Raw genomic sequence first — 108,268 nt, 5'->3', positions numbered from 1 at the left:
TTTGGTTTCGCCATGGTCGTCGTACTGCGCGTAAAGCGCGCGGCCGCCGTCGCCCCACTGGATCGCGTCGACGCTGTAATCCCAATTTTCGGTGAGGTTGCGGCGCCCCGAGCCATCGCGATTCATCACATAGAGGTGGGTGTTTTCATAAGCGCGGCGGGCGTCGTCGAAACCGAGATATGCGATCTTGCTGCCGTCGGGCGAGACCAAAGGATTGGCGTCCGGGCCGTTGCGGTCGGTGAGCGCGGTGATGCGGCCGCTGGCGACGTCGAGCGCGTGGATCTCGCTTTCCACCGGGTCGGTTTCCCAGTCGGGCTGGCGATTGGCGGCGAAATAGAGCGTGCGGCCGTCGCGCGACCAGCTCAAGGGACCATTGTCGTGATAGGGGCCGAAGGTCAGCTGGCGCGGCGCGCCGCCGGTGGCGGGGACGAGGAAGATTTTTTCGAACCCGGGTTCGACATAGCCCTGTCCATCGGCGCGGTAGGTGAGGAGGTCGCGGATTTCGAGCGGTTCGGCCCAGGTCGCCCCCTCGGGCTTGTTGGCGGGTGCGGCGCCGAGTTTCAGCCCCTCATCCTTGACCAGCATCGTGTAGGCGAGCGAACGGCCGTCGGGCGCCCAAGCGAGCGACCCAGGCGCGGTCGGGAGGCCGGTCAGCCGCACGGCTTCGCCGCCCGCCATCCAGCGCACCCACAGCTGCGCGCTGCCACCCTCGGTCGAAGCAAAAGCGAGGCGCTTGCCGTCGGGCGACCAGCGCGGGGCGAAGGCGCCGCCCTGCCGTCCCGCCAGCGGGGTTTCTTCGCCGGTCGCGGTGTCGATCAGCCAGATGCTGCTGATCGCGCGATCGGTCATGATGTCGTTTGCTCGGCGGACATAGGCGATGTGGCGCCCGTCGGGGCTGATCTGCGGATCGGCGGCGATGGCGAGGTCGAACAGGTCGGCGCCGGTCAGGCGGCGTTCGGGGGCGGTGCGTGCGCTGCCGACCGCGGCGGCGGATGTGGCGGCGGGTGCGGGTTTGGGGGCGACCTCTTCCGGCGCGGGCGGCACGGGTGCGTCTTGCGCGACGCTGGGTTGCCCCGAAAACACGAGCAGGCTTGCGCCCAAAATTGCCAGTTTGCGCATGAAAAGCCGCCCCTTTTTGTCCAAGAGGCAGGTTTGTATCTTTCGCGGCGGCGCGTCAACCGGGGCTGTTTTGGCCTTGATGCGAAAGGGGGAGATTTCGATCCCGATCGTCGCGCGGGGTGCGGAAGGTCGAGGCGAGCACGGCGCCGATTGCGGCGGTGGTGACGACCATCAGCGCCACCGCCAGATTGATCCCGCCGACCGCGACTTCGCTGCCGTCGCTGTGGCGCATCGTGCCGCCGTAGAGCGGACTGAGCGCGTAGGCGACGAGGAAGCCCATCGATATGGCGAAGGCAATCAGCGCGGGAAGGCGCAGCTGGCGGCACCACCAGATCAGCCACAGGCAAAGTATCGCGAGCGAGCTGTTAGTGAGTAGCTGCCAAACCTCGTGCAGCCGGGCGTGGCCGGGCCAGTCGGGGTTGACGACGTGCGTCGCCCCCAATTCGAGGATCGGGGTGAGCACGCCGAAAGGGATCAGGGCGAGCGAGAGGATGATACGGCGCATCGGGCAACTCCAATTGACACTGTCAATATACGCGCATTAAATTGACAATGTCAATCAACATCGTTGCCCGTCGATCTCTCGCGCCGCCGTTGAGAGAATGTCGTCAAAGACGGCGGGATCGGGCGATGGCTGGAGCACGGAGCGATCGTGGTAGCCGATCCCTTTCGGCCGGTGCCCGGCCGCGCCAAAGATGGGCCCTGCCGTAACAATCAGCGCCGACCAGCATGGGTGACATCGAACTTGCGTCGCCCGATTGACAGCGTCAATACAGGGCCATGAAGAGAGGCCAACATCATGGCGCGCTGCGCGAGCTGCTGATCGATACGGCGCTGGGCCTGCTCGACCGCGAGGGGGTCGAGGCGGTGACGATCCGCGCCGTCGCGCGGGCATCGGGGGTGTCGCACGCCGCGCCGGCCAATCATTTCGTCGACCGCCGCGCCTTGCTGACCGCGCTGGCCGTCCAGTGCTTCACCGATCTGCGCGCCGGCGCGGCGGCGGCGCGCGATGCGGCATCGCCATCGCCGCGGGCGCGGATCACCGCCTTTGCCGATGCCTATGTCGCCTATGCGCTGGCGCACCCCAATCGCTATCGGATGATGTGGCGGATGGACATGCTCGATCCGCAGGACGCCCGATTGACCGAGCTGGTCGACGGATTATATGCCGGTATCGAACAGGATGTGCTGGCGCTGCCCGGCGCGCCGGACGATGATGCGACGACGCTGTTGATCGCGCTGAGCAGCGCCGTCCATGGCTATGTCGCGATGCGGATCGACGGCAATTTCGTCGCTGCGGTGGATACCGCCAGTGGCAAGCCGCGGCATGTCGCGATCGTCGAACGGCTGCTCGGCCCCTAACCGGCGGCGATGTCGGCGGGCGGGTAATCCTCCGCGGTCGACGGGCAGGTGCCTTGTTTCATCACCGCGGGCTGGCCGGGGGTGAACCAGGACGATGACTGCAAGTCCGCGTCATAGTCGCCCGCGTCATAGATGCAGACTTCCGGCCGGGTGCCGTCGGGGGCGATGACCACCGCCCAGTTATAGCGATCTTCGGCGCGCCATTCGCCGCCCCAGATCAGGATCCGTCCGCCCGCGACGCGGACGATCGGCACGCCGAGGCTGCGGTCGGCAAAGGCGATGCCAGCGCGCGTTTTGGCATCGGGGACCGCAGCAGCGATCGCCGCCTTGACCGCGGGGTGATCGAGGAAGCGGTGGCCGTTCACGACATCGAATGGATATTTGCCGATGTAGGGCGTCAGATCTACCGGGCCGCGGCGCGCTTCCTTGACGCTGATCGGGATGGAAGGGCTGATCTTGGGTTCGCTGGCGGCGGTTTTGGCGGGTTCGGCGTTCGGATTTTCGGCCTCTGCGCACGCGGACAGGGGAAGCAGCATGGCGAGGGCGACGGCGACGAACTTCATGGTATCTCCTGTCTATTCAAAGATATGGCCCTGGGCCGCGGCGGCGCAGCCAATGTGAACCGATTACCGCGTGAATGCCATGGCCGCGGTGACCCGGATCACAAATATGCGTCAGCCGCCGCTTGCGGCCAGACGGATCGATGCGGGGGTGACGGTGCGCACGCGATTGCGGCCGGTGCGCTTGGCTTCGTAGAGCGCCTGATCGGCCTCTTGCATCAGCGCCGACAGATTGGCGCCGGGGGTGCCAATGGTCAGACCGATGCTGGTGGTGGGGACAAGCGCCGCCGGGATGCGGTCGGCAGCGGCGGCGGGAAGGCCGGTGCGCACCGCTTCGGCAAACTGGCGCGCGGTTTCGATCCCGGCGCCGGGGACGAGGAGGGCAAATTCTTCGCCACCGATGCGCCCCGCGATCATTTCGGCGGGGGCGATGGCGCGGACATGCGCGCCAAACGCCGCGATGATCGCGTCGCCGACCGCGTGGCCATAAGTGTCGTTGACGCGCTTGAAATGATCGAGATCAGCGATCATCAGCGCCACCGGGCGGTCGTCGTCAATGCAACGGCGCAGCGCCGACCCCGCCCGCGCCTCGAACCCGCGGCGGTTGAGCAGCCCCGACAATTTGTCGTCGTCGACCTGACGGCGCAGTTCGCTGATCTGGTCGATCGCAACGGCGACCATCAAGCTGATCGCCGCCAGAATTGCCACCATCGCCTGGGTGAACTGCACCGTGGTCCAATACAGCGACTGCTGAAACCCGTCATAGCTGTCGAAACCGCCGCCGAGCGCGAGCAGCACGATCGGGCGCGCGGTGAGGTTGATCACCGACAGCGCCGCGACCCAGAACAGCACGCGATCGATGACATAGGGTTTGTCGATCGGCCAGAGCGCGCGCACAATCATCGCGGCGATGATCGCGGCGCCGATGCTGATCGACAATATGCGGCCGCCGATGCTGGGCTGGCCGAGCAGGAACCACAGAAAGACCGCCATTGCCGCCGCGCTGGTGACGGCCATCGACCGCCAAGGGATCGGCAGGCCATAACGGCCAATGATCGCGGCGGCGAACAGCGCGCCGGTGGCAAGGAAACCGATATTGGCAGGGATGCGGTGCAGTTCGTAGGGTAGCGCGGGGCCGACATCGAGGATCAGAAAGGCAATCGCCGAGGCGGTGTAGGCGCCCGCGGCATAAGCAACATAGCGGTCGCGGCGGTTCAGCCACAGCAGGAAAAAGGCGGCCGCAAACAAGAGGCCGATGCCCGGATTGAGCAACTGGATGAAAAACTGACCCGACAAAATGCTTGCCTCTCTGCCCCGAAGGTAACAGCGATATGGATAACGATTTCTTACTTTTCTGTGTGTTAGGTCACAGCGACCAAGAACGACGCGAGCCGTCAGGTGGTTCCGCGCACGACCAGTTGTACCGGGATGCGGGTGCCGCTGCGCGTGCGTTCGTCATCCTCAAGCGCCATGGCGACGAGCGCTTCACCGGCGGCGTCGAGATCGGGTTCGAGCGTGGTGAGCGCGGGGTCGGCGAGGGTTCCGGCGCGGATGCCGTCGAAGCCGATCAGCGCGACATCGTGCGGGACGCGGCGGCCCGCATCCTTCAGGCCTTGCAGGACGCCGAGCGCGAGCATGTCGCTGGCGGCGAAAATCGCGTCGGTGTCGGGGTGCGCTTCGAGCAGCGCCTGCACCGCTGCGACGCCCTGTGCGTGGCGGTCGGCGGCGGCGGGCGGTTCGGCGATGATCGCGGTGAGGCCATGCGCGGCGAGGGTCGCGGTGAACCCGTCGCGGCGTTCGTCGAACTGGCGCTGCGGCGATTGTTGCGGCCCGACAAAGGCGATGCGGCGGCGGCCGAGTTTGATGAAATGCTCGGCGGCGAGCTGGCCGCCCTCGTCATTTTCGCTGCGCATCCAGTGGAACGGGCTGCCCGGGCTGCCCCAGCACACGAAGTCGAGGCCCGACGCTTGCGCCTGCGCAAAATAATCCCAGGCGGCACGGTTGCTGGTTGTGCCGATCACGATCATCGCGTCGGCGAGCCCCGAGGCGACGAAGTCGGCGCGGAAATTGGCGTCGCTTTCCTGGAACGAGACGAGCAGGTTGAACCCGCGCGCCGAGGTTGCGGCGGCGATGCTGCCGAGCAGCGCGAAATAGAAGGGGTTGATCGCGCTGCGATCCTCGCCGGGGCGGCAGATGGTGACGAGCGCGATCGTCTCGCTGCTTTTGAGGCGCAGCGATGAGGCGTGGCGATCGACGACATAGCCGAGTTCGCGGGCGGCGGCGGCGACACGGGCGCGGGTTTCGGCGTTAACCCCGGGGGAGTTGCGGAGCGCGCGCGAGACGGTCGATTGCGACACCCCGGCGCGCTCGGCGACGTCGAACGATGTCGGGCGCAGCATTTTTGCGGTCATGGCGGCCTCTCTCCCCTCGGCGGTTCTCTCGCCGGGGGGGCGGGGGTTGTCAATCGGATGCTACGGATGGCTGCGTTGCGTGGTCAGCGGGTGGGTTCACGGTCGGGCCAGCGGATGGTGATGGACAGGCGGTGGTCGGCGGCGCTGCGCTGCCAGCTGCCCTTCAGCTGCCGCTCGATCAGGGTGCGGATGAATTGGGTGCCGAAACTTTCGCTGTCGATTTGCGGGGTTTCGGGCAGGCCGCTTTCGGTCCAGCGAAGTTCGACATCGCCGCCGTCGCGGCGCCAGCCGACCGCGAGGTCGCCGTGGCCCGCGAGCGCCCCATATTTGATGCTGTTGGTGACGAATTCATGGATGGCGAGCGACAACGCCTGCGCGCCTTCGTCGTCGAGGCGAACGTCGGGGCCGGTCACCGCGGCGAGCCGGTCGGAGGGCCAGCCGGCGAGTTCGAGTTCGCGGCGGACGATCTTGCCGAGTTCGACATTGTCGACGGCCCCGGTGACCAGCATCTGCTTCGCATCGGACAGCGCGCGCATCCGACCGTCGAATTTGGTTTCAAATTCATCAAGGCTGGCCGATTCGCGCAGGGTGATGCGCGCCAGCGCGCCGATGCGGGCGAAGGCGTTTTTCATCCGGTGCGCCATTTCGCCGATCATCAGCTCGCGGTCCTCGGCATGGCGCGCCTTCTCTTCGGCCAGCGCCTGCGCGGCATCGATCCGCCGCCGCTGCACAAGGTGGAGCTGGGTCGCGAGCAGCGCGACGGCAATCCCGAAGATGATGATCGCCAGCGGCCGCCCCAGCCGTTCGAGCAGACGGCCATAGGAAATCCGCATCGTCCATTGCCGGTCGGCGACACGCAATATCTGTTCCTGTGCGTCCCAGCCCATCGTCCCTTTGCTGAAGACCAGCGGCGCCGACGGGCCTTGGCCCGCGTAAATTTCGATGCCGTCGATCGCGTCGAGCTGCGTTCCGAGCACCACTTTCATCATGTCCCTGGTGCGGAACGGCGCATAGACAAAGGCCTCGATCGGGCGCACCCCTGTGGCGGTCGCGACGGTTTCGGGGTTGGTTCCCGCAGGAGTGCGGGCATAGACGGGGACGTAGATCAGGAACCCCGGCTGCTTGATCTTGACCCCCTTTTCCTGCGCCAGATGGACGATGCCGCTCGCCGCCGGTTGGCCCGTCTGCCACGCGCGGCGCATTGCGGCGCGCCGCGTGGGTTCGCTGTACATATCAAAGCCGAGCGCGGCATTGCGGCGCGGCGTATAGGGTTCGACCAGGACGACGGGAAAGCCGATCGGCTGGTCGGTGGCGGGCCACACCTGGATGTCGCGGCCGTAATTTTCGCGCAGCTGTGCCTCGACTGCGGCAGGGGTGCCGGCGCGCATCGCGGCGGCGATGCCGACGCCCTCCATCCCCGGCGCCTGCACCTGCGGTTGCAGCGCGGCGAGATAGGCGCGAATGCCGGGGCCGCTGGCGGCGGCGTCGGATTGGTAGAGCGCGCGCACCCCCTTGAGCACCGCGACATGATCGTGCAGCCGCATATTGACCTGCGCCGCAACGCGCGCGGCGCGATCGGCCTCTTCCGATTGATTGTACAGAAAACTTGCAGTGGCGGCGGCAAGGGTTGCCAAGAGGATGACCAGCCCGACGAAACGGACCAGCAGCGCCAACAGCCGATCTGCCCATGAATTAGGGCGCATTCATTCTTCCTGCCTGTTGGCTGCCGCGGCAGCGCCCCCCTTGCAGTCCGGATGTTCCACGCGGCGCGCGCGTTGGCAAGATTATTTCGTGGCGCATTGGCAACGTTCGCAATGGGTTGCGAACCGCAACCTTTTGGCTATGCTGGACGCAATGCAATCGGGAGAGACGCAATGATCATTTATGGTTCGCTGGTGTCGCCATTTGTGCGCAAATTGCTGGCGTATCTGGGCGAAAAGGGAATTGAATTCGAGCTGAAGGGCGTCGGCATTGGCGATGCCGATCCCGGGTTCCGCGCCGCGTCGCCGCTGGCCAAGATGCCGGCGATGGACGACGACGGCTTCACGCTGGCCGATTCGAGCGCGATCATCCATTATCTGGAAGCGAAATATCCCGAACCCGCGCTGATCCCCACCGACGCGCAGGAACGCGGGCGGGTGATCTGGTGGGACGAGTTCGGCGACACCGTGCTGGCGGCATGTGGCGGCAAGATGTTCTTCAACCGCATCGTCGCGCCGAAATTCCTGGGGCGCGAAGGCGATCTGGCGGCGGCGGCGCTGGCGGAGAGCGAGGAACTACCCAAGCTGCTCACCTATCTGGAAAGCGCGATTCCCGCGTCAGGCTATCTGGTCGGCGACCGGCTGACGCTCGCCGACCTGGCGGTGGCGTCGCCGCTGATGAACCTGCGCCACTGCGGCTGCGGGGTCGATGCAGCGGCTTATCCCAAAGCGGCGGCGTGGAGCGAGGCGATCCTGTCGCGGCCGAGCATCGCGCCGTGGATTGCCAAGGAAGAGCGGATGATGGCGAAGGTGCTGGCCCCGACATCATAACGCGATCAGCCATCCGGCGAGCGCAGCGGCGGCAATGATTGCAGGCGTGACCCACGCGCCCTTGACGCGCCAGACAATCGCGAGCGCCATCGCGAACAGCAGGATGGCGACCAGCGGGGCGGAGATGCGCGCGGCGGTTGCTTCGCCCAGCTGGACCAGCGTTGCCGCAATCACGCCGACGACGGCGGCGGCAACCCCGGCGAGCAGGCGGTGGAGCGCGGGGTTTTCGACCACCGCCTCCAGCCGTTCGAAGAAGATCAGCGAGAAAGCGAAGGCGGGCAGGAACATGCCCGCGGTGATCGCGAGCGCACCGCCAAGGCCGCCGACGACATAGCCGACGAAGGTCGCAAAGATGACGAGCGGCGCGGGCAGCACCCCGGCGAGCGCGATGCCGTCGAGAAAGGTCGCGTCGTCGACCCAGCCGCGCCCGACGGTATCGCTCCGCACATAGGGGATGGCGGTATAGGCGCCGCCAAAAGTCAGCAGCCCACCCTTCAGGCCCGCGATGAACAGCGCAAGCAGCGTGATCGGGGCGTCCGCAGCGCCCGCGACCAGCGCGCCGCCGGTGTCGGGACCGGCAAACTGCTGGGCGGCAAGGGCGGCGGCAATCGCGCCGACGAGGACGGCGGCGGCAAGCCACGGGCGCTGCGCGGCGGCGTAGGCAAGCCCGCCCGCGGCGAGCGGGATCCAGAATGGTACGCCAACGAGCGTCGCGAGCAGACTGGCGATCGCGATGACAGCGAGCAGGCGATCCTCGATGATATGCTGGCCGATACGGACGACGGCGCGCAGAATGATTGCGAGCACCACGATCTGCACCCCAAGCAGGACGCCGGTCAGCCCCGCGTCGCCCGCGATCCAAGTGACATAGAGCCAGCCCGCAAGCAGCATCAGCAGGAGCCCGGGCAGCATGAAGCCGAGCCCGGCAAGCAAACCGCCGATCCGTCCGCGCGCAATCATGCCAAGATGGACGCAAAGCTCATGCGCTTCGGGGCCGGGCAGGACCTGCAGCACCGCGAGCAGGCGGTTGAAGCGCCCCGAATCGATCCAACGTTCCTGATCGACCAACGCCTGCCGGACCATCGCAATCTGTGCCACCGGGCCGCCGAATGCCAAGGCGCCAAAGCGCAGGAATTTGAGGAACAGCGCCAGCAGGCTGAGCTGGGACGGTTCGGTCGGGGTCGGGTGAGGGGTCATATCAACGCTCCGTGCGCCGCAGTTGCGACGGGTGGAGCGGACTTGGACGGCGCTGAAATGTTCTTGGCCGTCTGAACGGGCGTCCGCGTCGGCCCGTTACCCCGCGTATCGACGAAGGTGCGCCGCGCTGTCAAGCCGGGTTGCTACAGCCAGCCGATGCTTTTGAAGCGCCAGAAGACCAGCCCCGAGCCGCCGAAAATCAGGGTTAATGCAAAGGGATAGCCAAGCGCCCAGTCGAGTTCGGGCATGAAGTCAAAGTTCATGCCGTAAATGCCCGCAATCGCGGTGGGGACGGCCAGAATTGCGGCCCAGGCGGCGAGCTGGCGCGTGATGACGCCCTGGCGTTGCTGTTCGAGCATCCCGTTGGTTTCGATCACCGACGCCGCGACATCGCGGAGGCCAGTGAGGCGGAATTCAGCGCGCTGGACATGATCCCACACGTCGCGGAAAAACGGGCGCACCGCCGGGTCGATGCACGGCAGGTCATCCTCGCCCGCGAGGCGTCCGGCGACATCCTTCATCAATCCGGCGAGCCGTTGGAAGCGGATGACTTCGTGGCGCTGGGCATAAAGCTGACGGATCGCGGCGGCGTCGAGCGGGGTGTCCATGACGCTATCCTCGACCAGCAGCATCCGGTCCTCGATCGCGTCGATCAGCGGGAAATAGCCATCGACGATGAAATCGAGGATCGCATAGAGGACATAGTCGGGGCCATGTGCGAGCTTGGCGGGCAAGGTTTCGAGCCGCGCGCGCACCTCGCTGTGGGTGCGCGCCGAACCGTGGCGGACGGTGACGATGAAATGGCGCCCGACAAAGATCGCGGTCTCGCCCGACTGGATGGTGCCGCCGCCCAGATTGCCGGTGCTGGCGATGATGAAAAGCTGGTCGCCATAGACTTCGACCTTGGGCAGCTGCTTCGCCTTGGTCGCATCTTCGACCGCGAGCGGGTGGAGGCCGAAGCGTTTGGCGATGCCTTCGAGTTCGCCGGGGGTCGGTTCAAACAGCCCGAGCCAGAAGAAATCGCCCTCGGCGCAATCGTCGGGCAGCTCCTCGTCGGGACCGATGTCGCGGACGAGTTTGCCGTCATGATAGACGCGGGCGGCCATGATCGGCATCGGCGGGTTACTCCCTTGAACTGCCGCCGCTATAATCGCGGTGGCGGTGAAGGGGAAAGGGTTCGTTGCGCTACGGCATGGCGATTGGACGATAACCATTCGCGCCCCTGCGAAGGCAGGGGCCCATCACCTACGCCATCGTTGGCCAGCTAGCGCGGCTTGACACCGCGGCACCGGGTGATGGGCCCCTGCCTTCGCAGGGGCGCGGCGGTGAGATTAGAGTGGGCTCAATCGTCGCGGTTGGCGATGTTGGTGAAGGCGGCCCAGGCGGCGGGATGCGCCCAAGCGGCTTTCCAGCCCGCGATGGCGCTGCCGTCCGTGCGCTTGCCGCTGCGCACCGCGGCCATACCCTGTTGCAGCGCCTGCGCGCGTGACAGCGCGGGGTTGGTGCGGCGCGCCAGCAAAGTTTCGACGGTGAGTACCGCGGTGGCATCGTCGGACACGCGCCAATGACTGGCGAGCAGCGCGTCGGCGCCGGCATAGAGGAAGCCGCGCGCGAGCGCCGACAGACTGTCGCCGCCGCCCGAATTTTCCGCCGACGCGGTGTTGCACGCGGACAGGATCACCCAGTCGGCCGACAGGGTCAGCCGCGCCGCTTCGGTCGCGGTCAGCAGCCCGTCGTCGCTGTCGGTGGGGGTGGTCGGCGGGGTGAGCACCAGCCCCGGCTCGCTAAAGCCGATACCCGGTTCGGGAAGCAGGCCGTGGGTGGCGATGGCGATGATGTCGCTGGTCGCGAGCGCCGGATCCTGCCGCAATGCCGCCTCGGTCGCCTTGCCGTCGATGGTGAGCTGGCCCGGCGCGACGCCGAACAATTTCGCCATCGCCGCCAGTTCGACCTTCGTCCCGGGCAGCGGCGCAAGGCGGCGCAGGGCGTCGGGATCGGCGAGCGGCGCCCCCGATTCCGACATGCCGCGAAACACGCCGATCCCGGCGCGCGAGCCGGTGTCGCCGCCGATCAGGACGGGCGCACCATAACCGCTGAACCGCGTGTTGCGGCGCGCGGGCCGCGGGTCGCGCGCCAGGGTCAGCGCCGCGACCGCGGGCAGGCTGGTAAAGGCAAAGCGGTCGGACAGCCAACCGGCACGGGCGAGCGTGTCGGGGTCGGCGATGTCGGCACCCGCGGGCCGGGCGGTTGCCGACAGCATCGCGAGCGGCAGGTCGCCAAGCTTGCCCGAGCTCGCGACATAGATGCGCTGGCTGTCCTTGAGCAGGGGTTCGATCGGTTCGATCAGGCTCTTGTACAGCGCGTTGGCGGTGTCGAGGTCGAAGCGGCGATGCCCTTCCAGTTCGAGCGCCGACATCGGCAGTGCGTCGAGTTCGGCCTTGCGCGCGGCCGAGCAGGTCGCGAAATCGACGTCGCAGCGCAGGTCCGAAATCTGTTTGAGGATGACCGCAATGTCCTTGCCCGGGCGGCTCCATCCGACCGAAGCGGGGGTGACGACGAACAGGTGCAGCGCATTCGCCGCCTCGGTCATCAGCAACAGCGCCTCGCCCGGACGCAGCGCCCGCTGTGCTTCGGCGATGCTGATCGGGCGGGGCGAAACAAGCTGGCGATAGGCGGGGTATTTCTTGTCGATCAGCGCGCTGACGCTGGCGAGTTCGGCCTGCACCGTGTCGAGTTCGCCGCGCAGCCGCGCGACCTCGACCGGTTGGCGGGCGGCGAGGGCGCGCAGCAGGTTCTTGTCGACCAGATTGGCCTTGGCGGCGAGATCCTGTTCCTGGCGCACGGCTTCGGCCATTTGCGGCGTCTTGGCGGCGCCGCGCGCCGCGGTTTGCAGCACCGCGCGGCCCGATGCCGAGGCGATCGCATCCTGTGCAGCGCGAAAGGCGCGGTCCTGAATCGCCGCCTGCTGCGTGGCATCCGGGGTGACGTCCATCAGGCCGAAGGCGGCATTCATATAGGTGGTGAAAATGCCGCGGTCGGGCGCGGCCTGTTGCCGGTCGAGCGCCGCCAGTCCGACCGCGCCGCTGCCCGCGGCGCCTTGTTCGTTCAGGCGACGCAGGATCGCGACCGCGTTCGCGGCCAGTGGCTCGGCTTCGGCGGCTTTGCCCTGGCGCAGCAGGGTCAGCGCCAGATTTTCATAAGCGCGGGCAGTGTCGATATGCGCATCGCCGACGCTCCGCCGCAGGATCGCCAGCGCTTGCCGGTAATAGGGTTCGGCGGCGCGGTCGCCCGGCCCGCTGCGGTCGCTGCGGACGAGCGCCGAACCGACATTGTTGTACGCGACCGCGGTCAGCGGATGATCCTCGCCCAGCAAGCGGCGCCGGATGGCGAGCGCTTTCCCCGTCATGTCCGCCTCTTCGGCGGGACGGCCGAGACCGCCCAATAACGTGCCGAGGCTGAGATAGGCCCAGGCGGTTTCGGGATTATCCTCACCGAATTTGGCCCGAAAGACGTCGAGCGCCTGGCGCATCAATGGTTCGGCGCGTTCGCCCTGACCGCCGTCGCGCAGATTATAGCCCAGGTTGATCAGCGTGGTGGCATAGGATGGATGGTCGCGACCGGCGATCCCCGCCTGGATGTCGAGCGCGCGCCGGTACATCGGCTCCGCCTCGGCATAACGGCCCTGCTGGTTCAGATTATGCGCGACATTGGCATATAGCGTTGCGGTGCGCTCGCTGCTCTCGCCGAACGCGCGGCGCGTCGTGTCGAGCGCCTTGCGGATCAGCGGCTCGATCGCGGTGGGTGGCAAACCCTGATTGTCCATGTTGAGCGCGAGGTTGTTCGACGCTTCGGCGGTCAGCGGGTGCGCCTCACCAAGCCGCTTGGTGCGGATCGCCAGCGCTTTGCGATAGGCGGCGTCCGCGTCGGCGAACCGCCCGGTCAGCCCATAGCTGTAGCCGAGCACGGTATAGCCCAGCGCCGCTTGGGTGCTGTCGTCGCCCTTTGTCGCGCGCCAGATGGTGAGCGCGCGGTTCGCCGCGGTCTCGGCTTCGGCATAGCGCCCGAGTTCGGTAAAGTTCACCGCGCGGTTATAATGGTGCAGCGCGACGTCGGGGCCGTTCGGGCCGGTCAGCCCCTCGTCGATCGCCAGCGCCTTGTCGAGCATCGTCGCCGCCTCTTGGAACCGTCCGAGGCTGCGCAGGGTGACGGCAAGATTGGCATATTGCGACGCGGTTTCGCGGTGCTGTTCGCCATGAAGCGCGATGTTGGCGGCAAGCGCCTGGCGGAAAAGGGTCTCGGCGCCCTGCATATCGCCGAGTTCGACCAGCAGGCCGGCAAGATTGCCGGTCGCCGCGATCGTCTTGGCATGTTGCAGGCCAAATTGGGCGGTGCGTGCATCAAGCAGCGCCCGGCGCAGCGGCAAGGCCTCCGCCGGGCGACCCTGTTTGGCCAGATTGGTGGCGAGGAAGCCGGTGGCGGTCAGCGTCTCGTCATCCTTGCTCCCAAGCAGCCTGGTGTTGATCGCGAGCAGGCGCCGCCAATGGGTCTCCGCCGCCTTAAACTCGCTTTGCTCCTCCAAATTGCCGGCGAGCAGCCGATAGCCAAGGCTGGTGATCAGACCGTCGGCGCCGTACCGCTTGGTCGCCTCGTCAATCCAACGTCGATAAACCTCGCCTGCCTCGCGCAGTTTGCCGCCGCGTTCGAGGTCGATGCCGCGGTTCATCAGATCCATCATTTTTTGCTGGTCGGCGTCCAGCGTGCTGGCTGGTGGCGGGCTGGCGGGCGCCGCGTCCTGCGCAAAGGCCAGCGGTGCCGCGGTCCATAGCGGCGCGGCGAGCAGAAACGCGAAAAGGCGATGTCGACGGTCGGCCATGACGCTGCATATTCCCTGTTTTGACCCAAGATACCGATAAATTAGGATATTGTTAGCGGCGCGAGGATGGTCCGACGCCGCGGACGATGGCGGCTGCCTTCGATCCTCTTATGTTGCGGCGCTTTTCAGGGGTGTGATGGCCATCACTGGCGCGCGGGTTGGCGATGACCCGGTACATCGCGGCCCCTGCGGCGGGCTTTTTGGTGCGCGATGTGGGCCGAGGGACTAGGGGGAGCGAATGATACGGCGCCGCACCAGAATCTATTTCGATGGCGGGTGCCGCCCCAATCCCGGCGTCATGGAGATTGCCGTCGTGGTCGGCGGGGTCGCCGCGGTCGACCGCGACGTGGGAACGGGCAGCAGCCTGGATGCCGAATGGCTGGCGCTGATCGCGGCGCTGCGGCTGGCGCAGACGCATGGCCTGTCGGATTTTGTCCTGCTGGGCGATGCCGCAGCGGTGGTGGGTCAGGCGAATGGCACGATGACGGCGCGCGGGAATGCGGCGTCGCATCTGGCCGCCTTTCGATCGTTGGTCGGCGATGGTCCCGCCCCGCGCGTCAAGCACGTCAAGCGCACCCAGAATTTGGCCGGCATCGCGCTGGCGCGCGGATGGCAGCGATAAAATTGCCGATTCGGTAACCGCCATGTACTAGTGCCGGTGGGGGAGCATCCGCTATCCCCATGTCAAAACAGGAAAGACCGGTGCGTTGAAGCCGACCCATCCCTTGCCCGTGCACCACAGTTGGCCGCTGTACGAACGCGCGCGCTATTTCGCGCTGGGTCAGTTGCACGGCACCGGTACGCTCGACGCGGTCGCCGATATGGCCGACCTGGCCGCGGAAAACCGCGCGTTGCATGGCCAGTCCGGCTGGTGGGAATGCGACCTGGCCGCGGGCAACCGCCTCAGCTGGTCGAGCGAGGTCTATGATATTTTCGGCCTGCCGCGCGGCGCCGCGGTGACGCGCGAAAAAAGCGTCGCGCTGTACGAAGAGGGGTCGCGCGCGGCGATGGAAAAATTGCGCGCTTATGCCATCAAGCATCGCCGCGGCTTTACCCTCGACGTGGAAATCAAGCCCGCTACCGCCGCGCCGCGCTGGATGCGCCTGATCGCCGCGCCGGTTTGTATCGACGACCGGATCGTCAAATTGCAGGGCCTGAAATTCATCGTTCCCGATCGCGATTAGCGGACCCTGCGCGCCATCGATGAATGGGCAGTCGGAACGACGAACCGTTGGGTTGGGGCGGCAAATGGCGCGTTTGGCTCGTCCGGCCCTAAGAAACCAACGGTCTGCGCCAGCAGCGTTGACGCGATTTAACCATCGTCACAAGCCGAAATCCACGGGTGTTGCGGGCGTGGTCGCGCGCGTCCCCGATTCTCCAATCCGCATCACCGGGGGCGTTCGGCGCATATGAAATTTTTTAATCGGTTCGGTTCAGCCGCGCATGACATGGCCATCGATCTGGGGACTGTGAACACCGTCGTCTATGTCCGCGACAAGGGCATCGTGCTGAACGAACCGTCGGTTGTCGCGCTGGAAACGCGCGATGGGGTGCGGCGGGTCAAGGTCGTCGGCAACGAGGCCAAGCTGATGATGGGCAAGACGCCGAGCAATATCCAGGCGATCCGCCCGCTGCGCGACGGGGTGATTGCCGACATCGATGTCGCCGAACAGATGATCAAACATTTCATCGACAAGGCGCTCGGCGGCCCGAGCCGGTTGCGCCAGCGCAGCAATGTCGTGATCTGTGTCCCGTCGGGATCGACGATGGTCGAACGCCGCGCGATCCGCGATGCGGCGTCGAACGCGGGCGCGGTATCGGTGCAGCTGATCGAGGAATCGCTCGCCGCGGCGATTGGCGCCGGACTGGACGTCACCGCGCCATTGGGCGCGATGGTCGTCGATATCGGCGGCGGCACGACCGAGGTCGCGATCCTGTCGCTGGGCGGCATCGCGTACAGCAATTCGGTGCGCGTCGGCGGCGACAAGATGGACGACATGATCTCGTCCTACATCCGCCGCAAACATAATCTGATGATCGGCGAAATGACCGCCGAGCGCGTCAAGCTGGCAATCGGCTGCGCCGTGGCGCCCGAGGGTGACGGCATGACGATCGCGGTCAAGGGCCGCGACCTGGTCAATGGCCGACCCGCGGAGGTGCAGGTGACTGAGGCCGAGATCGCCGAGGCGCTGGCCGAACCGGTTGGGCAGATCGTGGCCGCGGTGCGCGCCGCGCTGGAACAGACGCCCCCCGAATTGTCGGCGGACATCATCGACGAGGGGATTACGCTGACCGGCGGCGGCGCGTTGCTGCGCCGGATGGACGTCGCGATCGCCGAGGCGACGGGATTGTCGGTGCGGGTGGCGGAGAATGCGCTGATCTGCGTCGCGATGGGCGCGGGGCAGGCGTTCGAGGACCGGACATATCATGGGGTGTTGATTGCGGCGTAAGGCGCGATCGAGCGGGCGCAGCTGCCCTTCCCACTTCGTCATCCCGGCGGAGGCCGGGATCTCACCCTATCTTATTTGCGCACCGGCGAGATCCCGGCCTTCGCCGGGATGACGATGATTTGAACGCTGGACTTTAGCTGCAATCGTAAGTGTCAATCGCCGCTAGGTGCCTCGCTTTCGCCGCATCATCCAGAAACGACCCTGTGAAGCTGTTGCGCGCCAGCGTGACGAGGTCAGCCTTCGACAGGTCGAGCGCGTCGGCGACCGCGTGATAATTGGCGTTGACATAACCGCCGAAATAGCTGGGATCGTCGCTGTTCACGGTGGCGTGGAGTCCTGCATCGAGCATGATTTTCAGCGGATGCGCGGTCATGTCGCCCACGACGCAGAGCTTGAGGTTCGACAGCGGGCAGACGGTGAGCGTGATGCCCCGGGCGGCGAGACGCGCGACGAGGGCGGGGTCTTCGAGGCTGCGGTTGCCATGGTCGATGCGATCGACATTCAGCAGATCGAGCGCTTCGACCACATAGTCGGGCGGGCCTTCTTCGCCGGCATGGGCGACGATGTTCAGCCCGAGCGCGCGGGCGCGGGCGAAGACGCGTTCGAACTTGGACGGCGGATGGCCGTTTTCCGAGCTGTCGAGGCCGACACCGTCGATGCGGTCGAGAAAGGGCAGTGCCTCGTCGAGGGTCGTCTCGGCGTCGGCTTCGCTGAGGTGGCGGAGGAAACACATGATCAGCTTCGAGGTCATGCCATAGCGTTCGCGCGCGTCATCGAGGGCGCGGGTGATGCCGCGGACAACGGTTTCGAACGCGATGCCGCGCGCGGTATGCCCCTGCGGATCGAAGAAGATTTCGACGTGGCGCACCGCGTCGGTATGGGCGCGGGCGAGATAGGCGGCAGTGAGGTCGAAGAAATCCTGCTCGGTGATGAGCACGCCCATCCCCTGATAATAGATGTCGAGGAAATCCTGAAGGTTGGAGAAGGCGTAGGCGGCGCGGACCTCTTCAACATTGGCGAAGGGGATGGAGACGCCGTTGCGCTGTGCGAGTTCGAACATCAGCTCGGGTTCGAGCGAGCCTTCGATATGGAGGTGCAATTCGGCTTTGGGCAACGCAGCGATGAAGGCAGCGCGGTCGGCGGGAGAGGCGAAGCCTTCATGCATCGTTGGTGCCCTCTTCGCGCAGGATGATCGCCGCCTCGGGCTTGTGTTCGCGGATCTCCTCGATCGTCAGCCCGTCGATCTCGTGCGGGAAAATCAGCCACTGGTCGGTTTCGTGGACGAAAAAATCGGGGCGCAGATCGGTGACGTTGCGCCCGGGTTTGAACCAGACGGTCGCGATGCGGATGTCGCGCGGCATATTGTGGCGGCAGCGCGCTTTCAGCTCGGCGATGAAGGCGCGGATGCTGCGCCCGCTATCGAACACATCGTCGATGATCAGCAGCCGGTCTTCGGGATCGAGCGTGTCGATCAGATAACCCAAGGCAAACACCTTCACTTCGGGATCCTGGCGGTCGATGCCGTGGTAGGAGGAGGTGCGGATGGCGATATGGTCGCAATGCTGGCCGTGATAATCGAGCAATTCCTGCACCGCGATCCCGACCGGCGCGCCGCCGCGCCAGATGCCGACAAGGTGGGTCGGTTTGAACCCGCTGTCGATCACCTGCATCCCGAGCCGCAGAGAATCGGCGAGGAGGTCGTTGGCGCTGATGAAAATTTTGTCGGCGGTCATGCGGGAGTGGTAATCGGGTGCGGGGGAGATCGCAAGGTGATGGGTGGCTGGGGGCGTTGGGGTGGGGATCTGCCGCCAACTTTTACACTATCGTCATCCCGGACTTGATCCGGGATCCATCGCCACGGCCGCTGGATGGACCCCGGATCAAGTCGAACGAGCCACGTGTCTCGTTCGAGGGTGACGATGGCGGGACAAATCCTCGCTACCGCATGACAACGGACGGGTGTTTCGAGCCAATCTGCGGCAATCGACCTCAGTCGGCCTTAGCTTTGGTGCCCAGCTCGGCGCGCAAAAAGGCGCTGATCTTTGCCCAGCTGTCGGCGCGCGCCGCAGCATTGCCGGCCTCGGTGCCGCCCAGCTGTGCCCAGTTCCGGCGTGTCTTGGCGTCGGTAAAGGGCGCCCCCATCACGCCATGCCCGGCATCCTTGTACCGCAACACGATCGGCGCGGGCGCCGCCATTTTTTCGGCGCGCGCGACGATCTGGTCGGTCATCGGGCAGCTCGGCCACAGTTTTTCGGCCTCGCCGCAGACGAGCATCAGCTTGCCCTGAAATTTCTCGACCGGGATGATGGCGGCGGGATTGGCGTCCATTTGCTTGAGGCCGTTCACAAACACCGGCATCAGCCCGTCGGCGCCGGGCTGTCCTTTATAGGCAAGATGGGGGAGCGGCTCGCCCTTTTCGCTCCACGACGAGTTGAACGATCCGAACATGTAATTTTCGCCCGACATGCCGTCCCACACGACACTCGACGGCATACCCAGCACCGCGGCGCGAACGCCCGGATAGCGCGTTGCGACGACCAGGCCAGCCTCGGCGCCCTTCGAATAGCCGATGATAGCGATCCGCCCCGGATCGACCCCGGGCTGCTGCTTGAGCCAGTCGAGACCTTTGTAGAAATCTTCCAGCGGGATGTTCCTGAGCTTCGCCGATTTGCCGGGTGCGTTGTGATAGGCCAGTTGTAGCGTGCTGTAGCCCTGCGCTTGCAGCAACAGCGCCAGCGCGTGCATGTCCTTGCCCAGGCCGCCTTCGGACCCGCCCAGCAACAAGATCGCGGGAGACGGGGCGTTGCCCGCAGCCGGGAAGTAATTGGCGAAAATGCCGTTGTCGGCGACGCGCTGGCCGGTCGGTCCCGCATCGACGACCCGCGCCGGTTTTGGCGGCTGGACAATCATCCACGTCGCCCCGCCCGCACCAAGCACGACCAGCGCGCCGACTAGCCCGAGGGTGATTTTCCATTTCCGTTTCATCGTCGCGCTCCCCATTCAACTGTGTTACTCGTATAGATCAGTTAAGGGATTGGCCACAAAAAAGGGGCCGCTCTCACGGCCCCGTTTGACCTAGTACATTGCGTTCACCCTGCCAGCCGCCCCATATAGTCGCCGCGCAGGCGCACGAAATTGACCCAGTGCGGCGTGGCTGCGGTGCCGCGCAGCTTTGCCTCCAGCACATCGACATGCGAATGCCAGCCGGCGCTGACGTTGAGCAGGACCGCGGGGTCGGTCACGCGGTGGTGGGTGATCGTCAGCAGCACCTCGTCACCCTGTTCGCGCAGGGTGAAGGTCACGCCGCCGGTGCTGCCCCAGCTGATCGCCAGCCGGTGCGGGGCATCGCATTCAAGCACTTCGCAGGTCATGCGATGTTCGTCGCCCATGCCGTCGGGGCGTGTACCGGGCGGGTCGGTCAGCTCGTCGTTGCGCCAAACCAGTTCGACCGCGGCGCCGACCTTTTCTTCCATCGCGCCCGCGGCGAGCCACTGGCGGGGNNGGGGGGGGGGGGAGCCACTGGCGGCGCAGGTCGCTGTCGACAAGATAGGACCAGATGCGGTCGATCGGGCCGGGGAGCAGGCGCTCCAAGGTCAGGGTCGCATCCTCGCTGACCACGCCATAATTGTCGGCTGTCGTCACAATAGTCATCGTCATTCTCCTTCTTTCCCGGGGAGGGGGGACTTGGGCGACGGCGCGGCGTCGTCGGCGCGCAGCAGCTGTTCGAGGGTGTCGAGGCGGTCGGTCCAGAAGCGGCGATAGACGCCGAGCCACTGATCGGCGGACATCAACGGTGCGGGTTCGAGCGAGCACATATGAGTGCGGCCGCGGATGTCGCGGCGGATCAGCCCCGCGGCCTCGAGCACCTTGATATGCTTCGACGCTGCGGCAAGCGACATCGCGAAAGGCTGGGCGAGCTCGCCGACCGTGCGTTCGCCGGCAGCAAGATCGCCGAGCATCGCGCGCCGGGTGGCGTCGCCGAGGGCGTGAAAGATCGTGTCGAGCGTGTGCGAATCATGTTCAACCATGTGGTTTAATATGAGCGAATCGCCGAAATTGTCAACCACATGGTTGAATTTATCGAATTATTGCAAATATCCCGCGGCCATTGGGCGTTGAGGCCGATGCAAACTTCATTTGCCATTCATGGCCGAGATGGCACGATGGTCGGGTGAAACGGATTGGATCCTTCCTCTTGGCCATCGCCACATTGGCTGCCATTCCCGTCACGCCGGCCTATGCCGACGATGACGACGACCGTAACATCCGCTCGCGGGTCAGCGAGGCGCAGGCGGTGCGGATCGCGCGCGGCTATGGCATGGTGCGGGTGACCGAAGTCGAACGCGACGATGGCGGCTGGGAAATCGAGGGCCGCGACCGGCGCGGCCGCGAGGTCAAGGTGACGATCAACCGGCTGGGCCGGGTCACCAAGGTCGAACGCGGCGACGATGATTGATTGCGCTCAGAGCGCGAGCCCGGTCCATTTCCACCAAGCGAAGTAAGTGACGATCATCAGGGCAAGGTTGAGCGGCGCGAGTAACGCACTGAGACGGAGTAGGTCGCCGGGGCGGAACCCGCCGCCGGGCGCGTCCTGGAACAGCAGCAGCGCCTTGGAACAGGCGGGCAGCGTCAGACAATAATTCATGCCCATGGTGGCTATGAACAACACCGCCATCGGCTCGATCCCGGCGCTTTGCGCCATCAGGATGAAGGGTGGGCCGAGCGCGGCGGTGCGCGCGACATGGCTGGTCAGGAACAGGTGCGACGCGGTGCTGATCAGCGCAATCGCGGCAATCACGGCGATTTCGGGCAGCGCCGCAGCGCTGCCGCCGCCGATCCCGACCAGCGTGAACAATTGATCGACCAGCCATCCCGCAGCCTGCGTGTTGATCAGCGCCTGTCCGAGCAGCATCGCGCCGCCGACGAACAGGATCAGGCTCCAATTCACTGCCTTCATCCCGGCCTTGAAGCTCATCACGCCGATGCCCGGCGCGGTGAGCGCGATCATCGCGAGGATGGCGACGGTGGCGATTTCCAGTCCGTGCAGATCGGTAGTGAACCACAGGGCAAAGGTTGCGGCGGCGACGACCATGACGCGCCATTCGCCGCTCGACAGCGCAGGGCGGTCGGTCGCGGCACGGACCTCTATCGGCGCGGCGCGCTGGTCGGCGGTCAGGAACATGCGCAGGATTATCGCGCAAGCCAACGCGCTAGACGCCAATGCGAACGGCAGTCCCCACAGCGCCCAATTGGCAAAGCCAAAGCGTTCGCCGAGCCGTTGGTCGAGCAGGTCCTGCGCCAGCAGATGCGACCCCGCACCGGTCAAGGCGGCGCTGGTCGCAACCAGGATGACGACCGGGATCAGCAAAGCAAAGGCGCGGCGGCGCGGGTCGGCGCCGTCGTCGGGGAGCAAGGCCAGCGCCGGCAGCGCCGCCGCGGCGCGGCCCGAGGTGGAGGGGATCAGAAAGGTCAGGGGGATCAGCGCCAGCGTGGTCAGCCAGAATAATTGCGCGGTTGTCCGCGCCTTCGCCGCGATGCCGCCAGTGATCCGCGCCGCCAGCCCGCTCGACTGGATCGCGGCGCCGATGACAAAGGCGCCCGCCATCAGCCAGATGATATTGTGGCCGAGCATGGCCATCAGCTCGCGCTGGTCGGCAGCTTGTAGCGGCACCAGCGCGACCGCGGCGGCGAAGGCGACCCAGGCAGCGTCGAGCCGCGTCGTTGTCCACAGGATCACCGCGATGCCGAATATGGCGAGCGCGGCGCGGGCGGGGGGCAGCAGGTCGGTCGGCAGCAGCACAAGTGCCGCGAGCAGCCCGGCGGCGACAACCATCGCCGCCCAGCGCGCCGCCGCCATTTTCATGCGGCAGCCTTCACGCGCGCGGCATGGCGCGGCCCGCGAGGATCGCGCGCATGGCGTTTTCGGCGCCGAGCGCCAGCATGGTTTCGGCCTCGGCCATCGCCATTTCCATGGGGCCGGGGTGCATCGAAGTCGAGAAAAAGGCGTCGATGCCATGGTCGTAAACGATGCGCGCACGATCATCGACCGCGCCGGCCAGCGCGATCACCGGCAGGCCGCGCTCTTTGGCGCGGCGCGCCACTTCGACCGGGATCTTGCCATTGGGGGTCTGCAGGTCGATGCCGCCCTCGGCCGTGAACACCAGGTCGGCGCGGTCGAGATGGCCGTCGAGGTCGAAATAGGACAGCACGACATCGTAGCGCGAGCGCAGCTGCGCGCCAAGGAAGGTCGCAAGGCCGGTGCCCAGCCCACCCGATGCGCCGCCGCCGGGCATGGCGCGCACGTCGATGCCGAAGCTGGCCTCGATCACTGCGGCGAGATTGTCGAGCGCCGCCGCCATCTGTTCGATCGTCGCGGAATCGGCACCCTTTTGCGGGCCAAATACGCGCGCGACGCCGCGCGAACCGCACAGCAAGGTGGTGATATTGAGTACCGCCTCGATCGCGACATCGGCGAGCCGCGGGTCGCGGCCCGTCATGTCGATGCTCGCCAGCTGCGCCAGCCCGCTGCATCCGGGCGGAATATCGACGCCATGTGCGTCGAGCAGGCGGATGCCGAGCGCCTGGGCCATACCGGCGCCGCCGTCGTTGGTCCCCGAATCGCCGCAACCAACGAGGATGCGCGTCGCGCCTTCGTCAACCGCGGCACGGATGAGCTCGCCGACCCCGCGCGTCGTGGTGTGCATCGGATCGCGGCACTCGGCCGGGACCAGCCGCAGTCCCGCCGCCTGCGCCATTTCGACGACCGCGGTGCGCGGGCCGTCGTCGCCGAGCAGGCCCAGGCAGGCAGTGACCGGGTCGCCGACCGGGCCTGTGACGGAGAGAGTGCGCGTCGTACCGCCCGTGGCCGACGCCATCGCGCGGGCAAAGCCTTCGCCGCCATCGACCAGCGGCAGCGGGGTAACCAGCGCGTCGGGATCGGCGCGGCGGACCCCGGCCGCGATCGCAGCGGCGACGCGATCCGCCTCCAGACATTCCTTGTAGCCCGATGGCGCGACGAGGATTCGCAATCGCATATCGATACCTTGAACCAGGTTTGCAGACAGTTTGAATTGACACCGCGACAATGAATGGCGGCTGACAATGTTCCCCCGCTGATTCGGCCTTTCGCTGCGAAACGGAGCGGGCCATAAGCAAGGCCATGTTGACCGGCCTCTTTCTCTCGCTCGCTCTGGCGGCTCAGACCGCTCCCGTCCCCCCTTCGCCCTCGCCCTCGCCGCCGTCACCGGTGCCGGTCGATGCGGCGACGCCGGATACGCGGCCCTATGTTTCGCTCGTGACCGATCTAGGGACGATCGTCGTGCGGCTGGAAAACAAGCGCGCGCCGATCACCGCGGGCAATATCCTGCGCTATGTCGATGCCAAGCGGATGGACGGGTTCAAATTTTATCGCTCGACCAAAAGCTGGGGACCGGCGAACCAGCTGATCCAGGCGGGCAATCGCGGCGATCCCCGGCGCAATTTCCCGCCAATCGCGCACGAGCCGACCAAGGCGAGCGGGCTCACCAACTGCAAGGGGGCGTTGTCGATGGCGCGGCTGATCCCCGGCGATGCAACGAGCGATTTTTTCCTGCTGTTGTCGGACATCAAGGGATTCGACAGTGATGCCGTCGGCGGTGACGGCGCGGGCTTTGCGGTGTTCGGCGAAATCGTCAGCGGCGCCGATGTGGCCGACCGCATCTTTAACGGCCCGATTTCGCCGACCGCGGGCGACGGCGTGATGAAGGGCCAGATGCTGGAGCCGCAGGTCACGATCAAGACCGCGCGCCGCGTTCCTGCGCCCGCCGATGCGCTGAAAGGGTGTGTGGTGAAGGCGCCGTAGCTTGATTGTTTCTCCGCCTGTCACCCCCGCGAAGGCGGGGGTCCCGCTCAGAGCAACCAATCCGTGAGGAAGGGCGGTTGGGTTTACATCATGGCCGACCGCTATCGCGGAGCTATTTACATTGGCGTGACGGCCTATCTGGCAGCAAGAATTATGCAGCATCGATCCGGTGAGGGGTCGGATTTTTGCAAACGCTATGGTCTGTTCCGTCTTGTTTATGCCGAGCCGCACGATGACATTCGTGGTGCAATTGTCCGCGAAAAGGCGATGAAGAAGTGGAAACGCGATTGGAAAATCCGTCTGATCGAAGAACAGAATCCCGACTGGCTGGATCTGTTCGATATGCTCAACGCATGAAAAGCGGGACCCCCGCCTTCGCGGGGGTGACGCAGAGATAGGACGATAGGCGCACGTCCCCATCATTTATTTTGCGTTCATCGGCGCTGTGGCTATACCGCGCGCATGACTCACCGCACCCCTTCGCGCGCCGCCGCGCGCCTGCTCGCCGCCGCTCTTGTCGTTACGCCTTTGCTGGCGGCCTGTGCCGGTGGCGGGGTCAAGAAGGACACGCGCTATGTCGCGCGCGACGTCAACACGCTGTACCGCGCGGCGCAGGATCGGCTCGATCGCCAGCAATATGGCCTTGCCGCGGCGTTGTTCGACGAAGTCGAGCGCCAGCATCCCTATTCGCCCTGGGCGCGCCGCGCGCAGCTGATGAGCAGCTTCAGCTATTATATGGACCGCGAATATACCCCGGCGATCGAAGCTGCGCAGCGCTTCCTGGCGATCCACCCAGGCAACAAGGATGCGCCCTATGCCTATTATCTGATCGGGCTCAGCTATTATGAGCAGATCAGCGACGTCACCCGCGACCAGAAGATTACCCAGCAGGCGTCGAACGCGCTGGGCGAAGTGATCCGCCGCTATCCCGACAGCCGCTATGCGTCGGACGCGCGGCTCAAGATCGACCTGGTGCAGGACCATCTGGCGGGCAAGGAAATGGAAATCGGCCGCTTCTATCAGCGCAGCTCGAACTGGCTGGCGGCGTCGATCCGCTTCCGCGAAGTAGTCGACAAATATCAGACGACCAGTCACGCACCCGAGGCGCTGTATCGGTTGACCGAATCCTACCTCGCGCTGGGCATCCCGGCGGAAGCGAAGAAGTCGGCGGCGGTGCTGGGCGCCAACTATCCGGGTAACGAATGGTATGAGCGCGCGTACAAGCTGATGCAGAAGAACGCGCCGACTGCCTGAGAATTTTTGCCGTCGCCCCCGCGAAGGCGGGGGCCGCTGGAGGATTATGCAGCGATGAAGGGCAAGGCCGATTGCGGCCCCTGCCTTCGCAGGGGCGACATGCTGTACTGCCGAATAGATTCTGCCTTTGTTCTGCGGTAAGGACGGCTCGTGCTGACCGCCCTGTCCATCGCCAATATCGTTCTGATCGAACGGCTCGACCTCGATTTCGCGGCCGGGTTGGGCGTGCTGACGGGCGAGACTGGCGCGGGCAAGTCGATCCTGCTCGACGCGCTTGGTTTGGCACTCGGCGCGCGCGCCGACAGCGCGCTGGTGCGGCAGGGGAGCGGTCAGGCGCAGGTGACCGCGAGTTTTATCGCGCCCGCGGCGGGAACCGCGCTCGCGAATTTGCTCGCCGAGAATGAGATCGCGCCGGAGCCGGGCGAACCCCTGCTCGTCCGGCGCACGCTGAAAGCCGATGGCGGCAGCCGCGCATTTCTGAATGATCAACCCTGCTCGGCGGCGCTGCTGCGCGAAGTCGGGGCGCATCTGGTCGAAATTCACGGCCAGCATGACGATCGCGGGCTGCTGGCACCCGCGGGGCATCGCGCGCTGCTCGACGCCTTTGCGCGCGCCGACACCGGCGCGGTGGCTGCGGCGCATGGCGCCTGGCGCGCTGCCGAGGCGAAGCTGGCGGCGGCACAGAGCGCGCTCGACGACGCAGCGCGCGACCGCGAATGGCTGGAACATTGTGTCGCTGAATTGCAGGCGCTCAACCCGCAGCCCGGCGAGGATGCCGAGCTGTCCGAAGCGCGCGCGGCGATGCAGAAGGGTGAGAGGATCGCGGGCGACATCGGCGCGATCATGGAAGCATTCGAGGGCAGCGACAGCGGCCCGGCGTTGCTGCGCGGCGCGGCGCGGCGGCTGGACCGGTTGGCGGGCGACCACCCGCTGCTCGCAGAAGCGCTCGCCGGGCTCGACCGGGCGATCATCGAGGCTGACGAGGCCGAAACGCGGCTGCGCGAGGCGGCGCGGGCGATGGAATATGACCCCGAGCGGCTCGATGCGACCGAGACGCGCCTGTTCGAGCTGCGCGCGATGGCGCGCAAGCACAATGTCCAGCCCGACGAGCTGACCGAGCTGACCGGCACGCTGGCGGCGCGGCTCGATGCGATCGAGGGCGGCAGCGCCGGGCTGGCGAAGCTGGAGGCTGCGGTCGCCGACACCGCCGCCGCTTACACCCATGCCGCAAGCGCACTGTCCGACCTGCGCACCAAGGCTGCAGCGCGGCTCGATGCAGCGGTCGCGGGCGAGCTGGTACCGCTGAAGCTCGACGCGGCACGCTTCCAGACTCTGGTCGAGCGCCTGCCCGCCGAGCGTTGGGGGCCGGAGGGCATCGACCGCGTCGAATATCTGATCTCGACCAACCCTGGCGCGCCGTTCGCGCCGCTGGCCAAGATCGCGTCGGGCGGCGAATTGTCGCGCTTCATCCTGGCACTTAAGGTCGCGCTCGCCGAAGAGGGCGGGGCGAACACGATCATCTTCGACGAGATCGACCGCGGCGTCGGCGGCGCGGTGGCAAGCGCGATCGGTGAGCGACTGGCGCGGCTGGCGGGCGCGGGCAAGCAATTGCTGGCGGTGACCCACAGCCCGCAGGTCGCCGCCAAGGGCGCGGTGCATTTCGTGATCGCCAAGTCGAGCGAGGGCGTGGTGACCCGAACCAGCGTCCACGCGCTCGACGAAGTGGGTCGCCGCGAAGAAATCGCGCGGATGCTGTCGGGCGCCGAAGTCACCGCGGAAGCGCGGGCGCAGGCGGAACGGTTGCTCGAGGTGGCGGGATGACGATCGCGCATCCGCTTGACCGACCGGTGTGGAGCATGCTGACCGGACGGCAGGCGCATTTGGCCGAGGGCGATGCGCGCGCGCTACGGCTCGACCGCGGCTATGGCGTGTTCGGGGTCGCCGCCGATACGGGCGCCGCGGCGCAGGCGGCGCTCGCGGCGCTGATTCCGCCGGGCGAGGAATTGTGGATCGTCGAGGGCGAACGCTGGCCGGTACCCGCCGGGGTGCGCGAGGTGAAGCGCGCGGTGCTGACGCAGATGGTCGCCGAAGGGGCGCCGCCGCCGGCGCGTGACGACGAGCCCGCGATCATCGGTCTGGGCGAGGCGGATGCGGCGGAGATGGCGGCGCTCGCCGAGCATGCGAAGCCCGGGCCGTGGGGGCCGAAAACGCATCGTTACGGGCCGTTCTTCGGGATCCGCGATGATGCTGGCCGCCTGCTCGCGATGGCGGGGCAACGGATGCTGATGCCGGGTATGGCGGAGGTCAGCGGGGTATCGACGTGGGAGGATTGCCGAGGGCGCGGCTATGCGCGGACGCTGATCAGCCATGTCATGCGCGACATGGTGGCGCGCGGCGAACAGCCGTTTTTACATAGCTATGCCGACAATGCGGGGGCGATTGCGCTGTATGAATCGCTGGGGTTCCGTATCCGGCGTGCAGTGCATGTGCTGGTGATTGCGAATGACTGACATGACTGATCCTGCCACTCTCTCCGAAGCCGAAGCCGCGAACGAGCTGATGCGGCTGGCGAAGGCGATCGCGCATCACAACCGGCTGTATCACGCTGACGACAGCCCTGAGATTAGCGACGCCGATTATGACGCGCTGGTGCGGCGCAACAACGCACTGGAGGAAGCCTTTCCGCACCTGATCCGCGCCGACAGCCCGAACCGGCTGGTCGGCGCGGCGGTCGAGGCATCGCCGCTGGCGAAGGTGACGCACCGGCAGCGGATGATGAGCCTCGACAACGCGTTCGCCGATGAGGATGTCGCCGAGTTTGTCGCGCGGGTACGACGCTTTCTCAATCTGCCCGCGGATGCCGAGGTTGCGCTGACCGCGGAGGACAAGATCGACGGACTGTCCTGCTCGCTGCGTTATGAACGGGGCGTGTTGGTGCAGGCGGCGACGCGTGGCGACGGGAGCGTTGGCGAGGATGTGACGCCAAACGTCCGGATGATCGCCGATATCCCTGAAAATCTGGCCGGAAACGCCCCCGACGTGTTCGAAATCCGCGGCGAAATCTATATGGCGAAGGCGGATTTTGCTGCACTTAATGCTGCGCAGCAAAAAGCCGAGGCCAAGGTCTTTGCCAACCCCCGCAATGCCGCCGCCGGATCGCTGCGGCAGAAGGACGCGAACGTCACCGCGGCGCGGCCGCTGCGCTTTCTGGCGCATGGCTGGGGCGAGGTCAGCGCGGTGCCTGCGGCGACGCAATATGAGATGATGCGGTTGATCGAACGCTGGGGGGTGCCGGTGTCGCCGCTACTCGGTCGCTTTGACAGCGTCGATGCTGTGCTGGCGCATTACCGCGATATCGAAGCGCGGCGTGCCGAGTTGCCTTATGACATCGACGGCGTCGTCTATAAGGTCGACCGGCTCGACTGGCAGGCGCGGCTAGGCTTTGTGGCGAAAGCGCCGCGCTGGGCCATCGCGCATAAATTCCCCGCCGAACGCGCGCAGACCACACTCGAAGCCATCGACATTCAGGTCGGGCGTACCGGCAAGCTGACCCCGGTCGGGCGGCTGACTCCGGTGACCGTCGGCGGGGTCGTGGTGTCGAACGTCACGCTGCACAATCGTGACGAGATCGGGCGGCTGGGCGTGCGGCCCGGCGATCGGGTGGTGGTGCAGCGCGCGGGCGATGTGATCCCGCAGGTGGTCGAGAACCTGACCCGCGATGAACCGCGCGAACCCTATGTGTTTCCCGACCATTGCCCGGTATGCGGCAGCGAAGCGGTTGCCGAGGAGGGCGAGGTCGATGTCCGCTGCACCGGCGGGCTGATCTGCGCCGCGCAGAAGTTCGAGCGGCTGCGCCATTTCGTCAGCCGCGGCGCATTGGACATTGAGGGGCTGGGCGAGAAAAGCATCGCCGAGTTTCTAGAGCTCGGCTGGCTCGACAAGGGGCCGGCGGATATTTTTCGGCTGCATCGGCATCGCGACGAACTGCTGGCGCGCGAGGGGTGGAAGGAAAAGTCGGTCGACAATCTGTTCGCCGCGATCGAGGCGAAGCGGTCGCCCGATGCGGCACGGCTGCTGTTCGGGCTGGGCATCCGGCATATCGGTGCGGTGACCGCGCGCGATCTGCTCAAAGGCGTCGGCGACATTGCTCTGCTGCCCGCCAAGGCGGCCGAGATCAACGCCTATATCGCGGCAAACCCGCGCGGCGAGGGCGAGTCCGACGGTAAATATGCGGCGCGCAAGATGGAAGCGATCAAGACGATCCTCGACGTCCGCGCCGACGGCATCGGCCCCGCGGTCGCCGAGGCGCTGGGCGACTTCTTCCACGAACCGCACAATCGCGCGCTGTGGGACGACCTGCTGTCCGAAGTCTCGCCGCCGCCGTTCCTCGTCGAAACGCGCGACAGCGAGGTGTCGGGAATGACGGTGGTGTTCACCGGCAAGCTGGAAACGATGAGCCGCGACGAAGCGAAAGCGCAGGCCGAGGCGCTGGGCGCCAAGGCGGCGGGGTCGGTGAGCGCGAAGACCGATCTGGTGGTCGCGGGGCCGGGCGCGGGGTCGAAGCTGAAGCAGGCGGCGGCACTGGGGATCAGGGTGATCGACGAGGCCGAATGGGCGGCGATTGTCGCGGCGGCGGGGTGAAGATGATCCTCCCCATGGCTTCGCCACAGAGAGGATCGAATGGATAGTGTGCTTCATCACTGGCGGTGGTGGCGCATGAGCTATACTCCCTCGTCACCCCGGACTTGATCCGGGGTCCATGACGCCGGGGCGGTTATGGATGCCGGATCGAGTCCGGCACGACGAATGAGGGGGTGGGGGACACATGGCCAAACGCGATTATCTCACCAACCTCATGCGCGATCTGGAATCGCGTACCGAGGTGCGGCGCTTTGGCAGCGGGTGGCTGTCGGGGTTCTTCGCCTTGCTGTTCGCGATCGTCGGGTTCGGGATGGTCGTCGCGCTGCGTTTTCCCGACTGGTTCGCGACCCCCGAACTGGCGATCATCAAGGACTGGGGCGGGTTTCGCGGGGTGGTGCATCTGGTGCTGCTCGCAAGCTATGGTCTTGCGTTGCTCAGCCTGTTGCTGCGTCCGCGCAAGGTGCTCGGCGCGACCGCGTTGATGATTGCGCTCGCCGCGACGCTGATCGGCGGCGCCAATGTCCAGCCCGCTGAAACGCGAAGCTGGGGCATTTTCTTCGGGCTCGACTTTTTTGTCGTCAACCTGCTGATCACCGGTTTCATGTTCGCGCCGCTCGAACGTCTGTTCCCGCACCGCCGCGCGCAGCGCCTGTTCCGCACCGAATGGCGCGAGGATCTGTTCTATTATCTCGTCAGCACGATGTTCGTGCAGGTGCTGGGCTTTCTGGCGCTCGCGCCGTCGACGATCATCAATGAGAATACGAGCAATTGGCAGGCGTTCCGCGCCGCAGTGGCGTCGCTGCCGTGGCTGGTCCAATTCGTCATCGTCCTGATCGCGTCGGACCTCGCGCAATATTGGTACCACCGGTTGTTCCACAAAGTGCCGTTCCTGTGGGGATTCCACGCAATCCACCATAGCGCCAAGTCGATGGACTGGCTGGCCGGATCGCGGATGCATTTTGTCGAAATCATCCTGCTCCGCTCGATCACCTCGCTGCCGCTGTTCACCTTGGGGTTCAGCCCGTCGGTGATGCAGGCCTATATCGGCTTCGTGTATGTCTGGTCGTCGCTGCTCCACGCCAATGTCGGGGGCAATTCCAACCGGCTGGGCCACTGGATCGCGACGCCGCGTTTCCATCACTGGCACCATGGGCTGGAGCGTGAGGCGTTCGACGTCAATTTCGCGATCCACTTCCCGTGGCTCGACAAGATTTTCGGGACCTTTCATCTGCCGAAGGATCGCTGGCCCGAGAATTACGGCATTCCCGAGGATGTCCCGAAAAATTACTGGGGGCAGTTCCTGTATCCGTGGCAGCGGACGGGGAAGAAGATCGACGAGACACCGGCGGAGTGATTGGTTCACGCGGAGACGCGGAGCCGCGGAGAAATCGTAAAGCGGCGAAGCCGCCTGTCTTTTTCTGTCCGCGTCTCCGCGCCTCCGCGTGAATCCTTATAGCCGTCAACGTGGCTTGCCAGCGAAACGCTTCGTCCATAAAGGCCGCCGCGTGAGTCTGCTCGCCGCCTTTCGCCGTCCCGGTATCCTGCTCTTGTTGCCGCTGCTCCTCGCGCTCGGCGCGCGGGTGCTGGTCGCGCCGGGGTGGATGATCGAGAGCGATGCGGGCGGGTCGATTACCGTGCGTATCTGTTCGGACCCGACCGATCCCGGCAAGACGGTCACCATCCCGCTGGAAAAGGCGGGCAGCCATGACGCGGGCGAGACGCAGCAGCATTGCCCGTGGGGCGCGCTGGCGAATGCGCCGATCGTTCCGGGTGAGCCGCTGTTGCTGGCGGCGCCGATGGTTGCGGCGCCCAACCCGGTGGCGGTGCGGTCGCTGGGCTTTGCGCCCGGTATTGCCTCGCCGCTGCCGCCGAGTACCGGACCCCCTTCCCAGGCATAAAACTCCGTCACCCCGGCGAAGGCCGGGGTCTCGCCTTTGCGCCGTAACGCGACGGTGAGATCCCGGTCTTCGCCGGGATGACGATGTGAGATGTCGCGCGGTTCACACCGCGCGGCCCCAAAAACACTGCATATCGGGAAGAAATCACCCATGACAAAAACTGCCTATCGGGCGGCGCCATTGCTGGCGCTCGTCCTCTCGCTCGTCCCTGCCGCGGCGCGCGCCGCCGAGGCCGAAGCCGATGCCACCATCATCGTCACCGCCCCCGAACTGACCGACGAAGCCGAGGCACGCGTCGCCAAGACCGCGGGCGGCGCCGACGTTGTCAGCCATCAGGATTATGCCGACAAGTCGATCGTGTCCTTACGCGACACACTGGCCTTTTCGCCCGGGGTCTATCTCCAGCCGCGTTACGGGCAGGAGGTCCGCATCTCGATCCGCGGATCGGGGCTGTCGCGCGGCTTTCACATGCGCGGGCTGACGCTGCTGCAGGACGGGGTGCCGATCAACCTGGCCGACGACAATGGCGACTTCCAGGAGCTGGAGCCGATCTTCTTCGACCATCTCGAAGTCTATCGCGGCGCCAATGCGCTGCGTTTCGGGTCGGGAACTTTGGGCGGTGCCATCAATGGCATGACGCCGACCGGGCGCACGGCGGAGGGCTTTTACCTGCGCGGCGACGTGGGCAGTTTCGACAGCTATCGCGGGCTGGTCTCGGCAGGTGTTGCGAGCGAGCGCGTCGATGCGTGGGCGGCGGTCAGCGCCGACACGTCGAGCGGCGACCGCGACCATGCCAATCGGCGCAGTTTCCGCTTTCACGGCAATGTCGGGCTGAAGCTGAGCGACGTCGTTTCGACGCGTTTCTATGCCAGCTATAACGACATCAAGCAGGAAATCCCCGGCGCGCTGACCTTCACCCAGGCGCTGACCACCCCTCGCGTGGCGAGCGCAGGAGCCGTGGCGGGCGATCAGGCGCGCGACATCGTGTCGCTGCGGCTCCAGAACCGTACGACGTTCGACTGGGGCGCGTTCAAGCTGGATGTTGGCGGCTTCGTCAATGCGAAGTCGCTCTATCACCCGATCTTTCAGGTGATCGATCAGGACTCGCTCGACCTTGGCGGCTTTTTTCGCGCCGATTATGCCGCGGGGCCGATCGAGGTGACGCTGGGCGGCGAGCTGCGCCGCGGCAGCACCGATGCGCGGCAATATGTCAATGTCGCGGGGCGGCGCGCGGCGCTGGTGTTCGATGCCGACCAGACCGCGCGCACCGCCAATATCTATGGCGAGGTGCGGGTGCGGCCGACCCGTCAGCTGACCTTGATCGCGGGCGGCGTCTATGCCGATGGCTTCCGCAAGCGGCGGGTCAATCTCTCGACCTCGCGCGACGGGCGGATCGATTTCGACGCCTTTTCGCCCAAGTTCGGTGTGCTGTTCGAGCCGAGCGATAAGGTGCAATTCTTCGCCAATTACAGCCGCTCGGCCGAATTTCCGGGCTTCGGCGAAGTGTTCCAGACGATCGGCACCCCGCCGATCAGCCAGGTGGTATCGACGATCCGTCCGCAACGCGCGTGGACGGCCGAGGTCGGCACCCGCGGCAAGACCGGGATCGTCAGCTGGGATCTGGCGCTCTACCGCTCGACGCTGAAGGGCGAATTGCTGCAATTCACCACCAATGTCAGCATCCCGGCGGCGACCTTCAACGCCGACCGCACGTTGCATCAGGGGGTCGAGGCGGCACTGGAAATCGCGCCGACCGACTGGCTGCGGCTGCGGCAGGTCTATAGCTACAGCGACTTCCGCTTCCGGAACGACAGCCAGTTCGGGAACAACCGTCTGCCGGTGGTGCCGAAGCATGTCTATCGGGCCGAGGCGCGGATCGGGAGCGACGCGCTGCATATCGCGCCCAATGTCGAGTGGGTGCCCGATGGTCCCTACGCCGATTATCGCAACCTTGTCCAGACGCCGGGCTATGCCTTGCTCGGCGTGACAGGCGGGGCACGGATTGCCAAGGGGATCGACGCCTTTGTCGATGTCCGCAACATCACGGGCAAGAAGGCGATCGGCGACATCAGCGCGGTGATCACCGCGACGCCGACGTCGGCAATCTATTATCCGGTCGAGCGCCGCGCGGTGTCCGCCGGCATTCGCGCGCGCTTCTGACGGGAAGGACAGGGGATGACCGACATCAACCGGATTCCGCTCTATCGCACGATCTGGCGCTGGCATTTTTATGCCGGGCTGTTCGTCATTCCCTTCATCCTGATGCTGTCGGTGACGGGGGCGGCCTATCTGTTCAAGCCTGAGCTCGACCGGTGGCAGGAGCGGGGCTGGCGCGGCCTGCCGGTCGCCGAGCGGGTCGATGCCGATGCGCAGGTGGCGGCGGCGCTCGCCGCTTTTCCGGGCGCGACCTTTCACTATTACCGGGTGCCAGAGGCGCCGGGCGATGCGGCGATCGTCCACTTCGGGCTGCCAAATGGCACGATGCGCGATGTGGCGGTCGCGCCGCGGGGCGAGGTGATCGGATCGGCCGATCCCGACGACCGGATTTCGGCGTGGCTGGCGAAGATCCACGGCAGCCTGCTGATCGGCAAGCCCGGCGGGATCATCGTCGAACTGGCGGCGAGCTGGGCGATCGTGATGATCCTGACCGGGCTGTACCTGTGGTGGCCGCGCCGGCGCGGGGCGGCAGGGGTGGTCTGGCCGCGGCTGGGGCTGGGCGGGCGAACGGCGCTGCGCGACCTGCACGCCGTGACCGGGTTCTGGGTATCGGGGCTGGCGCTGGTGCTGCTGCTCACCGCCTTGCCGTGGACCGATGTCTGGGCGCAGGGCTTCCGCGCCGTGCGCGCCGAAATGGGGTGGGTGCAGGGCGCGCAGGATTGGAAAAGCGGCGGCGATGCCGGTCATCATGCCGCGCATGATCATCGTGCGATGGCCAAAGCTACGCCTGCGCCCGTAGCGGTCGGCGATGCGCCGCGCGTCCCGCTCGACCGGATCGTACTGCGCGCGCGGAACGAGAATCTCCCCGCGCCGGTGATCATCCAGCCGCCGGGGGCGCCGAACCATTTTGGCCCGCCCAACGGCAACACCTGGACGCTGACCACCCAGACGCAAAACCGGCCGCTGGTGCGCAAGGTGAGTTACGATGTCGTCACCGGGATCGAAGTGTCGCGCAGCGGTTTTGCCGACAAACATGTCATCGACCGCATCGTCGGGATCGGGATCGCTTGGCACGAAGGGGCATTGTTCGGGATCGTCAGCCAGCTGATCGGGGTGCTGACCGCGCTGATGCTGATGATCCTCGCCGTGTCGGGGTTCCTGATGTGGCGCCGCCGCAAGCCCGGCGATGCGCTGGGCGCCCCGCCGCTGCCGCGCGACCCGGCGAAGCTGAAAGGCGTGGCGGCGATTGTGCTGCTGCTCGCGGCCTTGCTGCCGCTGCTCGCCGCCTCGCTGATCTTGCTATGGATCGTCGATCGGCTCATCATCCCGCGCCTGCCGCGCGCCGCCAAATGGCTGGGAATGGCGCGCGCGTAAGTGGTTTCTTTTGAAACCAGTTCATGTTAGGTCGCAGCTTATGAAAGACGGCTTTACCCACGTCCATGAATCGCCGCCGCCGGGGGCCGCGGCCGACTGGACGATATCGCAGGATTGGGACGCCTTTTCCGACGACGAACATGCGATGTGGGACAAGCTGTTTGCGCGCCAGTCGGCGATGCTGCCCGGGCGCGCGTCGGAGGCATTTCTGCGCGGGATCGACGTGCTGCGGCTCGAAAAACCTGGGATTCCCGACTATCGTGAGCTCAATGCGCGGCTGATGGCGGCGACGGGGTGGCAGGTGGTCGCGGTGCCGGGGCTGGTGCCCGACGAGGTGTTCTTCGACCATCTGGCGAACCGGCGCTTTCCCGCGGGCAATTTCATCCGCACGCCCGAACAGCTCGACTATCTGCAGGAACCCGACGTGTTTCACGACGTGTTCGGCCATGTCCCGATGCTCGCCGACCCGGTGTTCGCCGATTATATGGTGGCGTATGGCGAGGGGGGCTTGCGCAGCCTGCAATTCGACGCGCTGAAACAGCTGGCGCGGCTTTACTGGTATACGGTCGAGTTCGGGCTGATCCGCGAGGCGGGCGGCCTGCGCATCTATGGCGCCGGGATCGTGTCGTCTTATGCCGAGAGCGTGTTCGCGCTCGGCAGCGACAGCCCGAACCGCATCGGTTTTGACCTCGCGCGGGTCATGCGCACCGATTACCGGATCGACGACTTCCAGCAGAATTATTTTGTGATCGACAGTCTGGATCAGCTGCTGGACACCACAGTGAACACCGATTTTGCGCCGCTTTATGCCGCGAATGACGCGCTGCCGCCGATCGCGATTGCGGATATCCTGCCAAGTGATGCGGTGATTACGCGCGGTACCCAGGATTATGCGTTAGGCAAACAAACCGCCTGAACCCGTTCGTGTCGAGCGAAGTCGAGACACGCATGTGTGGCGCACGACTTCGGGGTGTCTCGACTTCGCTCGACACGAACGGAAACGGCTGCGGTCTGCTACCAGCTCCCGAAGCTCGCATCCGCCGGGTCGCTCCGGTGAAACGCCCGTTCCTTACGCCGCCAGCCGTAACGGCGCCGCTTGACCAGCAGCAGGCATGGCCATTCGGCGCTGCCGCCGCGCGCGGCCAGGCGGAAGCCTTGCGCGCGATAGGCGGCGAGCACGGGCTCCATCTGGCGCGCAATCAGCCCGGCGAGGATCGCATGGCCGCCGGGCGCAGTCGCCGCCGCGATATCGGGGGCGAGGGTAATCAGCGGCCCGGCAAGGATATTGGCGATGACGAGGTCATAGGGCGCACGGTGGCGAATCGCCGGATGATTGGTCCCGGGCGCGACCGCGAGCGTCAGCGCGCCGCTGCCGCGCCCCAACGTCACGCGGTTGATCGCGGCATTGTCGCGGGTGACGAAAATGCTCGCAGGGTCGATGTCCGACGCGATCGTCCGCGCGCTTGGCCATAAGGCCATTGCGGCGAACGCGAGTAGTCCGGTGCCGGTACCGATGTCGGCGATGTTGCGCGGGGTGGTGCCTTTGCGCTTCAGCCGGTCGAGCATCGCGAGGCAGCCCGCGGTGGTGTCGTGACCGCCGGTGCCGAACGCCTGACTCGCGTCGATCAGAAAGGGCGTGGTGCCGGGCGGGGCGCGGTCGGCGTAGCTGCTGGTGTGGATGAAGAAACGGCCGGCCTGGACGGGTTCGAGCCCTTGCTGCGACAGCGTGACCCAATCCTGTTCGGCCAGCTGTTCGACGGCCGGCTTATGGCCTTTCGCGCTCGGCACGAGCGACTGGAGCAGGCTTAGCAAGGCCGCGCCGGGCTCGCTGTCCATATAGGCGTCGAGCTGCCACAGCCCCGCATCCTCATCAATCTCGCGCGTCACGACTACAGGTGCCTCGGGCAGCGCGTCGAGTTCGGGAATTTCGCCCGAGAGCGCTTCTGCCTCGGCGCGGGTGCAGGGGAGGGAGATGATCCAGCTCATCGGACCCACCGCATCGTGATGAATAAACTTCCGTGTCCCCGCGAAGGGTGTTCAGAGTCACGCGCCTCTGAACACGACCCATCACCGGTCGTTCCGGATTTCAGCGGCGGGAGATGGACCCCCGCCTTCGCGGGGGAACAACCCTGATATTGTCGCTTAGCGGACATAGCTGGCGCCGTTGACGTCGAGCACCGCGCCGGTCATCGATGCCGGGGCGTCGATCGCGCACCAGCGTGCCATTTCGGCGACCTCGTCGGGCATGGCGACACGGCCCAACGGAATGTCGGCGAGCAATTTGTCGCCGCCGCGGCTCGCGAGGTAATCGTCAGCCATTCCGGTCATCGTGAAGCCGGGGCAGATGGCGAAGGCGAGGATGCCGTCCTTGGCATAGGCGCGGGCGATCGTCTTGGTCATCGCGACCATACCTGCCTTTGACGCGGCATAGTGCCAGTGGGCGGGGCTGTCGCCGCGGTGCGCGGCGCGGCTGGCGATGTTGACGATGCGGCCTGCGGATCGTCGTTCCTGCCAGTGTAGCACCGCGCGGCGGCAAATGTCGGCGCTGGCGGTCAGGTTGATCTGAAGCGTGCGGTTCCAGTTTTCCAGCCAGTCGGCGTCGTCGTTGTCGATCGGGTTGGCTTCGAAAACCCCGGCGTTGTTGATCAGCACGTCGATGCGGCCATCGAGCCGGTCGAGGCTGTGCTGCCATAGGCGGGCAGGGGCGGCGGGATCGGCGAGGTCGCCGTCGGCGCTGGATAGGGCGACGGTTTTGGTAGCGTCAGTTGTTAAAGCTTCGGCGATCGCGGCGCCGATGCCGCGGCTGGCGCCGGTGATCAGGATGTGGGTTTGCATCGGGCGGCTTTAGCGATGCAATGGCGGCAGTCCAACCGCCAAACCGCGCCCAATAGCTTCACGACTTTCCTCATGCCGTTCGTGTCGAGCGAAGTCGAGACACGTTGTGTTTGTGCATGGCCTCGCGTGTCTCGACTTCGCTCGACACGAACGGATCAAATTTGTGCCTTTACGCCACCCGGCGGCTGAACTCGCTCGCGGCCTGTTCCAGCTGCTGCAACCGCCCGCCCATCTTGCCGAATTCCTGGCTGAGCACGCTGATCTCGCTGGCGACCATCCCCGAATCATTGCGGATGCTGGCGATCGTCGAGGACATGCTGTCGGCGGCAAGTGCGGTTTCATCGACGGCGGCGGTGATCGAGGTGACGGTCTGTGCCTGCGCATCCATGGCATCGCGGATGCGCTGCGCCGAGCGCTGCACTTCGACAATCGTCGCCTGGATCGACTGGTTGGCACTTACCGATCCGCGCGTCGCTTGCTGGATCGCGGTGATCTTGCCCGCAATATCGTCGGTGGCGCGCGCGGTTTCATTGGCCAGGCTTTTGACCTCCTGCGCGACGACCGCAAAGCCCCGGCCCGATTCGCCCGCGCGCGCCGCTTCGATCGTCGCGTTGAGCGCGAGCAGGTTGGTCTGGCCCGCGATTTCGCGGATCAACCCCAAAATCGATTCGATCGATTCGGCGTGGTGCGAGAGTGCCTCCGACATGGCGACGGCCTCGCCCGCCTGTTCCGATGCGCGGGTGGCGACGCTGGCCGATGCTTCGACCTCGCTGCGCGCATCCTCGATCGCGCGGATCAGCCCGGCGGCGGTCGACGCGGCTTCGCGCATCGCCATCGCCGATTGTTCGGACGCGGCGGCGACTTCGCTGGTTTTGGCGATCATGCCCTTCGCCGCCTGATCGGCAGAGGCGGCCTGTTTGGCCAATTGTTCGCGCACCCCGTCGGTGTCCTGCACCAGCGAGGCGATCGAGCGATCGAAATCGCCTGCGAGCATCTGGCGTTCGCTGGAAATCACCGCGCGGTCGAGCTTTTCAGCATAGCGCTGCATGATGTCGAATTCGAGCAGCGCGAGCCGGTTGACGGCACTGGTGAGCCGGGCCAGCCGTTCCGCATCGTCGAAGCAGGCGGCAACGATATAATCGATGGTGAGCCGCTGGCTTTCCGCGATGCACGACATGACAAGCGCCAGCGGCAGTTTGACACGCCGTGCCATATGCGCGTTCTGGCAAGCGATTGTCGCCACTTCCTGTCCGGCCGCGTCGGCATATTTGACGTCCGAATGGCGCGCGCTGCCGCGCACATAGGATTCGAGCAGTTCGCCTTCGACCGCGCGTTCGACGCTGGGCAGCGCGTTGAACGCATCCCAATAGGCGCGCGCAATGGCTTCTTCGCGTCCGGTGATGATCGCGTGGATCTCGGCGGCGTTGGCGGCCAGCTGACCGTCGAGGTCGTAATAGGGGAAGCGATCGGCCATCGAAATCGGGTCGATTTGCTGCTTATGAATCGGATTTTCCTTCACCATGATCCTGCTTCCCTGATCGATCCAATGGGGCACGAGTCTGCCGCTCGTCATCGTTCCCAAAACATGTGACCGGGGTATGCGCCAGCGATGGTAAATTGGTCGTTAACCAGCGAACCGTTTTTGCGGCCTAATGCTGATCGACCGTCGGCACGGGATAGCCCTCAAAGGCTTTGATCGTGCGCAGGGCAAAGGCGCTGTGCATCGCCGCAACCCCGGGCAGCCGCGACAGGCAATGGCGGTGCAGCCGATCGAAATCGGCGACATTGCGCGCTGCGACGCGCAGCCGGTAATCGGATGCGCCCGACAGCAACTGGCACTCGAGGATTTCGTCGAAACTTTTGACCGCGCTTTCAAAGGCGGTCAGCGCCTCCTCGCTTTGCGAGGTCAGGCTGATGTCGACGAACACGTCGAGCCCGAGGCCGATGCGGTCGGGCGCCAGACGCGCGGTGTAGCCGGTGATGATCCCCGCTGTCTCCAGCGCGCGGATGCGGCGGTGGCACGCCGACGCCGACAGCCCGACCGCTTCGCCCAGTTCGGCAGCGGGACGCGGGCCGTGCCGTTGCAGCATGTTGAGGAGCTTGCGGTCGATTCGATCAATCATTGTGCGTCCCCTGATCACATTACGCGCGATTTGTGCGCGTTTGTCGCGAAACCAGCACCGATATGCAAGCACCTCGCGCGCCGTTTCTGTTATCAGGCGGTCATGCACGACGCGGCGCCGGACAGCGCGACCGGCGGCGAAATCATGGAGAGCGACAATGATCATCGGCACCCCCAAGGAAATCAAGAATCACGAATATCGCGTCGGGCTGACCCCTGAAAGTGCGCGCGAGTTGGCCGTCCATGGTCACCGTGTGCTGGTGCAGACCGGCGCGGGCGCGGGTATCGGGGCGCACGACCGTTTCTATGTCGAGGCGGGCGCCGAGATCGTCCAGACCGCCGAAGAAATTTTCGCGACCTGCGACATGGTGGTGAAGGTCAAGGAGCCGCAGCCGGGCGAGCGTGCGATGCTGCGCGAAGGGCAGATCCTCTACACCTATCTCCACCTCGCGCCCGATCCCGACCAGACGCGCGACCTGATGAAATCGGGCGCGGTGTGCATCGCGTATGAAACCGTCACCAGCCCGCACGGCGGCCTGCCGCTTTTGAAGCCGATGAGTCAGGTCGCGGGGCGCATGTCGATCCAGGCCGGCGCGACCGCGCTGGAAAAGGCGCATGGCGGCCGCGGCGTGCTTTTGGGCGGCGTTCCTGGCGTTGCGCCGGGCAAGGTGTGCGTGATCGGCGGCGGCGTCGTCGGCTTCAACGCGGCGCAGATGGCGGCGGGGCTTGGCGCCGATGTCACCATTCTCGATCGCGATCCCGAAGTGCTCGAACGCGTCGGCACCTTCTTTGAATCGCGCGCCAAGACGCGCTTTTCGAACCGCGCGAACCTCGCCGAATGCGTGGCGGAGGCCGATCTGGTGATCGGCGCGGTGCTGATCCCCGGTGCCGAAGCCCCGAAGCTGGTCACCCGCGAAATGCTCGGCACGATGCAGGCAGGCTCGGTGCTCGTTGACGTCGCGATCGATCAGGGCGGCTGTTTCGAAACCAGCCACGCAACGACCCACGCCGACCCGACCTATGTCGTCGACGGCATCGTCCATTATGCGGTCGCCAACATGCCCGGCGCGGTCGCGCGCACGAGCACCTATGCGCTGAACAACGTTACCCTGCCGCACGCGCTGCGCATTGCCGATCTGGGCTGGAAAGACGCTTTGCGACGGGACGTGCATCTTGCGCAGGGTTTGAACGTATGGAATGGCAAGGTGACGTTCGAAGCCGTAGCGGAAGCGATCGGAACCGATTATGTGTCTGTTGAACAGGCACTCGCCTGATAACAAGGACATAGGTACATAATGACCGAGCAAACTCCCCCGCCGCCGCAGAATGACGCGCCGGAAGAAAATGAAGTCCTGCGCGCCGCGCGCGAACAGCGCCAGCAGAAGGAGGCCGCCGACGCGGCCGAGGCTGCCGATCGGGACGCGGCAAAGGGCGGCAAGCGCGGCTGGAAAACCGCGGCCGCGGCGGGTTTGGGCATCGGCTCCGCAGCGGTGATCGCGGCGCTGCTGTATGTGAACCGCGACAAGATCAAGTGACCTAGCTGTCTTTCCGGCGGTGCTGGACGGGCGGCAGATCGATGGTCCGGCAAATAGCAGAGTAGGAAGGGCGGTCGATGAGCCGCCCTTTTTTTGCGTCTGCGGAGGTCGGCTATGGGGTGGGAAGCGGACCTCATGGACTCGTCACCCCGGACTTGATCCGGGGTCCATGAGGCCATACGCCGCCCGCTGCTGAGAGGGCGCATGGATCCCGGATCAAGTCCGGGATGACGAAAGTTTATGGCCGCAAGCGGTCGAGAACCGCCAGTGATGCCAAATTTAGTCGGCCAAGAGCCAACAGCGCGGAATTATTCCGTGCTGCCCGCTAAGCAATTGCATATCGCGGCCATGGCGCTAAACCGGCGCGCATCGACCGAAGAGAGTCAGAAACGGGGCTGATATGGCTGGCAACGAACCAAATACGCGCCCACGCGCGCCGCATTTACAGGTCTATAAATGGGGCCCCGCGATGGCGGTGTCGATCCTGCACCGTGCCAGCGGCGACGGGCTGGCGATTGTCGGCGCGGGCCTGTTCCTGTGGTGGCTGGGCGCGATTGCCGCGGGACCGGATGCCTATGCGGCGTTTGTCGCCTGCATCTGGCACGACCCCAATCCCGAAATCAGCCTCTTTCATCAGATCACCAACATCCTCGGCAAAGTCGTCCTGGTCGGGCTGACCTGGGCGTTTTTCCAGCATCTGTTTTCGGGATTGCGCCACCTGGTGCTCGATACGGGGGCGGGTTATGAATTGAAATCCAACAAGCTGTGGTCGACCGTCGTGATCGCCGCGGGCGTGTTCGCGACCGCTGCGACGTGGCTCTATATCCTGGCGGAGGCACTCTGATGGGCGACGGTTCGCATCTCGGCAAGGTCCGCGGCCTCGGGTCGTCCGGGCACGGTTCGCACCACTGGCTGCAACAGCGGCTGACTGCGCTGGGCAACATCCTGCTCGTCGGTTTCCTGTTCGTGTCGCTGATCCGCCTGCCGCTGGGCGATCATGGTGCGGTGCTGCGCTGGGCATCGAACCCGATGGTCGCGCTGGCGCTGATCCTGATGGTGGTCAGCGTCTTCTGGCATCTGCGGCTCGGCTTGCAGGTGCTGCTCGAGGATTATGTCCACGGGCCGATGCGCTTGCTCGCGCTCGTCCTGCTCAATTTCTACGCCATCGGCGGCGCCGCCTACGGGATCTTCACGATCGCCCGGATCGCGCTGGCACCCGTGGTGGCCGGCCCGGGGGGCATGTGACATGACCGAAGCTTACAAGATCATCGACCATATCTATGACACCGTCGTCGTCGGCGCCGGCGGATCTGGCCTGCGCGCCACGATGGGCTCTGCCGAAGCGGGGCTCAAGACCGCGTGCATCACCAAGGTGTTCCCGACGCGCAGCCACACGGTTGCGGCGCAGGGCGGCATCGCGGCCAGCCTGGGCAATAATTCGCCCGACCACTGGACGTGGCATATGTACGACACGGTTAAGGGCTCCGACTGGCTCGGCGACCAGGACGCGATCGAATATATGGTCCGCGAAGCGCCGCAGGCGGTATATGAGCTGGAACATGCCGGGGTGCCCTTTTCGCGGAACGCCGACGGCACCATCTATCAGCGGCCGTTCGGCGGCCACATGCAGAATATGGGCGAAGGCCCGCCGGTGCAGCGCACCGCCGCGGCCGCCGACCGTACCGGCCACGCGATGCTCCACGCGCTGTACCAACAGTCGCTGAAATATGACGCCGATTTCTTCGTCGAGTATTTTGCGCTCGACCTGATCATGGAGAATGGCGAGTGCCGCGGCGTGATCGCGCTGTGCATGGACGATGGCAGCATCCACCGTTTCCGGTCGCAGGCCGTCGTGCTGGCGACGGGCGGGTACGGCCGCAGCTATTTCACCGCGACCTCGGCGCACACCTGCACCGGCGACGGCGGCGGCATGGTGCTGCGCGCCGGCCTGCCTTTGCAGGATATGGAGTTCGTCCAGTTCCACCCGACCGGTATCTACGGCGCCGGGGTGCTGATCACCGAGGGTGCGCGCGGCGAGGGCGGGTATCTGACCAACTCCGAAGGCGAGCGGTTCATGGAACGCTATGCCCCGTCGGCCAAGGATCTGGCGTCGCGCGACGTGGTGTCGCGGTCGATGGCGCTCGAAATCCGCGAAGGCCGCGGTGTCGGGCCGCACAAGGATCATATCTTCCTGCACCTCGACCATATCGACCCGGCGGTGCTCGCCGAGCGGCTGCCCGGCATCACCGAGAGCGGTAAGGTGTTCGCGGGCGTCGATCTGACCCGCCAGCCGCTGCCGGTCGTGCCGACGGTCCATTATAATATGGGCGGCATTCCGTGTAATTATCATGGCGAAGTCGTGACGCTGGGCAAGGACGGCCCCGACACCGTCGTTCCCGGCCTGTTCGCGGTCGGCGAAGCGGCGTGCGTGTCGGTGCATGGCGCGAACCGTCTCGGTTCGAACAGCCTGATCGATCTTGTCGTCTTTGGCCGCGCGACCGGGCATCGGCTGCGCGACATCATCAAGCCGGGTGCGGCGCAGCAGCCGCTGCCGACGGACAGCGCCGATCTGGCGCTCGGCCGCCTCGACCATTTCCGCCATGCCAAGGGCGGGTCGCCGACCGCGGAAATTCGCACCGAAATGCAGCGCGCCATGTCGGCGCATGCCGCGGTGTTCCGCACCGACGAACTGATGGCCGAGGGCAAGGACAAGCTGACCAAAACCTATCAGCGGATGAACGATGTCGGGGTTACCGACCGCAGCCTGATCTGGAACACCGACCTCATCGAAACGCTCGAGCTCGACAATCTGATCAGCCAAGCGACCGTGACGATGCATTCGGCGTATAACCGCAAGGAAAGCCGCGGCGCCCATGCGCACGAGGATTTCCCGAACCGCGACGATGCGAACTGGATGAAGCACACCGTGGCATGGTTCGACGGCTGGGGCGGCAAGGGCGGCGGCGTCCGCCTCGATTACCGCCCGGTCCACGAATATACGCTGTCGGACGATGTCGAGTATATCAAACCGAAGGCGCGGGTTTATTGAGGGAGCGGTGGTGTTGGAGGTGTCGTCAAAAAGGTTGGCGACCCCTATCTGCCTCCTATAGAGAATCCTCGATTTCGTCTGGTACATCCTCGCGTTCGTGGAGGATGCGAACCACCAGAAGTTCGGTTTCGTTATAGCGATAGATTATGCGGTGCGATCCTGACCGCATCTTGCGATAGGCGTCGGGTAACCCGAAGACGTTGCTACCAATACCCGGAAATCGTGCGGCGGAATCGATCTGTCGACGGATGTCTTCGACATATTGCTTGGCTTGTTTCTCGCCGTGTTCGGTTTTGGTGTAATCAGCAACATTCAAAAGATCGGCTTTGGCCCGCGGCCGCAGCACGACTTCAAGCATTCGGGAATTTTTCGGCCATAAAGGCATCCCAATCAAACGGCCGTGCCGGGCCGCTTTCTTCGCCCTCCTGAATAAGTTGTCGCAGCCGAACGACCCGCAAGTCACGCTCGGCGGCGCGGCGCAATGCGTCGCGAACGACGTCACTGATTGATCCAAACTCACCCGACGCAACCTTGCTGCGCGCGTAGTTAGCCAGCTCGTCGCTCAACGCGATGGAAGTATTTTTTACAGCCATGACGCAAAATTACCAAAATTTGGTACCGGCGTCTAGAACCAGCTTTCGATCGGATTGATGTCGGAGAAGGGCTGATCGACGTCCTGGCCCATGACCCATAATTTCTGGCACGCGATGGCAAAAAAGATCAGCGCGATCGTCCACACAATGAAGGTTTTGCGCGCGACCCAGCGGCGTTCGGCTTCGGCGGCTGCGGCGCGCGCTTTATAGTCGATGCCCAGCTCGCCCTCGAACTCGGCAACCAGCTGCGCGCGGCGGGTACGCGAAATGTTCGCGAGGCTCGCGTTATTTTCAACAGCCTTTGCGCGGCGAGTCGCCATTGTTGCACCCTGACCCAAATAGTCCTGCCATCACCCTTAGGACAAAGCCCCTGCGAAAGCGTTAACCGGACTAGTACAATTCTGAATCAGGCCGATATTTCAGATCGTAATGACCAGCTTGCCCACCGCGCTGCGGTCGCCAAGCTTCGCGATCGCCTGTCCGCCATCGGCGAGGGCGTAGGTGCCTGTGACGCGCGGCTGGATCCTGCCCTGTTCCCACAGCTGGAACAGGCGTGCGACATGCGCCCGGTTGCGTTCCGGCTCGCGCGCGACGAAGGCGCCCCAGAACACGCCGGCGACGTCGCAGCTTTTGAGCAGGGTCAGGTTGAGCGGCAGCCGCGGGATGCCGGCGGGGAAACCGACGACGAGGTAGCGGCCTTCCCATGCGATCGAACGCAGCGCGGGCTCGGCATAATCACCGCCCACCGCGTCATAAATGACATTGGCGCCGCCGGGTCCGACCGCTTCCTTGAAGATGTTCGCGAGCGCCTTCGACTGATCCTTGTCGAACGGTTGGCGACCATAGACGACGACCTCGTCAGCGCCAGCCTGCCGCGCGATGTCAGCCTTTTCTTCACTCGACACGCCCGCGACGACGCGCGCACCAAACGCCTTGCCGAGTTCGACTGCGGCAATGCCGACGCCGCCCGAGGCGCCGAGCACGAGCAAAGTGTCGCCTTCCTGGATGTGGCCGCGATCGACCAGTGCGTGGATGCTGGTGCCATAGGTCATCAGCAGCGACGCACCTTCGGCGAAATCATGGCCTTCGGGCAGGTGATAGACATTGTGAACGCCGACCGCGACGGCTTCCGCCATGCCGCCGTTGCCGCAACCCGCGATGACGCGGTCACCGACCTTGAACCCGGTGACGCCTTCGCCAAGCTCTGCCACGAGGCCGGCGACTTCGCCGCCGGGCGCAAAGGGGCGTTCGGGTTTGAACTGATATTTATCCTCGATGATCAAGGTGTCGGGGAAATTGACCGCGCACGCCTTAACGTCGATGACGATCTGGCCGGGGCCAGCGTTGGGCCGCGGCAGCTCGCCCAGGACCAGTGTTTCCGGGCCGCCGGTGGCGGTCGACAAGAGTGCCTTCATCATCGTCTCCTCATAGGATCGCGGGGATCAGCCATGGCTGATCCGTCGCTATTTTTTTCTCATGCGCGGCGATCGCCGCTTCGCTTTTTTCGGTGAGTGAAATCTCGTCGAGGCCGTTCAGCAGGCACATCTTGCGAAACGGATCGATGTCGAAGCTGAAGCGGTCCTGAAACCGTGTCGTCACGGTCTGGGTGTCGAGATCGACGTGGATCGGATCGGTCGCCGCAACCTCCAGCAGTCGGTCGATCGCCGCTTGGGGCAGCACCACCGGCAGGATACCATTTTTGACCGCATTGCCAGAGAAGATGTCCGAGTAGCTGGGCGCGATCACGACGCGGATGCCGAGGTCGCCGAGCGCCCAGGCGGCATGTTCGCGGCTCGACCCGCAGCCGAAATTGTCGCCCGCGATCAGGATCGGCGCTTGCTTATATTCGGGCCGGTCGAACAGATTGTCGGGGTCGGCACGCAGCGTCTCGAACGCGCCGCGGCCCAATCCTTCGCGGCTGATCGTTTTCAGCCATTTCGCCGGAATGATGACGTCGGTATCGACATTCTTCAGCCCGAACGGGATCGCGCGGCCTTCGACTTTTTCGATCGGCGTCATATTATTCGGCGGCCTTCGGGAAAGCGGGCAGCTTGCCGACATCGCGCGGCTCGTGCTGGATGATCACGGTGGCTTTCAGGTTTTTGGCCAGCGCCTTGAACCGGTCGAACGACGCCAGCGTGTCGGCGCGGTTGGTGTTGAAGGTCGGCACGCCTTCGCTGTCGTAATTTTCCTGAAAATGCGCCTGATCGCCGGTCAGCAGCACCGGCCCCATCCCGGCAAGGCGGACCAGCAGCGTGTGGTGGCCCGGCGTATGCCCCGGCATGTCGAACATCACCACGCTGCCATCGCCGAAGATATCCTTGTCGCGCGCGACCGGCTCGACTTCGCCGCCGCCGCTGATCCAAGGCGCGAAAGGGGTCGGATCGACGAACGCTGGCGGCGGACTCTGGGTGAGCACGTCCCAGTCGCTCTTGCCGATGTAGAGCTTCGCGCTCGGAAAATCGGGCAACTGACCGATATGGTCGAAATGGAAATGGCTGACGCCAAGGATATCGATCTCCTCCGGCTTGATGCCAAGCTCGGAGAGCTGCTCGACGAGGGTACGGGTCACCGACGCCGACATGTCGCCGGTTGCGGCAAGCGCCGCGCCTTTCAGCGCGCTGGGCAAGCCCAGATCCCACAGCATCAACTGGTCGCCGTGCCGGATCAGGTAGCAACCGACCGTCAGATCGCGGCTCTGCCCGGGATAAGCCTCGGTATCCGAAAAGGCGTTGAGCCGGTTGACGCGCACGGTGCCGCAATCGAGGCGGGTCAGGCTGACCTTGGCGGCCTCCGGCTTGTCCTGCGCGAGTGCAGGGCTGGCGAGGGCCATGGCCGCTGCGGCTGCTGCGATAGCTTTCCAGATCATGCTCTTGTCTCCCTCTGCCGCGCGTTCAATCGATCAATTCCCGCACATCGGTGAGCCGTCCCGTCACCGCCGCTGCCGCCGCCATCGCGGGCGACACCAGATGGGTGCGGCTGCCCGGCCCCTGGCGGCCGACGAAATTGCGGTTGCTTGTCGACGCACAGCGTTCGCCCGCGGGCACCTTGTCGGGGTTCATGCCGAGGCATGCCGAACAACCGGGTTCGCGCCATTCGAGACCCGCGTCGGTAAAGATGCGGTCGAGCCCTTCGGCTTCCGCCTGCGCCTTTACCAGCCCCGATCCGGGGACGACGATCGCCCATTTGACCCCCGCCGCCTTGTGCCGCCCTTTCAGCACCGCGGCGGCAGCGCGCAGATCCTCGATGCGGCTGTTGGTGCAGCTGCCGATGAAGATATTCTCGATCGCGACATCCTGCATCCGGGTGCCGGGTTCGAGCCCCATATAGGCGAGCGATTTCGCCGCCGCCGCCTGTTTCGACGGGTCGGCGAAGCTGTCGGGTGCGGGGACGATGCCGGTGATTGGCACGACATCTTCGGGGCTGGTCCCCCAGGTCACGCTCGGCGCGATGTCGGCGGCGTCGATGACGACGGTCTTGTCGTAAGTTGCGCCCGGGTCGGTCGCGAGGCTGGTCCAGTAAGCGACCGCGGCGTCCCAATCGGCGCCCTTGGGCGCATAGGGGCGGCCCTTGAGATAGGCGAAGGTCGTTGCATCGGGCGCGATCAGTCCGGCGCGCGCGCCGCCCTCAATCGCCATATTGCTGACCGTCAGGCGGCCCTCGACGGACAAAGCGCGGATCGCACTGCCGGTATATTCGATGACATGACCGGTGCCGCCCGCAGCGCCGATGACCCCGGTGATGTGGAGGATGATGTCCTTGGCGGTCACGCCCGGGCCGACTTCGCCCTCGACGCGCACTTCCATGGTTTTCGCAGGCTGGAGCAGCAGGGTTTGCGTCGCCAGCACATGCTCGACCTCGCTGGTGCCGATCCCGAACGCCAGCGCGCCGATGCCGCCGTGACACGCGGTGTGACTGTCGCCGCAGACGATCGTCGTGCCGGGCAGCGAAAAGCCCTGCTCGGGGCCGACGACATGGACGATGCCCTGCTCGGGCGCGACTGCGTCGATGTAGCGGATGCCGAACGCGGGGGCGTTGGTTTCCAGCGCCGCAAGCTGCGCCGCGCTTTCGGCGTCGGCGATCGGCAGGCGATTGCCGCTGGCATCGCGGCGCGCTGTGGTGGGCAAATTGTGATCGGGAACCGCAAGCGTCAGATCGGGGCGGCGCACGGTGCGCCCACTCGCGCGAAGTCCGGCGAATGCCTGCGGGCTGGTGACTTCATGGACGAGGTGGCGGTCGATGAAGATCAGGCAGGTCCCGTCGGGGCGCTGTTCGACAACATGCGCGTCCCAGATTTTTTCATATAAGGTGCGGGGGCGAGTCATGGCGTTGCCTTAGATCAGCGGCACAACTTTGCAAGCTGGTGGCGATAAGAAACGCAATTTTCGGTCGTGAGGTTCGCCGTCTAGCCCCGGCCACACTTAATGTCGTCATCCCGGCGAAGGCCGGGATCTCTCCCTCGCGGGCGACTCCACCGGCGAGATCCCGGCCTGCGCCGGGATGACAGGGAAGAGAGTAGCGTGACCGGCGGCGTGCGACTATATTCGCCTCATGTCGCTCCCCGCCATCATCGCGCTTATCGTCGCAACCGTCATCGCGATGGAGATCGTCGCCTGGGCAAGCCACAAATATATCATGCACGGCTTCGGCTGGGCATGGCACCGCGACCATCATGAGCCGCACGACAAGATGCTGGAAAAGAACGACCTGTTCGGCCTGTTCGGCGCGGCGCTCAGCATTTCGATGTTTGCCGTCGGCAGTCCGATGATCATGGGCGCCAGCGCGTGGGCGCCGGGGACGTGGATCGGGCTGGGGGTGCTGTTTTACGGCATCATCTATACCGTCGTGCATGACGGGCTGGTCCATCAGCGCTATTTCCGCTGGGTACCGCGGCGCGGCTATGCCAAGCGACTGGTGCAGGCGCACAAGCTGCATCATGCGACGATCGGCAAGGAGGGCGGGGTCAGCTTTGGCTTCGTCTTTGCCCGCGATCCGGCGAAGCTGAAGGCCGAGTTGAAGGCGCAGCGCGAAGCGGGGATTGCGGTGGTGCGCGAGGCGTTGGTCGATTGATCGTCGCCCCCGCAAAGGCGTTTCACGCCGTCCGGTAATCCGCGGCAATCGCCCCGCACGCGCGCAATTCTTCCTCATGCCCGACTTCGCGCCAGCTCTCGGCAAGCGCTTGCCGTTCCCACTCGAGCATCGCGGGGTGAGCGAGGATGTGGTCGACCCACGCCTGCCCGGCGCCGACGTCGAGGCCATAGGTGCGGATGCGGAACGCCACCGGGGCAAAAAAGGCGTCGACCGCGGTAAAATCGGCGCCCGCGAGCCACGGGCCGCCGAATTTCGCCAGCCCCTCCTCGAACAATTCGCGGATCCGCGCGATGTTGGCCTGTAGCGCGTCCGACATCGGTTTGGGCGTCACGCGTACCCCGACATTCATCGTGCAATCATTGCGTAGCGCCGAAAAGCCGCTGTGCATTTCGGCCGCCGCGCATTGCGCCCACGCGCGCGCGTCGGGGTCGGTCGGCCATACGCCCTCGTGCCGGTCGGCGAGATAGAGGGTGATGCCGAGCGAGTCGTAGATCGTGCGCCCCTCATGGAGCAGCGCGGGAACCTGCCCGGTCGGCGAGAAGCGCCGGAAATCGTCGTAATTGGCGGGCTTGGTAAAGGGTTCGATGCGGTCGCGAAACGCGATGCAGAGCGCGGTCATCAGCACCCATGGACGCAGCGACCAGCTGGAGTAATTGCGATTGGCGGTGATCAGCTCGTACATGCTTCGCGCTCCTGTGCGACGATGGGGGAGGTGTAGCCGGGGTCGTGCGCGAAGGGCAGCGCGCTGCCTTCGCGGAGCGCAGCCAGCACGCTGGCGAAGTCGCTGCGGGCGCGCCAGCCGAAGCGGCGCTCGGCGTGCGCCGGGTCGTAAACGCGGTCGATCGTTTCGGGCAGCACCCAGCCCGCCGCTGCATAGAGTTCCGCGGCATCGGGGTGGGTGCGCGCGATGACCGCGCGGGCGTCGCGGGCAAGCTCCTCGGCATCGTCGCGCGCAAAGGGCGGCGGCGCCGAGAGGATGAAGGTATCGCAGCCGATCGTCGGCGCCGCCTCCAGCGCGGCAAGATGCGCCGCCGCTGCGTCCTCGACGGTCAGACGGCGGTGGAGCATCTCGTTTGCCTTGAGGTTCGGACCGCTCGGCACCGCATGAGTGTCGTCATCCTCGGGAAAGAAACGCCCGGTGCGCAGGATTGCGACCGATATGCCATGCTCGCGGTGGACGAGGCGGCACGCCTGCTCGGCGGCGAATTTGGTGATGCCATAGATGTTGCGCGGCTCCAGCGGACCGAAATCCTCGTCCATCCACCAGGCACCGGTGTCGCCTGCGCCGGCCCGGACGTCGGCGCGCACCATCAGCGAGGTGGTCGAGGTGAACAGGAAGCGATCATTGCCCGCCGCGACCGCCGCCTCGATCAGGTTCAGCGTGCCACTGACATTGACGTCGATGAACGCCTGCCGCGGATAACGGACGATGTCGGGTTTGTGCAGCGCGCCGCTGTGGATGATCGCTTCGATGCCATGCTCCGCCATTGTGCGGTCGATCAGCGCGCGGTCGGCGACTGTGCCGATCACCTGCGTGTGGGTGCCGGGTACAACATCGATGCCGGTAACGTCATGCCCACCCTGGCTGAGCAACGGCGCAAGATAGCGCCCGAGCCAGCCCGATGAACCGGTCAGCAGCACGCGCATCGATGATTCTCCTCTGGCTCCTGTACGCGCGCCTTACCCAAGCAGCGGTCCGGTCCGCAACCACGTCGCGCGCTTCAGCCTTTCGGTGCAGCGGCAACCGGGATCGGTGCTGCGGCCACTCCGCGCGCGGGCGGCAGCTCGCTGAGGTCCAGCCAGCCGGCGTCGTCGCGCTTGTGATAGCTGTCGATCACCGTGAAGGGGATGCGGAAGGGAAAGCCCCAGTCGCTGTTCCACATCGCGACGACGCCCGTCCGCGTCGCGGGTTCGAAAATCATCGTCGCACGATAGCCCGAAACCGCGCCCGAATGACCTTCGAGGCGGTGGCCGCCATAGGTAAAGCTGCGCCAGCCAAGGCCATAGGATGCATCGCCCATCGACTGCCGCAAGGTGCCGCCATAGAGTTTCGCAGTGCCGACGCGGGGGCGGTGGGCGAGCTGCAACACCGCTTGCGGCAGGACATCGGGGCGCGCGCCCATCATCGCCTGCATCCATTTGGCGAAATCGACGATATCGCTCTCGACCCCGGCCGCGGCGGGAACGCGCCAATAGGCCTCTTTGACCGGCAGCGTCTGATGCCCGCGGTGCGGTTTGGCCCAATCCTTGGCGCCCGTCAGCCGCTCCATCCCGAAACCGGCGCTGACCATGCCGAGCGGCAGGAAAAAGCGATCTTCGACGGCGCTGGAAAAGGGCTTGTCAGCGGCCGCGGTCAAAATCTCGGTCGCCGCATCGAAAGCGATATTCTGATAGGTGTGACAGGTGCCGGGGTCGCATTGCAGCGGCGCAGCGGCAAGGCCGGTGCGGATCAGCGCCGGATTCTGCCCCTCTTCCAGCTTTTCGTCATAGGCGTTTTTGGTGAGGCCGGTGCGCTGGGCGAGCAGATCGTCGAGGGTCACCTGCGTCTCCGCGCCGCGCGGCAGGCGTAGCGATGTGGACCAGTCCGCGACGGGGCGGTCGAGGTCGAGGGTGCCGTCCTTGGCGAGCGCCGCCGCCATGACGCCCGTCGTGGTTTTGGAAACCGAGGCCCAGCGGAACATCGTCCGCGCCGTGACCGGCGTGCCGGTCGATGCGTCGGAGACGCCGTAAGCACGCACGAAACGCAACTCGCCGTCCTCGACCACCGCCACCGCCAGCCCCGCCATTTCGGGGCGCTGCGACAGCGCGGCCAATTGCCGGTCGAGGTCGCGATAGTCGATCCGCCCGCGCCACTGCGCGGGGGTGTCGGGAAGATTTTCCGGCGCCATGATCGGGATCGGGACACTGGCGAGCGGCTGGTTCCCGCCAAGGGCATGAATGCCAAACCAGCCCGAAAATCCCAACGCGACGATCGCGACCAGGATAAGGACAACGCGCGCGATTGAAGTGGGGTGGGGCTGCGACCTCATGATTGATCGCTGTCTTAGCGGTCGCGTTCCATGCCGTCACCCCCGCAGGGACTCAGCTCGTCAGATAACGCCAGGCTTTGACCGTACCGACGGCATAAACCGTACCATAAAGGAGAACGATCAGCGACGACCAGATCGCAAAGCTGTCGCTGTGCTGCGGCCGCCACAGATGGAGCGGCACAAAGATCAGCGCGCGCAGCAGATAGATGGCGGTGATCGTCACCAGCCCGGCGCGCAGCAAAGGCAGGCGTGGCAATGTGCCGGCGCCCGAAAAGGCGTAGGCGGCCCAGACCGTCAGCACCGCGCTGATCGCCAGTGTGATCAGCGTCGGGGTCCAGTCTCCACGCGCCGCCGCCCGCGCCATGCCTTCGCCCGCGCCAAAAAAGCGATACCAGTCGGGGCCGCCAAAAATGCACGCGATATGGAGCAATGCCGCGACGGCCGACAGCGCGCCGCCGATCATCAGCCAGGTCGAACCGGGGTTGGCGGCAACGTCAGGCAAGCGCGCTCGCCCCGGTGCGCTGCCGGATCATTGGTCGAGTTTCAACAGGTCGTCGCGGGTAAAAAGCAGCTGGCACCGTTTCAGAATTTCGTCGCGAACCCGCGCGTCGGTCAGATCCCGCTCGTGTTTCAGATCGACGGCCACCGAAAGGTCGCTTTCTTCAAACGCGACGCCGAGATTGAGCATGGCACGAAAATCGATCGTCCCGCTCAGGAGAAGGTCGAGATCGGAGCCCGGCCGCGCCGTGCGCGCGGCGCGCGAGCCATAGAGGTTCACCTCGTCGATCTGATCGGCGTAGTGCGACAGAATATCTGCGGCGATGCGGATGTCATCGACCGACAGACCGATGGCGTCATGCTGGACGCGCATCAGCATCCCGTTCCAGGGCAGTCAATGTGGCAAGGAATTGCTCGGCGATCAGCTTTAAACCCTGATCGCGGATCGGTTCATTGTAGGTATGCGACAATTGGTTGCGCAGTTTGCCCATGGCGAGCCAGTCGTCGGCGGCAGCAATCATCCCGGCCGCATACGCGGCGCGAATGGTCGATGCCGGGGTCAGCGCTTCTGGCGGTGCCAGTTCTTCCGCCAGCCGATCGGCCAGCAGTTTCCAGCCCAATTCCCACGCAATTTCGAAACGCTGGACCATGCCAGCCTTTTCCAGTTCGCTCAGGGGCCGAGTCTCGCGAAGATCAACTGCTTCCTTCAGGCCCGCCACGGCGCGTGAGAAATTGTCGAGGCGGAGCTGGGACCGCGGCGGTGGCTTGTCATCCATTCAGGATAGGTAGCTTGCCGTCGTTTTCGCAGCAACCTCTTCCGCGGTCACGCCCGGTGCCAGTTCGACCAGCCGGAACGGGCTGGCATGATCGTCGCGCCGGAAAACCGCGAGGTCGGTGATGATCATGTCGACGACATTCTTGCCCGTCAGCGGCAACGTGCATTCAGGGATGAACTTGGGGCTGCCGTCCTTGGCATTATGCTCCATCACGACGATGATCTTCTTGACCCCGGCGACCAGGTCCATCGCGCCGCCCATGCCCTTGATCATCTTGCCGGGGATCATCCAGTTGGCGATGTCGCCATTTTCGGCGATCTCCATCGCGCCGAGCACGGTGAGGTCGATATGGCCGCCACGGATCATGGCAAAGCTGTCGGACGATGAGAAATAGGCAGAATTGGCGACTTCGCTGATCGTCTGCTTGCCTGCGTTGATCAGGTCGGCGTCCTCTTCGCCCTCGAACGGGAATGGGCCGATGCCGAGCATGCCGTTTTCCGACTGGAGCGTCACCGTCATCCCGGCGGGGATATGGTTCGCAACCAAAGTCGGGATGCCGATCCCCAGGTTGACGTAATAGCCGTCCTGCAATTCCTGCGCGGCGCGTGCCGCCATATCGTCGCGGGTCCAGGGCATGTTATTTCGGCTCCCATTTGGTGTCGGAGGGGAAGGTTTCGTCCCAGCCCAGTTTTTCCCACGGGCCATAGACAGAGTTGGGGAACAGGAACCAGCCCTTGTCCCAGAGCGCTGCGGCGGCGGGGCTGGCGGCCAGCGCGGCGCGCTGCGGGGCAGGCAGGTCGCGGACGTTAAATTGCTGGCTGAAATCGCCGAGCTGGTCGCCCGCCATCAGGATGACGCAGTATTTCGACGCGATCGCGGCGCGGCGCATATCCTTGCTCGACCCGGTGGCATCGTCGCCCATCAGGAACAAGGTCTCGCCATGCTTGAATTCGCCAAGCCCTGCGGCGCGGAGCGTGTCTTCGCTGCCCTTGGCATTGGCGGCGGTGCGGTTGGTATTCGCGACGATCGTGATGCCAGCGGCGCGCAGTTTGCCGAGCATGTCGGCGGTACCCGGCATGGCGACCGCCTTGCCCGCGCCACTCTTTTCCCACTGGTCCCAGATCTTGGGGTCAAAGGCGCTGCCCTTTTCCGCGAAATAGCGCATCGGGCCGAGGTTCCAGATCAACGTCTCGTCGGCATCGAACACCGCGGCGAAGGGCTTGTTGCCGCAGGTTTCGAAGCGCGGCGCGGTCATGGTCGCACCGGTGGCGAGGATGACGCTGTCGGTCGGGCGCTGCTTGATCCGTGCGAGGCCGTAGTCGGCGATCCGCGCATTGGTCGCGCGAACGGCGATGGCGGCCTCGGCCGAACCATAAAGATATTGCAGCGCGACGGGCGGCTTGGCGGCTTGCGTGGAAGTTGCAGCAGACGGCGGCGGAGGGGCCGTTGTGACCTCAGCAGGAGCCGCTGCGCAGCCTGCAAGGAGCAGCGAAGCGACGAGCGGAAGCGCGCGCATCACACCGCCTCGCGCGGACGCGTCGTGCGGAATTCGATCTTTTTGTCATAGGGCGCGCCGATGATCATGCGTTTCACATAGATGCCGGGCAGGTGGATGGTGTCGGGGTCAAGGCTGCCGACGGGGACGATTTCCTCGACCTCGGCGACGCAGATCTTCGCCGCGGTTGCCATCGGCGCGTTGAAGTTGCGTGCGGTCTTGCGGAAGATGAGGTTGCCGCTCTCGTCGGCCTTCCAGCCCTTGATGATCGCGAGGTCGGCGAAAATGCCGCGCTCGAGGATATAATCCTGCCCGTCGAAGCTCTTGACTTCCTTGCCCTCGGCGACCGCAGTGCCGACGCCAGTCTTGGTGTAGAAACCGGGGATGCCCGCGCCACCGGCGCGGCAGCGTTCGGCGAGCGTGCCCTGCGGACAGAATTCGACCTCCAGCTCGCCCGCCAGATATTGGCGCTCGAATTCCTTGTTCTCACCGACGTAGGAGGAGATCATCTTCTTGACCTGACGGGTGCGAAGCAGCTTGCCGAGCCCTTCGCCGTCGATCCCGGCATTATTGCTGGCGATCGTCAGATCCTTGGTCCCCGCATCGCGGATCGCGTCGATCAGCCGTTCGGGGATACCGCACAGACCAAAGCCGCCCGCGCAAATGTGCATGCCGTCAAAGAGAAGGCCGTCGAGAGCGGCAGCGGCGTCGGGGTAGATCTTTTTCATGGGTGAGAGAGCTCCAGGTCCAGAATCTGCGACAGCTCCTTAAGCGCCTGTTCGCCGCTTGTCACCTTGATGGCGTGCATCCCGAGCTGCGCGGCCGGTTTGCAGTTGATGCCAAGGTCGTCGAGATAGATGCAGGCGGAGGGTTCAACCCCGAGTGCTTCGCACATCATCTCATAAATCCGCGGGTCGGGCTTGCGGACCCCGACCTTGCTCGATTCGATGACATGATCGAAGCGCGCCATGATCGCGGCGACCTCTTCGGCCTTGGCGAAGCTGCGCGCCATGCCGGCGCCGTGACCTGACGGCACGTTGTTGGTGATGCAGCCGATGGTGAACCCCCGCGCTTTCAGCGTGTCGAGCGCCGCGACCATCGCCGGGCGCACCGCACCGGCGAGCACCGCGAGCACCGCTTCGCCCTCCAGTTCATGCCCGAGCGCGCGCGCTTCTGCGGCGAACAGTTCATCAAACGCCGCGGCATCGATCTCGGCCCGCTCGAACTTCGCCCACGCGTTGCGGTCGGGGTCGGCGGCGTTGACGCGGCGCACGAAATCGCGCGGCAGCCCGCGTTCGTCCTCCAGCCGGTTGAACGCCTCGAACGGCGACGACGTGATAACGCCGCCGAAATCGAAAATCACATGGGTGTAGGACATGCGGGAGAGGGCAACCTTATTGTTTGGCGGGGGTGGTGACGCGGGTGCCATACCAGCTGGCATCGTCGATGCTGAGGTCGAGCCGGTCGGGCGCGCGGACGGTATCGAGCAGGAAAACATAAGGCCCGCTTGCGGCAAGGATTGCGTCCATCGCCTTTTCGAGCGGGATGGTGACCGTCGGGATGCGCGGATAATCCGATTTGATCTCGACCTTGTTCGGACCGACGCGGGTCACCGTGATCGTGACATTGTCGCGCGACGATCCGCGCGCGTCGGACGCGACCGCACCCTTGTAGGTGCCGACAACACGGTCGGCGAGGTCGGCTTGGCGCGCGGGAGCAGCTTTGGGGGTTTCGGCGGTGGCGGCTGCCGCGGGGAGCGACAGGGCGATGGTCGTGGCGGCGATCAGGGTACGCAGCATGGATCTATCCTTTCCGGCGCGAACGGACGGGATCCTCGCTCACGACCCTCATGGGACGACGACGATCCCCGTGCCGGGGTCGGCCTGTCCCGAAAGCATTTCCCGATAGGCGGCGAGCGCCGCGTTGCCGCCCTGGCGCTTATCAACGCTGGCGAGCCGCGGTGCAACGTCCATGAACGCCAGCCATGCTTCGGCGATCTTCTGCCCGAACACCGCGCCGCCCCAGTCGGCAATGCGTTTCTGGCTGCGACCGGGGGCAAAGAAACCCTGACGCTCGGGGCCGGGCAGTCCCTCGACGTCGGCCTGCGCGTCCCAATGCGATTTGCCGACGATGATCGACGCCTGAAGCTGGCTGCCGAAATGGCTGTGGACGACGCGCGTGACCGCGCCATTGCCCGCCATGTCGACCAGTGCGGCCGGGGTCGACGCATTGAGCGTCATGATCTGGTCGTAGCTGATGACGCGATCGTAAATCCCCTGCGCGGCGAGTGTCTCGACATTGGCGGCGCTGGTCAGCCCGATCGTTTCGGGGCGGTCGGCGCGCTGTTTGAGTGCAAAGCCAAGCCCGATCGCGGTCTTGCTCGACGCGCTGGCGATCAGGATCTGCTGGACGCCATAATCGCCCTCATCCTCGAACTGGTCGGCGATCAGCCAGCCGGTGAGAAACAGCGGGCGGAACACCGGCCAATAATCATGGTCGGCGGCGCGATAGTCGGGCAGCGCTTCGATCCGCTGATACTGGTTATAGATCGGCGGCAGGGTGGTGCGGCGCGGGGTGATGTCGGTGAAGCCCCCCGGCCCGGCCTTGCCGACGGTCAGCACGGTGTCGCTGGCCATCGGATAATAGCCGTAGAAACGGTCGCCGACCGATACGCCTTCGGCGGCGCTGTCGGTGACCGTGGCAAAACCCCACACAGGCAGGCGGCCGGGTCCGCCCGGCTCGGCGAAGAAATCCCAATAGCCCTGATCATTGCCAAACAGCCCGGCGGGCTTGCCGAACACGGCGTAGGTGATGTTGTTCGCGGTCATCGCATAGCTGTCGATATGGACGCGCACCTGTCCCGCTGCGAGGGGCGTGTCGGGATCGGCGACCAATTGGGCTTGCGTGATATCGTCGCGATCAATGTCGATCGCCCAGCTTGCTCTGCTCATTTACGGACCCCTCCGATTGTCATGCCGCTTTCGCGGGTCAGGCGCTAGTCATACAGATGCAGCCCGCGCTGACAATCACGCAGGGCGCGCTAGTCAGCCAACCGTCGTCCCAAACAGCGATCCGATCGCCATCGTCACCCCCATCGCAACGGCGCCCCAAAAGCTGACGCGCAGGACGGCGCGCGCGATCGGCGCCTTGCCCGCCCAGGCGCCAAGCGCGCCCAGGATGGCGAGAAAGATCAGCGAGGCGGCGGACACGATCCACGGCAGCGATGGTCCGGTGATCAGCAGCACGATCGCCAGCGGCAGGGCGGCGCCGATGGTAAAGCTCGCCGCCGAAGCCGCTGCCGCCTGAATCGGACGCGCCGCCAGTTCGCTGGTCAGCCCCAGTTCGTCGCGCAAATGGCTGTCGAGCGCATTATGTGCGGTGAGCTGCACCGCGACCTGCTCGGCAAGCGGACGATCGAGGCCGCGCTGCTGATAGATTTGCGTCAGCTCCTCGAGTTCCAGTTCGGGCACCGTGGCGAGCTCGCGCTTCTCCTTGGCAATATCGGCCTTTTCGGCGTCGCCCTGCGAACTGACCGACACATATTCGCCCGCCGCCATCGACATCGCCCCTGCGACGAGCCCCGCGGTCCCGGTGACGAGAATCGTCGAGGCTGACGCGCCCGCCGCCGCGACCCCGGCGATCAGGCTGGCGGTCGATACGATCCCGTCGTTGGCGCCGAGGATCGCAGCGCGCAGCCAGCCGATGCGGCTGGCGGCATGGGTTTCGCGGTGCATGGACGGCACTCCTACCAGAAACGGATGACGCCAAGCTGGTCGAACAGCTTTTCGTTCGATACGAGCGCATATTGCTCGATCTGCGATTGAGCGATCAAGATGCGGTCGAACGGGTCGCGATGGTCGAAGGGCAGCAAGCCCGCCAGACTCGCATGAGCAACCGAAATGGGCAGCTGGTCAAAGCCAAAACCTGCGATGACGGTTTCAAAGCGCTCGGCGAGTTCGTCGGCGCCTTCCAGCTTACCGATGCGGAATTTGATTGCGACCTCGATGGCAGAAACGGCACTGACCCAGATATGATTGTCCGGGTCTTCGATGGCCGACCTCACCGCATCTGGCAATTTCTCCGGCTCATTGGCAGCCCAGATCAGCGCGTGCGTATCGAGCAGCAGGTTCATTGCGCCTCTGGACTGTCTTCGCCGTTCCATAGCGCCAGGTCTTCTTCGGGCAGGGGATCCCAAAAGCCAGCGTCAAGATCGATTTTGCCTTTCAGCGTGCCCAAAACGCGCTTCGCCTTGGGTGGTGCGTTCACCGGCATCAATTTCACCACCGGTTCCTTGCCGCGCGCGATCGTCACCTCTTCGCCCGCGAGGACGCGGGCGATCAGGCGCGACAGATTTGTCTTGGCCTCGTGGATGGTCACGATTGTCATGTTGGCTAACTTAGCTAAGCCGGTTAGCTAAGTCAATATTGCAATTGCAGCCCCGGCCGCGCCCAACGCGTCTTCACCAGCCGCCCGGTACCCGAAAGGGTGATATAGGCATCCTGCCGGTCGGGACCGCCAAACGCGATGTTGGTCGTGAAAATATCGTCGGTCGCAACAAATTCGACCAGCTCGCCCGCGGGCGACACCACCGAAATGCCGCATTCGCCGATTGTCGCAATGCAGATATTGCCTGATGCCTCGACCGCGAGGCTATCGAAGAATTTATAGCCCGCCGGGCGATAGAGCGGGATGCCGGGGCCGCCGGGGCCGGCGTCGGACGCGACCTTGCCGGGGGCGGTGATGTTGAACTTCATCAGGCGGCAGGTGTAGGTCTCCGCGGCGTATAGCGCGTCGCCATCGGGCGACAGGCCGACGCCATTGGGGTTGTTCGAGGGGAAGATGACTTCCTCGATGAAGCTGCCGTCAGCCTTGGCATAGAAAATGCCCACGATGTCGTGGCAGCGTTTGGCATAATCGACCTTGCCGTGATCGGTGAACCAGAAGCCGCCATGGCCATCGAACACGATGTCGTTGGGGCCGCGCAGCACGATGCCATGATCACCCGATTGATAAAGGGTTTCGACCGCGCCGGTATCGACGTCGATCCGCTCGATCCGCCCGCCCGAATAATCGTCGGCGATGCCATGCGGGGTCAGATAGCCATTCGATTCGACATAGTTGAAGCCGCCGTTGTTGCAGCAATAGAGCTTGCCGTCGGGGCCGATCGCCAGGCCATTGGGGCCACCGCCCGGGGTGGCAATGACCTCTTTTCGGCCGCCGGGCCAGCAGCGGGTGATCCGCCCCGCCTCGATCTCGACGAGGATGACGCTGCCGTCGTCCATCACCACCGGCGCTTCGGGGAAACGCAATCCATCGGCGATCAGTTCAAACTTGGCCATCCTCGTCTCCCTTGCTCTTGCGCATTGGCTGTGCTTTGCGGCCATCATGCCCGTTCGTTCGCTGTTCGCCAGTCTTTTCTATGAAGCCGACGTCGGCTCGCCCGACCTGCTCGCCGAGCTGGAGGACAGCAGCCGCCTGTTCGCCGAGGAGGACGGCGCGGGGCGCGCGTGGAGCCGCGCGCATGGCTATAAGGGCTATACCAGCTACGCCAGCCTGAACGACCTGCCCGAGCGTGATCCGGCGTTCCACGACCTCAAACGCCTGCTCGACAAGGAAGTGAAGGCGTTTGCCAAGGCGGCGCATTTCGACCTCGCCAAACCGCTGAAGCTCGACAGCCTGTGGGTCAATGTCCTGAAACCCGGCGGCACCCACAGCGGCCACATCCACCCGCACAGCATCGTGTCGGGCACCTTCTATGTCGCGGTCCCGCCCGGATCGGGAGCGCTCAAGCTGGAAGACCCGCGCCTCGCGATGCTGATGGCGGCGCCGGGGCGCAGCGACGATGCGCCCGAACATCTGCTGCCCTTCGTCTATGCCGAGCCCGCGGCGGGGCGGGTGTTCCTGTGGGAAAGCTGGCTGCGTCATGAAGTGATGCCGCACAGCGGCAAGGGCGAACGGATCAGCATCAGCTTTAACTATCGCTGAGCGCGACTATATGAGCCACATCTGACCAATTCTCCCCCTTCCGTTCGTGTCGAGCGAAGTCGAGACACGCCTGCGCAGCGCGAGATGCATCTCGACTTCGCTCGATGCGAACGGAACAGATAGGAAATGCATATGACCGCTACCTACGACGCCGACCTCCAGCTTTTCATCAACGGCGCCTGGCGGAGCGGCGAGGGGCGCGACGAGCGGCCGGTGTATAACCCCGCGACCGCGGATACGATCGCCGAACTGCCGGTCGCCACCATCGCCGATCTCGACGAGGCGCTCGCCGCGGCGGAGCGCGGCTGGCCGGTGTGGCGCGCCAAGAGTTTCGACGAGCGCGCCGCGCTGATGCACAAGGCCGCGGCGATCATCCGCGAACGGGTCGAGCATATCGCGACGCTGCTGACGCTCGAACAGGGAAAGCCGATCGCCGAGGCGCGCGGCGAAGTGCTGTCGGCGGCGGGGCTGTTCGACTATTTCGCCGAACAGGGCAAACGCATCGAAGGCCGGGTGCTCCAGCGGCCAGCGGGGCAGCGCACGATGGTGCTGCGCCAGCCGGTCGGTCCGGTCGCGGCGTTCAGCCCGTGGAATTTCCCGGTCAACCTGATGGTCAAGAAGATCGCCCCCGCGCTCGCCGCGGGCTGCGTCGTGATCGCCAAGGCGCCCGAGGAAACCCCCGGCTGCACCAGCGCGATCATGCGCTGCATCGCCGACGCGGGCATTCCCGGCGACGTGGTTCAGCTTGTTTACGGCGACCCCGACAGGATCAGCCGCCACCTGCTCGCCAGCCCGGTGATCCGCAAGGTCAGCTTCACCGGATCGACCGCGGTCGGCAAACATCTGATGAAGCTCGCCGCCGATCGGGTGCAGCGGATCACGATGGAGCTCGGCGGCCATGCGCCGGTGCTGATTTTCGACGATTGTGATCTTGAGGCGACGCTCGACAAGGTGGTGACGCAGAAATTCCGCAACGCCGGGCAGGTGTGCATTTCGCCGACCCGCTTTTATGTCCAGCAGGGCATTTACGACGCCTTTGTAAAGGGTTTCGCCGAACGGACGGCAAAGGTGAAGATCGGTAGCGGTCTCGACGGCGACACCCAAATGGGTCCGCTCGCCAACGCGCGTCGCATCCCGGCCTTGGAAGCGCTGGTTGCCGATGCACAGGCCAAAGGCGCGCGGGTAATCGCGGGCGGCGCGGCGACGGGCGAGGGATATTTTTTCCAGCCGACCGCAATCGCCGACGTGCCGCTCGATGCCGATGCGATGAACCACGAACCATTCGGCCCGATGGCGCTGATCCGCCCCTTCGGCAGCGAGGACGAGGCGCTGGAACAGGCAAACCGGCTACCCTATGGGCTGGCCGCGTTTGCGTTCACCGAAAACGGCCGCCGTATCAACCGCATCGCCGACACGATCGAAAGCGGCATGGTCGGGATCAACGGCTTCGTCATCTCGACCCTCGACACGCCGTTCGGCGGGATCAAGGAATCGGGCTTTGGCAGCGAGAGCGGGCCGGAGGGGCTGGACGGGTATCTGGTGACCAAGGCGGTGCATATTTATTGACGGTCGGCAGCCCGAAAGGCGGGACGATGTCCGCCTTGGGGTGGGAAGTGGACCTCATGGACTCGTCACCCCGGACTTGATCCGGGGTCCACGAGGCCACGCGCCGCCCGTTGCTGAGAGGGCGCATGGATCCCGGATCAAGTCCGGGATGACGAAAGTTTATGGCCGCAATCGGTCGATCCCGGCCATCGTTGGCCGCAGGTCAATCCCGCTCCAACGCCACAAAATCGCGCCCCATCGGTGCCAGATGGGCGCCGCCGTCGACGAAGATCGTCTGCCCGGTCACCGCTTCGGCGCGCGCCAGATACACGACCGCATCGGCAATCTGCGCCGGGCTCGGCAAGGCACCCAGCAGCATCCGCCCCGCGAGCCGCTCGACCTGCGCCGCCGTATAATCCTCCGTAGCCAGCGTCAGCCCCGGCGCGACGGCGTTGACGCGGGCGCGGCTTCCGAACGCGACCGCCAGCGTCGCGGTCGCCTGCCACAGCGCCGATTTCGACAGGCTGTAGGCCAGCTGGTCGGGGACCGGCTGCGCGACGCGCTGGTCGACGATATTGACGATCGCGGGACGCTGGCCTTCGCTTGCGGCAACAAGTGCCTTCGCGAGCATCACCGGCGCAGATAAATTGACCTGCATCATCGCTGCGAGCGACGCCGCCGACAGATCGGCCCACTCCCCCTCTGCGAACAGCGCTGCATTGTTCACGAGCAGGTCGGGCGCGCGACCGAACGTGTCGATCACCGCGGGAATCAGCGCATCGACCGCGGCGGGGTCGGACAAGTCCGCGGCGAAGCGGTGGCTGAGCGCGCCGGTCTCGGCCAGTGCATCGGTGAGCACGGCGTCCGCCTCGCCCGGGCTGCGCTTGTGGATCGCCAGCGCATAGCCTTCACGCGCCAGCCGCGCCGAAATCGCGGCGCCGACGCGGTGGAGGCCACCGGTGACCAGCGCCAGCTTCTGCGTCATTTGCGGCTCCGCCGCATGGTGATGCCAATCTCTTCGCCGTCCTCGGCGATCGCCAGCTTGACGATCTTCACCTCGACCTCCTCGACCTTGTCATCCTGCAGGAACAAAGTGTCGATGATATGGTCGGCGACGCTTTCGATCAGCACGAAATGGACATCCTTGGGGATCCCCTCGGTCGCGGCGAATTTCAGGTGCATGTAATTTTTCGAGGCGCTGAGCGGCGTCGTCGGATCATAATGATCGGCCATGCTCAGCCGCGCCCGCACCCCGATGCGCAGCGGCTGCGGCAGGTGGGTTTCTTCGGAATAAATGCCGGTCAGCACCTGGGCGATCAGCCCGTCCACCTCCAGCCACAATGTATCGGTCACAAGAAATCCTGTCGAACGCGCGCGACATTCGGCTTTGCATCGCCGCGCCGCACCCCTAAAGCGCCGCCGCATTAGCGAAAGGGCGCGCGTTGGTCGAGTTACTTCCATTGTCGGATATTGCACCGCAGGCGGTCGAGGCTTTGCTAGACGCCGCTTTCGGGGCCGATCGCTTTGGACGAACCGCCTACCGCATCCGCCAGGGTATGGATGCGATCCCGCGGCTCAGTTTCGCGGCCGTCGAGGATGGCGCACTGATCGGCACGATCCAATGCTGGCCGGTCGCGCATCGCACCGCCGACGGCGCGGTCACGCCGCTGGTGATGGTGGGGCCCGTGGCGGTGCGCCCCGACCTCCAGCGCGGCGGGCATGGCCGCGTGCTGATGACGCACATGCTCACGGCGGCAGAAGATGGGGCCGACGGCGCGCTGATGATGATCGGCGATCCGGAATACTACGGGCGCTTCTTCGGCTTCGATGCCGATGCAACGGCGGCGTGGGATCTGCCGGGACCGTTTGAGCAGCGGCGTCTGTTGGCACGCGCGGTGAACGGGCATGCGTTGCCGATGGGTGCGGGGATGATCGGGCCGCGATGACACCGTGCCCCTGCGAAGGCAGGGGCCCATCACCCGAGCTCTCGTTCCGCAACCGCTGATGTGGGACGCATAGGGTCGATGATGGGCCCCTGCCTTCGCAGGGGCACGGCTCAATCGATAGAGCTACGCTGCGACTTGCACGATCCGTTAGCCCCCCTATGTCGGATGGATGGTCACCCCCGCGCCTTCGCTTCCCAAGGACTTCGCACAGCTCTCGCTGACCGAGGCTGCCGAACTGCTCGCCGCGCGTCAGCTGCCGCCGGTCGAGCAATGGCACCCCGAGCGCGAGGGCGACAGCTTCATGGAAATCCGCGCCGATGGCAGCTGGTATCACGAAGGCGGGCGGATCAACCGCCCCGCGATGGTCAAGCTGTTCTCGACGATCCTGCGCCGTGAAGCCGACGGTAGCCATGTTCTGGTGACCCCTGCCGAGAAGTTGGGCATTGCGGTCGAGGACACCCCATTCCGGGCGGTCGAGATGAAGAGCGAGGGAGCGGGTGCCGCCCGCCAGCTCGTCTTCCGGCTCGACACCGACGACCTCGTCATGGCCGGACCCGACCATCCGCTGACCTTCGGCACCGACCCCGATAGCCCCGACCCGCGGCTCCACGTCCGCGGCACCATCGGCAACGGGCTTGAAGCGCGGATCGATCGCGCGCTTTATTATGAGATCGTCGAGATGGCGCTCGCTGACCAAAGCGATCCGCCCGCGATCTGGTCGAACGGCGCGCCATTTCCGCTGGTCGATCGCTGATGCTGTCGGCAAAGCTGCGCGCCGCGCTCGACAATCTGCTGCCCGATGCGGGCGAGGATGAGGCGTATCTCGGCACGCCGACGCTCCGCGATGCCGCGGTGCTGATCGCCTTTACCGATCGCCCCGACCCCGGCGTCATCCTGACCCAGCGCCCGCAATGGCTGCGCAGCCATGCCGGGCAGGTCGCCTTTCCCGGCGGCAAGATCGATCCCGACGACCGCGACGCGATTGATGCCGCGCTGCGCGAGGCCGAGGAGGAGATCGGCCTCAGTCCCCGCGACGTGATGGTGGCGGGGGTGACCGAGCCTTATCGGTCGGGCAGCGGCTATATCATCACCCCGGTGCTGGGCGTCATCCCCCCCGACCTGCCGCTCGACCCCAACCCCGACGAGGTCGAGGACTGGTTCGAAGTGCCGCTCGACATCCTGTTCGATCCCGCCAATTATGCGCGCCAGCAGGCGCATTGGCAGGGTCAGGACCGGCATTATTATGACATGGACTGGCAAGGACGGCGGATCTGGGGCGTGACGGCGGGCATCATCATCAATCTGGCGCGGCGGATGCCCACGGGCTGGCATCGGTGAGCGTGCTGCCCGATGCCGAATGGCGCGTCCGGCCGGGGCTGCGCCGGATCGTCGCGGCGCTGACCAGCGAGGGCGGGGCGGTGAAGATCGTCGGCGGCGCGGTGCGCGACACGCTGCTCGGCCTGCCGGTCACCGACATCGATTTGGCGACCCCGCTGTTGCCGCAGGAGGTGACGCGGCGGCTGGAAGCGGCCGATATCAAGGTGATCCCGACCGGCATCGCGCACGGCACCGTCACCGCAGTCGCCAGCGGCGATCATCACGAGATCACAACGCTGCGCCACGATGTCGAGACCGACGGACGCCGCGCGACGGTCGCATTTGCCGACGATTGGCAGGGCGATGCGGCGCGGCGCGATTTCACGATCAACGCACTTTATGCCGATCCGGAAACGGGGGCGGTCGATGATTATTTCGGTGGCATCGACGACCTGCGCGGCGGCTGCGTGCGCTTTATCGGCGATGCGGCGACGCGGATTGCCGAGGATCATCTGCGCATCCTGCGCTTTTATCGTTTTGCGGCGCGCTTTGGGCGCGGCGCGCTCGATGCAGACAGCCACGCCGCCGTCGTCACCGCGCGTCAGTCACTCAAAAGCCTGTCGCGCGAACGCATCGCCGACGAGCTGACCAAGATTTTGGCGCTGCCCGATCCGCGCGCGATCGTCGGCCAGATGGCGGCTGACGGCATTTTTGCGGTGCTGCTGCCCGAACTGGATCCGGATTTTGCCGCGACGCTCGACGACCTGCTCGCCAACGAAGCTGCTGCGGGAGCCGATATTGTCCCGCACCGCCGTCTCGCGGCGCTGCTGCCCGCCGACCGCGCGGTTGCCGAGCAAGTGGCCAGCCGCCTGCGGCTATCGACCCGGCAGCGCAAATATCTGGGCGCGGTGGGCGAGCATCGCGGCGACGTTGCGCGGCCGGTGCGCCAGCTTGCCCACGCCATCGGGATCGACGCGGCGCGCGACGTGCATCTGATCGCGGGCGAGCCCGCCGCGGTGCGCGATCTCGCGGATTGGGAGGTTCCGGTGCTGCCGATCAAGGGCGGCGACATTGTCGCGCGCGGCATTGCGGTTGGGCCAGAGGTCGCGCGCATCCTGAAAGACGTTGAAGCGGCATGGGTCGCCGAGAATTTTCCCGGCGCCGACCGCGTTGCCGAACTGGTCGATCAGAAGATCGGGCGCACCAGCGACTGACGCCAGAAATCGAGCGCCGCGGCGCCTTCCAACGGCCGCGCGAACAAATAGCCTTGGCCGAAATCGCAGCCGAGTGCCGACAGGAGGCGCGCCTGATCGGCGGTCTCGACCCCCTCGGCGGTGGTTTTCATCCCCAGCACTTCAGCCAGACTTTGGATCGTGCGGACGATCGCCACCTTGTCGCGGTCATCGACCATATGTTCGACAAAGCTGCGGTCAATCTTGAGCACGTCGAGCGGCAGGCGCTGCAGATAGGCGAGGTTCGAATAGCCGGTGCCGAAATCGTCCATCGCGACGCGCGCATTGAGAGCCTTCAGCTCGCTGAGCACTGACAGTGCAAGGTCGGGATCGCCGATGATCGCGCTTTCGGTCAGTTCGATCATCAACCGTTCGCCGCCGATTTTATGCTTTGCGAGCGCGCCGCGCACCACCGCGGCGACATCATCGCGCAACAGCTGGATCGCCGAGACATTAACCGAGACATAGCAGTCGACCGTCTTGCCGCCATTTTGCCCGTCCCAGCCGGCGAGCACCGCCGCCGCCTTGCCGATCGCCCATTGGCCGAGCGGCACGATCAGGCCTGAATCTTCGGCGATCGGGATGAATTCGCTGGGCGAAATCGCATGGCCGTCCTGCTTGTCCCAGCGCGCGAGCGCTTCGAACCCGGCGACCTTGCCGGTCGCAAGCTCGATCAGCGGCTGAAACGCCAGATGGAGCCGGTCTTCCTCGATCGCGTTGCGCAGTTCGGTTTCAAGCCCGAAACGATTGTCGGACAGCATCGCCGATTCGGGCTCATAGATTTCGATGCGGTCGGTCTGCTTCGCGCGTTTCAGCGCGATCTGCGCGTGGCGGATCTGATCGGCGACGTCGCTGTCGATCGCGGGCTGAATTGCACAGCCCAGCGCGCAATCGACGCTGACTTTCAATTGGCCGATACGGAACGGATGGTCGAAACAGCCGCGGATGCGCCGCGCCATTTCGCGGACATCGGCGCGCCCACCCGCGACGCGGGTCGATATGGCAAATTCGTCGCCGCCGGTGCGCGCCAAAATGTCCCCGCTGCGCAAGGATGATTTCAACCGCCGCGCGACTGTGATGATCAGCTCGTCGCCCGCCATCGGCCCGATATGTTCGTTGATGCGGCTGAACCGCGCCAGGTCGAGCAGCAGGATGGCGTGGTCGGCGCCAATGCCGTCGGTGACGCCGCGCTGTTCGACCATTTCTTCGAACCCGGCGCGGTTGGGCAGGCCGGTCAGGCTGTCCGACACCAGCTCACGGCGCAAATTGCGCTCGGTCATCATTTCCTGGGTACGGTCGATCAGCGTCAGCAGGAACAGGCTTTCGTCGCCCGTTTCGGTCGGCAACGGCCCGATCGATCCGCGCAGATCGCGCGCCGCGACGCCGTCGCCCAGCTGGCAGCTGAATTCCTGCATATCGTTGGGCGACTGCGCTGCGCGTTCGACGGCGCGCAACAGCTCGATTGGAGCGTCGGCGCCGGCTGGCGACAGATTGAGCCGGTCAAAAGCGGCGTTGCTGGCGTGCAGACGAAAATTGCCGCGCGCGAGCGGGCGGATCAGCGCCGCTGGCACCGGGAGCGCGTCGATCCAGCCGACGAACAACAAGGGCCGGTCTTCACCGGTTCGATCAAGTGGCATAACAGCGGGTTTTGTGCGACCTTTCCCCATTGGCCATGGCCTAGTGGGGCGAGAGTAAAGAAGCGATTTACGGCGACAGGAAAATGCGGTCAGCCGAAGCGATTGTTCCGCGGAAAACCGGTTGGCGGCATTCGACCGGCGGCGCCGCGCGCGACACGCCACGGCGCCAGGTCGGTTTCGGTCCGTGTCCGCCCGGTATCGCCGCCCATCGCCCAGCTTAGCCCGTCGGTAAAGACAAAGCTGACCGCGTCGGACAGGCCGCCGTCGCGATAGCGTTGCAGCATCACCCCTTGGCCGCGCGCCATCACCGGCACTTCGCTGATCGGGAAGACGACGAGCTTGCGGTTCTCGCCGACCACCGCGACGCTGTCGTCCGCCGCCCCAATGACGCGGACGATCGCCAGCTGGGCGCCGCTTTTGAGGTTGACGACATTCCGACCCTTGCGCGTCTCGGCGACGACTTCGCCCATCTGCGCGATAAAGCCATGACCGCTGGTCGAGGCGAGCAGCAGGCGCCCGTCGGCGTTCGCCGGGATCATCGCGACGATCTTTGCCTCGGGGTCGATATCGACCATCAGCCGCAGCGGCTCGCCGAACCCGCGCCCGCCGGGTAGCTTGTCGGCGCCGATGGTGAAGAAACGGCCGTCGCTGGCGGCGATCAGCAGCTTGTCGGTGGTCTGCGCGTGCGCGGCGAACAGCAGCTCGTCGCCTTCCTTGAACTTGAATTCGGCCCATTGATCGGCGGCGACATGGCCGCGCTGGGCGCGGATCCAGCCGCGTTTCGACAGGATCACCGTCACCGGCTCCTTCTCGATCATTGCGTCGAGCGGAATGTCGCGCGCCGGGGCGGCTTCGGAAATTGTCGTGCGGCGCGCGCCAAGCAGCGTGTCGAGGCCGTAAACCGCGCGCAGCTTTTCCAGATCCTTTCGCAGCCGGGTGCGCTGGCGCTGCGGACTTTCGACCAGCTTGACCAGCTCCTCGCGCTCGGCGGTGAGGTCCGCCTGCTCGCGCTTCAGTTCCATTTCCTCCAGCTTGCGCAAGGACCGCAGCCGCATGTTCAGGATCGCTTCGGCCTGCCGGTCGGTCAGGATGAATTCGGCGATCATCACCGGCTTGGGCTCATCCTCGGTGCGGATGATCTCGATGATACGGTCGAGGTTGAGAAAGGCGATGATGTAACCCGCGACCAGCTCCAGCCGGTCGTCGATCTTGGCGATCCGGTGCTGCGCGCGGCGGACCAGCACCACGATCTGGTGCTGGAGCCATTCGGTGAGCAGCTGGTGCAGCCCCATCACCTTCGGCGTCCGCGTCGCGTCGAGGACGTTCAGATTGAGCGCGAAGCGGTTTTCGAGGTCGGTTAGCCGGTACAGGCTTTCCTTCAGGATGTCGGGGTCGACGTTGCGGCTCTTGGGTTCGATGACGATGCGCAGATCCTCGGCGCTCTCGTCACGGACATCCTCCAGGATCGGCAATTTCTTGTCGGCGATCAACTGCGCGATCTGTTCGATCAGCTTGCCCTTGGCGACCCCATAGGGAATCTCGCTGATCACCAATTGCCAGGTGCCGCCGGGCAGCTTCTCGATCCCGCTCTCTTCCCACGCGCCGTCCGCCTTGCCGGTCGAAAAGCGCGCACGGACGCGGAAACTGCCGCGGCCGGTAGCATAGGCGTGGGCGATCGTCTCGGCGCTGTCGACGACGATGCCGCCGGTGGGGAAATCGGGGCCTTTGACATGCTCGAGCAGTTCGGCCAGCTCGGCCTGCGGGTTCTCGATCAGCAGCAGCGCGGCGCCGATGACCTCGGCGGCATTATGCGGCGGGATGTTGGTCGCCATGCCGACCGCGATCCCGCTCGCCCCATTGGCGAGCAGGTTCGGAAACAGCCCCGGCATGATTTCGGGCTCTTCGTCCTCGCCGTTATAGGTCGGTTTGAAATCGACCGTGCCTTCGTCGAGACCCTGCATCAGGTCGATCGCGACGCGCGTCAGCCGCGCTTCGGTATAGCGATAGGCTGCGGCGTTATCGCCGTCGATGTTGCCAAAATTGCCCTGGCCGTCGACGAGCGGGTAACGCAGCGAGAAATCCTGCGCGAGGCGGACCATCGCGTCGTAAACCGCGGTGTCGCCGTGCGGGTGGAATTTGCCGATGACGTCGCCGACGACGCGCGCCGATTTCTTGTACCCCTGCGACGGGTCGAGCCGCATCGCGCGCATCGCCCACAGCAGGCGGCGGTGAACCGGCTTTAACCCGTCACGCAAATCGGGCAGCGACCGCGCGGTGATCGTCGACAGCGCATAGACCAGATAGCGTTCGGACAGCGCGCTGCCGAACGGCGTGTCGGTCATGCCGGGGACGGGTTCGGGATTGTCGGGATCGTCGGTGGTGGTCGCCATGGTCGCGGCGCGATAGCAAGGCTGGCGCGCCAAGGCAAAGGGCGATCGCAAAGCCACACGCCGTGATCGCGCCCCCTTGCGAACCCCCGATCTTTCGCGCAAGCCGTGCGGTGGGTAGAGGAGAGTATGTGACGCGAATAGACGATCAGCCCCCGGGATGGGCGGCACGGGCGGTGCGCCGATTGTTGCTGGCATTATACCGGCTGCGCGGCTGGAAAGCGGTCGGGGTGGTGCCGGAACCGCGACGCTTCATCCTGATCGCGGCGCCGCACACCAGCAATTGGGACTTCGTCAATTTCCTTGGCCTGACCGCCGATCTGAAAATTCGTCCCTATTTCATGGCCAAGCTGTCGCTGTTCCGCTGGCCGCTGGGCGGCTTTATCCGCAAGATGGGCGGGGTACCGGTCGATCGCCGCGGTGGCGGCAATGTTGTTCAGCAGATGGTCGACGAGTTCGCGCGCCGCACCGAATTCATGCTGACCGTCGCGCCCGAAGGGACACGCGGCAAGACAACGAAATGGCGCACCGGCTTTTACCAGATCGCCATGGCGGCCAAGGTGCCGATGGTCGTCGGCTTCATGGATTATGGGACGAAAACCGGCGGGCTTGGCCCGCTGATCTGGCCCAGCGGCGATTTTCGCGCCGATATGATGAAGGTGCTCGAGGTGTATCGCACCTGCATCCCCAAAATTCCCGAGCGCGCGGTGCGCTCGATCGACGATATTGTCGGCGATGACGGCCCGGACGAGATGGAGATGCGCGCATGACCGACCTGCTGATGCTGCTGGCGCTCAATTTCGCCGGATTGCTGGCGGTGATCCTGATCCTGTGGGCGATTTCGGTGGCGATCCGCGACGTGTCGTTCATCGACGCCTTCTGGGCGTTCGGCATGGTGCTGCTGGCATGGGGGGCGGCGTGGCAGGCGGGTTTTGATGCTTTGCACGCCAAATTGCTGCTCGGGCTGACAAGCCTGTGGGGGCTGCGGCTTGCCATCCATCTGACCGTCCGCTGGGTGGGGCATGGCGAGGATCCGCGCTATGCCAAGATCCTGTCGCGGACGATGGAAACGAAGAAATGGAGCTGGGGCAAGACGGCGCTGCTCACCGTGTTCCTGACCCAGGCGCCGCTGCTGTTCATCACCTGCCTGCCCGCGCAGATCGGCATCTGGGCCAGCGGCGGCGCGGTGGCAAACGGCGTCGGTATCCTCGCCATCATCGGCGTGGTCGCGGCGCTGATCGGCATCGCGTTCGAGACGATCGGCGACGCGCAGCTCGATGCGTTCCGCAAGAACCCCGCGAACAAGGGGCAGGTGCTCGACACCGGACTGTGGCGCTATACCCGCCATCCCAATTATTTCGGCGACGCGCTGACCTGGTGGGGATTGTGGCTGATCGCCGCCGACATCGGGCCGTGGGTCGCGCTGGCCAGCGTGATCGGGCCGGTTTTCCTGACCTTCACCCTGACCAAATGGTCGGGCAAGGCGCTGCTCGAAAAGGGGCTGCACAAGACGCGGCCTGACTATGCCGCTTATGTCGCGCGCACCTCCGGTTTCATTCCATGGCCGCCAAAGACGGGGGTTTAGGCGGCGAAGCGCTGGCCGCCGACGCCAGCGCCCTCGGCGACGCCCCGCGCATCCGCGCGATCCTGACCGAAGCCGCGCGCGAGGGCCGCGCGGTCAGCTATTCCGAACTGCTCGGCGACCTGGGGTTCCGCTTCACCCGGCCCAAGATGCGCGCGGTGTGCAAGACCTTGGCCGAGGTCGACCGGCTCTGCGCGCTGGACGGCGAACCCGATCTGGCGGTGCTGGTGGTACGCGAAAGCGACCGGCTGCCCGGGCAGGGCTGGTGGGTCGGCGGAACGGCGCTGCTGCTCGGTTACGAAGGCCCGTGGGAGGGCGCGACGGCGGCACGGTTTATCCGCGAGCAGCAGCAGGCGGTGTTTGATTATTGGGCGGGGCGGTAGGGCAACTAACGACCACTTGGCGACGTAGGGGTCCTCCCCGGAACGGGGAGGGGGACCGCCGCGCAGCGGTGGTGGAGGGGCCGCGGCGGTGCGTCATGACGAAAGGTTTCGACCCCTCCGTCAGCCCTGCGGGCTGCCACCTCCCCGTTCCGGGGAGGATCGGCTATGTCCGCTCCCCACCCCAAAGCAGCCTCCCCTTGTTCGTCATCCCGGACTTGATCCGGCATCCATTCTCGCGCCGTCGCCTGGACCCCGGATCAAGTCCGGGGTGACGAACAAGGGGTTCGCTACTTCTTGAGCCCAATCTCGCGCAGCCGCTCCTGCAGATACTCATCCGCCGTAATCGGCGTCGGATACAGGTTCGGGTGCGCCGCATCGATGCAGCTTTCCAGCGTCTCGATCGGATAATCCGAGCGGAAATGCAGGAAGAATGGCATCGAATAGCGCGCCACGCTCGCACGGCCCGCATCGGGATTACGGACGCGGTGGGTGGTGGAGGGGAGCTTGTTGTTGGTCAGCCGTTGCAGCATGTCGCCGACATTGACCGCCATCGCGCCCGGCGGCGGGCTGACCGGGAGCCAGCTGCCGTCCTTGTCGAGGATTTCGAGCCCGGCCTCTTCTGCGCCCAAGAGCAGGGTGATCGTGTTGATGTCCTCATGCGCCTCGGCGCGGATGCCCTTGGCGGGCGCTTCGACCGGCGGATAATGGAGCAGGCGCATCACGCTGTTGCCGTCGAGCACCGTGTCGTCGAAGAAATCGGGCGCGAGGCCCAGGTAGCGGGCGATGCCCGACAGCAATTGGCCGCCGACGCGGTCGAATTCGGCGAACAATTTGTCATAGACGGCGCGAAACCCTTCGACCTCGGCAGGCCAGACATTGTTCGGCTGCTGCGCGGCGAGCCGGTGGCCCGCGGGCAGGTCGCGGCCGACGTGCCAGAATTCCTTGAGGTCGACTTCCTTCGCGCCCTTGGCGATTTCGGTCCCGAACGGGGTGTAGCCGCGCGCGCCGCCGCCGCCGGGGATATGATAGGCGCGCTTGACCTGCTCGGGCAGCGCAAAGAAGTCCTTCGCCTTTGCCCACGCATCGTCGATCAGCGCCGGGTCGATGCCATGATCGGTGATCATCGCAAAGCCGAAGCGTTCGAAGGACGCGCCAAAGTCCTTGGCGAACTGGTCGGCGGGCAGCGACATCGAGATGGTCGGAACAGCGGCGGTCATAGCATCATCCAATTTGGGGCGGGGCTTTTGGCCGCCGCGACTCTGTTCCCGCATGTAGGGGTGTCGGCGGGGCAGGGAAAGAGGCTCGCTCTTTTCAAACCGCCGATGCTTGCTAAGAGAGCGGCATGGCAAAATCATATTGGCTGATGAAATCCGAACCCGACGTCTATCCGTGGGAGCAGCTGGTGCGCGAAGGCACCGGCATGTGGGACGGGGTACGCAACCACACCGCGAAGCTCAACCTGAAAGCGATGCAGGTCGGTGACGAGGCGCTGTTTTACCACAGCAATATCGGCAAGGAATGCGTCGGGATCATGCGCATCACCGAAACCGCCTTCCCTGACCCGACTGCGGACGAAGGATCGCCGTGGGTCGTGGTGCGCGTCGAACCGGTACGGGCGCTGAAGCATCCGGTGACGCTGGCGGCGATCAAGGCCGATCCCAAACTCGCCGACATGGATTTGATCCGCCAGTCGCGGCTGTCGGTCGGGCGCGTGACGCCCGACGAGTGGAAGCATATTTTGCAGAAATCGGAGACGGCGGGGGGTTGAGCTAAAAATCCTCCCTGTCGCGCAGCGATGGGGAGGGGGACCGTCCGCGCAGCGGATGGTGGANNGCTTCGCGCTGCCACCTCCCCATGGCTTCGCCACAGGGAGGATCTTTCAACCCTGACGCAGCTGCACCTGCAAATGCTTCGCCACCGACGGGTGCAGCGGGTGGACGAACTCGCACCCGTAATTATTGCCGTCGGCGCGGCGGACCACGGCTTCGAGAGGCTGCAGCCCGGGCAGGTTGACCCAGATATGCTTGCCGATCTGCGGTCGGAAAAATGTAACCATGCGAAAACCGGTCGATGACAGGTCGAACAATTCGACGTCGAACGGGTTCAGCCCCGGCTCGCGATAGCGCGCACGGCCTTTGACGGGAGCGCGCTCGGCGCGGCGGCCGGTGACGGCGGGTCGTTTGGTTTCGATGATGCGATTGCCCAACAATGTTCTGGCCCCAGATTTATCTCTTCATTTCGGGGCTTTTAGCCCGCCAGTGGTTACCTCAACATGAAGAGACATGGTGAATTCTGCCTACATCGTCGGTGCCTCGCTGACCGCCATCAATTGGCCAGGAAACGGGGTCGCGAGCGCCACCGCATCGCGCCATTCGCCGCTCAGCCAGATGGCATGTTGGTCGGGGTGCAGGATCACCGGCATCGCATGCGGCTGATAGCGGCCGACCAACCGGTTGGGGTCGGTGGCCAGAATCGCAAAACAGGGCCAATCCTCGCCCTGACGGTGGATTCCGGCAAAGGCGAAGATCGGCAGCGACGGCACCGAAAACCAGTGTTGGTGACGCGCCCCCTCCGGCCCCGCCCACTCGGCAAAGGCGGTGGCGGGGATCAGGCAGCGCAGCTCGGCGTGGCGCAGCGTGCCGATCCAGAACGGGCTTTGCAGGTTGCGGACGTGCGTGACCGGTCGATCGCCGCGCGGCGGGGGCGGCACGCCCCACAGCTTGGGGCGCAGAAAGCGGCGCGCGCCGCCGCGACCGTCGCTGACGATCACCGGCGCGGGGCGTCCGGGGGCGATGTAATCGCCGGTCCATGGGTCGTCGCCCGCCTCGGCAGCAAACGTAGCGGCGATCGCTGCGGCGGGGGCGTCGAGACGGTAAAGACTTGTCATCGCAGGATTTTCAGTCGGTCCCGCGCACCCGTCCGCGCCCGGCTTTGACGCTGCTGCGCGCCTTCTTGCTATCGACTCGGCGCGCTTTGGCGGCCTTGCTCGGTTTGGTCTTGATCCGGCGTTCGGGGCGCACCAGCGCGGCGTCGATCAGCGTCGACAGGCGTTCACGCGCATCGGCGCGGTTGCCTTCCTGGGTGCGGTACCGCCGTGCCAGGATGATCAGCTCGCCGTCGGTCGTCATCCGGCTGCCCGCCAGCGTTTTCAAACGGTTGAAGGCATCGGGGGTCAGCCCCAACGCATAGACATTGACGCGCAGCTGGCACGCGGTCGCGACCTTGTTGACATTCTGCCCGCCCGGTCCCGTCCCGGCGAGAAACTTCTCCGAAATCGCGCTTTCCGGAATGTCAGCCACGGGTCGGGGCGGCTCCCTCCGGCGCGGCAAAGCCCAGCGCGATGAACGCGTCGGGGAAGGGCGCTTCGGCAATTACTGACGGCTTGACGTCACGTTTTACCACCAACCGTTCGGCGTGCAGCAGCGTACGCGTCTTGGTGCCGCCGCGGCCATAGACAGGATCGCCGACCAGCGCGAAGCCGAGCCCTTCGAGCGCATGGACGCGGATCTGGTGGGTGCGGCCAGTTTCGGGGCGGAAGCGCAGCAAACTGCGGCCATCGACTACCGCCAGCTTTTCCCAATGCGAAATCGACGGCTTGCCTTTCGGGTCGCCGACCATCCGCCAGCCCTCCTCGGCGGTCGACACCTTGCTCAGCGGCAGGTTGATCGTGCCGCTTTCAGCATCGGGTACGCCATCGACGATCGCCAGATATTGTTTTTCGACCTCGCGATCCTCGAACGCGCGGGTGAAACGCCCGTGCGCCTTGGGATTGCGCGCCAGGAGCAGGCAGCCCGACGTGTCACGGTCGAGCCGGTGGACCGCGAGCGGCCAGCGCTTGAAGCCGAACTTGAGCAGGTCGAGATGATTCTCAAGGCTGATGCTGCCGTCGCGCGGGGCGTCGACCGGCAGGCCAGCGGGCTTGTCGATCACGAGGGCCTCGCCATCGAGGAACAGGACACGATCTGAAAGGAGCATGGCGCGCTATAGGCGGAGCGGGGGGCAGCCGAAAGCGGAAAGGCGTGAGGGGCGGCTTTGAGTGAAGAACTGTCAATGACTTTCCCATTTTCGTCATCCCGGACTTGATCCGGGATCCATAGCAACGACCGCTGCATGGATCCCGGATCAAGTCCGGGATGACGAATGAAGGAGTATCCTCCCCATGGCCGAAAGCCACAGGGAGGATGCCGATTCAGGCCGCCTGCTTGAGGTCATCAATCGCAGACGTCGCGCGGCTCACCGCCTCACCGTCCATCATCTGCTGGTCGGCGGCAATGATCGTCACATCGGTGATGCCGACAAAGCCGAGAACGTGGCGGAGATAGCCGGTGGCGAAATCATAATCGCTGCCGACCGGCACGCCGCCCGAGGCGACGACCAGATAGGCCTTCTTGCCCTTGAGCAGCCCTTCGGGGCCGGTTTCGGTGTAGCGGAAGGTGCGGCGGGCGCGCGCGATCTGGTCGATCCAAGCTTTCAGAGCCGCAGGGATGGCAAAATTATAAACCGGCACGCCGATGACGATCGTGTCGGCGGCTTCGAGTTCGGCGATCAGTTCGTCCGAATGGGCCAACACCGCGCGCTGGTCGTCGCTGCGATCGGCATCGTCGGTGAAATTGGCGCCGACCCAGGCTTCCGTGAGCAGCGCGGGCGGAGTGAGCGCCAGGTCGCGGCGGGTGACCGCGCTGCCGTAACCCTGCTCGACCAGTCGCGCGACAAGCTGGTCGGCGAGCTGGCGGGTGGTCGAACCGCTGTGGCGGGCCGAGGCGTCGATGCGAAGAATATGCGACATGAGATGACTCCTTTGATTCGAATTGGAAGAGAAGGCAGGGGAGGTGCCGCGAGCCGGGGGAAACTCGCGGCACCTGGGTGGGCCGCCGCCTCAAGGGAGGGGACAAGGCGGCGGCCCGGGGGTCTTAAAGGCTATCGACGAGCACCAGCTCGGCGTCGTCGAGCGCCTCGACATTGATCGTCCCGACATCGCGCAGCGCGATGCCGTCGCGGGGGTCGGCGTCGGTGCCGTTGACCCGAATGCGGCCCTTGGCAGCGACCAGATAGGCGTGGCGTCCGGCTTCGAGGTCATAGGAAACGCTCTCACCCGCATTCACCGTGGCCGCCGCAACGCGGGCGTTGGCGCGGATCGGCAGCGCGTCGGCGTCGCTCTCGATGCCGCTCGCCAGCGTCACGAACTGGCCCGACCGGTCATTTTTGGGGAACTGACGCGCCCCCCAGCCGGGATTGCCGCCGTCCCGATCAGGCATGATCCAGATCTGGAACAGCGTCGTTTCTTCATCCTCGAGGTTGAACTCGCTGTGCGTCACGCCGGTCCCGGCGCTCATCACCTGGACATCGCCTGCCGCGGTGCGGCCGGTGTTGCCCATGCTGTCGCGGTGGGTGATCGCGCCGGTGCGGACATAGGTGATGATTTCCATGTCGCGGTGCGGATGCGGGGGGAAGCCCGACTGCGCCGCAATGGCGTCGTCGTTCCAGACGCGCAGCGCGCCCCAGCCCATCCGGCCTTCGTCGTAATAGTTGGCGAAGGAAAAGTGATGACGGGCGTCGAGCCAGCCGTGGTTGGCGTGGCCCAGCGTGTCGAATTTGCGAATGTCGATCATGGCCTTGTCCTTTCTGTCGCGCCGCGCCGGGGCGGGATGCCCGGCGATGCTGCGGTGTTGAGGACAAGATAGCGATGGAGATCGTTTCTGAAATAGCGTAGATAGAAATCTATTGTTTCCAATTTGAATGTGATAGGAAAGCCCCTCCCCTTCAGGGGAGGGGTTGGGGTGGGGTCTGTCGGCGTAGCGCAAGGCCGATAGACCCCACCCACTGCGATTAGGCAGCCAAGCTGCCAAGTCTCGCTGCCCTCCCCTGAAGGGGAGTGAAAAGGAGGATCAGATGTCGCTACCCGATTACGAAGGCTGGGCCTGTTTCGCCGCGGTTGCCGACAGCGGCAGCTTTACCGCCGCCGCCGCATCGCTGGGCATGTCGAAGGCGAGCGTGTCGAAGGCGGTGACGCGTCTCGAAACATCGCTCGGCATCGCGCTGCTCCATCGCAGCTCGCGCACCGTCACCGTCTCCACCGCCGGCGCGGGATTGCTTGGCGAGGCGCATGCGATGGTCGCGGCCGCGACCGCGGCGACCGAGGCGGCGCGCGGCGACCGCGTCGATCTGGCGGGGCCGATCCGCCTCGCCGCGCCGATGAGCTTCGGGATCAAGGTGCTCGGCGGGCCGCTCGCAGCGTTTCTTGCCATGCACCCGGCGGTCGAGATCGAAGTCATGCTGAGCGATGCGCGCCACGACCTGATTGCCGAGGGCATCGACCTCAGCCTGCGCATCGCCAGCATGGAAGACAGCAGCCTGCTCGCGCGCACCATTGCGCCGGTCGCCGCGTCGGTCATTGCCAGCCCTGCCTATCTGGACCAGCGCGGCGCCCCGCGCCATCCGCTCGATCTCGGCTCGCATCGGCTGATCGGTTACGGCCACCGCGAACGCGCCCTGCCGCTGCGTTTCCATCGCGATGGCGAGGAAGCGACGGTGATCCCGACCGGACCTTTGTTCGCCAACAATGGCGACATCATGATCCCGCTGCTGATCGCCGGCGGCGGCATCGCGGTGCTGCCCGACTTTATCGCCGAAGAATCGCTGACGTCGGGCGCGCTGGTTCGCATCCTGACCGATTGGTCGATGCCGCAGGCGTATCTCCACCTGCTGTCGCCGCCGTCGCGGCTGCGCCCAGCGCGCGTGCGGGCGCTCGCTGACCATCTGGTCGAGACGCTGAAGCGGTCGTGTATTGGCCGCGACTCGCCGGATTCCGCGGGTTAAATCAAAATTAACCTTTTCCCTTCATTAGTTTCGTGGTTAATGTTCCGGCAGTCCGCAACAGGGGTCGGTCGGTGGCATCGCACGAGAGCCAGCTGATCGGAAAAGCAGGGCTGTCGTGGGAAACAATCAAGGGGTGCCCAATGCGTGTATTGCTGATCGAGGACGAGCCGACGACCGCCAAGGCGATCGACACGATGCTCACGACCGAAGGCTTCAACGTCTATACCACCGATCTGGGGGAAGAAGGCTTGGATCTGGGCAAGCTCTATGATTACGATATCATCCTGCTCGACCTGAACCTGCCCGACATGCACGGCTATGACGTGCTGAAAAAGCTCCGCACTGCGAAGGTGCAGACGCCGGTGCTGATCCTGTCGGGCATTTCCGAAATGGACAGCAAGGTGCGCTCATTCGGTTTTGGTGCCGACGACTATGTCACCAAGCCGTTCCACCGCGACGAGCTGGTCGCCCGCATCCATGCGGTCGTCCGCCGGTCGAAGGGCCACAGCCAGAGCGTCATCAAGACGGGCAAGCTGGCGGTCAACCTGGATACCAAGACGGTCGAGGTCGACACCACCCGCGTGCATCTGACCGGCAAGGAATATCAGATGCTTGAGCTGCTTTCGCTGCGCAAGGGCACGACGCTGACCAAGGAAATGTTCCTGAACCACCTGTATGGCGGCATGGACGAACCCGAACTCAAAATCATCGACGTCTTTATCTGCAAGCTGCGCAAGAAACTGGCGCTGGCGTGCGAGGGCGAAAATTATATCGAGACGGTCTGGGGCCGCGGCTATGTCCTGCGCGACATCGACGATGAAGGCAATGAGGTGCGCCGCGTCGCCTGACGCTTCGCTTCTCCTCAAGAGTTAACCGAGGGAAACCGGCGCGGAGCAATCCGCGCCGTTTTTCCTTTGGGGTTTCGGGGCGAGCCATCGCCATTGGCATGCAATGACCGGAAGCGACCATTAGTCGCCCCATCCATCATCGTCACCCCGGACTTGATCCGGGGTCCACGACTTCAGCGCCGCAGTGGATCCCGGATCAAGTCCGGGATGACGAATGTCTTTAGACGACTACAAACGGACAGAAATGCCTATAAGCCTAAATACTGCTTCTCGCGCCGCACAGGTGATTCCTGATCCATCGCCAGTATGTCGCCGACCCACTTAACAAGCATGGGCACTGCGTGATTTTCGACCCGGTGACGTGCATTCGCAGCCTCTTCAATCGGCACCGATCCGGCGCGGACATAAAGCCTCTCATACGGCACGTTCTGGTTCGCCGGCCAGAAATGCGCATCGAACAGATTTCCCGCGTTCCGCGTCAGGTGAGTTTCGATAACGATGCCGGCGCTTGTAAGTGCCTCATCGAGAAAGGAGGGCTTGAGAGGGTAGCTGTGCCCTTTCGGCAGCTTGCCTGTTTCCGACTTCATTTGAGGATCTAACCATTTTACGACTTAGCTGGCAATGTCCGCTCACCACCCCAAAGCCGACGCTAACGCTTGACCCCATAATGCCCCGGCAGGCTGGTCGCGCGTGACAGGCCAGGGCGCCAGGTGGAAATGCGCGGCGCGGGGACGATCTGGAAATCGACCTTGCTGTCGGCGGTGACCAGTTGATCGCTGCTCGCCGCACGCAGGCGCGACGTTTCGACCGGCTTGTCGGTTTCGATCCCGAATCGGGTCCCCGCGACCCAGCGCACCGTGCCCAGCATCGCTTCATGGCCCGACAGGAAAATGGTGATGCGCTCGCCGATTTGCAGCACATGCGGTCCCTGGCCGCCGACGCCGGTCAGCGAAACATTGCGGATCGTCACGTCGAACTGGCCCAGTCGCTTGCACGCAAGCGCTGCCTTGACCAGACGCGACTGGCGCGGCTGACGCTTTTCGTCTGGAGGTGCTGAGGCTGGGGGAGCCTCGGGAATTGACATGGCGCGACCCATCGCTGTCGCCCAACCCCCACGTTGGCCGAGATTCATGGTCCCAGCCTTGCGGTAACAGCGGAAGGTAAATTTTCGTATAGCGTGTTCGGTAATTATTGTGCGGGGGGCAGCCCGCCGAACGTCACGATACTCTCGCTGCCATCGCTTGAAACTGCTGAAACACCAAAGAAATTATCGTCGATGATGACGCCGGGCAGCACCAGCTCGGTTGCTGCATCGCCCGCGACCTGGCGGCTGTCGGTCCAGTCGCGCGCATCGCTTCGGCGCCACAGGATGCGATAGGCAGCGGCGCCGTTCACCGGCGTCCATTTGACCGTGGTGTTCGAACTGACCGCGCCGTCGATGCTGACACTGGCGGGTGCGGGTGGTGCGGCGGCGAGCTCGCTGGCCAGCACGACGTTCAGCGCCGTGACGCGCGCCAGATAGGTGAAATCCATTTCGTCGACCGTATCGCCAAATTTGCGACCATTGTCGGTGCGCAGATCCTGATGCTGGTGATCATAATCCTCGATCCCGACGGTAAAGCGGATCGCCGGATAACCAAGTTCGAGCGACGGTAGATGATCGCCGCCGCGGCGGAAACGATCGGGCCGGCGCACCGCCAGCACGTCCAGTCCGATCGCCGGGCTGTGCTGCCCGGCGCGGATCGCCGCCTTGGCCAGCGCGCGCGACGGGCCGTCATCCTCGCCGCCGATGCCGCGGCGTGCCAGCTGCGCCGCCAGATCCTCCGACGCGCGGATGCCTTCGCTGAACACGCGCACCCGGTTGTCGACGATGGCGCCGTCAGTTCCCTTGATGCCACCGACGATGTCGTTGTTCAGCACCGCCGCGACCGGCCAGCTCTTTTCCTTCGCATGGCGTGCGAGCAGGCGCCCGCCCCACAGCCCCTGTTCCTCGCCCGACAGCAGGGCATAGACGATCGTCGCGCGATGCTTCTGTTTCGACAGCAACCGCGCCGCCTCGATCACCAGCGCGGTACCCGACGCATTGTCGTTGGCGCCGGGGGCGTCGGCGGTGAAGTTCATGACGTCGGTCACGCGGCTGTCGATGTGCCCCGCGATGATGATCACATGCGCCGGATCGCCCGTGCCCTTCTGGATTGCCAAGACATTTTCGACGATCACGCCGTCCGGCGCGCGCGGCCCGTCAAAGCGATCGGCGATCCGCTCGACGGTCAGGCAGCCGCCGCAAGCCTTGGAAATACGGCCGAATTCGGCGGCGCCCCAATTGCGCGCGGCGCCGATCCCGCGTTTGCGATCGGTCGCCGACGACAAAGTATGCCGGGTGCCGAACGACACCAGCTTTTCGACATCGGCTTTCAGGCGCGCGGGGTCGGCGGCGGGGGTGACGTCCTGTGCCTGCGCCGCAATCGGCGCGGCAAGGAGCAGGGCGGCGAGCAAGCTAAGTTTGATCATCCCCGCTTCATGCGGTGGGTGTAAGGTCGAAGCAAGGGCCATCGCCGCCTACGGATCGTCGCCCCCGCGCAGGCGGGGGCCGCTATCGGTTTACTCAGCGCGGCTGAGCAAGCGGGCTAGCGGCCCCCGCCTGCGCGGGGGCGACGAAAAAAGCCCCTCCCGACGGGGAGGGGCTTTCCGTTTTTTTAGCGCAGGCCCGAGAAACGGATGTCCTGCACGCGGCCGTAACGGATGTCGCAGGTGAATTTGCCCTGGTCGTAATAGCCACCACGACCCCAGCGGCCACCATAACCGTCGCGAACAACGACGCGGCCCTTCACCTTATACCCGTCGCGCTTGCGATCGATGCTCGTCACCTGGGTAACGTCGGTGTTGCCATAACGGCGGCTGCCGCGTTCGACCGCGCCGACGCACTGGTTCACGGCGCTGCGACTGTTGCCATAGCGGTTGTAATCATAGCCATAGCCGTAGCGCGGATCGTTGTAGCGACCGCGATAGCGGTCGTCGTAACGATCATAACGGTCGTTGTTGCCGCTCGACAGGATCGCGGCGAGGCCGCCGAGCACAACGGCGCCTGCGATGACTTCGCCCGCGCTAATGCCGTCGCGGTCGTACCGGTCGCGGGCAGCGGCGGGTGCGGCGCTCATAAGCATTGCGCCAGCGGTGGCCGCACCAATTGCGGCCTTGGTCAGGTTGGTCTTGATAGCCATGGTTCGGTCTCCTTCAGGCGCAGGCGGCAGCGTTGCAGCCTGTTGAAGCGGTTCTACCGATTCGCGGGTGACACGGTGCTGAACCTGTCGCTTATCTGGCGTTCAGCCTTGGTTTTGCTGGCGTTCATAAAAATCCTCCCCGTCGCGCAGCGATGGGGGAGTCGCAGACGGCGCGCAGCGCCAGCGGGACCGTCCCCGCGAAGCGGATGGTGGAGGGGCTTTGCGACGGCGGGGTAAAGGCCCCTCCGTCAGCGCTTTGCGTTGCCACCTCCCCATCGCTGCGCGACAGGGAGGATCGATCAGGTCAGCCGAAATTGACGTTGACGACGCGGCCGTTGCGATAACTGCACCCGAAACTGCGGATCTCGCCGCCCAGCCGTGACGCGGTGCCGGTGACGTACCAGCCGCCGTTATTGGCTTCGGTGCCGTCGATGCGATCGACGCGCGCATCATCGCCCATTTCGGCCTCGACCGCCCAGCTACATGCGTCGGCGGCGCGGCTCTGGACGTCGCCGGTGCCATAAGCACGGACGTCGCTGTCGTCCGCAGGGTCTTCGACCGGCGGCACATAGTCGCGCTCGCGCTCGTCGTAACGCTGATTATCGCGATACGGCGGCTCGTAACGATAGTCGGGCGCACGCGCGCGCCGGTCCTTGCTTGCGGCGCTGGCGATCGCGGCGATGGTGCCGATGATCAGCAGGCCGCCGAGCACGTCGCCGGTGCTCACCCGGTCGTGATGGCGATAACCCCAGCCGCCATGGCGCGACCGCGCTTCGGCAGGAACGGCGCTGATCCCGACCGAGGTGACGACGACAGCGGCCGCAGCGGCAAGGCAGGTGAATTTACGCATCAAGGGTTCCTCCCCAAGGGTCGGCAAAAGAGGGTCCGGCCCGGAATGTCGCCGGTCTAGGCCGCCGATGCTTTCGCGCCGCTGAACCGTTGTTCCCGCGCGATGGGACGAGTCCCGAAATGGAAAAGGCCCGCCATCGCTTGGATGGCGGGCCTTCAAACCCAAGGTGACCAGACCTTGCGGGTCATCAGCAGACGCAGCGCGGCTTGGCCTTGGGTTTCGGCGTCCACTTTTTCTTCGCGACATAGCGCTTCCGAACCGGCACATTCTCATAATAGGTCTTGGTCGTTGTCTCGACCGTTTCGGTCACGACCGGCGCGCCGCCGGTGATGATCGTCGTGACCACCACGCCGGGGGTGTAATAGCCGTAGCCATGGCCATAGCCGCCATGATGGTATGTCGTGCTGCTGTAATGCGATCCGCGGCTCGCCCACCAGGCTTCGCATTTCTTCTTGTCCGATGTTTCGCCGATCGCGCCGCCCGCGACCGCGCCCAGCGCGCCGCCGATGATCGTGCCTTCGGTGCGGTTGCCCTTGCCGGCGATGCGGTTGCCGACGACGCCCCCCACGACTCCGCCGACAACCGCGCCGCCCACTGTGCCCCCCCGGCCACAGCGGCGTTCCATTTCTGCATCGTACTGCGGGTCGTACCCGCCGCCATAATAGTGATGCGGCGGCGGCGGATAGCCGGCGCCATGGCCCTCGACCGAGCCTTCATAGCGGCCCTCGTAGCGGCGCCCGTCGGGCGTTTCATAGGTTCCGTTCCAGGTGCCGGTCCAGCGCCCCTCGGCGTCGTAGCCCGACACGCGGCGATATTCGACTTCGCTCGGGATGCGGTCGGCATGGCCGGTATAGACGCGCGCGTCGGCATCGGCGGGCGCGCCATAGTCGAGCGCCGGGCGCGAGTCATGCTGGTACGACACGCCGCTCACCAGGTCGGTCGCAGCGTCCGCATCGATCATCGGCGCTTCGGCATGGGCACGCCCCGCCAGCAACAACGACCCTGCGGCCACCCCCAACAAGACGAACGTGCGCATGACTAACTCCCTGTTCCCTCGGCCCGAACCGATTGGTTAACAGCTTGTTAGCAAAATCGGCGGCTTTTCGCGAATCCGTTAACCCTGACGATTGCGTCCCGATTTGGGTCAGATAACGGGGGTTGGTTGGCGTTACGCCAGCGCCGCGGCAATCCGCGCCACCAGCGCCTCCGCCCCCGCCTGATCCGCCGCCGAAAACCGCCCCGGCAGCGGGCTGTCGAGGTCGAGCACCCCGACCAGCCGGTCGCCCGCGATCACCGGGACCACCAGCTCGCTGCGGCTGTCGGCGTCGCACGCGATATGGCCGGGAAAGGCATGGACGTCCTCGACGCGCTGGGTCGCGCGCAGCCGTGCTGCGGCACCGCACACGCCCTTGTCGAGCGGGATGCGGATGCACGCTGCCTTGCCCTGAAACGGCCCGAGCACCAGTTCCTGCCCGTCGAAGCGGTAAAAGCCCGCCCAGTTGAGGTCGGGGATCGCCTGCCAGATCAGCGCCGCGACATTCGCCATATTGGCGATGCCGTCGCGCTCGCCCGCGACCAGCGCCGCGGCGGCGTCGCCCGCCTCGGCCCATAATTCGGCGGGATCGGTGGCGGTAAAGGCGAGGGCGTAGGACATTATTCGACCGCCAAACCCGTCCACTTCGCCGCAAAAGCATATTTGTCGGCGGCCTCGGCGATGATCTTGTCGGTCGGTTTGCCGCTGCCGTGACCGGCGCGCGTTTCCACACGGATCAGGTGCGGCTTGTCGCCTGCCTTCGCATGTTGCAGCTGCGCGGTATATTTGAAGCTATGCCCCGGCACGACGCGGTCGTCGGTGTCGGCGGTCGTCACCAGCACCGCGGGATAGGCGGCGCCCGCCTTGATATTATGATAGGGCGAATAGGCGAGCAGATTCTTGAAATCGGCCTCTTTCGACGGATAGCCATAATCGTCGACCCAGTAACGCCCGGCGGTAAAGCGGTCGAACCGCAGCATGTCCATCACGCCCACCGCGGGCAGCGCCGCGGCGAACAGGTCGGGGCGCTGGTTCGTGACCGCACCGACCAGCAGGCCGCCGTTCGACCCGCCCTCGATCGCGACCTGACCCTTGCCCGCGATGCCTTGCGCGATCAGATATTCGGCCGCGCCGATGAAATCGTCGAACACATTCTGCTTGTTGGCGAGCCGCCCCGCGTCGTGCCACGCTTTGCCATATTCGCCGCCGCCGCGCAGATTGGCGATCGCCAGCACCCCGCCCTGATCGACCCACGCCAGCCGGGTGGGCGAAAACCCCGGGGTCATGGACACGTTGAAGCCGCCATAGCCATAGAGCAATGTCGGCGACCCCTTGCTGCGGTCGAGCCCTTTCTTCATCACAAGGAACATCGGCACCTCGGTGCCATCCTTCGATTTGTAGAAACGCTGCTCGACCGTGAAGTCATCGGGTTTGAAGGTCAGCTTGGGCTCGGCAAAAATCTCGCTTTTGCCGGTCGCGGTGTCGAGCCGATAGATGGTCGTCGGCCGCGCATAGCTGGAGAAGGCATAGAAGGTTTCGGGATCGCTCGACTTGCCGCCAAAGCCCGATGCCGACCCGATGTCGGCCAGCTTGATCGCGGCGACCTTTTTGCCGTCGAGCGCGATCATCTCCGCCTGCGATTTCGCATCGCCCAGGTACGACAGGATGATGCGATTGCCGACGCGCGAGGCGCCGACCAACGTATTCTCGCTCTCGGCGACCAGCTCGGTCAGCTTGCCGGGTTTGCGGATGTCCATCGACACCAGCCGCTCGCGCGGCGCACCCTTGTTGGTGATGAAGGTGAACAGTGGACCCTCATTGGTCACATAGTCCCAATTGTTCGCGAAATCGCCGACCAGCGTGACCGGCTTGCCGGCGCCCTTGGCGCCGATCGGATACAGCGTCACGCCCAACCGCGCGTCGGTCCCTTCAGACCCGAACACCAACAGATACTGGCCGTCGTCGCTGACGACCGCGCTGTTGTTGAGCTTGGGCTTGTCAGGGGTTGCGTGGATCAGCACATCCTCGGACTGCGGCGTGCCAAGCTTGTGGAAATAGACGGCGTGGTTCTCGTTGAGCGACTGGAAGGCCTCCCCCGCTTCGGGTTCGGGGAAGCGCGAATAATAAAAGCCGCTGCCGTCCTTCGCCCAATCGAGCGCCGAGAATTTCACCCAGCGCACCTCGTCGGGCAGATCCTGCCCGGTTGTGACGTCCTTCACCCGCACGATGCGCCAGTCGGTGCCGCCGTCCTGCACCGAATAGAGCAGATGCTTGCCGTCCTCCGACGGGCTCCATTCGGCCAGCGCGGTGGCGCCATCCTTTGCCCACAGATTGGGGTCGATCAGCACCCGGCCTTCGCCCTTCAATCCTTCGCGGACATACAGCACCGACTGCGGCTGGAGCCCGTCGTTGCGGGTATAGAAATAGCGCGTCCCGGCCTTCGTCGGCAGGCCGAAACGCTCGTAATTATACAGCTCGGTCATCCGTTTCTTAAACGCATCGCGGCCGGGCAACGTCGCCAGATAGGCGTCGGTGACCTTGTTCTGCGCCGCGACCCAGTCGGCGACCTTCGGATTGACGCGGACATCGTCCTCCAGCCAGCGATAGGGATCGGCCACCGCAACCCCGAACTGCGGATCGACCGTGTCGCCGCGCGCCGTATCGGGATAGGCCAGCGCCGGTGCGGGCGCCGCTGCGGCCGCGGCTTCCGCCGCATGGGTTGCGGCCGGGGTCATGGCAAGGGCGACGAGCGCCAGCGGCGCAGACAGGGCTTTACGGGACATGGCAAGGCGATCCTCAATCATCCGGGGGGACATTATCGTGCGCCGATATGTAAGGATGGAAAAGCGCGGGGCAAGCGATTTCAAGGCTGCTCGATGCGGCCGGGCCGCCCGCAAACAGGCGATGATCGGCGCCGACGGTGGTCCATGAATCGCATGTCCTGTCTCACGCGGCATGGCGTTCCGTCTGGTTGCTCCCGGCTATGCCAATCATCGCTCCGATTCATGTTTCACGACATATTTGTACCGCGCTGGGACACAAAAGACTCGCGACTCCATTTCACCTTACCGGCCTGCTAACCACGCGACTCGCAGGAGCGTCGAACCGATGCGACGCTTGTCTGGGGGACATGGATATGAAGACGGTGCTGGCCGCCATCGCGGCATTCTCAAGCTTGACGATAAGCGTGTCGGCCGACGCGGCTGCGACCATCAACTTTGATGACAAGACCGCGATTTCAGGCAGCAACGATTTCAAATCGCAGCTCGCAGGCCTCGGCCTGACCAAATATGACACGACCGGAGCGTCGATCTTCCTCACCGAAAATTCGCTCATCACCTTCCACCTTCTTGGGTCGGAAAGCGGCTTTAACGACAGCTTTTTTACCCTGTCGGCGCCGAACTTGATGAAGGGCGAATCGAGCCCGTTTCAGAATAATTTCGGATCGCCGATCCTGATCGGCAGTGCCAATTTCAATGCGGGCAGCCTGACAGGGCTGCTGAATTTTTCGAGTATAGGCGGCAAGCCCGCCACCATCGGTCAAGACGGCTTCGCGATCTTCCTCGGCAACAAGCAGAAAAGTGGCAGCGCCCTTTCGACCTTCTATTTCGGCTATGACGACCAAGTTACCAAGGCGGACAATGATTATGACGATATGATCATCCGCGCCACCGTGACCTCAGCGGTGCCGGAACCCGCCACCTGGGCGATGCTGCTGCTCGGCTTTGGCGCGATCGGCGGCGTGATGCGCGCCAAGCGCCGGAAACCGAAGGTTGCGGTCTCACTCGGCTGAGCTTTTGTGTCTGCCATCGCGGCGCCCGACGGCGCGGCGCGGGGTTTCAAAATTCGATGATGATGCGGACCTTGTCGGGTGTCGTACCGACGACATGGGCAATCTGGGCGCGGTTTTCGGCGAGCATGTCGGTCGGCAAACGGCCCGTGTCGGTTCCGAGCAGCTCGGCGGTTGACACACCCAGCACGTGACTGAGCGCTTCGACGCGGTCGTGCCGCGGTCGCGAACGGTCTTTCTCCCACCCGGAAACGGCCGGCACGCTGACATCGAGGGCGGCGGCCAGATCCGCCTGACTGAGTCGGCGCGTGACCCGCAGGCGCCGTAGCCGGGCGCCAAGACTTTCCTTGTCTGCCGCGGGCGACATCGGCGTGACAATAGGCCGCGGCGATGGCAACCCGCGCATTTCGGCAGCGCCGGACCACGCAGTATTGCGGCTATGCTCGATCATGGCCGGCCCAGCGCAGCGGCTGGCGAAACAAATTGGTGGACCTGCATCAGACAGTTATGACTTTCACCCTGCGACGCGGTGCAGAATACACCACTCGCGGCAAGGCGTGCGGTGCTAATCTGTACGAGTACACCGGCGATCGAGCAAAACGCGCCGCCGCGGCGAGCGGCCACCCCAACGAGAAAGGGCGGCCTCCTTTCGGAAACCGCCCTTGATCTTGTGTCGCTCGCAGCGCGGCTCAGGCTTCCGCCATATCCTCGTCATACTGCTCGACCGGACCCGAATCCTGGCCCTTGGCCGTGACGTCGCGATCGACGAGTTCGATGATCGCCATCGGCGCGGCGTCCGAGGCGCGGATACCCGCCTTGATAACGCGCGCATAACCGCCGTTACGATCCTTGTAACGCTCGGCCAGGACGTCGAACAGCTTGACCAGCTGCGTGTCGTCCATCAACCGGCTCATCGCGAGGCGGCGATTGGCCAAACCGCCGCGCTTTGCCAGCGTGATCAGCTTTTCGATATAGGGACGCAGTTCCTTCGCCTTGGCGACGGTCGTCGTGATCTGCTCATGCTTGATGAGCGCCGCCGACATGTTGCGGAACAGGGCCGTGCGGTGCGCGCTGGTGCGCTGCAGCTTCCGGCCACCTGATTTATGACGCATAATCTTGTCCTTCGTTTGTCAGAGGGGCCGTATGAGGTACCCCAAGCCAGGTCGATGTGCGGGCCGACCCATTCCCGTTGTACTTCCCTCTCCCGGCGGGAGAGGGTTGCGAAGACTTGGCGGCTCGCCCGCCTAGTCGCAGCTGGGTGAGGGGATCGGCTCTATCGCGAGAGCACAGAACCCCTCATCCAACTTCGCCTAGCCGACGAGTCGGCAAGGCTGCGTATCCTTCTCCCGATGGGAGAAGGTTCGTCCTTTAACCCAGCAGCTCTTGTTCGAGCTTCTTGGCCATCTCTTCGATGTTTTCCGGCGGCCAGCCGGGGATATCCATGCCCAGGCGCAGGCCCATCGACGACAGCACTTCCTTGATTTCATTCAAGGATTTGCGGCCGAAGTTCGGGGTGCGGAGCATTTCTGCTTCGGTCTTCTGAACCAGGTCACCGATATAGATGATGTTGTCGTTCTTCAGGCAGTTGGCGCTGCGAACCGACAGTTCCAGCTCGTCGACCTTCTTGAGCAGGAAGCGGTTGAGCTGGTTGACGTCGCTCTCATCGGCGGTGGTCGGCGATGCCGCCATGCCGATCATGCCACTGTCGTTCATCGCTTCTTCGAAGTGGACGAAGACCTGCAGCTGGTCCTGAAGGATGCGCGCAGCGTAAGCCACGGCGTCTTCCGGGGTGATCGTGCCGTCGGTTTCGACGGTCAGGTTCAGCTTGTCATAATCCAGTTCCTGACCGATGCGGGCATTGTCGACCTTGTAGGCGACCTGGCGCACCGGCGAGTAGAGCGAGTCGACCGGGATCAGGCCGATCGGCGCGTCGATCGGACGGTTGGCGGTCGCGGGGACATAGCCCTTGCCGGTGTCGGCGACGAGTTCCATGTTCAGCGTCGCACCGTCGTCGAGGTGACAGATGACATGGTTCGGGTTCATCACCTTGATGTCGCCCGACACCATGATATCGCCGGCCTTGACGGTCGCGGGACCGGTCGCCGAAAGCTGAAGCCGCTTCGGGCCTTCGCCTTCCATCTTGAGCGCGATCTGCTTCACGTTGAGGACGATGTCGGTGACATCTTCGCGCACGCCGGTCAGGCTCGAAAATTCGTGGAGGACGTTCTCGATCTTGATCGACGTGATCGCCGCACCCTGAAGCGACGAGAGCAATACGCGGCGCAGCGCGTTGCCAAGCGTCAGGCCAAAGCCGCGCTCGAGCGGTTCGGCGACGAAGGTCGCCTTGCGCTTGCCGTCGCTGCCAGCCTTGATTTCCAGGTTGCTGGGCTTCTTCAATTCCTGCCAGTTCCGGATATTGACAGTCATGGTCTTCCCTTTGCTTTTGGCGGGACGAATTGGGGGTCGACCAATCTGTCCGGCGTTAGGAGTTTAGCGGATGCAGCCCCGGAAATGGGGCGCATCCGAAGCAGGCATCAGACGCGGCGGCGCTTGGCCGGGCGGACACCATTGTGCGGGATCGGGGTCACATCGCGGATCGAGGTGATGTGGAAACCAACCGCTTGCAGCGCGCGCAGCGCCGATTCACGACCGGCACCCGGGCCTTTGACTTCGACTTCCAGCGTGCGAACGCCGTGTTCGGCGGCCTTCTTGCCGGCATCTTCGGCGCAAACCTGCGCCGCGTAAGGGGTCGACTTGCGGCTGCCCTTGAAGCCCATCATGCCGGCGCTCGACCAGGCAATCGCGTTGCCCTGGGCGTCGGTGATGGTGATCATCGTGTTGTTGAAGGTCGCGTTGACGTGGGCGACGCCCGACGAGATGTTTTTGCGTTCGCGCCGACGAAGGCGCTGCGGTTCACGAGCCATGATGTAATCCTAACCTAATCCTGAATGGCCGGTGGCGGGCGATGGCCGCTGCCCCGGCAGGGGAAACAAGGAAGCGCGCCCGGATGGACGCGCTCGAACCTTATTTCTTCTTACCGGCGATCGCCTTGGCCTTGCCCTTGCGGGTGCGCGCATTGGTATGGGTGCGCTGGCCGCGGACCGGCAGGCCCTTGCGATGACGCAGGCCGCGATAGCAGGCGAGGTCCATCAGGCGCTTGATGTTCATCGCCGTCGTGCGGCGAAGATCACCTTCGACCTGGATACCGGCGTCGATGGTTTCGCGAATCTGCAGCACTTCGGCGTCGGACAGGTCCTGGACGCGGCGCGACTGGTCGATCCCCAGCTTGGTGGCGATGTCGACGGCGGTCTTGCGGCCGATACCGTGGATGTAGGTGAGCGCGATGATCACGCGCTTGTTGGTGGGCAAATTGACGCCCGCAATACGTGCCATGGGGTACTTTCTCCTGCTCCACAGGACCGGTGGCAATCGGTCCCATCTCAAAGCGTCTGATTTCCAACGCAAAAAACGGACCACGAATGCGCGCCTTGCGCTTCGCCGTCCGGTCATGATGTCGGAATGGAGGCGCAACTAAGGTGAGTCGGCCGGTTTGTCAAGCGTAGCGCCAGGGATTTCCCTGCGTCCTGGACTATGCCACAGCGTCCGGATCATGGCCAGCGATGACCGCCTTTCCCACCTGCTCGACCGCCTCGCGGACTATGTGCTGGCGCATGGCCTGACCGCGTCCAGCCTGCGGCCGCTGGCGCGCGCGGCGGGGACCAGCGACCGGATGCTGCTCTATTATTTCGCCGACAAGGATGCGGTGATGGCCGCAACGCTCGAACGGATCGCGGCGCGGATGACCGCGCTGCTGGTCGCCGCCGCGCCGCCGCACCCTTTGCCTTATGCGCAGCTGCGAATAGCGCTTGCGGCGCGACTGCGCGACCCGGCGCTGTGGCCCTATATGCGGCTGTGGCTCGACATGGCGGCGCGCGCGGCGCACGGCGATGCCCTCTATGCACGCATCGGCGAAAGCATCGGGCGCGGCTTTCTGGCATGGGCGGGCGACGAACTCGCCTGCGCCGCCGCCGACCGCGCCGGGCTGGCGGCGCGGCTGCTGACCGAAATCGAGGGGATGGTGCTGCTGACCAGCCTGGGGTTGGGCGATGCCGTCGATGCCGCGCTCGGCGTCAGCTTCGGGCCGGAACGCGATTGAGCCAGCAGCCGAGCGCAATCGCCACCGCGCCGCCCCACAGGATGACCGCGCCCGATGCCGCGGTCTGTTCGATCCCGGCGCCATACAGGTCGGGAATGACGACCAGCGCAATGCCGTCGCAGGCGATCGCCGCAGCGGTGACGATCGCGCTGCCCAGCGCCACCTGGTCGGGCGCCAGCCGCGCGACGCGCCGGACCAGCAGGATTACCGGCAGCGTACCCGGAACCAGCGCGGCATAGAGCAGCACCCGATTGGCCCCTTCGAACGCACCGATCGCACCGGCCCAGCGGCAGATCAGCGCGCCGATGAACCAGAAGATCACCCCGGAAATGACCAAGGTTGCCAACTGGCCGCTGGAAAAGGGCAGGCGGGTAGTGGCTGCGGACATCGAACTTCTCCCTGTAGCAGTTGCTACAAGTCGCCTATCAGATTGTAGCGACTGCTACAAGGCATGTCACACTACGTGGCACCTTCGTCCACATCCGGATCGCTCACCGACCCTCGGTACGCGGCGCAATGTCCGCTGCCCGCGCCGCCAGCCGGTCGACCGCGGCCGCATGGATTCCGGGCGCGCAGGCGATCACGCCAAAGGCTTGCGCGCGGGGCGTATTGAACTTCAGCGGCGCGCCAAAGGCATCCGTGACATTTGCTCCCGCCTCGGTCGCGATCAGCGCCGCGGCGGCGACGTCCCATTCGAACCCCCAGCGCAAGGTCGCCACCAGATCGGCGCGGTCGTCGGCGACCAGCGCGATGCGCAGCGCGATGCTGTTCGGTTTGGTCACGATCACCAGATCGCTGTCGACCTTTGGCAGCGCGTCGGCGGGAACCCGCGACCCGGCGAACTCGGTGCGCTGGCTGGCGCGCAGTGTCTCGCCGTTGAGCAGCGCGCCCTGCCCCTTTTGCGCGACCCATAATTCGTCGAGCGCGGGGGCGTAGAGGATACCGAATTCAGGGGTGCCGTCGATCACCAGCGCGACCGACACACACCACCCCGGACGGCCGCGGATGAAGTCGCGGGTGCCGTCGATCGGATCGACACACCACATCGCACGGCACGACAGGCGGTCGGCGTTATCGGCGGTTTCCTCGGACAGCCACCCCGCTTCGGGTACCATCGCGCCGAGCACCGCCTTCAGCCGCGCATCGACCGCCAGATCGACGTCGCTGACCGGGTTGTCGTGCGACTTGTTCCAGACATTGACCGCTAGCCCCTCGCCGCGCCAGCGCGCCATCGCCATGTCGCCGACCTCGCGGGTCGCGGCGATCGCGGCTTCGAGGTTGCGGCCCGGCATAGCGCCCTTAGCTCGACGCGACGGTCATGCCGTCGATGCGCAGGGTCGGCGCGTTGATGCCATGGCGGAACTCGAGGTCGTTCGCGGGGACCAGCGCGGCGAACATATCGATCAGATTGCCCGCGATGGTGAATTCGGCGATCGCTCCGGCCAGCACGCCGTCCTTGATCCGGAAACCAGACGCGCCGCGGCTGTAATCGCCGGTCACCGGGTTGACGCCGTGGCCGATCAGCTCGGTGATATAGACGCCGTCGGATATGCCTTCCATCAGTGCTGCGGGCGTCACGCTGCCCGCGGCAAGGTGCAGGTTGCTCGCGCCGACCCCCGACGCGCCGCCGCCGCGGCTCGCATGACCGGTCGGCGTCAGGCCAAGCTGCTTTGCCGAGGCGGTATCGAGCAGCCAGCCGGTAATCTTGCCGTCGGTGACCAAATCGCGCGCCGCGGTCGGTAGGCCTTCGCCGTCGAAGGCGCGGCTGCGCAGGCCGCGCCGGCGGTGAGGCTCGTCGCGGATGACGATGCTCGGGTCGAACAACTGCTGATCTTCTTTGCCAAGGAGGAAGCTGGTGCCGCGCGCGATGGCGGGGCCGGCGATCGCGCCCAGCAAATGACCGACGATGCCGCCGCTGACACGGGGATCGAGAATGACAGGAAACTTGCCGTTCGGCGCCTTGCCGGGATTCAGCCGTGCGACGGCGCGGGTACCGGCGCGCGCGCCGATCTCAGCAGCGCTTTCCAAGTCGGCCAGATGATGCGCGCTGTGCCAGCCATAGTCGCGCTGCATGTTGGCGCCTTCGCCCGCGATGACGCTCGCCGACAGGCTGTGGCCGCTCGACCCGTAACCCCCTGCAAAGCCGTGGCTGGTCGCGAGGGCAAAGCGGGTGCGGCTGTGGCTCGCGCTGCCGCCTTCGCTGTTGGTGACCCCCGCGACGGCGCGCGCCGCTTCCTCGACTGCAAGCGCTGCCTCACGCAGCGCCGCGGGATCGGCTTCGCTGCCGTCGTCGAGGTCGAGGTCGGGAACCGGGCCTTTGAACAGCAATTCTTCCGGCGCCAACCCGGCATAGGGATCCTCGGGCGCCTCGCGCGCCATCGCCACGCAGCGTTCGACCAGCTTGGTCAGCTCGCCCGCATCCATATCGGCGGTCGACACGCTGGCGCTGCGCTGGCCGACGAAGACGCGCAGCGAAATATCCTGCCCCTCCGACCGCTCGACATCCTCGAGCGCGCCAAGGCGCATCGAGACCGAGGTGGCGGCGTTGCAAAAATAGAGCGCGTCGGCGGCATCGGCACCAGCCTTGGCAGCGGCGTCGCACAGCAATTGCGCGCGGTCGAGGGCTTCGGAAACAGTGAGCATTGCCGCGCCCTATACGGCGGGCGGCAGGGCGTCAAACTTGGTTGGCGGTGATTAGTTGACGATTGCCGCGATGGCGTCGGTAGCAGCCATCGCGCCGCTGACCCACAGGAAGGGCAGCGTCAGCGCGGCGACCCAAAGACGGCGAACGTCGCGGCGAAAGCGCGCATGCAGGCCCCAGCTGGCCAGCGCCTGACGGCTCAGGTGATACCAGCGCCGCTCGGTCGATCGGGCAACGGGAACGGCGAGGGCCAGCAGGACGATCAGCGCGACAAGAATCAGCGTTGATGAGGCACCCGCCGCGATCGCGCTCGATACCAGCCAGATCTGCAAAGCAGCAAAGGCAACCAGCGCCGTCGCAGCGTGCCAGGTCATTCGGCGGCCAAGACTCCGCGCTGCCGGCACACTATGTGTCGAGCGCCGCCACAGGCGCGGTCCGAATGCTGTTGCCATTTTTCAGCCCCCTTAGGCTGGCGATTCCCAGAACGCCACGATTTCAGCCCAAAATTCCCAAGTCAAGACAGGTTGCCACCGATTCGTTAACAATTCCGCTCAATTCACCCCGGTTTCGCAACCAAATCGCGCTCGACCGACGAAAATGCTACAATAGTGGCCGGACCGGCGGTGATCAGGTCGATGAAACGACCGGTAAATCGGACTGACGGTGGTCGAAGCCGCGGCGCCGTTGGTCGAAGCCTTGCATCCGCCCGCCACATTGATAGCGTCTAGTCCAAGTGGATCTGCTTTGCTGCAACACGGGGAACATCATCATGCGCTATCTGGCCTTCATCGCCGCTCTCACCCTTCCGCTTGCATCGGCCGCGGCGGCCGACGGCGACAAGCCCGCCGTCGAACCCAAACCCGCGGCGCTGATCGCCGACGGGGTACCCGAAGTACCGGCCGAGCTATCGGCGGCGACGCGGCCATATATGGAAAATCGCGGCGCTGGTTTTGTCGGCTGGAATCCGGTCGACAAATCGATGCTGATCTCCACCCGCTTCGGCAACACCGCGCAGTTGCACCGCGTCGCGATGCCGATGGGCGCGCGCAAGCAGATCACGTTCGAGGCCGAGCCGGTCGGGGCGGGCAGCTGGGCGCCAAAAAAAGCCGACGTAATGCTGGTTCAAAAGGACATCGGCGGCAATGAATTCTATCAAATCTATGCCATGAAGGACGGGCGGCTCGATCTGCTGACCGACGGCAAGAGCCGCAACGGGCTAAATGCATGGAGCCACGACGGTCAGCTCGTCGCCTTTACCTCGACGCTGCGCAACGGCCGCGACAGCGACATCTATGTGATGGACCCGCGCGATCCCAAGACCCGCCGCATGGTGGCACAGGTCGAGGGCGGCGGCTGGGGCCTGCTCGACTTCACGCCCGACAAAAGCTGGGCGCTGGTTGGCAAATATACGTCGGTGCAGAAAGCCGACCTGTTCCGCCTTGACCTGGCCAGCGGCGCGATGACCCCGATTGGCGACCATAGCAAGACCGTGGCGCTCGGCGGGGCGAGCTTTGCCCCCGACGGCACGATCTGGATGACCAGCGACGAGGGCAGCGACTTCCAGCGGATCGGGACGCTCGATCCGGCGACAGGCAAGTTCACGCCGAAGGGACCGGCCGAGAAATGGGACGTCGACACCTTCGACATCGCCGAGGACGGCAGCTTTATCGCCTATGTGGTCAATGAGGCGGGGATGTCGAAACTGCGGCTGTTCGATCCAAAAACCGGCGCGGTGCGGACGGTCGACAAGCTGCCCGCCGGGATCATCGGCGGGTTGGAGATCGCGCCTTGGGGCGAGATCGGCATCACCTTCACCTCTGCGCGCAGCGCCGCCGATGCGTTCAGCGTCGATCCGAAAACGCTGGCGGTGACGCGCTGGACCGAAAGTGAGACGGGCGGGCTCGACGTCACCAAGAATGTCGAACCCGAACTGGTCAAGGTCAAAAGCTTCGACGGGCTCGAGGTGTCGGGCTTCCTTTATCGCCCCGACCCGGTGAAGTTCCCGGGCAAGCGCCCGCTCATCATGAGTGTCCATGGCGGTCCCGAAGCGCAGTCGCGACCCGGCTTCATGGGACGCAGCAATTATCTGCTCAACGAAATGGGGATCGCGCTTTTCTATCCCAACGTCCGCGGATCCACCGGCTATGGCAAGACCTTTGTCAGCCTCGACAACGGGCCGTTCAAGCGCGAGGACAGCGTCAAGGACATGGGCGCGTTCCTTGATGCGCTGGCCAAGGACAAGACCCTCGACGCGGCGCGCTTCGGGCTGACCGGGGGCAGCTATGGCGGCTATATGTGTTATGCCGCCGCCACCCATTATGGCGACAAGCTGCGCGCGAATCTGTGCGTCGTCGCCATTTCGAACTTCGTTACCTTCCTGGAAAATACCCAGGATTATCGCCGCGACCTGCGCCGCGTCGAATATGGCGACGAGCGCGATCCGGCGCAGCGCAAGAAGCTGATGGAAATCTCGCCGCTCACCCGCGTCGCCGATATCAAGAAGCCGCTGTTTGTGGTGACGGGCGCCAATGACCCGCGCGTCCCCGCGTCAGAGGCGGATCAGATTGTCGCGGCGGTGCGCAAAAATGGCGGGACCGCTTGGCATCTGGTTGGCACCAATGAGGGCCATGGCTTCGCCAAGAAGGAAAATGCCGATTATAATTTCTGGGCGTCGCTGCTGTTCTGGAAGCAATATCTGCTGAACTGAGCTGAACGGACCAAGACGCCTCTTCATTGCGAGGAGCGAAACGACGCGGTAATCCAGGGTGGCGTAAACCGCTCTGGATTGCTTCGCTTCGCTCGCAATGACGATAAAAAGTCAGCCTTGCGGCGGAACCGGCAGCGGTTCGGCATCGGCTTCATCGGGCGCGGTCGGCATCGGCGCCTGACCGCTGGCCTGACGCTCCAGCTCGGCGGCAGCCGCCTGCCGTTCAGCCAGCGCACGTTCTTCGGCCAACACCGCGGCTTCAACCTCGTCGGACGCGGAATCGATCCCCGCAAGGCGCTTGGCGCGTTCGTCGGCGATCATCGCCTGCCAGTCGGTTTTGTCGGCGGCCTGACGTTCGGCCTTGGCGCCGGCGACCAACGCCTGGGTGCAGCCGGTGAAACCGCCCAACCCGCTCGGCGAGCAGCTGTCGGTGCCGAACCGCCCGATGCGCTCGACGGCGACAACCTTGTTCGCCCAGGCTTCGTTGCGCACGTCGAGTGGATTGCCACGCAGCATTTCGGGCACCCGATACCGCTCACCCTCGGGCAGCTTGGCGCAGACCAGGATTTCGTCGTCGGCACTCTTCGGGCACTGATCATCGCCATAAACGACAACCTGATTGACCTTTTCGCCTTCGATCACCGACTGCTGCGCCGCCACGGGCATCGCGAGGGTGCTACCGGCAAGGATCAGCGCGAACAGGGGCAGGCGGGTCATCCAAATTTCCTTTGCTTTTCTATTGTGGCTTGGCACCGCGACCCTGCATCGGTCATGAACGGATGCGCGGGTCGGATCTCTATCAGATACGCTTCGACAGCGCGATGGCTGCACGGCAGCCGGCGCGGATCGCGAGGCTTAGGACCGGGTATCCCGGTGCGCTCTCGGCGCCTGCGGCCAGCGCCGCGTTCTTATGCTCCAACTCCTCGGCGCGGAAATCGGCGACCGCTGCACTGAGTTCGGGGTCGCTGTCGCCGAGTTCATCAAGCTGGTCGCGGTAATGGCGGTCGATCTCGGTTTCGACCGCGGCAGTGCAGGCCATGGCAGCGCGCGGCCCCATCGCGGCGGTGACGGCGCCGAGCGCAAAGCCTGCGACATTCCAGAACGGCTGGAGCGCGGTCGGACGCACACCGCGCTTGGCGACCATGTCGTCAAAGAATTTGCGGTGACGTTCTTCCTGTTCGGCCATGTGCGCGATTTCGCGCGCCATCGGATGCCGATCGCCCATGACCGCGAGCTGGCCCGCATAAATACGCGTCGCGCCATATTCGCCGGCCTGATCGACCCGGATCATCGCTGCGTTTTTATCGGCTTTCCTCATGCCGCAGATGTGGGCCGACGGCGCAGCAAGGTCAAGACGAGCGCCGCAGCGCCGAGCGAAAAGATCGCGTTGAAGCCCGCGAGCGATATGCCGAACAGGGTCCATTGCGCGGTGTCGCAGCGGATCAGCGGCGCGTTCATGATCGCGTCGAGCGACACCGGGCCACCGCCGCCAGTCGCGCACGAGGTCAGCCCTTCCCAGAATCCATATTCGACCCCGGCATGGTAAATCCCGATAGCGCCCGAGATGGCGATCGCGATGGCGGCGAGCAGCGTCAGCGCGCGCATCGCCTTATCATTGCCGCGCAGCAACAGCGCGAGCAGCGCCAATATGATCGCCGCTTGGTGCGGCCAGCGCTGCCAATAACACATTTCGCAGGGGTGCAGGCCAAAGCCAAATTGCGAGACCAGCGCGCCGCCGTAGAGCAGCAGCGGCGCCAAAAATGCGACGAGGGGTGCGGAAAGCCGCGATTTCAGCATCAATCCAACCTCAAATCAAATCGTCATCCCGGCGAAGGCCGGGATCTCGACCTCACAGTCTTACGCGCCGGTGAAATCCCGGCCTGCGCCGGGATGACGGAAGGGAACGCATGGCGGAATGGAGTCAGTTGCGCCGCGCAGGCTTGGCGCCGGGCTTGGTCGCCTGCGCCGCCATGCGCGGTGCGGTCGGGCTGATCCGCCCGATCGTCTGCAACGCATAATGGAGCTGGAAGTCCTCGATCCCCTTGGCCTTGAGTTCGGCGGCAGTCGCGGTGAAGCGCGGATCGACCTTCTCATCCTTTTCGATCAGCCCGTTATCGACCTTTTTCTCGTTGATCAGGTGACGGCGCAGATCGCTCTCACGGAACTTTGGCCGCGACGCATAATCGGGGTCCGAAATCTGCGGGACACGGATATCGGGTTCGATGCCGCCTTCCTGCACGCTGCGCCCCGACGGCGTGTAGTAACGCGCGGTGGTCAGGCGCAGTGCGGTCGTGTCGGACAGCGGCAGCACGGTCTGCACCGATCCCTTGCCGAAACTGCGTTCGCCCATCACGACGGCGCGGTGCTGGTCCTGCAGCGCGCCGGCAACGATTTCGGAGGCCGATGCCGATCCCGAGTCGATCAGGACGACGACCGGTGCGCCGCTGGCCAGATCGCCCGGTTCAGCAAAGAAGCGTTCGATGTCGCCCTTCCGGCGCCCACGCTGCGAAACGATTTCGCCGCGCTCGAGGAACAGGTCGCTGATCCCGACGGCTTCGTCGAGCAATCCGCCCGGGTTCGAGCGCAGATCGACGATCCAGCCGCGCGGTTTTTTGCCCAGCGACTTTTCCACCGCCATCATCGCGGCGCGCATATCGGTGGTCGCGTCTGCCGAGAAGCTGGTGACGGTCAGCACCCCGACGTCGCCGTTGACTTCCCATTTGACGGGCTTCAGGTCGATGACTTCGCGGGTCAGCGACATTTCGATCGGTTTGTCCTGGCCTTCGCGGACGATGGTGACGTCGATCTTGGTCCCCGGGCGCCCGCGCATCTGTTCGACCGCCTCGTCGAGCGTCAGGCCAAAGATCAGTTCCTTGTTGATATGGGTGATATAATCGCCCGACTTGATCCCGGCCTTGTCGGCGGGGGTGTCGGCGGTCGGTGCGATGACCTTCACGACGCCGTCTTCCATGGTCACCGACAGGCCGAGCCCGCCATATTCGCCGTCGGTCTGGGTGCGCAGGTTCGAAAAGCCGCGCGCGTCGAGATAGCCCGAATGCGGGTCGAGGCTGGCGAGCATCCCGTTGATCGCGCCTTCGATCAATTTCGAATCGTCGACCGGTTCGACATAATTGGATTTCACTTCGAGATAGACGTCCATGAACCGCGAAATCTCTTCCTGCGTCTTGCTGTCGACGCTCGCCATCGCGCCGGTCGCGAGCGGCACCAGCGCCAGCGTCGAGAGCGCGGCAGCGCCCTGCCACAACGCAAAGCGGCGCTTCGAGGATGCGGGCTTCTTGGTCGAGTCGGTCATGTGCGTCTTTCACTCAGGCGGGAATTCCCGCCGTATATACCCCGGCCGACCATCCTCCTACGCATTTGCGCAGGCGTCAAGCGGTGCATCCCGATAGGGGACAGCGTCCGAATGGGGGATTAACAATCGGCGCGATCAACCGATCATCGCGACGATATCGACCGGGCGACCGCCGCGGCGCAGCTCCACGGTGATGCGGCTGTCGTCGGACCCGGCGCGGCCGATCGGCGCACCGGCGTCGAGCGTGTCGCCGACCGCGACCGACAGCCCTATCATGCCGGTCAGCAAAGACACCCAGCCGCCGCCATGATCGATGATGACGATCTTGCCATAGCCGCGATAATCGCCGGCAAAGCTCACCCGGCCGGGGGCAGGGGCGACGACCTGTCCGCCGGGCCGCGCCGCGATCGTCACCCCGCGCGAGCGGACGCCGCTGTCGTTGACTTCGCCCAGCCCGGCGACGATGCGCCCGACGACCGGAAGGCGATAGGCGCCTTGCGTGAGTTCGGCTTCGGTAGGGGCAGGCGGCACCGCGCCGGTGATTGCGCCAGCCGGATTGCGCGGGCGCGGCAACGGCCCGGCCAGCTGCGCCAGTTCGGCGCGCACCGCGCCATCGGCCTCGAGCGCGTCCATCAGTTCGACGATATCGCGCGCTTTCTCGCCAAGCCCCAGTGCGCGGTCGGCCTCAAGCTGGGCGCTGCTCATCAGCTCGCGCGAACGCATCCGGCCTTCATTTTCCAGCCGGGTCAGCGCGTTGCGGCGCTGCGACAGCTGGACCTTGCTGGCCGACAGCGCCCGCAGGGCTACCGCCTGCTGACGCCGCGTCGTTTGCAGCAAGGTCAATTCCTGGCGCACCCCTGCGGTGCGTCGCTCGATCACCGGCATCGCGGCGTCGATCACTGCGCGCGCGTGGACCATGTCGGTCAGCGATCCGGGCTGCGCGAGGACACTGACCGGCGGCTGGCGCGAGAGTTGCTGGAGCGAGGCGGCGAGTTCGAGCAGCGGCTGTTGCTGATCCGCCAGCCGCGCACGTTGGGCGGTGAGGCGGCGATTGACGAGCGCGACGCGCGCCTCTCCGGCGCTGATGTCGGCCTCGGCCGACTGGATGCGCGCGGCGAGCGCGGCGCTGCGGATTTTCAGCCGGTCGGCCTCGCTGCTCGCCGCGACGGCCTGCGCCTCCAGCCGGGTGCTGCGCGCCATCGCCTCAACTGACTGCTGTTTTGCGCTGAGGAGTTGGTTGCGTTCGCGCGCGGCGATCGCCTGCGGATCGAAAACATCGCTCTGCGCCAGCGCCAGCGCGCCGCCAGATAAGATAGCCAGCGTCGCAAGGGCCGCGAGCGCGCGCCTCATTGCCGCCCCTCGCGGTGATATGGGTGGTTCGCGACGATACTGGTGGCGCGCCACAATTGCTCGGCGAGCATCGCGCGCGCCATCAAATGCGGCCATGTCGCGCGGCCAAAGGCGATCACCGTGTCGGCACCCTCGCGCTCCTCCGGCGTGAAGCCGTCGGCGGCGCCCAGGCAAAAGCGCGCCTCGCGCACCCCACTATCGCGCCAGCCCTCCAGCAATTTGGCAAATTCGAGCGACGACATCTGCTCGCCGCCCTCGTCGAGCAAGATGGTCCGGCTATTGTCCGCAGCGGCAGGCATACGACCGCCCGTATCCGGAAGCTCGGAAATCTTCTGCGCCCACGTCACGCGTTTCATGTAACGCTCGACCAGCTCGGCCTCGGGCCCGCGCCCGATGCGCCCGCGCGCGATGATGTGCAGCAACATGACGCCCCGCCTACCCTTGGCAGGGCAGGGACGTCAATTTGCGACCGTGACCGGCGGCGCGTCGCCGAACGACCACATGCGTTCGAGGTTGTAGAAGCTACGCACCTCGGGACGGAACAGGTGGACGATCACGTCGCCCGCATCGAGCAGCACCCAATCGGCATTGGGCAGCCCTTCGACACGAACCTGACGGCCCGCTTCCTGCTTGATCCGCTGCGCCAGTTTCTCGGCAATCGCCGAGACATGGCGCGTCGACCGGCCGCTCGCGATCACCATATGATCGGCGATGCTGCTTTTGCCGGCAAGCGGGATGGAGATGGTTTCCTGGGCCTGGTCCTCATCCAGCTGGTGGAGGATCAAAGCGTGGAGCGCGTCCACATTATCGTTGGCGGATGCGGCGCTGGGCGCGGCACCCTGGGTGGCGGAGATCAAATGCGTCCTTTCCTAATCGGGTCCACAAGCCGCGAACGCGTGATCGGGTCGCGCAAAGCGCGACCTTCATAGCGTTCGAACCAGCGGGGGTTGGCCTGCCGTATCGCAGTTGCGGATCGCACATCGGGCGAAAATCGCAGGAACACGAGGGCGGGCGGTCTCCAGTCCGTCCAATGCAATTTCTGGTCCGCGGGCCGGACGAAGCGCCGAAGCCAACCCATCGCACGTCTTGCGTGGGCGCGGTCATTATAGCCCGGACGCGCGATAACCGCAATCGGCATGAGTCGGGCAATCCCCCGCCAGTCGCGCCATTGGGGCAATTGGACCAGATTGTCGGCGCCCATGATCCAGATGAACTGGCGATCGGGGTAGCGGCGGACGAGTTTTTTCAGCGTGTCGATCGTGTAGCGCGTGCCCAGCTCGGCCTCGATTCCGGTCGCGCGAATCGGCGAGCGCCGCGCCATATGCCGCGCAGATGCAAGGCGCGAGGGGAGCGAGGCCATGCCCGCTTTGGGCTTGAGCGGATTGCCCGGCGACACCAACCACCATAATTCATCGAGCCCCAGCGCGTCGATCGTATTCAAACTGATCGCGCGATGCCCGCCATGCGCCGGGTTGAAGCTGCCGCCGAGAAGGCCGGTGGGGATCACAGAAGGGTCTGCCAATCGCTGCGGAGATGGGCGATGCGTAGAATCAGAACGCGCTTGGTATCGACGTGGTAGAGCAGAACATATGGCAGCTTTCCAAGGCGCCATTTTCGTCGGCCTTGCGCGTCTAGCGGAGCTCCGGCTCGAGGTGAAGTAGCAAGAAAGGAGGCCGCTTTGGCAGCTTCTTCGAGCAGGTCGTTCGCCGTCCTGAAATCCGCATCGACCAGATGATCGACAGCGTCGTTCAGATCTTCTCGCGAAAGACGGGACCAGCGAACCGGCGTCACGCAGCTTTGTTATTTCGCTTGGCCCGAATCTCTTTTCGCTTGGCGTCGATCCAATCCAGCATCTCTTCCGACGAGATCAAAGGTTCCTCGCGCGCCGACCGCTCGCCTTCCTCAATGAATGCCAGCATTTCCGCTTCACGTTCGGTAAATTGTCGAACTGCCTGCGCAACAAGCCAGGATCGCGAGCGATCGTATCGCGTCGCCAATTGGTCGAGCGTTTCGAGCGTCGCAGCATCTAGTCGCGTGGTGATCGGTGAAGTCGCATCCATATGCCATCTGTATCACTTGTACACAAATGACTCAAGGACGCGTCTGACCGCTCCCCCGCACTAGCCATTTATAGGTGGTGAGCCCTTCCAGCGCTACAGGGCCGCGGGCGTGCAGGCGCCCCGTGGCGATACCGATTTCCGCGCCCAATCCGAATTCGCCGCCGTCGGCGAACTGCGTCGAGGCATTGTGCATGACGATTGCGCTGTCGACCTCGGACAGGAAGCGTTCTGCGGCGGAAAAATCCTCGGTGACGATCGCGTCGGTGTGGCGGCTCGAATGCACGTCGATATGCGCGAGCGCGCCTTTCAGACCGTCGACCATGGCGATCGAGACGATCGCGTCGAGATATTCGGTGTCCCAATCGCCCGTTGACGCAGCTTCGACATGCGGACTGAGCGCCGCAATGGCCATGTCGCCGCGCACTTCGCAGCCCGCCGCGACCAGTGCATCGATAATTTCAAGCGGGGCGGGATAGGCACGGTCGATCAGGATCGTCTCGGTCGCGCCGCAGATGCCGGTGCGGCGCATCTTGGCGTTGACCGCAAGTTCTGCGGCTTTCGCCGGATCGGCTGCGCCGTCGATATACAGATGATTCACCCCGTCCAAATGCGCCAGCACAGGTACGCGCGCCTCGTCCTGCACCCGCGCGACCAGCCCCTTGCCGCCGCGGGGGATGATGATGTCGATCTGTCCCTGTGCGCGCAGCATGGCTCCGACCGCGGCGCGGTCCTGCGTCGGTACGAGCTGGACCGCATCGGCGGGAAGCCCCGCCTCGACC

At 65.1% G+C, this 108,268-nt stretch carries 120 protein-coding genes (1 of these 120 only partly in view); 38 read left to right on the top strand and 82 right to left on the bottom strand.

The genetic code is table 11. The features are described from left to right. Positions 1 to 1,119, bottom strand: partial view of a S9 family peptidase gene (locus B4F07_RS04385; protein ID WP_293702256.1) — the 5' portion only. It extends 1,032 nt beyond the left edge of the window; only the first 1,119 of its 2,151 coding nucleotides appear in the window; it begins with the start codon at positions 1,117 to 1,119; its stop codon lies off the left edge, out of view. 55 nt (positions 1,120 to 1,174) lie between these two features. Beyond that, positions 1,175 to 1,624, bottom strand: coding sequence for a hypothetical protein (locus B4F07_RS04380; protein WP_293702253.1), 450 nt, complete (start codon positions 1,622 to 1,624; stop codon positions 1,175 to 1,177). Between the two features lie 275 nt (positions 1,625 to 1,899). Here B4F07_RS04380 and B4F07_RS04375 point away from each other — a divergent pair, with 275 nt between their 5' ends. Next, on the top strand, positions 1,900 to 2,481 hold the full coding sequence (locus B4F07_RS04375) for a TetR/AcrR family transcriptional regulator (protein ID WP_293702250.1): 582 nt from the start codon (positions 1,900 to 1,902) through the stop codon (positions 2,479 to 2,481). Here B4F07_RS04375 and B4F07_RS04370 read toward each other — a convergent pair. From B4F07_RS04370 to B4F07_RS04355, 4 genes are all read right to left on the bottom strand, one after another. After that, positions 2,478 to 3,044, bottom strand: coding sequence for a hypothetical protein (locus B4F07_RS04370; protein ID WP_293702247.1), 567 nt, complete (start codon positions 3,042 to 3,044; stop codon positions 2,478 to 2,480). The genes B4F07_RS04375 and B4F07_RS04370 overlap by 4 nt on opposite strands. A 111-nt stretch (positions 3,045 to 3,155) precedes the next feature. Next, complete coding sequence (locus B4F07_RS04365; protein ID WP_293702244.1) at positions 3,156 to 4,337, bottom strand: GGDEF domain-containing protein; 1,182 nt, start codon at positions 4,335 to 4,337, stop codon at positions 3,156 to 3,158. 98 nt (positions 4,338 to 4,435) lie between these two features. After that, complete coding sequence (locus B4F07_RS04360; RefSeq protein ID WP_293702242.1) at positions 4,436 to 5,452, bottom strand: LacI family DNA-binding transcriptional regulator; 1,017 nt, start codon at positions 5,450 to 5,452, stop codon at positions 4,436 to 4,438. Positions 5,453 to 5,535: 83 nt separating this feature from the next. Then, positions 5,536 to 7,155: a CHASE domain-containing protein gene (locus tag B4F07_RS04355; RefSeq protein ID WP_293702239.1), complete on the bottom strand. Its 1,620-nt coding sequence runs from the start codon at positions 7,153 to 7,155 to the stop codon at positions 5,536 to 5,538. Between the two features lie 171 nt (positions 7,156 to 7,326). On the opposite strand from B4F07_RS04355, the gene B4F07_RS04350 reads away from it, so the two are divergent. Beyond that, positions 7,327 to 7,983 (top strand): glutathione S-transferase family protein, encoded by a 657-nt coding sequence (locus B4F07_RS04350; RefSeq protein ID WP_293702237.1) that lies wholly within the window; start codon positions 7,327 to 7,329, stop codon positions 7,981 to 7,983. Here the strand turns inward: B4F07_RS04350 and chrA are convergent. The 3 genes from chrA to B4F07_RS04335 all read right to left on the bottom strand — a co-directional run bounded on the left by chrA (position 7,978) and on the right by B4F07_RS04335 (position 14,053). Further along, positions 7,978 to 9,180: a chromate efflux transporter gene (gene chrA, locus B4F07_RS04345; RefSeq protein WP_293702234.1), complete on the bottom strand. Its 1,203-nt coding sequence runs from the start codon at positions 9,178 to 9,180 to the stop codon at positions 7,978 to 7,980. The genes B4F07_RS04350 and chrA overlap by 6 nt on opposite strands. Positions 9,181 to 9,323: 143 nt before the next feature. Further along, complete coding sequence (locus tag B4F07_RS04340; RefSeq protein ID WP_293702231.1) at positions 9,324 to 10,295, bottom strand: magnesium and cobalt transport protein CorA; 972 nt, start codon at positions 10,293 to 10,295, stop codon at positions 9,324 to 9,326. Between the two features lie 227 nt (positions 10,296 to 10,522). After that, a complete protein-coding gene (locus tag B4F07_RS04335) occupies positions 10,523 to 14,053 on the bottom strand; it encodes a CHAT domain-containing protein (RefSeq protein WP_293702228.1) in 3,531 nt (1,176 codons plus the stop codon). Positions 14,054 to 14,291: 238 nt separating this feature from the next. On the opposite strand from B4F07_RS04335, the gene B4F07_RS04330 reads away from it, so the two are divergent. The 3 genes from B4F07_RS04330 (at position 14,292) to B4F07_RS04320 (ending at position 16,503) form a co-directional block, all read left to right on the top strand. Further along, the gene (locus B4F07_RS04330; protein WP_293702225.1) at positions 14,292 to 14,675 is read left to right on the top strand and encodes a reverse transcriptase-like protein; all 384 of its coding nucleotides are present in this window, start codon (positions 14,292 to 14,294) and stop codon (positions 14,673 to 14,675) included. 85 nt (positions 14,676 to 14,760) lie between these two features. After that, entirely contained in the window at positions 14,761 to 15,237 is a 477-nt protein-coding gene (locus B4F07_RS04325) for a hypothetical protein (protein WP_414711723.1), read from the top strand. A 225-nt stretch (positions 15,238 to 15,462) separates the two neighbouring features. Beyond that, positions 15,463 to 16,503 (top strand): rod shape-determining protein, encoded by a 1,041-nt coding sequence (locus B4F07_RS04320; protein ID WP_293702222.1) that lies wholly within the window; start codon positions 15,463 to 15,465, stop codon positions 16,501 to 16,503. 133 nt (positions 16,504 to 16,636) lie between these two features. Here B4F07_RS04320 and B4F07_RS04315 read toward each other — a convergent pair whose 3' ends face one another. The 5 genes from B4F07_RS04315 to B4F07_RS04295 all read right to left on the bottom strand — a co-directional run bounded on the left by B4F07_RS04315 (position 16,637) and on the right by B4F07_RS04295 (position 20,531). After that, positions 16,637 to 17,668 carry an adenosine deaminase gene (locus tag B4F07_RS04315; RefSeq protein ID WP_293702219.1) on the bottom strand — a complete coding sequence of 344 codons (1,032 nt, stop codon included), beginning with the start codon at positions 17,666 to 17,668 and terminating at the stop codon, positions 16,637 to 16,639. Further along, on the bottom strand, positions 17,661 to 18,236 hold the full coding sequence (locus B4F07_RS04310; protein ID WP_293702217.1) for a phosphoribosyltransferase: 576 nt from the start codon (positions 18,234 to 18,236) through the stop codon (positions 17,661 to 17,663). The genes B4F07_RS04315 and B4F07_RS04310 overlap by 8 nt, the downstream gene beginning before the upstream one ends. A 256-nt stretch (positions 18,237 to 18,492) precedes the next feature. Next, entirely contained in the window at positions 18,493 to 19,488 is a 996-nt protein-coding gene (locus B4F07_RS04305) for an acyl-CoA thioester hydrolase/BAAT C-terminal domain-containing protein (RefSeq protein ID WP_293702214.1), read from the bottom strand. A gap of 104 nt (positions 19,489 to 19,592) precedes the next feature. Next, positions 19,593 to 19,976, bottom strand: a complete 384-nt coding sequence (locus B4F07_RS04300) for an SRPBCC domain-containing protein (protein WP_293704552.1) — start codon at positions 19,974 to 19,976, stop codon at positions 19,593 to 19,595. Positions 19,977 to 20,156: 180 nt separating this feature from the next. Next, entirely contained in the window at positions 20,157 to 20,531 is a 375-nt protein-coding gene (locus tag B4F07_RS04295) for an ArsR/SmtB family transcription factor (protein WP_293702208.1), read from the bottom strand. Between the two features lie 167 nt (positions 20,532 to 20,698). Between B4F07_RS04295 and B4F07_RS04290 the strand changes: the two genes are divergently transcribed. Further along, on the top strand, positions 20,699 to 20,959 hold the full coding sequence (locus B4F07_RS04290) for a PepSY domain-containing protein (protein WP_293704551.1): 261 nt from the start codon (positions 20,699 to 20,701) through the stop codon (positions 20,957 to 20,959). 6 nt (positions 20,960 to 20,965) lie between these two features. Here the strand turns inward: B4F07_RS04290 and B4F07_RS04285 are convergent, their stop codons facing one another. Next, positions 20,966 to 22,366, bottom strand: a complete 1,401-nt coding sequence (locus B4F07_RS04285; protein WP_293702202.1) for an SLC13 family permease — start codon at positions 22,364 to 22,366, stop codon at positions 20,966 to 20,968. A gap of 10 nt (positions 22,367 to 22,376) precedes the next feature. Beyond that, positions 22,377 to 23,537: a glycerate kinase gene (locus tag B4F07_RS04280; protein WP_293702200.1), complete on the bottom strand. Its 1,161-nt coding sequence runs from the start codon at positions 23,535 to 23,537 to the stop codon at positions 22,377 to 22,379. 125 nt (positions 23,538 to 23,662) lie between these two features. On the opposite strand from B4F07_RS04280, the gene B4F07_RS04275 reads away from it, so the two are divergent. The 11 genes from B4F07_RS04275 to phhA all read left to right on the top strand — a co-directional run bounded on the left by B4F07_RS04275 (position 23,663) and on the right by phhA (position 36,583). Continuing rightward, positions 23,663 to 24,343: a peptidylprolyl isomerase gene (locus tag B4F07_RS04275; protein WP_293702197.1), complete on the top strand. Its 681-nt coding sequence runs from the start codon at positions 23,663 to 23,665 to the stop codon at positions 24,341 to 24,343. A gap of 90 nt (positions 24,344 to 24,433) precedes the next feature. Then, on the top strand, positions 24,434 to 24,700 hold the full coding sequence (locus B4F07_RS04270; RefSeq protein ID WP_293702194.1) for a GIY-YIG nuclease family protein: 267 nt from the start codon (positions 24,434 to 24,436) through the stop codon (positions 24,698 to 24,700). Between the two features lie 105 nt (positions 24,701 to 24,805). Next, entirely contained in the window at positions 24,806 to 25,597 is a 792-nt protein-coding gene (locus B4F07_RS04265; RefSeq protein ID WP_293702191.1) for an outer membrane protein assembly factor BamD, read from the top strand. A 150-nt stretch (positions 25,598 to 25,747) separates the two neighbouring features. Beyond that, positions 25,748 to 27,418 carry a DNA repair protein RecN gene (gene recN / locus B4F07_RS04260; protein WP_293702188.1) on the top strand — a complete coding sequence of 557 codons (1,671 nt, stop codon included), beginning with the start codon at positions 25,748 to 25,750 and terminating at the stop codon, positions 27,416 to 27,418. Continuing rightward, positions 27,415 to 28,107 carry a GNAT family N-acetyltransferase gene (locus B4F07_RS04255; RefSeq protein WP_293702185.1) on the top strand — a complete coding sequence of 231 codons (693 nt, stop codon included), beginning with the start codon at positions 27,415 to 27,417 and terminating at the stop codon, positions 28,105 to 28,107. Before recN ends, B4F07_RS04255 begins: the two co-directional genes overlap by 4 nt. A gap of 1 nt (position 28,108) precedes the next feature. Continuing rightward, positions 28,109 to 30,238 (top strand): NAD-dependent DNA ligase LigA, encoded by a 2,130-nt coding sequence (gene ligA / locus B4F07_RS04250; RefSeq protein WP_293702822.1) that lies wholly within the window; start codon positions 28,109 to 28,111, stop codon positions 30,236 to 30,238. Positions 30,239 to 30,422: 184 nt separating this feature from the next. Further along, positions 30,423 to 31,592 carry a sterol desaturase family protein gene (locus tag B4F07_RS04245; protein WP_293702182.1) on the top strand — a complete coding sequence of 390 codons (1,170 nt, stop codon included), beginning with the start codon at positions 30,423 to 30,425 and terminating at the stop codon, positions 31,590 to 31,592. A gap of 151 nt (positions 31,593 to 31,743) precedes the next feature. Then, the gene (locus tag B4F07_RS04240) at positions 31,744 to 32,136 is read left to right on the top strand and encodes a hypothetical protein (RefSeq protein WP_293702179.1); all 393 of its coding nucleotides are present in this window, start codon (positions 31,744 to 31,746) and stop codon (positions 32,134 to 32,136) included. A gap of 150 nt (positions 32,137 to 32,286) precedes the next feature. Continuing rightward, positions 32,287 to 34,296 carry a TonB-dependent receptor family protein gene (locus B4F07_RS04235; protein ID WP_293702176.1) on the top strand — a complete coding sequence of 670 codons (2,010 nt, stop codon included), beginning with the start codon at positions 32,287 to 32,289 and terminating at the stop codon, positions 34,294 to 34,296. 15 nt (positions 34,297 to 34,311) lie between these two features. Beyond that, the gene (locus B4F07_RS04230; RefSeq protein ID WP_293702175.1) at positions 34,312 to 35,667 is read left to right on the top strand and encodes a PepSY-associated TM helix domain-containing protein; all 1,356 of its coding nucleotides are present in this window, start codon (positions 34,312 to 34,314) and stop codon (positions 35,665 to 35,667) included. A gap of 40 nt (positions 35,668 to 35,707) precedes the next feature. Further along, positions 35,708 to 36,583, top strand: a complete 876-nt coding sequence (gene phhA, locus B4F07_RS04225) for a phenylalanine 4-monooxygenase (protein ID WP_293702172.1) — start codon at positions 35,708 to 35,710, stop codon at positions 36,581 to 36,583. Between the two features lie 98 nt (positions 36,584 to 36,681). On the opposite strand, the gene B4F07_RS04220 is transcribed toward phhA, so the two are convergent. The 4 genes from B4F07_RS04220 to B4F07_RS04205 form a co-directional block, all read right to left on the bottom strand. Next, entirely contained in the window at positions 36,682 to 37,653 is a 972-nt protein-coding gene (locus B4F07_RS04220) for a 50S ribosomal protein L11 methyltransferase (RefSeq protein WP_293702169.1), read from the bottom strand. Positions 37,654 to 37,809: 156 nt separating this feature from the next. Further along, positions 37,810 to 38,502, bottom strand: a complete 693-nt coding sequence (locus tag B4F07_RS04215) for an SDR family NAD(P)-dependent oxidoreductase (protein ID WP_293702166.1) — start codon at positions 38,500 to 38,502, stop codon at positions 37,810 to 37,812. A 169-nt stretch (positions 38,503 to 38,671) separates the two neighbouring features. Next, positions 38,672 to 40,024 carry a methyl-accepting chemotaxis protein gene (locus B4F07_RS04210; protein WP_293704549.1) on the bottom strand — a complete coding sequence of 451 codons (1,353 nt, stop codon included), beginning with the start codon at positions 40,022 to 40,024 and terminating at the stop codon, positions 38,672 to 38,674. A gap of 127 nt (positions 40,025 to 40,151) precedes the next feature. Beyond that, positions 40,152 to 40,625 (bottom strand): Lrp/AsnC family transcriptional regulator, encoded by a 474-nt coding sequence (locus tag B4F07_RS04205; protein ID WP_293697875.1) that lies wholly within the window; start codon positions 40,623 to 40,625, stop codon positions 40,152 to 40,154. Between the two features lie 157 nt (positions 40,626 to 40,782). Here B4F07_RS04205 and ald point away from each other — a divergent pair, with 157 nt between their 5' ends. The 5 genes from ald (at position 40,783) to sdhA (ending at position 45,208) form a co-directional block, all read left to right on the top strand. After that, a complete protein-coding gene (gene ald / locus B4F07_RS04200) occupies positions 40,783 to 41,898 on the top strand; it encodes an alanine dehydrogenase (RefSeq protein ID WP_293697873.1) in 1,116 nt (371 codons plus the stop codon). A 21-nt stretch (positions 41,899 to 41,919) separates the two neighbouring features. After that, positions 41,920 to 42,159 carry a hypothetical protein gene (locus B4F07_RS04195; RefSeq protein ID WP_293697871.1) on the top strand — a complete coding sequence of 80 codons (240 nt, stop codon included), beginning with the start codon at positions 41,920 to 41,922 and terminating at the stop codon, positions 42,157 to 42,159. A 400-nt stretch (positions 42,160 to 42,559) separates the two neighbouring features. Next, a complete protein-coding gene (gene sdhC, locus B4F07_RS04190; RefSeq protein ID WP_293697869.1) occupies positions 42,560 to 43,003 on the top strand; it encodes a succinate dehydrogenase, cytochrome b556 subunit in 444 nt (147 codons plus the stop codon). Next, a complete protein-coding gene (gene sdhD / locus B4F07_RS04185) occupies positions 43,003 to 43,404 on the top strand; it encodes a succinate dehydrogenase, hydrophobic membrane anchor protein (RefSeq protein ID WP_293697868.1) in 402 nt (133 codons plus the stop codon). Before sdhC ends, sdhD begins: the two co-directional genes overlap by 1 nt. Before the next feature lies 1 nt (position 43,405). After that, positions 43,406 to 45,208 (top strand): succinate dehydrogenase flavoprotein subunit, encoded by a 1,803-nt coding sequence (gene sdhA / locus B4F07_RS04180; RefSeq protein WP_293697866.1) that lies wholly within the window; start codon positions 43,406 to 43,408, stop codon positions 45,206 to 45,208. Positions 45,209 to 45,263: 55 nt separating this feature from the next. Here sdhA and B4F07_RS04175 read toward each other — a convergent pair whose 3' ends face one another. From B4F07_RS04175 to leuC, 7 genes are all read right to left on the bottom strand, one after another. Further along, entirely contained in the window at positions 45,264 to 45,566 is a 303-nt protein-coding gene (locus tag B4F07_RS04175) for a type II toxin-antitoxin system RelE/ParE family toxin (protein WP_293697864.1), read from the bottom strand. Beyond that, positions 45,559 to 45,801 carry a type II toxin-antitoxin system ParD family antitoxin gene (locus B4F07_RS04170; protein WP_293697862.1) on the bottom strand — a complete coding sequence of 81 codons (243 nt, stop codon included), beginning with the start codon at positions 45,799 to 45,801 and terminating at the stop codon, positions 45,559 to 45,561. Before B4F07_RS04170 ends, B4F07_RS04175 begins: the two co-directional genes overlap by 8 nt. A 32-nt stretch (positions 45,802 to 45,833) precedes the next feature. Then, positions 45,834 to 46,121 carry a hypothetical protein gene (locus B4F07_RS04165; RefSeq protein ID WP_293697860.1) on the bottom strand — a complete coding sequence of 96 codons (288 nt, stop codon included), beginning with the start codon at positions 46,119 to 46,121 and terminating at the stop codon, positions 45,834 to 45,836. 99 nt (positions 46,122 to 46,220) lie between these two features. Further along, a complete protein-coding gene (locus B4F07_RS04160; RefSeq protein WP_293697887.1) occupies positions 46,221 to 47,216 on the bottom strand; it encodes an NADPH:quinone oxidoreductase family protein in 996 nt (331 codons plus the stop codon). 10 nt (positions 47,217 to 47,226) lie between these two features. After that, a complete protein-coding gene (leuD, locus tag B4F07_RS04155) occupies positions 47,227 to 47,820 on the bottom strand; it encodes a 3-isopropylmalate dehydratase small subunit (protein WP_293697858.1) in 594 nt (197 codons plus the stop codon). A 1-nt stretch (position 47,821) separates the two neighbouring features. Further along, positions 47,822 to 48,670, bottom strand: a complete 849-nt coding sequence (locus B4F07_RS04150) for an N-acyl homoserine lactonase family protein (protein WP_293697856.1) — start codon at positions 48,668 to 48,670, stop codon at positions 47,822 to 47,824. Between the two features lie 25 nt (positions 48,671 to 48,695). Further along, positions 48,696 to 50,126 carry a 3-isopropylmalate dehydratase large subunit gene (gene leuC, locus B4F07_RS04145; protein ID WP_293697854.1) on the bottom strand — a complete coding sequence of 477 codons (1,431 nt, stop codon included), beginning with the start codon at positions 50,124 to 50,126 and terminating at the stop codon, positions 48,696 to 48,698. Between the two features lie 226 nt (positions 50,127 to 50,352). Between leuC and B4F07_RS04140 the strand changes: the two genes are divergently transcribed. Further along, positions 50,353 to 50,871, top strand: a complete 519-nt coding sequence (locus tag B4F07_RS04140; RefSeq protein ID WP_293697852.1) for a sterol desaturase family protein — start codon at positions 50,353 to 50,355, stop codon at positions 50,869 to 50,871. A gap of 22 nt (positions 50,872 to 50,893) precedes the next feature. Here B4F07_RS04140 and B4F07_RS04135 read toward each other — a convergent pair whose 3' ends face one another. The 16 genes from B4F07_RS04135 to B4F07_RS04060 form a co-directional block, all read right to left on the bottom strand. Then, positions 50,894 to 51,574: a glutathione S-transferase family protein gene (locus B4F07_RS04135; protein ID WP_293697850.1), complete on the bottom strand. Its 681-nt coding sequence runs from the start codon at positions 51,572 to 51,574 to the stop codon at positions 50,894 to 50,896. Next, the gene (locus tag B4F07_RS04130) at positions 51,562 to 52,539 is read right to left on the bottom strand and encodes an NAD-dependent epimerase/dehydratase family protein (protein ID WP_293697848.1); all 978 of its coding nucleotides are present in this window, start codon (positions 52,537 to 52,539) and stop codon (positions 51,562 to 51,564) included. Before B4F07_RS04130 ends, B4F07_RS04135 begins: the two co-directional genes overlap by 13 nt. A gap of 74 nt (positions 52,540 to 52,613) precedes the next feature. After that, the gene (locus B4F07_RS04125; RefSeq protein WP_293697846.1) at positions 52,614 to 53,921 is read right to left on the bottom strand and encodes a serine hydrolase domain-containing protein; all 1,308 of its coding nucleotides are present in this window, start codon (positions 53,919 to 53,921) and stop codon (positions 52,614 to 52,616) included. A gap of 52 nt (positions 53,922 to 53,973) precedes the next feature. After that, on the bottom strand, positions 53,974 to 54,423 hold the full coding sequence (locus tag B4F07_RS04120) for a hypothetical protein (RefSeq protein ID WP_293697844.1): 450 nt from the start codon (positions 54,421 to 54,423) through the stop codon (positions 53,974 to 53,976). A gap of 27 nt (positions 54,424 to 54,450) precedes the next feature. Next, positions 54,451 to 54,792 (bottom strand): nucleotidyltransferase domain-containing protein, encoded by a 342-nt coding sequence (locus B4F07_RS04115; RefSeq protein WP_293704547.1) that lies wholly within the window; start codon positions 54,790 to 54,792, stop codon positions 54,451 to 54,453. Next, a complete protein-coding gene (locus B4F07_RS04110; protein ID WP_293697840.1) occupies positions 54,776 to 55,195 on the bottom strand; it encodes an HI0074 family nucleotidyltransferase substrate-binding subunit in 420 nt (139 codons plus the stop codon). Before B4F07_RS04110 ends, B4F07_RS04115 begins: the two co-directional genes overlap by 17 nt. Beyond that, positions 55,196 to 55,831, bottom strand: coding sequence for a CoA transferase subunit B (locus tag B4F07_RS04105; protein WP_293697838.1), 636 nt, complete (start codon positions 55,829 to 55,831; stop codon positions 55,196 to 55,198). Position 55,832: 1 nt separating this feature from the next. Next, positions 55,833 to 56,711, bottom strand: a complete 879-nt coding sequence (locus tag B4F07_RS04100) for an HAD family acid phosphatase (protein ID WP_293697836.1) — start codon at positions 56,709 to 56,711, stop codon at positions 55,833 to 55,835. Next, positions 56,711 to 57,418 (bottom strand): CoA transferase subunit A, encoded by a 708-nt coding sequence (locus B4F07_RS04095; protein ID WP_293697834.1) that lies wholly within the window; start codon positions 57,416 to 57,418, stop codon positions 56,711 to 56,713. Before B4F07_RS04095 ends, B4F07_RS04100 begins: the two co-directional genes overlap by 1 nt. Then, positions 57,415 to 58,068, bottom strand: a complete 654-nt coding sequence (locus B4F07_RS04090) for an HAD-IA family hydrolase (protein WP_293697832.1) — start codon at positions 58,066 to 58,068, stop codon at positions 57,415 to 57,417. Before B4F07_RS04090 ends, B4F07_RS04095 begins: the two co-directional genes overlap by 4 nt. A gap of 16 nt (positions 58,069 to 58,084) precedes the next feature. Continuing rightward, positions 58,085 to 58,489, bottom strand: coding sequence for a hypothetical protein (locus tag B4F07_RS04085; RefSeq protein ID WP_293697830.1), 405 nt, complete (start codon positions 58,487 to 58,489; stop codon positions 58,085 to 58,087). A 48-nt stretch (positions 58,490 to 58,537) separates the two neighbouring features. Continuing rightward, a complete protein-coding gene (locus tag B4F07_RS04080) occupies positions 58,538 to 59,641 on the bottom strand; it encodes a DUF2855 family protein (protein ID WP_293697828.1) in 1,104 nt (367 codons plus the stop codon). 93 nt (positions 59,642 to 59,734) lie between these two features. Further along, positions 59,735 to 60,424: a VIT1/CCC1 transporter family protein gene (locus B4F07_RS04075; protein WP_293697827.1), complete on the bottom strand. Its 690-nt coding sequence runs from the start codon at positions 60,422 to 60,424 to the stop codon at positions 59,735 to 59,737. Positions 60,425 to 60,435: 11 nt separating this feature from the next. Then, entirely contained in the window at positions 60,436 to 60,822 is a 387-nt protein-coding gene (locus B4F07_RS04070) for a type II toxin-antitoxin system VapC family toxin (protein ID WP_293697825.1), read from the bottom strand. Next, entirely contained in the window at positions 60,819 to 61,076 is a 258-nt protein-coding gene (locus B4F07_RS04065) for a type II toxin-antitoxin system Phd/YefM family antitoxin (RefSeq protein WP_293697823.1), read from the bottom strand. Before B4F07_RS04065 ends, B4F07_RS04070 begins: the two co-directional genes overlap by 4 nt. A gap of 32 nt (positions 61,077 to 61,108) precedes the next feature. Further along, positions 61,109 to 62,029: an SMP-30/gluconolactonase/LRE family protein gene (locus B4F07_RS04060; RefSeq protein ID WP_293697821.1), complete on the bottom strand. Its 921-nt coding sequence runs from the start codon at positions 62,027 to 62,029 to the stop codon at positions 61,109 to 61,111. A gap of 46 nt (positions 62,030 to 62,075) precedes the next feature. On the opposite strand from B4F07_RS04060, the gene B4F07_RS04055 reads away from it, so the two are divergent. Then, positions 62,076 to 62,675 (top strand): TIGR02466 family protein, encoded by a 600-nt coding sequence (locus B4F07_RS04055; protein ID WP_293697819.1) that lies wholly within the window; start codon positions 62,076 to 62,078, stop codon positions 62,673 to 62,675. Between the two features lie 132 nt (positions 62,676 to 62,807). Then, positions 62,808 to 64,241, top strand: coding sequence for an NAD-dependent succinate-semialdehyde dehydrogenase (locus B4F07_RS04050; RefSeq protein WP_293697817.1), 1,434 nt, complete (start codon positions 62,808 to 62,810; stop codon positions 64,239 to 64,241). Positions 64,242 to 64,443: 202 nt separating this feature from the next. Here the strand turns inward: B4F07_RS04050 and B4F07_RS04045 are convergent, their stop codons facing one another. Next, positions 64,444 to 65,205, bottom strand: a complete 762-nt coding sequence (locus B4F07_RS04045) for an SDR family oxidoreductase (RefSeq protein WP_293697815.1) — start codon at positions 65,203 to 65,205, stop codon at positions 64,444 to 64,446. Beyond that, positions 65,202 to 65,573, bottom strand: a complete 372-nt coding sequence (locus B4F07_RS04040; protein WP_293697813.1) for a dihydroneopterin aldolase — start codon at positions 65,571 to 65,573, stop codon at positions 65,202 to 65,204. The genes B4F07_RS04045 and B4F07_RS04040 overlap by 4 nt, the downstream gene beginning before the upstream one ends. A gap of 89 nt (positions 65,574 to 65,662) precedes the next feature. Here B4F07_RS04040 and B4F07_RS04035 point away from each other — a divergent pair, with 89 nt between their 5' ends. The 4 genes from B4F07_RS04035 (at position 65,663) to B4F07_RS04020 (ending at position 68,697) form a co-directional block, all read left to right on the top strand. Further along, complete coding sequence (locus tag B4F07_RS04035) at positions 65,663 to 66,166, top strand: GNAT family N-acetyltransferase (protein WP_293697811.1); 504 nt, start codon at positions 65,663 to 65,665, stop codon at positions 66,164 to 66,166. A 169-nt stretch (positions 66,167 to 66,335) separates the two neighbouring features. Further along, complete coding sequence (locus B4F07_RS04030) at positions 66,336 to 66,920, top strand: DUF1285 domain-containing protein (protein ID WP_293697809.1); 585 nt, start codon at positions 66,336 to 66,338, stop codon at positions 66,918 to 66,920. Beyond that, positions 66,920 to 67,504, top strand: coding sequence for a CoA pyrophosphatase (locus B4F07_RS04025; RefSeq protein ID WP_293697807.1), 585 nt, complete (start codon positions 66,920 to 66,922; stop codon positions 67,502 to 67,504). Before B4F07_RS04030 ends, B4F07_RS04025 begins: the two co-directional genes overlap by 1 nt. Next, a complete protein-coding gene (locus tag B4F07_RS04020; protein ID WP_293697805.1) occupies positions 67,501 to 68,697 on the top strand; it encodes a CCA tRNA nucleotidyltransferase in 1,197 nt (398 codons plus the stop codon). Before B4F07_RS04025 ends, B4F07_RS04020 begins: the two co-directional genes overlap by 4 nt. On the opposite strand, the gene B4F07_RS04015 is transcribed toward B4F07_RS04020, so the two are convergent. After that, positions 68,670 to 70,352 (bottom strand): putative bifunctional diguanylate cyclase/phosphodiesterase, encoded by a 1,683-nt coding sequence (locus B4F07_RS04015; protein WP_293697803.1) that lies wholly within the window; start codon positions 70,350 to 70,352, stop codon positions 68,670 to 68,672. The two genes, B4F07_RS04020 and B4F07_RS04015, sit on opposite strands and share 28 nt — an antisense overlap. 89 nt (positions 70,353 to 70,441) lie before the next feature. After that, positions 70,442 to 72,742, bottom strand: a complete 2,301-nt coding sequence (gene parC, locus B4F07_RS04010) for a DNA topoisomerase IV subunit A (protein ID WP_293697801.1) — start codon at positions 72,740 to 72,742, stop codon at positions 70,442 to 70,444. A 128-nt stretch (positions 72,743 to 72,870) separates the two neighbouring features. Between parC and B4F07_RS04005 the strand changes: the two genes are divergently transcribed. Genes B4F07_RS04005 through B4F07_RS03995 form a run of 3 tightly spaced genes read left to right on the top strand, consistent with a single transcriptional unit; the run spans position 72,871 to position 74,704 of the window. Next, positions 72,871 to 73,509: a lysophospholipid acyltransferase family protein gene (locus tag B4F07_RS04005; protein ID WP_293697799.1), complete on the top strand. Its 639-nt coding sequence runs from the start codon at positions 72,871 to 72,873 to the stop codon at positions 73,507 to 73,509. Beyond that, a complete protein-coding gene (locus B4F07_RS04000; RefSeq protein ID WP_293697797.1) occupies positions 73,506 to 74,324 on the top strand; it encodes a DUF1295 domain-containing protein in 819 nt (272 codons plus the stop codon). Before B4F07_RS04005 ends, B4F07_RS04000 begins: the two co-directional genes overlap by 4 nt. Further along, the gene (locus B4F07_RS03995) at positions 74,300 to 74,704 is read left to right on the top strand and encodes a ribose-phosphate pyrophosphokinase (protein WP_293697795.1); all 405 of its coding nucleotides are present in this window, start codon (positions 74,300 to 74,302) and stop codon (positions 74,702 to 74,704) included. The genes B4F07_RS04000 and B4F07_RS03995 overlap by 25 nt, the downstream gene beginning before the upstream one ends. Positions 74,705 to 74,991: 287 nt before the next feature. Here B4F07_RS03995 and B4F07_RS03990 read toward each other — a convergent pair whose 3' ends face one another. Next, a complete protein-coding gene (locus tag B4F07_RS03990) occupies positions 74,992 to 75,921 on the bottom strand; it encodes an isopenicillin N synthase family dioxygenase (protein WP_293697794.1) in 930 nt (309 codons plus the stop codon). 125 nt (positions 75,922 to 76,046) lie between these two features. On the opposite strand from B4F07_RS03990, the gene B4F07_RS03985 reads away from it, so the two are divergent. After that, complete coding sequence (locus B4F07_RS03985; RefSeq protein ID WP_293697792.1) at positions 76,047 to 76,472, top strand: EVE domain-containing protein; 426 nt, start codon at positions 76,047 to 76,049, stop codon at positions 76,470 to 76,472. Between the two features lie 111 nt (positions 76,473 to 76,583). Here the strand turns inward: B4F07_RS03985 and B4F07_RS03980 are convergent, their stop codons facing one another. From B4F07_RS03980 to B4F07_RS03955, 6 genes are all read right to left on the bottom strand, one after another. Then, positions 76,584 to 76,910, bottom strand: a complete 327-nt coding sequence (locus tag B4F07_RS03980) for a PilZ domain-containing protein (RefSeq protein WP_293704545.1) — start codon at positions 76,908 to 76,910, stop codon at positions 76,584 to 76,586. Positions 76,911 to 77,000: 90 nt separating this feature from the next. Continuing rightward, positions 77,001 to 77,591, bottom strand: a complete 591-nt coding sequence (locus B4F07_RS03975; RefSeq protein WP_293697788.1) for an SOS response-associated peptidase family protein — start codon at positions 77,589 to 77,591, stop codon at positions 77,001 to 77,003. A gap of 10 nt (positions 77,592 to 77,601) precedes the next feature. After that, positions 77,602 to 78,003: an alternative ribosome rescue aminoacyl-tRNA hydrolase ArfB gene (arfB, locus tag B4F07_RS03970; protein ID WP_293697786.1), complete on the bottom strand. Its 402-nt coding sequence runs from the start codon at positions 78,001 to 78,003 to the stop codon at positions 77,602 to 77,604. Next, positions 77,996 to 78,679 (bottom strand): RluA family pseudouridine synthase, encoded by a 684-nt coding sequence (locus B4F07_RS03965; protein WP_293697784.1) that lies wholly within the window; start codon positions 78,677 to 78,679, stop codon positions 77,996 to 77,998. The genes arfB and B4F07_RS03965 overlap by 8 nt, the downstream gene beginning before the upstream one ends. 214 nt (positions 78,680 to 78,893) lie before the next feature. Continuing rightward, a complete protein-coding gene (locus B4F07_RS03960) occupies positions 78,894 to 79,490 on the bottom strand; it encodes an FMN-dependent NADH-azoreductase (RefSeq protein WP_293697782.1) in 597 nt (198 codons plus the stop codon). Between the two features lie 124 nt (positions 79,491 to 79,614). Beyond that, entirely contained in the window at positions 79,615 to 80,313 is a 699-nt protein-coding gene (locus B4F07_RS03955; protein WP_293697780.1) for a pirin family protein, read from the bottom strand. A gap of 280 nt (positions 80,314 to 80,593) precedes the next feature. On the opposite strand from B4F07_RS03955, the gene B4F07_RS03950 reads away from it, so the two are divergent. Both B4F07_RS03950 and ctrA read left to right on the top strand, forming a co-directional pair. Beyond that, positions 80,594 to 81,520 carry a LysR family transcriptional regulator gene (locus B4F07_RS03950; RefSeq protein WP_293697778.1) on the top strand — a complete coding sequence of 309 codons (927 nt, stop codon included), beginning with the start codon at positions 80,594 to 80,596 and terminating at the stop codon, positions 81,518 to 81,520. A 140-nt stretch (positions 81,521 to 81,660) separates the two neighbouring features. Next, complete coding sequence (gene ctrA / locus B4F07_RS03945) at positions 81,661 to 82,368, top strand: response regulator transcription factor CtrA (protein WP_088443381.1); 708 nt, start codon at positions 81,661 to 81,663, stop codon at positions 82,366 to 82,368. A 248-nt stretch (positions 82,369 to 82,616) separates the two neighbouring features. Here the strand turns inward: ctrA and B4F07_RS03940 are convergent, their stop codons facing one another. The 8 genes from B4F07_RS03940 to B4F07_RS03905 form a co-directional block, all read right to left on the bottom strand. Then, positions 82,617 to 82,955 carry a hypothetical protein gene (locus B4F07_RS03940; RefSeq protein ID WP_293697771.1) on the bottom strand — a complete coding sequence of 113 codons (339 nt, stop codon included), beginning with the start codon at positions 82,953 to 82,955 and terminating at the stop codon, positions 82,617 to 82,619. Positions 82,956 to 83,017: 62 nt separating this feature from the next. Then, positions 83,018 to 83,452 (bottom strand): PilZ domain-containing protein, encoded by a 435-nt coding sequence (locus B4F07_RS03935; protein WP_293697769.1) that lies wholly within the window; start codon positions 83,450 to 83,452, stop codon positions 83,018 to 83,020. A gap of 104 nt (positions 83,453 to 83,556) precedes the next feature. Then, positions 83,557 to 84,879 carry a M28 family peptidase gene (locus B4F07_RS03930; RefSeq protein ID WP_293697767.1) on the bottom strand — a complete coding sequence of 441 codons (1,323 nt, stop codon included), beginning with the start codon at positions 84,877 to 84,879 and terminating at the stop codon, positions 83,557 to 83,559. A gap of 185 nt (positions 84,880 to 85,064) precedes the next feature. After that, positions 85,065 to 85,589: a hypothetical protein gene (locus tag B4F07_RS03925; protein WP_293697765.1), complete on the bottom strand. Its 525-nt coding sequence runs from the start codon at positions 85,587 to 85,589 to the stop codon at positions 85,065 to 85,067. A 304-nt stretch (positions 85,590 to 85,893) separates the two neighbouring features. Continuing rightward, the gene (locus B4F07_RS03920; protein ID WP_293697763.1) at positions 85,894 to 86,439 is read right to left on the bottom strand and encodes a hypothetical protein; all 546 of its coding nucleotides are present in this window, start codon (positions 86,437 to 86,439) and stop codon (positions 85,894 to 85,896) included. Positions 86,440 to 86,626: 187 nt separating this feature from the next. Then, positions 86,627 to 87,475 (bottom strand): glycine zipper 2TM domain-containing protein, encoded by an 849-nt coding sequence (locus tag B4F07_RS03915; RefSeq protein WP_293697761.1) that lies wholly within the window; start codon positions 87,473 to 87,475, stop codon positions 86,627 to 86,629. A gap of 132 nt (positions 87,476 to 87,607) precedes the next feature. Next, positions 87,608 to 88,093: a GAF domain-containing protein gene (locus tag B4F07_RS03910; RefSeq protein WP_293697759.1), complete on the bottom strand. Its 486-nt coding sequence runs from the start codon at positions 88,091 to 88,093 to the stop codon at positions 87,608 to 87,610. Continuing rightward, positions 88,093 to 90,255: a prolyl oligopeptidase family serine peptidase gene (locus B4F07_RS03905; RefSeq protein WP_293697757.1), complete on the bottom strand. Its 2,163-nt coding sequence runs from the start codon at positions 90,253 to 90,255 to the stop codon at positions 88,093 to 88,095. Before B4F07_RS03905 ends, B4F07_RS03910 begins: the two co-directional genes overlap by 1 nt. A 347-nt stretch (positions 90,256 to 90,602) precedes the next feature. On the opposite strand from B4F07_RS03905, the gene B4F07_RS03900 reads away from it, so the two are divergent. Continuing rightward, positions 90,603 to 91,265: a PEPxxWA-CTERM sorting domain-containing protein gene (locus B4F07_RS03900; protein WP_293704543.1), complete on the top strand. Its 663-nt coding sequence runs from the start codon at positions 90,603 to 90,605 to the stop codon at positions 91,263 to 91,265. 46 nt (positions 91,266 to 91,311) lie between these two features. On the opposite strand, the gene B4F07_RS03895 is transcribed toward B4F07_RS03900, so the two are convergent. From B4F07_RS03895 to rpsM, 5 genes are all read right to left on the bottom strand, one after another. After that, a complete protein-coding gene (locus B4F07_RS03895; protein ID WP_293697753.1) occupies positions 91,312 to 91,629 on the bottom strand; it encodes a helix-turn-helix domain-containing protein in 318 nt (105 codons plus the stop codon). Positions 91,630 to 91,951: 322 nt separating this feature from the next. Next, on the bottom strand, positions 91,952 to 92,374 hold the full coding sequence (gene rplQ, locus B4F07_RS03890; protein ID WP_293697751.1) for a 50S ribosomal protein L17: 423 nt from the start codon (positions 92,372 to 92,374) through the stop codon (positions 91,952 to 91,954). A 256-nt stretch (positions 92,375 to 92,630) separates the two neighbouring features. Next, positions 92,631 to 93,689, bottom strand: coding sequence for a DNA-directed RNA polymerase subunit alpha (locus B4F07_RS03885; RefSeq protein ID WP_293697749.1), 1,059 nt, complete (start codon positions 93,687 to 93,689; stop codon positions 92,631 to 92,633). Positions 93,690 to 93,796: 107 nt separating this feature from the next. Beyond that, the gene (gene rpsK, locus B4F07_RS03880) at positions 93,797 to 94,186 is read right to left on the bottom strand and encodes a 30S ribosomal protein S11 (protein WP_003040416.1); all 390 of its coding nucleotides are present in this window, start codon (positions 94,184 to 94,186) and stop codon (positions 93,797 to 93,799) included. 100 nt (positions 94,187 to 94,286) lie between these two features. Beyond that, on the bottom strand, positions 94,287 to 94,655 hold the full coding sequence (gene rpsM, locus B4F07_RS03875; protein ID WP_293697886.1) for a 30S ribosomal protein S13: 369 nt from the start codon (positions 94,653 to 94,655) through the stop codon (positions 94,287 to 94,289). Between the two features lie 217 nt (positions 94,656 to 94,872). Here rpsM and B4F07_RS03870 point away from each other — a divergent pair, with 217 nt between their 5' ends. Further along, positions 94,873 to 95,418 (top strand): TetR/AcrR family transcriptional regulator, encoded by a 546-nt coding sequence (locus B4F07_RS03870; protein ID WP_293697747.1) that lies wholly within the window; start codon positions 94,873 to 94,875, stop codon positions 95,416 to 95,418. Here the strand turns inward: B4F07_RS03870 and B4F07_RS03865 are convergent. From B4F07_RS03865 to B4F07_RS03850, 4 genes are all read right to left on the bottom strand, one after another. Next, the gene (locus B4F07_RS03865) at positions 95,393 to 95,806 is read right to left on the bottom strand and encodes a hypothetical protein (RefSeq protein WP_293697745.1); all 414 of its coding nucleotides are present in this window, start codon (positions 95,804 to 95,806) and stop codon (positions 95,393 to 95,395) included. The two genes, B4F07_RS03870 and B4F07_RS03865, sit on opposite strands and share 26 nt — an antisense overlap. A 103-nt stretch (positions 95,807 to 95,909) precedes the next feature. Beyond that, the gene (locus tag B4F07_RS03860) at positions 95,910 to 96,710 is read right to left on the bottom strand and encodes an inositol monophosphatase family protein (RefSeq protein ID WP_293697743.1); all 801 of its coding nucleotides are present in this window, start codon (positions 96,708 to 96,710) and stop codon (positions 95,910 to 95,912) included. A 7-nt stretch (positions 96,711 to 96,717) separates the two neighbouring features. Then, positions 96,718 to 98,061: a TldD/PmbA family protein gene (locus B4F07_RS03855; RefSeq protein WP_293697741.1), complete on the bottom strand. Its 1,344-nt coding sequence runs from the start codon at positions 98,059 to 98,061 to the stop codon at positions 96,718 to 96,720. 51 nt (positions 98,062 to 98,112) lie between these two features. Beyond that, the gene (locus B4F07_RS03850) at positions 98,113 to 98,433 is read right to left on the bottom strand and encodes a hypothetical protein (protein ID WP_293697739.1); all 321 of its coding nucleotides are present in this window, start codon (positions 98,431 to 98,433) and stop codon (positions 98,113 to 98,115) included. A gap of 395 nt (positions 98,434 to 98,828) precedes the next feature. Here B4F07_RS03850 and B4F07_RS03845 point away from each other — a divergent pair, with 395 nt between their 5' ends. Next, on the top strand, positions 98,829 to 100,766 hold the full coding sequence (locus tag B4F07_RS03845; RefSeq protein WP_293697737.1) for a S9 family peptidase: 1,938 nt from the start codon (positions 98,829 to 98,831) through the stop codon (positions 100,764 to 100,766). Positions 100,767 to 100,877: 111 nt separating this feature from the next. On the opposite strand, the gene B4F07_RS03840 is transcribed toward B4F07_RS03845, so the two are convergent. From B4F07_RS03840 to B4F07_RS03790, 11 genes are all read right to left on the bottom strand, one after another. Continuing rightward, the gene (locus tag B4F07_RS03840; protein WP_293697735.1) at positions 100,878 to 101,483 is read right to left on the bottom strand and encodes a hypothetical protein; all 606 of its coding nucleotides are present in this window, start codon (positions 101,481 to 101,483) and stop codon (positions 100,878 to 100,880) included. A gap of 82 nt (positions 101,484 to 101,565) precedes the next feature. Beyond that, positions 101,566 to 102,084, bottom strand: coding sequence for a demethoxyubiquinone hydroxylase family protein (locus B4F07_RS03835; protein ID WP_293697733.1), 519 nt, complete (start codon positions 102,082 to 102,084; stop codon positions 101,566 to 101,568). Beyond that, complete coding sequence (locus B4F07_RS03830; RefSeq protein WP_293697732.1) at positions 102,081 to 102,563, bottom strand: disulfide bond formation protein B; 483 nt, start codon at positions 102,561 to 102,563, stop codon at positions 102,081 to 102,083. Before B4F07_RS03830 ends, B4F07_RS03835 begins: the two co-directional genes overlap by 4 nt. Before the next feature lie 124 nt (positions 102,564 to 102,687). Then, positions 102,688 to 104,079, bottom strand: a complete 1,392-nt coding sequence (locus B4F07_RS03825; RefSeq protein WP_293697730.1) for a S41 family peptidase — start codon at positions 104,077 to 104,079, stop codon at positions 102,688 to 102,690. A gap of 135 nt (positions 104,080 to 104,214) precedes the next feature. Continuing rightward, positions 104,215 to 105,429 (bottom strand): murein hydrolase activator EnvC family protein, encoded by a 1,215-nt coding sequence (locus tag B4F07_RS03820; protein ID WP_293697728.1) that lies wholly within the window; start codon positions 105,427 to 105,429, stop codon positions 104,215 to 104,217. Continuing rightward, a complete protein-coding gene (locus B4F07_RS03815; RefSeq protein ID WP_293697726.1) occupies positions 105,426 to 105,854 on the bottom strand; it encodes a 23S rRNA (pseudouridine(1915)-N(3))-methyltransferase RlmH in 429 nt (142 codons plus the stop codon). The genes B4F07_RS03820 and B4F07_RS03815 overlap by 4 nt, the downstream gene beginning before the upstream one ends. 33 nt (positions 105,855 to 105,887) lie before the next feature. Beyond that, a complete protein-coding gene (gene rsfS / locus B4F07_RS03810) occupies positions 105,888 to 106,286 on the bottom strand; it encodes a ribosome silencing factor (protein WP_293697724.1) in 399 nt (132 codons plus the stop codon). Then, complete coding sequence (locus tag B4F07_RS03805; RefSeq protein ID WP_293697722.1) at positions 106,283 to 106,936, bottom strand: nicotinate-nucleotide adenylyltransferase; 654 nt, start codon at positions 106,934 to 106,936, stop codon at positions 106,283 to 106,285. The genes rsfS and B4F07_RS03805 overlap by 4 nt, the downstream gene beginning before the upstream one ends. Next, a complete protein-coding gene (locus B4F07_RS03800; protein WP_293697720.1) occupies positions 106,933 to 107,220 on the bottom strand; it encodes a type II toxin-antitoxin system RelE/ParE family toxin in 288 nt (95 codons plus the stop codon). Before B4F07_RS03800 ends, B4F07_RS03805 begins: the two co-directional genes overlap by 4 nt. Then, positions 107,217 to 107,489, bottom strand: a complete 273-nt coding sequence (locus tag B4F07_RS03795) for a CopG family ribbon-helix-helix protein (protein WP_293697718.1) — start codon at positions 107,487 to 107,489, stop codon at positions 107,217 to 107,219. Before B4F07_RS03795 ends, B4F07_RS03800 begins: the two co-directional genes overlap by 4 nt. A 31-nt stretch (positions 107,490 to 107,520) precedes the next feature. After that, positions 107,521 to 108,268: glutamate-5-semialdehyde dehydrogenase (locus B4F07_RS03790; protein WP_293704540.1), on the bottom strand; the 748-nt coding region annotated here is incomplete at its 5' end.

Source organism: Sphingopyxis sp. UBA6723 (assembly GCF_002454115.1).
In the GTDB taxonomy this organism is placed as follows: Bacteria; Pseudomonadota; Alphaproteobacteria; order Sphingomonadales; family Sphingomonadaceae; genus Sphingopyxis.
The sequence above is the reverse complement of the archived record's forward strand: the minus strand, read 5'-3'. Positions and strand labels throughout refer to the sequence as shown.

What these genes read in the sequence shown, in the direction of transcription:
- B4F07_RS03965 (WP_293697784.1), bottom strand. Translation starts at nt 78,679, where the DNA reads ATGCTCCTTTCAGATCGTGTCCTGTTCCTCGATGGCGAGGCCCTCGTG.
- B4F07_RS04255 (WP_293702185.1), top strand. Translation starts at nt 27,415, where the DNA reads ATGACGATCGCGCATCCGCTTGACCGACCGGTGTGGAGCATGCTGACC.
- B4F07_RS03855 (WP_293697741.1), bottom strand. Translation starts at nt 98,061, where the DNA reads ATGCTCACTGTTTCCGAAGCCCTCGACCGCGCGCAATTGCTGTGCGAC.
- B4F07_RS04280 (WP_293702200.1), bottom strand. Translation starts at nt 23,537, where the DNA reads ATGCGATTGCGAATCCTCGTCGCGCCATCGGGCTACAAGGAATGTCTG.
- B4F07_RS04135 (WP_293697850.1), bottom strand. Translation starts at nt 51,574, where the DNA reads ATGTACGAGCTGATCACCGCCAATCGCAATTACTCCAGCTGGTCGCTG.
- B4F07_RS04170 (WP_293697862.1), bottom strand. Translation starts at nt 45,801, where the DNA reads ATGGCTGTAAAAAATACTTCCATCGCGTTGAGCGACGAGCTGGCTAAC.
- B4F07_RS04055 (WP_293697819.1), top strand. Translation starts at nt 62,076, where the DNA reads ATGCCCGTTCGTTCGCTGTTCGCCAGTCTTTTCTATGAAGCCGACGTC.
- phhA (WP_293702172.1), top strand. Translation starts at nt 35,708, where the DNA reads ATGAAAGACGGCTTTACCCACGTCCATGAATCGCCGCCGCCGGGGGCC.
- B4F07_RS04110 (WP_293697840.1), bottom strand. Translation starts at nt 55,195, where the DNA reads ATGGATGACAAGCCACCGCCGCGGTCCCAGCTCCGCCTCGACAATTTC.
- sdhA (WP_293697866.1), top strand. Translation starts at nt 43,406, where the DNA reads ATGACCGAAGCTTACAAGATCATCGACCATATCTATGACACCGTCGTC.
- B4F07_RS04030 (WP_293697809.1), top strand. Translation starts at nt 66,336, where the DNA reads ATGGTCACCCCCGCGCCTTCGCTTCCCAAGGACTTCGCACAGCTCTCG.
- B4F07_RS04335 (WP_293702228.1), bottom strand. Translation starts at nt 14,053, where the DNA reads ATGGCCGACCGTCGACATCGCCTTTTCGCGTTTCTGCTCGCCGCGCCG.
- B4F07_RS04265 (WP_293702191.1), top strand. Translation starts at nt 24,806, where the DNA reads ATGACTCACCGCACCCCTTCGCGCGCCGCCGCGCGCCTGCTCGCCGCC.
- B4F07_RS04140 (WP_293697852.1), top strand. Translation starts at nt 50,353, where the DNA reads ATGTCGCTCCCCGCCATCATCGCGCTTATCGTCGCAACCGTCATCGCG.
- sdhC (WP_293697869.1), top strand. Translation starts at nt 42,560, where the DNA reads ATGGCTGGCAACGAACCAAATACGCGCCCACGCGCGCCGCATTTACAG.
- B4F07_RS03860 (WP_293697743.1), bottom strand. Translation starts at nt 96,710, where the DNA reads ATGCCGGGCCGCAACCTCGAAGCCGCGATCGCCGCGACCCGCGAGGTC.
- B4F07_RS04220 (WP_293702169.1), bottom strand. Translation starts at nt 37,653, where the DNA reads ATGAGCTGGATCATCTCCCTCCCCTGCACCCGCGCCGAGGCAGAAGCG.
- B4F07_RS03870 (WP_293697747.1), top strand. Translation starts at nt 94,873, where the DNA reads ATGGCCAGCGATGACCGCCTTTCCCACCTGCTCGACCGCCTCGCGGAC.
- B4F07_RS04075 (WP_293697827.1), bottom strand. Translation starts at nt 60,424, where the DNA reads ATGCACCGCGAAACCCATGCCGCCAGCCGCATCGGCTGGCTGCGCGCT.
- B4F07_RS03795 (WP_293697718.1), bottom strand. Translation starts at nt 107,489, where the DNA reads ATGGATGCGACTTCACCGATCACCACGCGACTAGATGCTGCGACGCTC.
- B4F07_RS03895 (WP_293697753.1), bottom strand. Translation starts at nt 91,629, where the DNA reads ATGTCGCCCGCGGCAGACAAGGAAAGTCTTGGCGCCCGGCTACGGCGC.
- B4F07_RS04175 (WP_293697864.1), bottom strand. Translation starts at nt 45,566, where the DNA reads ATGCTTGAAGTCGTGCTGCGGCCGCGGGCCAAAGCCGATCTTTTGAAT.
- sdhD (WP_293697868.1), top strand. Translation starts at nt 43,003, where the DNA reads ATGGGCGACGGTTCGCATCTCGGCAAGGTCCGCGGCCTCGGGTCGTCC.
- B4F07_RS04125 (WP_293697846.1), bottom strand. Translation starts at nt 53,921, where the DNA reads ATGAGGTCGCAGCCCCACCCCACTTCAATCGCGCGCGTTGTCCTTATC.
- ligA (WP_293702822.1), top strand. Translation starts at nt 28,109, where the DNA reads ATGACTGATCCTGCCACTCTCTCCGAAGCCGAAGCCGCGAACGAGCTG.
- rpsK (WP_003040416.1), bottom strand. Translation starts at nt 94,186, where the DNA reads ATGGCTCGTGAACCGCAGCGCCTTCGTCGGCGCGAACGCAAAAACATC.
- B4F07_RS04355 (WP_293702239.1), bottom strand. Translation starts at nt 7,155, where the DNA reads ATGCGCCCTAATTCATGGGCAGATCGGCTGTTGGCGCTGCTGGTCCGT.
- B4F07_RS03830 (WP_293697732.1), bottom strand. Translation starts at nt 102,563, where the DNA reads ATGCTGAAATCGCGGCTTTCCGCACCCCTCGTCGCATTTTTGGCGCCG.
- B4F07_RS04105 (WP_293697838.1), bottom strand. Translation starts at nt 55,831, where the DNA reads ATGCCCTGGACCCGCGACGATATGGCGGCACGCGCCGCGCAGGAATTG.
- B4F07_RS04340 (WP_293702231.1), bottom strand. Translation starts at nt 10,295, where the DNA reads ATGCCGATCATGGCCGCCCGCGTCTATCATGACGGCAAACTCGTCCGC.
- B4F07_RS04150 (WP_293697856.1), bottom strand. Translation starts at nt 48,670, where the DNA reads ATGATCTGGAAAGCTATCGCAGCAGCCGCAGCGGCCATGGCCCTCGCC.
- B4F07_RS03820 (WP_293697728.1), bottom strand. Translation starts at nt 105,429, where the DNA reads ATGAGGCGCGCGCTCGCGGCCCTTGCGACGCTGGCTATCTTATCTGGC.
- B4F07_RS03975 (WP_293697788.1), bottom strand. Translation starts at nt 77,591, where the DNA reads ATGACAAGTCTTTACCGTCTCGACGCCCCCGCCGCAGCGATCGCCGCT.
- rplQ (WP_293697751.1), bottom strand. Translation starts at nt 92,374, where the DNA reads ATGCGTCATAAATCAGGTGGCCGGAAGCTGCAGCGCACCAGCGCGCAC.
- B4F07_RS03815 (WP_293697726.1), bottom strand. Translation starts at nt 105,854, where the DNA reads ATGTTGCTGCACATCATCGCGCGCGGGCGCATCGGGCGCGGGCCCGAG.
- B4F07_RS04215 (WP_293702166.1), bottom strand. Translation starts at nt 38,502, where the DNA reads ATGCAAACCCACATCCTGATCACCGGCGCCAGCCGCGGCATCGGCGCC.
- B4F07_RS04275 (WP_293702197.1), top strand. Translation starts at nt 23,663, where the DNA reads ATGTTGACCGGCCTCTTTCTCTCGCTCGCTCTGGCGGCTCAGACCGCT.
- B4F07_RS04000 (WP_293697797.1), top strand. Translation starts at nt 73,506, where the DNA reads ATGACCGACCTGCTGATGCTGCTGGCGCTCAATTTCGCCGGATTGCTG.
- B4F07_RS04295 (WP_293702208.1), bottom strand. Translation starts at nt 20,531, where the DNA reads ATGGTTGAACATGATTCGCACACGCTCGACACGATCTTTCACGCCCTC.
- B4F07_RS03925 (WP_293697765.1), bottom strand. Translation starts at nt 85,589, where the DNA reads ATGGCTATCAAGACCAACCTGACCAAGGCCGCAATTGGTGCGGCCACC.
- B4F07_RS03985 (WP_293697792.1), top strand. Translation starts at nt 76,047, where the DNA reads ATGGCAAAATCATATTGGCTGATGAAATCCGAACCCGACGTCTATCCG.
- chrA (WP_293702234.1), bottom strand. Translation starts at nt 9,180, where the DNA reads ATGACCCCTCACCCGACCCCGACCGAACCGTCCCAGCTCAGCCTGCTG.
- B4F07_RS03835 (WP_293697733.1), bottom strand. Translation starts at nt 102,084, where the DNA reads ATGAGGAAAGCCGATAAAAACGCAGCGATGATCCGGGTCGATCAGGCC.
- B4F07_RS04060 (WP_293697821.1), bottom strand. Translation starts at nt 62,029, where the DNA reads ATGGCCAAGTTTGAACTGATCGCCGATGGATTGCGTTTCCCCGAAGCG.
- B4F07_RS03845 (WP_293697737.1), top strand. Translation starts at nt 98,829, where the DNA reads ATGCGCTATCTGGCCTTCATCGCCGCTCTCACCCTTCCGCTTGCATCG.
- B4F07_RS03930 (WP_293697767.1), bottom strand. Translation starts at nt 84,879, where the DNA reads ATGATCAAACTTAGCTTGCTCGCCGCCCTGCTCCTTGCCGCGCCGATT.
- B4F07_RS04320 (WP_293702222.1), top strand. Translation starts at nt 15,463, where the DNA reads ATGAAATTTTTTAATCGGTTCGGTTCAGCCGCGCATGACATGGCCATC.
- B4F07_RS04375 (WP_293702250.1), top strand. Translation starts at nt 1,900, where the DNA reads ATGAAGAGAGGCCAACATCATGGCGCGCTGCGCGAGCTGCTGATCGAT.
- B4F07_RS03915 (WP_293697761.1), bottom strand. Translation starts at nt 87,475, where the DNA reads ATGCGCACGTTCGTCTTGTTGGGGGTGGCCGCAGGGTCGTTGTTGCTG.
- leuD (WP_293697858.1), bottom strand. Translation starts at nt 47,820, where the DNA reads ATGACGCCGATCGAAAAAGTCGAAGGCCGCGCGATCCCGTTCGGGCTG.
- B4F07_RS03955 (WP_293697780.1), bottom strand. Translation starts at nt 80,313, where the DNA reads ATGATCGACATTCGCAAATTCGACACGCTGGGCCACGCCAACCACGGC.
- B4F07_RS04300 (WP_293704552.1), bottom strand. Translation starts at nt 19,976, where the DNA reads ATGGAAGAAAAGGTCGGCGCCGCGGTCGAACTGGTTTGGCGCAACGAC.
- B4F07_RS04305 (WP_293702214.1), bottom strand. Translation starts at nt 19,488, where the DNA reads ATGAAACGGAAATGGAAAATCACCCTCGGGCTAGTCGGCGCGCTGGTC.
- B4F07_RS04065 (WP_293697823.1), bottom strand. Translation starts at nt 61,076, where the DNA reads ATGACAATCGTGACCATCCACGAGGCCAAGACAAATCTGTCGCGCCTG.
- B4F07_RS04070 (WP_293697825.1), bottom strand. Translation starts at nt 60,822, where the DNA reads ATGAACCTGCTGCTCGATACGCACGCGCTGATCTGGGCTGCCAATGAG.
- B4F07_RS04160 (WP_293697887.1), bottom strand. Translation starts at nt 47,216, where the DNA reads ATGAAGGCACTCTTGTCGACCGCCACCGGCGGCCCGGAAACACTGGTC.
- B4F07_RS04315 (WP_293702219.1), bottom strand. Translation starts at nt 17,668, where the DNA reads ATGCATGAAGGCTTCGCCTCTCCCGCCGACCGCGCTGCCTTCATCGCT.
- ctrA (WP_088443381.1), top strand. Translation starts at nt 81,661, where the DNA reads ATGCGTGTATTGCTGATCGAGGACGAGCCGACGACCGCCAAGGCGATC.
- B4F07_RS03910 (WP_293697759.1), bottom strand. Translation starts at nt 88,093, where the DNA reads ATGTCCTACGCCCTCGCCTTTACCGCCACCGATCCCGCCGAATTATGG.
- B4F07_RS03905 (WP_293697757.1), bottom strand. Translation starts at nt 90,255, where the DNA reads ATGTCCCGTAAAGCCCTGTCTGCGCCGCTGGCGCTCGTCGCCCTTGCC.
- B4F07_RS04310 (WP_293702217.1), bottom strand. Translation starts at nt 18,236, where the DNA reads ATGACCGCCGACAAAATTTTCATCAGCGCCAACGACCTCCTCGCCGAT.
- B4F07_RS03940 (WP_293697771.1), bottom strand. Translation starts at nt 82,955, where the DNA reads ATGAAGTCGGAAACAGGCAAGCTGCCGAAAGGGCACAGCTACCCTCTC.
- B4F07_RS04085 (WP_293697830.1), bottom strand. Translation starts at nt 58,489, where the DNA reads ATGCTGCGTACCCTGATCGCCGCCACGACCATCGCCCTGTCGCTCCCC.
- B4F07_RS03850 (WP_293697739.1), bottom strand. Translation starts at nt 98,433, where the DNA reads ATGACCTGGCACGCTGCGACGGCGCTGGTTGCCTTTGCTGCTTTGCAG.
- B4F07_RS04195 (WP_293697871.1), top strand. Translation starts at nt 41,920, where the DNA reads ATGACCGAGCAAACTCCCCCGCCGCCGCAGAATGACGCGCCGGAAGAA.
- B4F07_RS04235 (WP_293702176.1), top strand. Translation starts at nt 32,287, where the DNA reads ATGACAAAAACTGCCTATCGGGCGGCGCCATTGCTGGCGCTCGTCCTC.
- B4F07_RS04380 (WP_293702253.1), bottom strand. Translation starts at nt 1,624, where the DNA reads ATGCGCCGTATCATCCTCTCGCTCGCCCTGATCCCTTTCGGCGTGCTC.
- B4F07_RS04230 (WP_293702175.1), top strand. Translation starts at nt 34,312, where the DNA reads ATGACCGACATCAACCGGATTCCGCTCTATCGCACGATCTGGCGCTGG.
- B4F07_RS03990 (WP_293697794.1), bottom strand. Translation starts at nt 75,921, where the DNA reads ATGACCGCCGCTGTTCCGACCATCTCGATGTCGCTGCCCGCCGACCAG.
- B4F07_RS04205 (WP_293697875.1), bottom strand. Translation starts at nt 40,625, where the DNA reads ATGATTGATCGAATCGACCGCAAGCTCCTCAACATGCTGCAACGGCAC.
- B4F07_RS03825 (WP_293697730.1), bottom strand. Translation starts at nt 104,079, where the DNA reads ATGACCGACTCGACCAAGAAGCCCGCATCCTCGAAGCGCCGCTTTGCG.
- B4F07_RS04360 (WP_293702242.1), bottom strand. Translation starts at nt 5,452, where the DNA reads ATGACCGCAAAAATGCTGCGCCCGACATCGTTCGACGTCGCCGAGCGC.
- B4F07_RS04350 (WP_293702237.1), top strand. Translation starts at nt 7,327, where the DNA reads ATGATCATTTATGGTTCGCTGGTGTCGCCATTTGTGCGCAAATTGCTG.
- B4F07_RS03900 (WP_293704543.1), top strand. Translation starts at nt 90,603, where the DNA reads ATGGATATGAAGACGGTGCTGGCCGCCATCGCGGCATTCTCAAGCTTG.
- parC (WP_293697801.1), bottom strand. Translation starts at nt 72,742, where the DNA reads ATGGCGACCACCACCGACGATCCCGACAATCCCGAACCCGTCCCCGGC.
- B4F07_RS04100 (WP_293697836.1), bottom strand. Translation starts at nt 56,711, where the DNA reads ATGCGCGCGCTTCCGCTCGTCGCTTCGCTGCTCCTTGCAGGCTGCGCA.
- B4F07_RS03935 (WP_293697769.1), bottom strand. Translation starts at nt 83,452, where the DNA reads ATGTCAATTCCCGAGGCTCCCCCAGCCTCAGCACCTCCAGACGAAAAG.
- B4F07_RS04095 (WP_293697834.1), bottom strand. Translation starts at nt 57,418, where the DNA reads ATGAAAAAGATCTACCCCGACGCCGCTGCCGCTCTCGACGGCCTTCTC.
- B4F07_RS04245 (WP_293702182.1), top strand. Translation starts at nt 30,423, where the DNA reads ATGGCCAAACGCGATTATCTCACCAACCTCATGCGCGATCTGGAATCG.
- B4F07_RS04045 (WP_293697815.1), bottom strand. Translation starts at nt 65,205, where the DNA reads ATGACGCAGAAGCTGGCGCTGGTCACCGGTGGCCTCCACCGCGTCGGC.
- B4F07_RS04015 (WP_293697803.1), bottom strand. Translation starts at nt 70,352, where the DNA reads ATGCCACTTGATCGAACCGGTGAAGACCGGCCCTTGTTGTTCGTCGGC.
- B4F07_RS04210 (WP_293704549.1), bottom strand. Translation starts at nt 40,024, where the DNA reads ATGGTGAAGGAAAATCCGATTCATAAGCAGCAAATCGACCCGATTTCG.
- B4F07_RS04270 (WP_293702194.1), top strand. Translation starts at nt 24,434, where the DNA reads ATGGCCGACCGCTATCGCGGAGCTATTTACATTGGCGTGACGGCCTAT.
- B4F07_RS04115 (WP_293704547.1), bottom strand. Translation starts at nt 54,792, where the DNA reads ATGCGCGTCCAGCATGACGCCATCGGTCTGTCGGTCGATGACATCCGC.
- B4F07_RS04330 (WP_293702225.1), top strand. Translation starts at nt 14,292, where the DNA reads ATGATACGGCGCCGCACCAGAATCTATTTCGATGGCGGGTGCCGCCCC.
- B4F07_RS04090 (WP_293697832.1), bottom strand. Translation starts at nt 58,068, where the DNA reads ATGTCCTACACCCATGTGATTTTCGATTTCGGCGGCGTTATCACGTCG.
- B4F07_RS03920 (WP_293697763.1), bottom strand. Translation starts at nt 86,439, where the DNA reads ATGCGTAAATTCACCTGCCTTGCCGCTGCGGCCGCTGTCGTCGTCACC.
- B4F07_RS04025 (WP_293697807.1), top strand. Translation starts at nt 66,920, where the DNA reads ATGCTGTCGGCAAAGCTGCGCGCCGCGCTCGACAATCTGCTGCCCGAT.
- B4F07_RS04080 (WP_293697828.1), bottom strand. Translation starts at nt 59,641, where the DNA reads ATGAGCAGAGCAAGCTGGGCGATCGACATTGATCGCGACGATATCACG.
- B4F07_RS03960 (WP_293697782.1), bottom strand. Translation starts at nt 79,490, where the DNA reads ATGTCGCATATTCTTCGCATCGACGCCTCGGCCCGCCACAGCGGTTCG.
- B4F07_RS04050 (WP_293697817.1), top strand. Translation starts at nt 62,808, where the DNA reads ATGACCGCTACCTACGACGCCGACCTCCAGCTTTTCATCAACGGCGCC.
- leuC (WP_293697854.1), bottom strand. Translation starts at nt 50,126, where the DNA reads ATGACTCGCCCCCGCACCTTATATGAAAAAATCTGGGACGCGCATGTT.
- B4F07_RS03865 (WP_293697745.1), bottom strand. Translation starts at nt 95,806, where the DNA reads ATGTCCGCAGCCACTACCCGCCTGCCCTTTTCCAGCGGCCAGTTGGCA.
- B4F07_RS04285 (WP_293702202.1), bottom strand. Translation starts at nt 22,366, where the DNA reads ATGAAAATGGCGGCGGCGCGCTGGGCGGCGATGGTTGTCGCCGCCGGG.
- B4F07_RS04165 (WP_293697860.1), bottom strand. Translation starts at nt 46,121, where the DNA reads ATGGCGACTCGCCGCGCAAAGGCTGTTGAAAATAACGCGAGCCTCGCG.
- B4F07_RS04370 (WP_293702247.1), bottom strand. Translation starts at nt 3,044, where the DNA reads ATGAAGTTCGTCGCCGTCGCCCTCGCCATGCTGCTTCCCCTGTCCGCG.
- B4F07_RS04130 (WP_293697848.1), bottom strand. Translation starts at nt 52,539, where the DNA reads ATGCGCGTGCTGCTGACCGGTTCATCGGGCTGGCTCGGGCGCTATCTT.
- ald (WP_293697873.1), top strand. Translation starts at nt 40,783, where the DNA reads ATGATCATCGGCACCCCCAAGGAAATCAAGAATCACGAATATCGCGTC.
- rpsM (WP_293697886.1), bottom strand. Translation starts at nt 94,655, where the DNA reads ATGGCACGTATTGCGGGCGTCAATTTGCCCACCAACAAGCGCGTGATC.
- B4F07_RS03950 (WP_293697778.1), top strand. Translation starts at nt 80,594, where the DNA reads ATGTCGCTACCCGATTACGAAGGCTGGGCCTGTTTCGCCGCGGTTGCC.
- B4F07_RS03995 (WP_293697795.1), top strand. Translation starts at nt 74,300, where the DNA reads ATGGCCGCCAAAGACGGGGGTTTAGGCGGCGAAGCGCTGGCCGCCGAC.
- B4F07_RS03840 (WP_293697735.1), bottom strand. Translation starts at nt 101,483, where the DNA reads ATGACCCGCCTGCCCCTGTTCGCGCTGATCCTTGCCGGTAGCACCCTC.
- B4F07_RS03885 (WP_293697749.1), bottom strand. Translation starts at nt 93,689, where the DNA reads ATGACTGTCAATATCCGGAACTGGCAGGAATTGAAGAAGCCCAGCAAC.